We start from the raw sequence: 115,343 nt of genomic DNA, 5'->3' as shown, positions 1-115,343 counted from the left end.
TGGCTATGAAATAGGAAAGGTTCAAGAGAGTGATTTAATTTGTCTAAACGCAGCGCAAAATACTATGAAGCATATGAAAAACGCATTTCTTTCTCACTTTTTGATAGGGCTTTTGCTCTTAGCCACGTTTACTACCACGGACAGTCTTGCCCAAATCCTCACTGGAGCGGAGCAAAGTAACTTGTATCTCCCTATGCTTCAAGGCAAAAAAGTAGGCTTAGTCGGAAATCAAACCTCCATCCTGCCCCAATCGGACAATAAACATGTGGTTGATTTTTTATTAGAAAAAGGCATCCAGATCAAAAAAGTGTTTGTACCCGAGCATGGATTTCGGGGCACTGCCGATGCCGGAGAAAAAGTGGATAATAGCATCGATCAAAAAACAGGATTACCGATCATATCACTTTATGGCACGAACAAAAAACCGACTGCCAATCAAATTCAGGATCTCGATGTGATTATTTTTGACCTCCAGGATGTGGGAGCTCGCTTTTTTACTTACATCAGTACGATGCATTATGTGATGGAAGCCTGTGCAGAACAGGGGAAAAAAATGATTATTTTTGACCGCCCCAATCCCAATGGAGGCTATGTGGACGGCCCGATGCTCAAACCGGGTTATGAATCTTTTGTGGGCATGCACCCAATTCCAGTGGTTCATGGCTTGACCGTAGGGGAATTAGCTCAAATGATCAATGGAGAAAAATGGCTTAAAGGAGGGGTTTCAACGGATTTGGAAGTGATCCCCGTGTCCAATTGGACTCGGGATCAAGCATACCCTCTTCCTGTAAAACCTTCCCCAAATTTACCGAGTGATTTGGCCATCAAATTATATCCTAGTACTTGTTTGTTCGAAGGAACGGTAATGTCCTTGGGACGTGGCACCTACGATCCATTTCAAATGTATGGCTATCCTGACCCTAAATTCGGAGAATTCACCTTCACCCCAGTCTCCATTGAGGGCATGTCCAAAACCCCACCTCATCAAGACCAACTTTGCTACGGGGTGGATCTTCGAGGAGAATCCATGAATCATCAATTTACACTCAACTATTTGCTGGACGCCTACCAAAAATCGGGGATGAGAGAGAAATTTTTCACTAATTTCTTCAATACATTGGCAGGAACCGACGAACTGAAAAAACAGATTTTAGCGGGAAAAACTGAGGCAGAAATCCGGGAAAGCTGGAAAGCAGGTTTAAAGGAATATAAGCAGAAACGGGAGAAGTATTTGATTTACGAATAAAAGGAGGAGACTCAAGACCGAAGACCAGTTAAACCGAGCTTTCGGGCTGATTTTTGGTCGTTTAATTCCGGAATGGAAAAGAAGGGAGAGCTTATCATAGCGTAAAACTGAATTGGGAATGTTGAATAAAGTAGTGAAGTCAAAAGAAGAATTACGAATCGTTTATATGGGGACGCCGGAGTTTGCGGTACCTGCCTTGGAAAAATTGGTGGAAGCAGGTTGCAATATTGTCGGAGTGATTACGGCTCCGGATAAGCCACAGGGACGTGGGCAAAAACTCGTGGCTTCGCCAGTGAAACAAGCTGCTGAACATCTCGGTCTGAACATTCTCCAACCCACCAATCTTAAAAACCCGGAATTCCAGCAGGAATTGCGCGACTTAAAAGCTGATCTTCAGATTGTGGTAGCATTTCGTATGCTTCCCGAATCAGTTTGGAGTATGCCCCCAATGGGCACGTTCAATCTCCATGCCTCTCTCCTGCCCGACTATCGGGGGGCTGCCCCGATCAATTGGGCGATTATCAACGGAGAAAAAGAAACCGGAGTGACGACTTTTTTTCTCAAGCATGAAATCGACACAGGAAGTATCATTTTTCAAGAGAAAGTTCCGATTCTTGACCAGGATGATTTGGGTTCGGTCTATGAAAAATTGATGAAAGTGGGTTCGAACTTGGTGTTAAAGACGGTCGAAGCAATAGCCAAAGATGAGGTTGAGTCGAAGGTGCAAGATGAAAGCAAGGCTCGACATCATGCCCCAAAAATTTTTAAGGAAACCGGGAAAATCGATTGGAATCAGGACGCTGTATCCATTCACAATTTAGTCAGGGGACTCTCTCCCTATCCTGCTGCCTGGGCAGAATTTGAGGGAAAGGTTTGGAAGTTTTACAAGACCCGAATTTCTGAAGAAAAGAGAAAGCTGAAGCCTGGGGAATTTTGGTCAGAGGGCAAAAATGTCTTTTTGATTGGAACGGGGACCGTTCCGTTGGAAATTTTAGAACTTCAACTAGAAGGCAAAAAAAGAATGAAAACTGCGGATTTTCTTCGGGGAAATCGGATCTCTTCAAAGAATTAGGTCCGTCAGTTGATTAAAACCCTTGAAGATGTGCATGAAGAATCTGCCATAAACTGGGAGTTTTGCTGCGTCTATCAGCAGGAAATTTCAGAGGATAGAGTTTACCAAATTCTTCCGCTCTACCTTTATTCGTAAACTCGTGGTCATTCCCTTTTAACATGAAATGCGGAAAACCCCAATTCTTCATTTCAATTCATCATATTTCGATGAATAATTTTTTAATCAACCAAATTTTATGGAACTTGAGATAAGTTATAATTAACGTTTTAACCTAATAAACTATGAAAAGGCTACTTTATATTTTTCTACCTATTCTACTTCTGACAAGTACCACGGTAGAAGCACAATTAATCAAAAAACTCAAGCAAGCTGCCCAGCAGGGAGCAGAAAATGCCTTAGCCAAAAAAACGGAAGAAGAAGTCAATAAGCTCGTTCAGCGACAAATCGAAAAACAAATCAGCACTTGGGGAGAAAATGAATCCAGTCCCATCGCGATGGACATGGAAGCCATCATGGCCGGAATGGGTGAACCGGTAGATACCCAAGAAAGCTATGACTTTACAGGCTACATGACCATGGAGGTCATTTCAAAAAACCCCAAAGGCAAGGCAGAGGATCCCGTACAAATGAAATCCCTATTAACGCCAAACGAATACATCGGCATGGAAATTTCTGATCCCAAATCCAATGAGGCGGTTTCTACCCTGGTTTTTGACACCAAAAACAAAGCATCCATCATTTTTATGGATAATGAAGGCAGCAAAAACAGTTTTGCTTATAAAATGGACGCAGAGAGCCTAGTCGATCAAGAAGTGGATAATCAAATTGAAGAACAAGATGTCACCTTTGAAAAAACCGGAAATACCAAAACTATCCTAGGCTACATCTGCGATGAATATTATGTCAAAAGCGAGGATGGTGAAGGAAATTACTGGATTACTCAGGAGCCCATCGAAGGATTGACGGCATTTTGGGGCATGAATAGTCCCATGATGAAAAACGCGACAAAAGAAAAATATGCCAAGCGATTCAGCAATCTTCCTACCGGTGATTTTATGGCGATGACCTTTACCGATGTGGACGGCAGCACGGTAGAAATGAATGTCATAGAAATTGAAATGAACAGTCCTAAAACACTAACCATGGCTGAATATCCCAATGTAATGGAAGGAATGGAAGAAAAATAAGAAAGACCATCTTTTTAAAAACTAAAAAAGGCGATGATTTTTCATTGCCTTTTCTTTTCAAATTTACTCGTCATCAAAATTCATTTTTATTAACCGGGCAATCAAGTTAACTTCCACCCTCATCTACTCTTTCGCATGAAGCTAATCCTTATCGCCGCTCGGGCAAAAAATAATGTCATCGGAAAAGAAAACGACCTTTTATGGAGGTTACCCGCTGATTTCAAACGTTTTAAATCCATCACTTCCGGACATTTTATTTTAATGGGCCGAAAAACCTTTCTTTCGCTGGGAAAACCGCTACCCAACCGAACCCATCTGGTCATCACCCGCGATTCAACCTTTGAAGTTCCCGAAGGGCATTACACCTTCCAGAATTTCGAAGAAGCCTTTACTTTTTGCAACAAATTGAATTTGGAAGAGCTTTTTATAATTGGAGGTGGAGAAATTTACAAACAAACCCTTCCGATGGCTGACAAGTTAATGTTAACTGAAGTGGAAGCCGAACTGGATGGAGATACTTATTTTCCGGAGTTTGATCCAAAAGATTGGAAAATTACCTTTGAAGAATATCATCCTACCGATGAAAAACACCGCTATGCTTTCCGGTTTGTGGATTACGAACGCAAGAACTCCAAATGAAAGAGCTTAAGGTGATTTGGATCACCGGTGCCTCCTCCGGAATCGGAAAAGCGGCCGCATTTCGCTTTGCTCAGGCAGGGTATCGCTTGATTCTCTCGGCAAGAAATGCGGAAGCCTTGGAAGAGGTAAAGGCAGCGTGTCCTACTCCCGATCTGGTGAAAATTTTAAGCTTAGATCTTGAAAAACCCGAAGTGATGCCCGCTAAAACCCAAGAGGCGATTTCCTTTTTTGGAAAAGTCGATACGCTCTTGCACAATGCCGGCATCAGTCAGCGATCTTTGATCAAAGAAACGGGGCTATCGGTAGATCGAAAGCTTATGGAAATCAACTTCTTTGGAACAGTCGCTTTGACCAAAGCCATCCTCCCTCACTTTATCCAAAACCAAAGTGGGCATTTTGGGGTAGTGACCAGTTTGGTTGGAAAATTTGGCACGCCCTATCGATCCGCTTATGCCGCCTCCAAGCATGCTTTGCACGGTTTTTTTGAAACGCTGAGAGCAGAGCATTTTCAGGATCAAATCGGAGTGACCTTACTTTGTCCCGGATTTATTCGTACCCAGATTTCTATCCATGCCTTGACAGCAGATGGTACCCCCCTCAATCAAATGGATGAAGCTCAGGAACAAGGAATGAGCCCAGAGAATTGCGCCGATGAAATCTTCAAGGCCATTACCCATAACAAGGAAGAAGTATTGATTGGAGGAAAGGAAATCTTGGCCGTGTATCTCAAGCGTTTTTTCCCCAAACTCTTTTCCAAAATTCTTAGAAAAGCCAAAGTCAGATAAACAAATGAAGCAAATCAAGGCAGAAATTATTGCCATAGGAGACGAACTGCTTTATGGGCAGATCGTGGATACCAACAGTCATTGGATCTCTCAGGAATTGGATCTCAAGGGAGTCAACGTGATTCGAAAAAGCACTGTGGGAGACAACCGAACCGATATTTTAAAGGCTTTTGCCGAAGCCGAGGAGCGGGCAGATTTGATTTTAATCACCGGAGGACTTGGACCGACCCAAGACGATCTCACCAAGCCGCTACTTGCCGAGTATTTTGATTGCCCGATACGGGAAGTTCCTGAAGCGGTCGAAGCGATTACGGACTTCTTCAAACGTCGTGGTCGAGAGATGACCCCGCTCAATGTGCTACAGGGTCACCTTCCCTCCTGCTGCACTTATGTACCCAATGAGGTAGGCACTGCGCCAGGAATGTGGTTTGAGCGAAACACCACCTATTGGATGTCCATGCCCGGTGTGCCCCATGAAATGAAAAAACTGATGCGCGACTTTGTATTGCCCAAGCTTGAAGAGATTTTTGAACTGCCGGTGATCTACCATAAAGTGATCAAAACTGCTGGGATCGGTGAAAGCTGGCTTTCGGATTTAATCAATGATTGGGAAAATGCACTTCCTGATCATATTCGACTGGCCTACCTTCCCTCATTGGGTCATGTTAAATTGAGACTCACCGGATTTGGGGAAAGGCTTGAAAAAGTAAAGGAAGAAGTAGAGCATCAAATTCGGCTCGCTTTGCCCCGAATTGAAAAATACGTCTATGGATTTGATGGGGAAACACTAGAGACTGCCATTGGTAAACTTTTGAAGAATTCGGGGAAAACCCTAGCTTTGGCAGAGAGCTGTAGTGGCGGATATGTCTCCCACTTAATTACATCAGTCCCAGGAAGTAGTACGTATTTCCAAGGTACAGTGGTTCCTTACCATAATCAGTTTAAGGAAAAAATCTTGGGAGTTTCCGCCCAAACCCTCCAAAATCACGGGGCTGTCAGTGAGCAAACTGTTCAGGAAATGGCCCAAGGCGTGCGAAATCTGTTTAACTCAGATTTCGGACTTTCCTCCAGTGGTATCGCCGGTCCAGCAGGTGGAAGCGAAGAAAAACCTGTGGGAACGGTCTGGATAGCAGTAAGTAATGGTCAGGAAATTAAAACCAAAAAATTACAACTGACTCAAGATCGAATGCTGAATATTCAACTCACTGGAGTGGCTTTGCTCAATCTATTGAGAATATTCATATCTAAAATAGAAGAATAAAATTTTATACTAAAGGCTTGTTTCAATGTTTGATAAAATTTAATTTTAAAACTTGAATATAAACCCAATTAAATACCAAAAATAGTATGGCAAGTGTAGAAATGCTGATGCCCAAAATGGGCGAAAGTATCATAGAGGGCACCATCCTTACCTGGCTTAAAAAAGAAGGCGACTCGATCGAACAGGATGAATCCGTACTCGAGGTTGCCACTGATAAAGTAGATACTGAAGTTCCTGCAACCCATGGCGGAGTGCTTAAAAAGATATTGGCAAAGGAAGGCGATGTAATCGCGGTGGGAGCACCGATTGCGATCATCGAGACAGACCAGGAAGATTCTTCGGCACCTTCTACTGCTGCAGCTACTTCTGAAGAGAAACCTTCTCCCAAAGAGGAACTTGTGGCTGCCGCTCCTGCACATACCGAGTCTTTAATTTCAGGAGGTGAATCGGCCCAACTAAGTGCTGATGATCGATTTTACTCCCCTTTGGTACGGAGCATTGCCAAAGAAGAGGGAATCGGAGCAGCTGAGCTATCCCAGATCCCGGGTACAGGCAAGGACAATCGAGTTACCAAACAGGACATGTTGGATTACTTGAAAAACAGAGGTTCTAAAGCCCCAGTTAGTCAGCCCGCAGCCCCTGCCCCCTCCATTGCTGAAACTCCAAAAGTTCAAGTCAGTATCTCGGCTTCTGATGAGATCATCGAAATGGACCGCATGCGAAAAATGATCGCTCAGCGTATGGTGGATTCCAAGCGGATCTCTCCTCACGTGACCTCCTTTGTGGAAGCAGATATGACCCATATCGTGCAATGGAGAGAGAAAAATAAAAATGCTTACAAACAGAAATACGGGGAATCGATAACCTACACCCCTTTCTTTATCGAAGCCATAGCCAAGGCGATTCGGGATTTTCCGATGATCAACATTTCGGTGGATGGGGATCGGATTATCAAGAAAAAAGACATCAATATCGGGATGGCAGTAGCGCTTCCTTCCGGCAATTTGATTGTACCGATCATCAAAAATGCCGATCAGCTTAATTTGGTCGGGATTTCCAAAAAAGTAAATGATCTTGCCAATCGGGCAAGAACCAATAAACTCACTGCCGACGATTTGAGTGGAGGAACCTACACTGTTTCCAATGTAGGTTCATTTGGTAATGTAATGGGAACACCAATCATTCCTCAGCCTCAGGTAGCAATCATGGCCGTGGGTGCGATTGTCAAAAAGCCGGCAGTAGTGGAAACCCCAACTGGCGATGTAATTGCCATTCGTCACAAAATGTTCCTTTCCCATTCCTACGACCACCGGGTGGTCGACGGTTCCTTAGGTGGGATGTTTGTCCGACGAGTCGCTGACTACCTAGAAGCCTTTGATATGAATTCTACCTTTTGATCAACTAAAGCCTCGATTTTCGGGGCTTTTTTTTTGGCTAAAGACCGTACCCTCCAAGGGTTTGAGGCGTCCCTTTTTTGGACAATTCTAAACTAAACCTATTACCGCTAAATCCCAACAAAAAACCACCCCGACCAAACCTATTCGTCCAATCGGGGTGTATTGATTTTTAGTCTAATCCGGCTAGCTACCGGCTTCTCCAAAGGTCTTTCAGCTGACGCCCATTAATTAGCATCACAAATCGGGCGGGGTTGGGTACCAAGACAATCCGCACATCCTGTCGGTCAAACTGATCCGACTCAATCGGCACTCCCTCCTGCCCTCCGACTTCATAACTCACGATTCCATTGGCATCTGGAAGCAAGGGCTTGTATTTATTAGCAATATAGGCTGTGGGCAAGAGAATGTCGGTATCGGATTTCAAGACTTCGTAGATTTTTTCGAGTTCCTTCTCCAAGACATCCTCGTAATCTTCATTAAAATCATCTTCTAGATCGTGGATTTCCTCTTCCAAGTCATCGTACTGCTCATCACTGTAATCCATGGCAGCCAATTGATTTCTCTTTTCCACAATTTCGGTTAGCTCCTTATCCAGCTTGTCCCAATTCATTCTTTTGCGTTTTTTTGATTTGGTAATTAAAGTACAAAGATGGGCAATCCCTTTTTTTTAGCCGAATGAATGCTGAAAAATTAACCAATCAGCAGAATTTTTCCGTTTCTTCCAGGAAGATTGTATGCTGTCAAGGCTTCTTTGAAACTGTGCAAAGGAAACTTACCGGCGATATCAATCTGCGAATCCTCCTTCATCAAAAAACCAAATACCTTTAAAAAAGCCTGCGAACGGGTTTTGGAATCAATCTCTTCCATCCAGCTACTCAGCCAAAAACCCTCGATGGTCAAGCCCTTGAAAATCAACAAACCACTATTGATCGGCATATTTTCCAAAGCCAAAGCTCCAAAAACCAGCATTCTCCCCTTTTTTCTCAAGCTTGACAGTGCCCGTGCTCCCAACGCTCCTCCCACCGCATCAAATACCACATGTACTCCTTCCTGGCAATGCTCGCCAATGACTTTTTGAAGCTTTTCCTTTTCGGTATTGATCACCAGATCGGCTCCTATTTTCTTCAAATAGTCCTTTTGCTCCTCTTGCCTGACTGTAGCGGCTACTTTAATTCCCTTTTCTTTGGCCAGTTGGATCGCAAATTTGCCGAAAGCCGAGGCCCCGGCAGTAATCAGTAACCAATCCCCTTCCTTCAATCCGGATTTTTCAATCATGCCATAGGCGGTCATAGGATTGACAAAAGCCTGACAGGCAATTTCATCTGGCATTTGCTCGGGTACTGGTATCGCACCTGCAGCCGGGACGGCCACGTATTCCCGCCAAGTTCCGATGGTGGTAAACATGACTCGGGTGCCTTCTTCAAACTTTCCCGCTTGGTCTGCTTTTTCAACTACTCCACAGGCTTCAAATCCCGCACTGCTCGGCAAAACAGGATTGATCCCGTACATGCCACGGATAAACATGATATCGGATGGATTGATATTCCGAGCCGTCACCTTGACCAGTATCTCGTGCTCCTTGGGTATAGGCCTTTCGGATTCTTTGATTTTCAAAACCTCTTCAGGCATCCCGGTTTCTTCAAAAATAAGTTCTTTCATTTCTTCGTTTTTTCTTAAGGTTAAACTTTAAATATACCTTCTGATAATCGTCAATCGGGTTATTTTTTCTTTAACTTAAGCAAAGACATTCTAACCCGACATTCAATGGATTTATCAACCGTTTTTTCGCTTCAGGATAAAGTAGCATTAATCACCGGAGCAAGCAAAGGAATTGGATATGGAATTGCAGAAATTTTTGCTGCCGCAGGTGCCAAAGTCATTATCAGTTCCCGAAAACAAGAGGCACTCGATGAGAAAGCAGAGCAGCTCAAAGCCAAAGGATATGAGGCTACAGGAATTGCCTGCAATGTGGGAAATATGGAGGAGCTTCCTGCTTTAGTGGAGAAAAGCGTCTCCAAATATGGACAAATCGACATTTTGGTCAATAATGCGGCAAGTAACCCTGTTTTTGGGCCTGTTCACGAAACTAGCCTCGAAGCATTTGATAAGATTATGGACGTCAATGTGAAAGCCCCCTTTGAATTGACACGGCTCTGCTTTCCTTATTTGAGAGAATCAGCTAGCGCTTCAGTCATCAATATCAGCTCAATTGGAGGACTTTCGCCAGAAACAGGTTTGGGAATTTATTCGGTCAGCAAAGCTGCTTTGATTTCGCTCACGAAAGTCTATGCCAAAGAATGGGGAGATGCCAAAATTCGAGTCAATGCGATTTGCCCAGGACTGATTCAGACTAAGTTTTCCGAAGCTCTTTGGTCCAATGACAAAATCATGGATATGATCCTAAAGCAACTCGTCATCAAACGCGCCGGAACAGCCCATGAAATCGGAGCCATGGCTTTGTTTCTCGCCTCTCCCGCCTCTTCCTATACCACAGGCGCCATCCTTACAGCCGATGGCGGTTTTACGATTTGATTATGCATGCCTCACCAAATATCAGCCTGAGAAAAGGTTTACCTGAGCTGATCCAAACGTATCGGGATTTTGTCGAGAGCCAGCTTTTCCCCATCGACCTTCAGGTGGTCAACGGACCTTTTCGCTCCTTTTTACCTCAACTGAATGAGCTACGAAAAAAAGCCAAATTGAATAACCTTTTCAATCCTCACCTCAGTGAGAAAGAAGGAGGTTTGGGGTTAAACCTTCTTGAATTTGCCTACATATCGGAGGTTTTGGGTCAAAGCCCGATAGGGCATTATATTTTCAACTGCCATGCGCCGGATATCGGAAATATGGAATTGTTAAGCCATTTTGGATCTGATTCGCAAAAAGTGAACTTTTTGCATCCGCTTCAAAAAGGAGAAATCCGCAGTTGCTTCGCCATGACTGAACCCGAAAATGCCGGAAGCAATCCTGTAAACCTGAGCACCAGTGCAATTCTGGAAGGAAACGACTATGTCATCAATGGGAGAAAATGGTTTACGACCGGGGCGGATGGGGCTCGGTTTACCATTGTTATGGCTGTGACCAATCCAGAAGCCACCTCACCCTACGAGCGGGCAAGTATGATTATCGTTCCGCTGGATACTCCGGGATTTAAGCTTTTAAGAAATATTCCTGTGATGGGAGAATCGGGAGAAGATTACCTTTCTCATGGAGAGATACTGTTTGAGAATTGCCAAGTACCAAAGGAAAACTTGATTGGCACTGAAGGTATGGGGTTTAAATTAGCTCAAGAGCGGCTGGGGCCAGGACGAATTCATCACTGCATGCGCTGGATTGGGATTTGTGAACGGGCCTTTGATCTGATGTGTAGGCGCGCCGCTCATCGGATGCTCAGTCCCCAAAAACCCTTATCAGAGAAACAGAGTATTCAAAACTGGATTGCAGAAAGCCGTGCCGAAATCAATGCCAGCCGGCTGATGGTGTTGGACACGGCCAAAAACGTGCAAATTCACGGGGCCAAAGCAGTCAAAGAAGAGATATCCACCATCAAATTTTTTGTAGCCAATGTACTGACCAAGGTAATTGACCGAGCGATTCAAGTTCATGGAGCGCTGGGCCTCACCGATGACACCTTACTTTCATTCTGGTATAGACATGAGCGAGGTGCTCGGATTTACGATGGCCCAGATGAGGTGCACAAAGCAGCTTTGTCCAGAAGTATTCTCAAAAAGTATCAGTCATGATTTCTGGACAAAAAATTGATCAATTAACGAAAAGACTCCAGGAAAAGCTTAATTGGGATCCCGATCAGATCAAAATCAGCCCCTTATCTGGTGGCTATTCCAACCTAACTTATGAATTGACTTTCGGTCAACAAAAGTTTGCGCTGCGAAGACCACCGCATGGATACAAAATCAGCACCGCTCACGACATGGTGCGGGAATATAAGGTGCTCCAATCCCTGGAAAAAGCCGGCTATTCCAAAAGTCCAAAAGTTATCTATCTGGAGGAAAATGAGGCGGTTTTGGGAGCTCCTTTTTTCATCATGGAGTTTATTGAAGGCAAGATCCTGCGAGCAAATTCTTCTCTAATCGAAAAACTCACTTCCAAAGATTTTCAAAAACTTTCAATCCAAACGCTCGATTCCCTACTTGACCTCCATGAGTTGGATTTGCGGAGATCCGGCTTGATTGATTTGGGAAAGCCGAAAGGCTATGTGGAGCGGCAAGTGATCGGATGGACCAAGCGGTATCAGGCTGCCAAAACTGATCAAATTCCGGAATTGGAAAAAGTAGCCCATTGGCTACACGATCATCTTCCCAACAGCACGGATGTTTCGTTCATTCACAACGATTACAAGTACGACAATTTGGTTCTGGATCTATTGGACGGGATTCAAGTCAAAGCGGTACTTGACTGGGAAATGGCCACTGTCGGCGATCCCTTGATGGATTTAGGGACAAGCTTAGCTTATTGGTCAGAAGACCAAGACCCTCCTATTCTCAAGCTTTTCAATGCCAGTCATTATTCAGGCAATCTCACCCGACAGGAAGTCCTCACCTACTATGAAAAAAACAGCAAACATACGCTAGAAAACATGCTTTTTTACTATGTATTTGGGCTTTTCAAAGTAGCTGGAATTGCCCAACAAATTTATAAGCGATACAAATTAGGACAGGCGAACGATTCCCGATTTGCGCCGCTCATCGAGGTAGTCAAAGCAGCGGGCAAACTCGCCCAAACCAGCATTCGAACAGAAAGAATATAACATGGAAATTAAAAACGTAGGAATTTTAGGAGCAGGCACGCTTGGCTCACGAGTAGCCTTGCAAGCGGCCATTTCAGGCTATCAGGTGGGGATTTTTGATATTCAGGAAAAAGCGCTGTCAAACTCTTTTCAGGTTATGAAAGGGATTTTACTTCAACTGGAAAAGACTGAAAAAATTCAGGAGCCTACAGAGAAAATCCTTTCTCGGGTTCTTTTTACCTCAGCTATGGAAAAAGCTATCCTTCAAGCTGATATCATTAATGAAAGTGTGACAGAAGACTTGGATGTAAAGCTTGAGGTCTGGCGAAAAATAGGAGAAATTGCCCCCAATCACACGCTTTTCACTACCAATACCTCCTATCTTCTCCCTTCTCAATTGGCGGAGGCTTCGGGTCGTCCTGAGAAATTCTGTGCCCTTCATTTTCATGATGTGTTTTACGCCAGAGTGATAGATATTATGCCGCATTCTGCCACCGACCCCGATTTGATCCCTATTTTAGAAAGATTTGGAAAATCACTCAATCAGGTTCCCGTCCTGGTCAAAAAGGAAAATCCAGGATATATTTTCAATAGTATGCTGATTGCCTTAATCGGAGCCGCAGGAAAACTTCTGACTGGAGAAGTAGCTAGCCTGGAAGATATTGATCGATCTTGGATGGTGAATTTTCACCTACCCATGGGTCCGTTTGGAATTCTCGACTCAATAGGCTTAGACACCGCTTGGCTCGTCACCAAAGCACGAAAAGACTCTGCTTCTCAGGCCTTTGCCGGTCTTTTAAAAACCTATATTGATCAAGGGAAGTTAGGGGAAAAATCCGGAGCTGGATTTTACCACTATCCCAATCCCGAATACAAAAAACCTAATTTCTTAATTTAATCCACCAGGGCTAGAACCTTCGTAAATGAGCTATCGCTTTGATCACCCTATTATGAATTCTATTTTAAACGTTTTTTCGGTAGTCCTTCTTTCTGCTAGTTGTTGTTTTGGACATCAAGCCAATGATCCATCGACAAGCTATCCACTTTCGATTTACCAGGATGCCGAAATCCTAGACCTTGGAACAGAAGATCTCGAATTAGAAGAAGTCCTTTCCAGAGCGGGAGATTTCAACTTTGAAAAATTATCTGCTCCCAATGAAAATTTAGGATTTACCGATCACACTTACCTGGTCCGGTTTGAACTCAAAAATGAGCAAAATCACCCTCAAAAACTATTTTTGGAATCGGCAAGACCAATCACCGATCGAGCAGATTTGGCTGAAATAAAAAATGGTCAAATAATTAGTTATCAGGAAAATGGGGATATGATCCCATTTTGGGCTCGAGCCTTTGAGCATCGGAAATTAATTTTCCCGATCCAATTAGAAGCAAGAGAAAGCAAGGCCTTTTACCTTAAACTGCAAAGTGATGGCGAAGTCATCAACCTTCCACTCAACCTCTATGATGATACAGCCCTTGTTCTGGCTACCTATCAGGATCAGTTGATTTTCGGGATTTTTTATGGGCTCCTCGGCTTGGCTGCCATTACCTACTTGTTCTTCTTTTTTGGGATCAAAGAGCGTAGTTTTATCCTATATGCTGCCTATGTCGTATCGGTAGGACTACTTCACTCTTCCCTGGACGGGTACTTCTTTCAATACATCCTCAAAGAACCCAGTTGGTTTGCAGATCGCAGTTTATTGCTCTTTGCGGCACTTTCAGCCCTGCTTTTTGGAAGATACACCCAAACCTATATTCGTTTGAGGGAATTTTCAAAAGGGCTCAATCGTATTTTCACCCTAGTCAATTTAAGCATTTTGGGCCTGATTGGTGGCATTTTGATTTTCGATGCGGGCAGACCCTACTATTATCCACTAGTCAATGCCTTAGCCTTTTTATTGATCGTGCTTTGCTTGATTGGCGTGGGTATCAGTTATTATAAAAAGCAGCCTGCAGATCCCTTTTTTACGGTAGGTATCACGGTATTGATGATTGGTTTTGTGACTTTTATTCTGAACAATTTCAGTTTGATCCCCAATTCCTTTATTACTGAAAATTCCGCCAAACTGGGGACAGGGATCGAAATTCTCTTCCTTTCCCTCTCCATGGCAAACCGGATCCGGATTTTAAGAAATGAAAAGGAAAAAGCCCAAACGATGGCGCTACAGCAGTCTGAAGAGAGCAATGAAATCAAGTCTTTTTTTCTGTCAAATGTCAGTCATGAACTCCGGACTCCGTTGAATGCGATTTTGGGACTTTCCCAAAGCATTATGGGAGAAATCAAAGATTCGGCCATCAAAGAAAATCTCGAGGTCATTAAGTACTCCAGCTTGTCTTTACTTTCCTCTATTGATGACATTTTGGACTATTCAAAAATTGAAAAAGGAGAACTGGTTTTGGATAAAAAGGTCTTTTCCACCCGAAAAGTCATCGGAGAACTCAATGCACTGACTTTTCAGCAGGCACGGGATAAAAATATCAGTTATGTGTACGAGGAGCGGGCTCCGCTTCCTGAAAAACTTCTGGGTGATGTCAATCGCTTTCGTCAGATTTTGGGAAACGTGCTAAACAATGCGGTAAAATTCACACAAGAAGGCGAAATCAAACTCCTGCTTTCAGCAGTTCATGAAAATGAACATACCCTAGAGTTAGCTTTTGAAATACAGGATACAGGCGTAGGAATCAAACCCGAAAAGCTGGATCGGATTTTTGAGTCCTTTATTCAGGAACAATTGGATGACAAGCGGAAATTTGGAGGTTTTGGCTTGGGACTTTGTATCGTCAAAGCCTTGACTGACTTACATCAGGGGCACATCGCGATCCAAAGCTTGCCGCAAAAAGGAACACAAGTGTCGATCAAACTTACCCTTGAAAAAGCCCCACTCGACAAATTGGAATCCATCAAACGAGATGCTGATAAGATGCTGGTGGGTAAAAAAATTCTTGTAGTCGAAGATAATCGAGTCAATCAATTGGTGATTAAATCGATCCTGAAAAAATGGAGTGGAGTGACGTTTGCCTTTGCCAATCATGGTTTGGAAGCCTTGGATTTGCTTAATGAGCAAAAATTTGATCTCATCCTCATGGATCTTCAAATGCCCGAAATGGATGGATATGAAGCCACTCAGGCTATTCGGTCAGGTAAAGGTGGAAAAACCCATCAGGGAATCCCCATCATCGCTGTTACCGCAGATACGACCGAAACCAGCAAAAACAGAGTGCAGGCCGTCGGAATGGATGATTACATGAATAAGCCCGTAGATGCGGAAATCCTTAAGGAAAAAGCGGCTAAAGCGCTTTACCTGGAAACGATTCAATTAGGAAAGATTTGATTCGGTTATTCTGGTTTGAAGCGAAATTTCAGGTATTTGATTTTCTCTCCTTTTTCGGAAAATAGTTTCTCATAGCGGGTTTGAATCCCGAAGTGATCGTCCTTCCACTCACTTTGGTAAAAATCGTGCGTGAATCCCAAAACTTCGATATCGGATCGGGATTGGAATAGCTCCAAACTGTAATCAAATAGTCCGGTATTGTCAGTTTTGAAGTGGATAGTTCCTCCTGCTTTGATCAAGGGTTTATACATTTCCAGAAATTTAGCAGAAGTCAATCTCCGCTTCTCATCGCCATCCCGTGGGAAGGGATCCGGAAAAGTAATCCATAGCTCAGAAATCTCTTCCTGATCAAAAAATTGATCCAATTGCTGAATTTGAGTTCGGAGAAAAGCCACATTTTGGATCCCTTCCTCGGTTGCCGTAGTGCTTCCTTTCCAAATTCGGCTACCTTTAATATCTACTCCGATAAAATTGTATTGAGGGAAAACGCGCGCCAAACCCACAGCAAATTCTCCACGTCCACAAGCAAGTTCAACGACTATGGGGTTTGAATTTAAAAACTGCAACTCATTCCAATTTCCTTTAATCGTTTCAAAAATAGGTTTTCCATCTTGTATAACGTTGGGATTGAGTTCGTTCTGTTTAAAGCGAACCAGTTTTTTTCTACTCATGCTAAAGCTCTTCTATTTCTGCGACCACAAAAGTACTCCCTCCGATAAATATCAAATCATCTTTCCCAGCATTTTTTCGAGCAAAATTCAAGGCCTGGTTGACATCGGGAATGACCTGACCTGACAAACCAAAGTTTTTGGCCTGCAAAGCAAGCTCTTCGGCCTCAAGCGCTCGAGGGATTTGAGCTTGGCAAAAAACATAAGTGGCGTCTTTGGGCAGCAGTTGAAGAATCTTGCTGATGTCCTTGTCCTGCACCATTCCCAATACCATCCAGAGTTTTTGAAAGGAATAGGTTTTCAATTGACTGAGAATTTCCCGAATTCCCGGTTCATTATGCCCGGTGTCGGCAATTATCCTAGGATTCTCACTTAAAATCTGCCACCTGCCTTTCAAACCGGTGAGATCACTTACTTGAGCTAAGCCTTTCTTGACCGCTAAATCCGAAATCTCCCAACCTAAATTTCTCAATTGATCGATGGACTCCAGAATCCCCGGCAAATTAAACCGTTGATAATCCCCCAATAATCCAAAACTCACTTCCTTCTTTTCTTTTCGGTTTTGAACCTCAAAGATGGCTTGACCGGCAAGATTTCCTATTTTCTTTACTTTCCAGATTTGATCGGAAAAGTAAATAGAAGATTTATTTTCTTGGGCAACTTGAGTAAATACAGGTGTGGTTTCAACTTGTGTTTGACTGATAACCACAGGCGTATTTTTTTTGATAATTCCTGCTTTTTCGTATGCGATTTTCGCTAAGGTATCTCCGAGAAACTGCATGTGATCCCAACCAATATTGGTAATGAGTGAAAGCGTGGGATGAAGCACATTGGTGCTATCTAGCCTTCCTCCCATACCTACTTCTACCACTGCGATATCGACTTGCTCCTTGGCAAAATACCAAAAAGCCATACCTACAGTCATTTCAAAAAAACTGGGAGCCAACGCTTCTAAAAATTGCCTATGAGAGGAAACAAAGGAAACGACTTCTGCTTTTGGAATTTCCATTCCATTAATTCGAATTCGCTCAGTAAATGATTTTAAATGAGGTGAGGTATACAGTCCTGTTTTATATCCGGCTGCTTGCAGAACAGCGGCTAAGGCATGAGAAGAGCTCCCTTTGCCATTGGTTCCTGCGACATGAACCGACTTGATTTTCCGCTCAGGATGACCAAGGTATTCACAAAGCAAGATCGTATTTGATAAGTCCTTTTTGAATGCGGAAGCGCCCACACGTTGAAACATGGGTAGCGCTTGATACAAAAAATCGAGCGTTTCCTGATAATTCATTCATTAATCAACCTTGACGATAAAGGTAATTTTCCCGGTCGAAAAATCTGCAACTGCCCCTCCTTGCTTTTTGAAGGAAATCTGATTGACCACTTGACGATAGTAGGCCAATACATCATTGGACACATTATATTCCAAGGGGACAGCCTGAACTACACGACCGCTGTCATCGACAGTTATCTTAAAAACGATTCGACCATTTCGGGTAGAAACCCGGTCATTGATATTGGGGCGTGCTGCAAAATCCCAGCCTGCCAAATCTAAGCTATATCCCGAACCCGAATTAACTCCTTCACCTGAGCCTTGGCCCATAATGGCTCTGCCATCCACAGTTCCTTTAGGATCACCCGCATCTCCTTTTTCTTTTGAGCTCCCCTCGGCTCCTCCCGAAGCAGGTTGAGTGCCTTTTCCTTTTGTGCCTCCAGCTCCCATCAAGGCCCGCTCGTTAATTTTAGGCTTTTCAGGAGCTTTTTGAGTAGTTTCTTCAGCCTTTGATTCTGCAGGCGTGGCAACCGTTTTGGTAGGTTCAGCTTTCTTAGGCTCTGGAGTTTTACTGTTTTCGGTGGCTTTTTTTTCCCCTCGGATAGGAGAAGGCTTGGTAGTTACTGCTTGATTAACGGCAGGAGTTGGATTACTCTTGGGTTGAGCGGCCTCGGTTTTAGGGGAAGGTGTTGGAGTGGCATCTAAAGTGGGGCTAGGTGCGATTTCACCAGGAGCGGAACTTTCTGTCACAGGAGTCACTCTTTCCGAAGGGGCATTTTCACTACTGATATCTCCCGAACCGGTTGGCGTAAATCCCAAATTCAACTCCAGCCCAAAAGTAGGTAAGGGTGGAATGGGCTGTTGCCAAACCACAATAAAATAGAAGGCAATCAACAAAAGGACGTTGAAAATCAAGGTGACGATTCCCGCACGTTTTTTGTTTTTTTCTTCTACTCTATCGGCGTTCCAGAATTCCATGTTTTTAGAAAGGTTTTGTGGCAATGGATACATTGGCTTCTAACCCGGCAGCAATGCCCCCTATTTCAACCAAATACTCCACCGGGACTTCTTTATCGATATGCAGGACAACCTGTCCTTGCTTACCGGATAACAAACCGGTCAGTTCGGCTTTGATTTGGTCCCTGCTCACGACTCGATCATTGACCGCGTACTTTAAGTCTTTGGTAACCGACACGGTCACTTCCTGCATTGCTATATCAGACGTTTCACTGGACGGAAGGTTTACCGGTAATCCAGATGGCGTGATAAATGAGGAAGTTAACATAAAAAAAATCAGCAATAAAAAGATGATGTCTGTCATCGAAGACATGCTGAATGAAGAATCTACTTTATGCTTGGATTGAAGTCCCATCTTATTTTTCCTGAAGTAATTCGATGAATTCTATGGTGGCATATTCCATTCTATGCACCAGTTTTGAAACCTGAGTCACCAGATAATTATAGCCCAAATAAGCCAAAATACCGACCACCAAACCAGCAGCAGTCGTAATCATGGCTTCATAAATCCCTTCCGAAAGAAGCTTTGGGGAAACCATTCCCTCTTCCTGAGCAATTGCAATAAAGGCCTGAATCATCCCGGCAACCGTACCCAAGAAACCAATCATTGGGGCAGCTCCGGAAACGGTAGCTAGAAGATTAAGATTTTTTTCAAGTTTGTAGATTTCGATTTTCCCGACATTCTCGATCGAAACTTCAATATTTTTTAAAGGTGAGCCGATTCGATCCACTCCTTTTGCGATCATATTGGCCACGGGAGATTTTTCATCTGCACATAGCATTTTGGCTTTTTCGATTTGGCCGCTGGATACCAAAACTTTGACTTGATCCAATAAATAAGTAGGCGTTTTTGAGGCTTTCTTTAAGGTCATCAATCGTTCGATAAAAATAAATATCGCCAAAATAAAGAGCAGATAAAGCGGAACCATCATGTAGCCACCCTTGATGAGTAGATCTAAAAGGCCAATATTTTCATTGGCGCCATTCATGGCTAAACTATCCATAGCCGAAAGACTATCGGTGGAAAGGGTTTGAAGTAGAATCATATTAATATTTCAAAATCCAAAGTGCTTCTGTGTATTGATCTTTGATTTGTTCCAATTGATTATTGGCTTGGGTGAATGAATTAAACCTTCCGATAGCCAAACGATAATTGGGTACATCTTCGTATGGCAGGATCAAAAAGAGCTCATCTACCCGGTCATAATATTGGTTGGATTCTTGAAGCGCTAAGCGCTCATTTGGCAAGCTTCCCACAACGATAAAATACTGGGGCCTTGTCGCTTTCCTCTCCACACGAATTAACGAATCCACTTTAGGTTGCTCAATAGTTGTACCAGATTCTTCGATCGCTTCACTTTCGATCAAAGGTGGGGACACTTGCATGCTAGAGTCTTGATTTACAGCACCTTCTTCTTTTTGATTTAAAGAAGAATTAACCTCTTTTTCTTTCGAAGATGGCTCATCCACTTGCGCATTTTCGACAAGATTATTTTCAATCGCTTGTGAATCCACATTTTCTTCTTTCATCAACTGCCAAACGACCGTTGAAACAAGTAAGAGGCCTATCATTACGACATAGATTACCCAGTTGGACTTTTTCTTCCCCGGCTGAATCCGCGGGGTTTGTTTTTCTGCCAGCTGCTTTTCTTCTGAAATCCCCTCATCTTCAAAGGATTCCTGAACTGGTTTGGGTTTGATTACCTGGGCTGTTTTTGCTCGTAAAGCTGCAGCAGATAAGTCCTCCTTCTCCTCACTTTGGCTTCTGTGGGTTTCTTTTTGAGGAGTAGTCTCTTTTGAAAGCTCTGCCAATCGCCTGACCTCAACATAAGGCAGTCCATAATCCTTGGGATCAGACCATTGTGGTATATTTGATTTTTTGTCAACCATTTGTAAAAAAGATAGCTACGAAACTAATCGATTTGAAGGGAATGGCAAACCGATTATCAGAATTTCAGCCATGCTCCTCCAATCAATTGCACCCCTCTGACAGGATAATTTAGCCACCGTTCATTTCTACCATTAAGTAGGTTATTTCCTTCGGCAAAAACCCCAAATTTATCTGTGATTTTATAATCAGCCTTGAGTTGTAAATCGGCTATGGTTTTGAGGTTTACTGTCTGAAAAACCTCCGTGGTTGGTAAGGTTGCTCTTCTAGCTTTTATCCCTCCCATGACATTGATATTGGCCTGCACCAAAAGTTGATCGATAGGCGTGAATTGATTGTTGATTCCCAAAACCCAAGTAGGCCGATGCCATGCTTCGGCCTGACTATTCATCGCGTAAGAAAATAAATCCAAGCGGGAATTTAACTGGTATTGATCGGTCAGCTGTAAACCCAGTTCCGCGTTGATATTGACTACATTCACCTGATCATCGTAAATTATATTAAAGCGAGTGCTATCAGTAGCCGAGTTGACAAAAAGATGAAAACTATTATACCTACTTACATCAATTCCTGCCTTGTAGTTTACGATTCCCTGAACTTGCCCTTCAATCCCTCCGGCTATTTTATAATTATTGACCGTATTGAGAAGGGTACTTGAAGGACCCAAGAACGGGTTTTCCATTACAAATCCCTGATAGGTTGTTCGATTGACATCACCAGAAAACTCACCATAAAAACCAAACTCCTCTGCAAATTGATAGCTGATGGCAAGATTGGGGAAAATCCTAAAATCACTCGATTTTCCGGCAAGAGAATCATTTTCTGAAATAATAGTTATCCCAGCACTGATCAAAAAGTCTTCATATTGATAGCTCACCTTGGGTCTAATCCCCAAATAAGTCCGATTTAAATCGTATTGTTCATCCTCAGGAGTAGTCATAAAATAACTCAATCCCAGGGAACCTTTCCAGTTATCTGCAGGGCGAAAAGTCCCTTTTGCCTGAACACCCAGCTCATTTTCCACGACTAAATAACTGTCCTTGAAATTCCGGAAATTTACTTTGGCCTCATAGGAAACCGGGCCAGTCTTTTCCACATCCCGCAACCCCGCTTCAAACTTAATAGTGTTGAGGACATTTCCTTCAATCCCTAAAAATTCAAGATTGGGATCATTGATTACCGAGGTATCAATCCCGTAAAACGAGTAGGAATCCTGAGCCCAATTTAATCCCCCAAATACTTCGAGCTGATCCAAGAAATAACTCACTGCTCCTCCCGCAGAGGAATGGGATTCCTTGGACTGCTCGGCCAAGACTGGCCCTTTGCCAAAACTTTGGTGTTTTAAATAAACCGAATAATTCAGGTCAAAAATCTCAGTGGACATCAGCCTTGCCTCAATTAGCGGACTGGCAAAATTTCCATATCCGGCTTTTAAAAATCCGGGATATACATCCATTCGCTCTGGCCGATACACTTTCTGAACAGGGGTGGCTTCCAAATTAACCGGCGGCAAATTTAAATCGAAGAAACTCACCTGATAATTAAAATCAGCCAAACCTTTGGGCTGAGGCAGAACCGGTAACTTTTCAAAAATCCTCGGTTGAGTAGGCAAGGTCAACACCCGATCTTTTCGAATCACAAATTCTTGATCCTGAACTTCCCCTCGGGATTGAATTTGAGCATAGGATTGACCTGCAAAGCCTAAAGAAACTAGGGCGAAAGTGGATAAAATCAGCTTTTTCATAATCAATTGAGGCTTTGAAGTTTAGTTTCTGCTAGTTGACGAATCTCGTCATTGGTCGTATTTTCTACGACGGATTCCAGCGTAGCTTTGGCCTGAAAATCCTCCCCTGCAGCTAAGTAATTTTCTGCCAACAGCAAAAACATTCGACCATACCAATAACCAAAGTCCGCAAAGGGAGGAGATTGATCAAAAATCGCCTCATTGGATTGATCGATTGCCCCCTTTTTCTGATAATTTTCCGCTAATAAAAAGAGCCCCTCTGCCCCTTGCTCGGTTTTGTATTCATCCACCAAAACCGAAAGCGTAACCTCAGCGGCGTCATTCCGATTTAATGCAAATTGGGCTTTAGCTTTTGCTAAAAGTGCCTTAGGGGTAGACTCCGGAATAATGCCATCCTGAATTTCCAAACGCTCAGCAGTGCTGATTACTTGATTGTATTTTTTGGTTTCCAAATAGGCCTGGAGTAAACCCTGAAGCGCTTCTACTTCTTCTACTTTGTTTCGTGCATTTTCCGAAGCCATTTCCAAATACGGTATTGCCTCATTGAAGTTTTTTCTATCCAATTCGATCGCACCCATACGCTGAATCGCCCTCATTCGCTGAGGGGATGCGGGTTCATTCTCCAACCGCTTGAAAGCTTGGAGTGCTCGGTCAAACTGCTCCTGTTGGTAGTAAGAATCCCCAAGAAAATAAAGTGCATCGGCTTTTTGCCCAGATTGCGGATAGCTTTGCAGGTAATCTTCCAAAGCTTGGGTGGCTTGCTGAAAGTTTTTCTCGAAATACAGGCTTTTGGCGGCCTCAAACTCCAGTGACTGAACCGAGCCCCCATCTGGATTGGCCGCTTTATATTCAGTCAAATAGTTAGAAAATTCCCCTGAACGCCCTTGAAGAGCGAGAGTTTCCTGCAAGCCTTTTAAGGCTGTTTCGGCGTTCTCGGAGTTAGGATGCTGCGCGAGAATAATCCGGTAGTCTTCGATGGTTTGATCGTAGTTCTGCAAACTGAAATTCGCCACAGCTCTTCCTTCCAAGGCAAATGGCACAAATGGACTATTTGGCCTCCTTCTAATTAGATCGGTAAATCCGGCTGCTGCCTCCTGGTAGCGGGTTTCCTCCATGTAAATTTGACCTCGCTGATACAGGGCATCCTCAATGTAAAGCGAATTGGGATAGTTGGATATCAATTGGTTGAGATTAGAAATCGCATTCCCATTGGAGGATTGAAAGTTTTGCACCACCGCTAAGCGAAAAAGCGCATAATCGATTCCCGAATTCCGCTCATTGATTGCCTGCTGAAAAACAGATTCCGCTTCGGTAAATCGTTTTTGCACGTAATAACAGTCACCCAGTCGAAGCATGGCGTCGTCGTAATTTTCCTTATCCTGCCGGTTTCGCATTCGATCCGTGTAGGTTTTGAAATATTCCTCCGCTTGGGAATATTGCTGTGAATTGAAATAGGCATAGCCCAAACCATAAACACTTTTATTCAAATAGGCACTCGAAGTCGTTCGTCCTTTGTCCAAAGCCGCATTATAAGATTTAATCGCCGATGGCAAATCATCTGAGGCAGCAAAGATTTCTCCCTTCCAAAAATGAGATTCCAATACCAAGTCTCTATTGACTGGATACTCCAGCGATTTTTCCAAATAAGAAATGGCTCCGGGATAGCGCTGATCTCGGTAATAAACCATCGCCTGGTAAAAAGCCACCCGTTGATAGGCTTCTCGGATCCTAGGCGATTTATTCGTAATCCGGTCCATTTGCTCAATGGCACGCAGATAATCACTGGTATTAATTAAGGCTTCGGAAAGCAGAGTTTCAGCTTCGGAACGAAATTTTCCATTGGGGTACTCATTTAGATATTCATCCAATCCGGAGATGCCTGCTTGGAAACTCCCTTTTTGCAAATTGGCTTTGGCAAAGTTGAACAAGGATTCTTCTTTGATTTCCGGGTTGAAAGAGGCATCAGCAGCGGCTTTGAATGAGGTTCCGGCAAACTGAAAATTATCCTGTTTCAAATAGGCATGACCGAGGTAATAACTGGAAGCCTGTCCCAATTCGTCCGTCGAAGAGGCGGAGACTTTCAAATAATCTGTAGCACGGGGAAAATTTCCCAATTCAAACTGGGCGATTCCTCCTTTATAGACTTGTTCTCGAGTTAACTCTCCTTTTCGGGCATTGACAAATGCGTCGTAATTTTCAGCTGCTTTTGCAAACTCTTTTTTTGCAAAATAGGCTTCAGCCAAGTACAAATGGATCATTTCTTTACGGTCCAAGTTGGCCGTACTGCCTAATTTGGGCTCGGCATAAGAAATCAACTCCTCGTAGCTGCCTTGTTGATAATAAAGCGCTGCTATCAAATACGGTACTTTATTGGCATAAAACGGGGTCCGGCTTGCCGCCTGAAGATCTGCAATCGCCTTTTGATTTTCGCCATTCTCCAAGGCAATAAATCCACTGTAATAATACGCGTCAAAACTTATCGGCTCACCCAAAACTTTAGATTGATCAAAAAATGGGACAGCTTTAGCATATTCCTTTGACAAAAAGTGAGCATATCCTTGCTTGAAGAGCACATCGGCTTTTGCCGCATTATCCAACTTATCGGTATCCACCAATTGATAAGCATCCACTGCGGCTGGGTAGTTACGCTTATAAAAGTAGTGATCTCCCAAATACAACCCTGCTGAATTGACAGAGGGGTGATTTCCGTTTTCTTCAATGTATGCCTTCATCAACCCGGGACCACTCGGAGATTCCAGATTTAAAGCAGCTTTAGCGGCTAAGAGTTCTTTGGATTTTTGTTGTTCGCCATAAAAATTAGCATCTTCTACCTCCTGAAAATTCAGCAACACTGCCGAAAATAAGTGCTTATCAAACATTTCAAACTGCTGGTCCAGCGGTCGCTGAGATTGAGTTTGATACAGGGTAGATTGGGAAAAAGCTTCAATCGAAAGACCCAAGCTAGCGAGAATCACCAAATGGTATTTCATAAATTGGTTTAGGGGTTCAATGCAAGATCAGATACACCAGTTCTCGGAGGTTTTCAGCTTCGCTCATTGCTCCGGAGTCCACTCCCTTGAAACGAAGATCCGCCTCTTTCAGGTATCTAAATACATCAATTACCTTGCCCATTTTATAGTTTCTTGCCGCTACAACATATTCCTTAGCTACAAATGGGGGCAGGCCAATGATTCCGGCCACTTGGTATTCGGTGGTGGCACCGGCTTGATGAATCAGCGCTATTTTGGTAAAATAATTGTAAATCAGGGAAAATAGAGGAATAATCGGATGAGCTTTTGGATTCTGGGAAAAGTAATGGATGATCTTATTTGCTTTTGCCACATCCTTGAAACCTATTGCTTTCAAAAATTCAAAATTATTGTAATCCTTGTTGATCCCGATGTACTTGGAAATATGCTCGGTGGTCACCTGAGTAGGACTTGAAAAGTTCAAGAACATCTTGCTCAATTCATTTGTCAAAACCTCTAAATTATTTCCTATCGAATCAGCCAAAAGCTGACAAGCCCGAGGATCAATAGAGTGACCAAGGTCCTTGAAATAATCTTCAATCCATTTATTTAGCTGATATTCAGGAACCTTCTCCGACCGAACAAATACCGCCCTTTTATCCAGCTCTTTACCCAGCGCGGATCGTCCATCTATTTTTTTGTGTCTATGCGCCAAAACCAAGATCGTACTCGGCAAGGGATTCTGAAGGTATCCGATCAGCAATTTTTGAGCATCTTCCTTAGAAAGATCTGGTAAACTCTGAAATTCTTTCACGATGACAACCTGCCGCTCAGCCATCATTGGAAACTTCCGGGCATTATTCAGAATCATGCCCATGTTTGAATCTTTTCCGTATAACACGATCTGATTAAATCCTCGCTCCTGTTCAGCTATCGCATTTTTTTCAATATAATTGGTAATCAAATCAATGTAAAAGGGCTCCTCTCCATCTAAGAAATAAATCGGGGCAAATTTCTTTTCTTTCAGGTCTTTGAGGACATCCTGTGGCTTCTGCGGCATAATGAATTGGCATTTAGGAGTTAATCTGAATAGGCAGGAGAGAACGGCCTGAAACGGGGACAAATTCGACTACCTATTCCAAGTTTAAAGATAAGAGCCTTTTGGATTAGCCTACAAAATGAAGGGAAAGATTATTCGATAAACTTATCAGGCCTTAACTTTGTATTATAAAGAAAAAGAGGAAAATGACATTTGAGCAGGGAATCATTCATTACAAGGAAGGAAAATTTGAGCTTGCGTTGGAAATTTTTGATCAGCTGATTAAAGAACAAAAAGGAAATAGCCTTTATTTTTTGTATCGCGGTCGAATCCTATCTCGCTTGGGAAAAACAGTCGAAGCCTTGGCCGATTTTGACACCATCGTTTCGTTGGAACCCTACAACACCGACTTTATCTCTGACCGGGCCGTAGTGTTGCATCTTTTGAAAAGAAATGAAGAAGCGTTGGCTGAATTTGATCGGGCAGCAAATCTTGATCCGGCTAACCCTTACCGGTACAGCAGTAGGGCTTTTTTCAAGGACCGAATTGGGGATCTCCATGGCGCTATTGCTGATTATGAAAAAGCAATCGAGCTTGATCCCGAAGATGCCGTGGCCTACAATAACAAAGGTTTGGTAGAAGAGAAAATGGGATTTCAGTCCAAATCCAAAAAAAGCTTTGAAAAGGCAGATGATTTGGTTGGTTATAAACCTGGAAACCAATCGGAGAAAATCCCCGCCGATAAGACAAAAACACCAAATGAACCTTTGCCAAAAATCTCAAATTCAACAGAAAAGCAAACTTTGACCCTCTCCTATTTTATTCAGACAGTTAAGTCACTGCTGACCAATCGGAAAACCCAATCCGAGTTTATCCATTTTCTGAAAGGAAAAAAAACCAATTCAGAAGGGTAATTGGTTTTAGGCTTAAAATTTCTTGATAACCCAAAGTGGCTTATTGATAAAATAGGCCATTTTTTTTGAAAGGGATTCAGTGAAAATCCGCTCAAAAAAACTCTTCTTCTTGCTTAAGGTAATCAAAAGGTCCCCCTTGGCTATCTGAAGGTGGTTTTCTAGCCCTAAAGCTAAATCATCCCGAAAGGATTTGAGCAAATAATTCACCTTATTATAACGAACAAAAGGCTTCAATTCATCAATCATGACCTGATGCAGGGTTTTGTCGATCAGTTTTTGACGCTCAGTCACATGCACGATATCAATTTCTGCATCAAAAAAGCGTGCAAAAGTTGTGATTTTTTGAACTGCAAGTTTGTCTTCCTCGTAATAGTCGGTGGCGTAAATCAATTTTTTGGGATCTTTGAAAAAGACCTTTCGGGGAATAACGATCACGTCCATTTCGGCCTTTTCAACGACTTGACTCGCCCGAGAACCGACAATATTTTTCCGAAGTTCATTCATCCCCTCAGTGCCAATGACAATTAAATCGGCATTTTCTTCCTGAGATTTTGTCAAGATCTCATGGACAATTTCCCCTTCTCTCATGGACCACTCCGGTTCGGGAATTCGCCCATTGATCTGCTGGAACACGGCCGTATGTAATTGAGACAATTTCTCTTTCAAAAAATCGTTTTGATACGTCCCTTTTTCATCGAATGGAGAAAGCTTCAAATAATCTTCCCGATTGATGACATGAAAAAGGATAAGTTTGGCCTGATAGTTTAAGGCTAGGTTCGTGGCGTACTCCAAAGCATTGAGCGAACACTCCGAAAAATCCAAAGGGCAAATGATAGTAAAGGGCTTAGTCATAAGTAAAAGTTAATAACCTCTTGTGCGATTAACGACGTTTAAGAGATTTTCGTTAGCATAAAGTCTTCTTATATTTTCTAGAACTTGGGGAGCTGCAGCCTCAGGATTGGTAACACTAGCAATATGCGGGGTTAGCATGATCCGCTCCTCCTCCCAAAAAGGATGATCTTTGGGAAGGGGCTCGGTTTGATACACATCCAAAAGTGCACCAGAAATCAAGCCTTCATCCAATGCAATCATCAAATCCTTTTCAACCAGATGTTTCCCTCTGGCTACATTGATTAGAAAGGTACCGGGTTGACATTTACCAAAAAGCTCCAAATTCAGAATTCCTTCCGTATCCGGGGTCAAGGGAAGCAAACAAACCAATACATTAATTTGGCTCAAGAAATCATCGATTTTATTCTTGGTGAAATACGGAAACTTAAATGCTGATTTTTCCGAAAAGCCAAGCCCAAAAACAGGAAATCCCATGTAATCCAACTTCTCCAACACATCGTAGCCCAATGCGCCGACTCCCATTACTCCTACCTTTACTGGGATTTCAGGATTACTCATATCCCAAACTTTTCTTTTCTGATCGGCTTGGTATCGGACCAACTGTCGATGAAAATTGAGCACGCCCATCACCACATAATTGGTCATGGACCAGGTAAGACGATCATCTACAATCCGCACAATCGGGAGATCGTTAGCGATGGATTTATCTCTCAAAATATGATCTACACCTGCACCCATGGAGCTAACTAATTTTAGATTTTTAAAATTTGACAAAATCCCTTCTGGATGCTGCCAAACCAAAACCACCTCGACCGAGTCAGGATCAGATAGCTCAGGGTAAATTTGAATCTTTAAATCAGGTTTTTCACGTTGAATTACCTCAATCCATGGACTGGGATCTTTTCCGGGACAAATGATAGCTAAACTCATATCACAAAAATCAGTATTAGAAATTCGACATAGAAGAACTGGAAAGAAGCATTTTCCCACTAATCAAAAAACCTGCTAATTTTCTCCTATTTTTGGATAAAAAAACACCAATTTGCACTTCTTACAAACCAAAAGTTAATCAAATAATATGAAAAAATCATTTTCGATTCTTGCAGCGGCGCTCTTCTTTATGGGAAGCGTGGCCTATTCTCAGCAATTGCAAATGCCTCAAGCCTCACCAAGTGCCAAGATTTCCCAAAAAGTAGGATTGACCGATGTTACGGTGGAATACTCCCGACCTAGCACCAAGGGAAGAAAAATTTTTGGTGAATTAGTTCCTTTCGGGCAGGTTTGGCGAACGGGTGCCAATGCAGCGACCATTCTGGATTTTTCTACCGCCGTAGAAATTTCTAACAATCAGGTCCCCGCTGGAAAATATGCCTTATATTCCATTCCCGGAAAAGACAAATGGACCATCGTTCTTTCTAAAAATACCGAATTGTGGGGCTCAATAGGTTATAATGCCGATGAAGACATCCTTCGCTTTGAGGTGGAACCCAAGAAGCTTAGCCGTAAGTACGAGACCTTTGAAATCAGCTTTAACAACATGACTGACAATGGGGCTGACCTATCTTTAAAATGGGAAAATACACGAGTTGATTTTCGGATTACCACCGAAGTTGATCCGATTGTCATGGCCCAAATTCAGGAATTGGTCATTGACAACAAAACCGAAAACCCAAGCTTACTTTATGCAGCAGCCAATTATTACTTTACCAATCAAAAAGACATAAATCAAGCTTATGATTGGATTTCAAAGTCAGTGGAAACTGATCCAAAATACTGGACCATGCATTTGAAAGCTAAAATTGAAGCCTCTTTGGGTAAAAAAGAAGAGGCCATTGCGTCTGCTAAAAAATCCATGGAAATGGCTGAAGCTGCCAAAAACCCAGATTACATCGCCTTAAATCAACGACTAATCCAATCCTTGAATTAACGATTCCCCGGCTTCATCTATTGGCATATAATGCAAGCACAGCCTTCTTTCAATTGTATGGGGAAAGGAAAGGTAAAATTTAGATCCCTGACTAAAGAGGCTGTCTCAAAACTTGATTAAAAAGTTTAAGACAGCCTTTTTTAGAGCGTAGAGGCCGATTTTCTGATTTTCGGCCTTTATTTTTTTGACCTCTGTTCAACTTCAGGGTTCGGTGGTTACTTTTGGTAAAGGAGTTACTATGCAGTATTTCCACGGATTTATGGACAAAAATCCGGTTTTAAAGTGGATCATCTGGCCATCTTGGCCAAGTTGTGTGCGATGACGAGCAGTCCAGTTTCGACAGCTACTTTTTCCTTGCCTCTGAGCATGAATCTGCCTCTGCCTTTGTTGAACTTGAGGTTTCCAAAAACAGGTTCTACATCTGTTGCCCGCTGCTTTCTTTTCTGTTTTCCTTCCTGTGAAGTGAGCAGGCTTTTGGCTCTGGCTTTGTGTAGCTGAAGCTGCCGGTTTACCTGAAGGACTTTGCCGTCCTTTCCCGGTTTGCAGGAGGCAGCCAGCGGGCAACCGATACAGTTTTTTGCCCGGTAATGATGGAGCTGTTGCTCGAATCCTGTCGAAGTTTTCCGGGTACTTTTTCCGCTTGCCTCCATCGGTTGTCCCATGGGGCAGATATAACGATCTTTTTCAGAGTCGTAATACAGGTTCTCCAACAGGCCAATGGTTCTGTTTGGTTTGCTTTCCTGACCGAGTTCTTTATGGAACAGACCGTATTTAACGAATGCCTCGATGCTGTTTTCTTCCAGATAGGAATAGTTTTCCTCGCTGCCATATCCGGCATCCGCGGTACATACGCTGGGATAAAAGCCGTAGCGGCTCTGATAGAGTTCCAGATGCGGTTTGAGCGTGAGCGTATCGTTGGGATTGGGGTGAATGGAATAGTTGACCACAAACTGGCCGTGTGTACTGAGCTGAAGGTTGTAGGCGGGCTTGAGCTGACCGTTTTTCATGTGGTCTTCTTTCATCCGCATGAAGGTGGCATCGGGATCTGTTTTGGAATAGCTGTTTCGATCGCCAAGCACTTCCTCTTTTTGGGCGTATTCTTCCAGCTTGCCGGGCCAGTTCTTCTTGGCATAGTTCAGTTTTTGCTTCACTTTTTTGTCTACCTGCTTGCCCTCCAGTGCCTGGTTGATCTTTTCAACGGTCTGGGTGACTTTTTCGGCAGTAGGGTTGACAAAGTCTGGCTCCTGGCTACCCAACTCGGCTGATGCCACCGAGCCTGCATACTCCCAGAGTTCCTTAAGCTGTTTGCTGATCCGTTCCTTGTTTTTTTTGATCGCCTTGCCCCAGACAAAGGTGTAACGGTTGGCATTGGCTTCGATCTTAGTCCCGTCGGTATACACTTCTTTGATATCCAGCAGCCCCTCTTCATGCAGGAGCAGCACTACCTGGGCAAAAATTTGGCCGATCACATCCCGAAGACGTTCGGAACGGAAGCGGTTGATGGTGTGGTGGTCGGGACGCTGCATCCCCGCCAACCACATGTACACGATGTTTTCTCGAATGGATTTCTCCAGCTTGCGCGAAGAATAGCAGTTTTCCAGATAGCCGTATACCAGAATTTTCAGCAACAGTTTGGGATGGTGTAACTACTGGCCCCATTTTCAGAGAACCTAGTATAAACAGAACTAAGATCAATCCGGTCTATAATCTGGTTGACGGTTCGCCCGGGATGGTTTAACGGAATAAGTTCTTCCAAACTTGGTGGAAGAAACATGAGCTGGTTGGGATTGTAGTCTTTAAAGCCTACATTTAAGTCTTGTTTTTGCACACCTCAAATTACAACATTTGAGTTAAAACAGGAAAGGCTAGCCGAGAAATCGACTAGCCTTTAAACTATCTATTTTTGAGACAGCCTCTTTATTTGCCTTGGAACAATTTCACACCACTTTGGATGAGGACGGCAAAAACCATCACCGACAAACATCCGATTGCATTGTACCATAAAAACCCAATGTCCCAATGAAATCCACCTAGTCCTTCTCCATTTTTAAAATGAATCAGCAAAATCAAAGCTTGGGATAGCAATGCTGCTATAAATACCCCCTGTCCTTTGATCCATTTCATTAAAAATCCTACAATAAAAATTCCCAAAATCGTTCCGTAAAATAAGGAGCCCAATAAATTAACCGCTTGAATCAAGTTCTCAAAAAGTGAGGCATAAATCGCAAAAAGAATTGCCCCTGCCCCCCAAAGTGCAGTAAACAATTTGGATGAAATCACATAATGATTATCCGTTGCTTCTTTTTTAACGGACCTTTTATAAAGATCAATAGTCGTGGTAGAGCCCAAAGAATTGAGTTCAGAAGCACTCGAGGACATCGCTGCAGAAAAGATCACCGCAAAAAGCAAACCCACGATTCCCTGGGGTAAATGATCCATGACAAAACGCATAAATACATAATCGGTATCGCGGGTCTCAGCCACCGGATCATTTTTAACGATCAATTCCTTCACCTCATCCCGAATTCCCTCCTGCTCTTGCTTCAGGCTGTGAAGCTTGGCCCGAAAAGCGGATGTATTTTCCTCATTTCCACGTTCGATTGCCTCTAGCATGGATAGATATTCCGCTTTACTCTGCTCAAAATTTTCAGTATAACGGTTCTCTAAAGCTGCAAAATCGTCTGAAAATTCACTTTCTTTTAATTTCTCAGTTTGAACCATATTGAAGACCACCGGAGGTTGATAAAACTGATAAAAAACAAAGACCATCACTCCGATGAAAAGAATGATAAACTGCATGGGAATTTTCAAAAAACCATTCATGATCAATCCCATTCGACTTTGGGAGAGGGTTTGACCGGAAAGGTAGCGCTGTACTTGACTTTGGTCTGCACCAAAATAGGAAAGAAATAAAAACACAGCTGCGGTCATGCCCGACCAGACATTGTACCGATCTGAGGGATCAAACTCGAGATTGACAATCCTGAGTTTTTCCATTTTCCCTGCGACATGTAGGGCCTCAGTGAAGGACACCGGCAGCAAATTGAGCACGATAATCCCAGCCAGAATCATCCCTCCCATCATCACAGCCATTTGTTGTTTTTGGGTAATGGACACCGCTTTTGTGCCTCCTGAAACCGTGTAAATAATCACCACCACCCCGATAAATATCACCGTCCAGGTCAGATTCCAACCCAACAAGGTAGAAAGTATTATTGCCGGAGCATAGATGGTAATTCCGGAGGCCAAGCCTCGCTGAACAATAAACAGCAACGCAGCCAAGGTTCGAGTTTTCAGGTCAAATCGATTCTCCAGATATTCGTAAGCGGTATACACTTTAAGCTTGTAATAAATGGGAATAAAAAATATGGAGATGATAATCATGGCCAGCGGCAAGCCAAAATAAAACTGAATGAATCCCATTCCACTTTCGTAAGCCTGGCCCGGCGTACTCAAAAAAGTAATGGCGGAGGCCTGAGTGGCCATAATGGAAAGTCCAATGGTCCACCAATTCATCGAATTCCCCCCTCTCAAATACGCGTCTAGGTTTTTTTTACCCCGAGTTTGATAAATCCCATAAATGGCTATCGTTCCCAGGGTACCAAATAAGACAATCCAATCTAGCGCGCTCATGAAAAACTATTCATTAACCAGTAATACAATCCGATCTGAAGCAATAAGGCGCCCATGAGACCGAAGTAAAGATTTTTCCAGTTTACTTTTTTCTCTTCCATTAGGGTTGATCGATTAGGTTGATAAATAATTTAATGGCTCCAGGCACGCCAGCAGGCAACTGCCTAAAAAAGGACAAGCCGGTATAAATAAAGGTCCCCTCTCCATACCTCGCATAAATAAGAGAACCTGACTTTGGATCTTCTTGGGGATCATTCATGACAAATGGCGTGCTGTAATCGCCTCCAAAATCCCCTGCGAAATACAAGCCCCGCTCTTGAACCCAACCTTCAAAATCGCTGGCTTGAATGGGATTGGGACCACTAAGGATGGGGTGATCAAAATCCGCGGTCACCTGAGCCGACTCCACCGCAACTCGATCTCGCGTGATGCTAAACGGGAATGGTCCAAGTCGGTTGGTCAAAAGCGGGGAGGAAGTATTGTATTGCACAATCAAATGCCCACCGGATCGAACATAGCCCATCATCACTTGTTGATTGCTGGCCAAATCCCGGTTTACATTATAGGCACGGATCCCAACGATGATGGTTTTAAATTGAGAAAGGTACTCCAAATCAAAATCTGAAGGGCCAATCATCGTCACCGAATACCCCAACGATTGAAGCACAGCCGGTACATCGTCTCCTGCCCCTGCAATGTATCCAATGCGCTCCCCAGAAATCTCCCAATCCGCTTCAATAAGCAAAATAAGAGCCGGCTGAAAATAGGTGAGGTTAGGAATGTGATCGTAACTGATCCGATTGGTGATTTGATCAAAAAGCTGATTATCTTCGGTTCTATATCCTGCCCTGATTAAATTTTTACCGGGTTTGTCCTTTAAAAATTGCACTTGATAAATCCGCTGTTTTCGAAAGGAGTCATCGCTTACCGCTAAAATCCTGTAGTTTTCTGCTTTTAATCCCTCAAAAAGCAACTCCCCATCTCGGATTCGATCCCTAAAATTAACCGTTACGGTAACCTCTCCAGGCTTACCTGCTAAGTTGAACACCGTGAATTTGGATAAGGAAAGGTCAATTTCTGGTACAATTGAAAATGGTTGTTTCACCTCACCTTTTACCTGGTCATTGAACTTATACTTCAAAGGCACATTAACTTGAAATGTTTGCCCCTGGATGGTAAAAGACAATTGGGATTGGACCGCAGCCGGATTAAAAGCATTACCAATTTTGAGCTGATCGGCCACTGGATACATCGGTCCGTCTACGTAATTTTCCAACCAATAGGGCTGAGAAAAAGGAGTGTCGGTTGGAATAGTCGACCGAATTGGAAGTCGCAAGGGTTTGTTGTTACGCACTGCAGACTTATTTTCTGGGGTAAAGATTTCTCCAAAAAGCTGAACCGAAAGGTTGGACACCTCCAGCGGGCTGGGATTATTTAACAGTAATTCTGCGGAGATTTCTGCTCCTGGAAATCCAGTCTCAGTCTGGCTGTTAAATTCAATATCCAATCCTAATGCCTGAAGAATTAATTGATCCAAAAATTTTAATTTTTCGGCAAACCAAACTTCATCTAGTGATTCATCATTTAATTTTTGTCGTAGATTTAACAAGTCAGGAACGATAGACGATGGATTTTCAAAGTCATAATGGGCAATTATTTCCTCGATTTTCTGTTCGATTTGAACGCCTTGTTCAAGCTTAGTCCACCGATTGATCACCCCATCAAACGGGCTCTCCGAAAAAGGCTCCCCTTTAATAAATTGGATATGATCGACCGCTTCTCCTATCCCTGCTGTAGCCCCAAAACCCTGCGATTTATGCATGGTTCGACTATCCGCTGCAATCTGAGAATAGCTTTTCCCTAATAAGGGATTGAAATTTCCTGTAGGAAATTCAACATAAACTTTTCCTTCTTCGGGCTCAAAATCCCCTCTAAAATTATACGCGTTCCAAAAAATACGTGTAGGAGCCCAAGGAGCTACATACTCCAATTGCTCTGGAAAAGCATCGGAACGTCCAGCCAAATCAAAGGCCTCTTCTGCCAAAATCGCCGAAGTGGTATGGTGTCCGTGAGTAACTCCCGGAATGGTATTGAAGCGAGTAATGATGATATCGGGTCTAAACTTGCGGATCACCCAAACCACATCCGAAAGAATAGTTTGCCTGTCCCAATTTTGCAAGGTTTCGTTGGGATTTTTACTAAATCCGAAATCTTTAGCTCGGGTAAAAAACTGCCTTCCACCATCAATTTCTCGGGCCTTTAAAAGTTCTTGCGTCCGAATTTGTCCAAGACCAATGCCTAATTCCGAACCGATGAGATTTTGGCCTCCATCCCCACGGGTCAAGCTCAAATATCCTACTTGAGCTTTGAGTTCATTGGCCAGGTAAGCAATCAAGCGGGTGTTTTCATCATCGGGGTGGGCAGCCACGTAGAGCACTCGCTTGGTTTGTTTAAACTTTACTAATTCATGATAAATTTCAGCAGATGAACGGGTCTGCGCAGAGATCTGATGAACCATAGCCCCGCAAAAAATCAGCAGGATTAAGCGCACATATTTCAGTTTTACCATAGGTGGAATAGCTAGTCAACCCGAAACTAGCCGAAGCATCTCTCAAATAAAAATTTTTTGTGACCAATGGAGACCTTTTCATTCTAAATCAAGGTTTTAATGGCTTGGATCAGTGCTTTAAAAATAGGAATAAGAATCCAACTACCTTTTCATCCAAAAGAAAAAAAAAACCGAGTGGTTTCTACCACCCGGCCAATTAAAACTAAAATATGAATTTTGTACTCAAGAAATTGGACTCTTGATCGGTGATTATTTCATTTAAGAGATGTTTGTTTTCCTCGGTAAGTTTTGCTGCAACTAATGAACGAATACTGAATGATCGAAGTGCATCGGAAACCGAGAGCGTCCCCTCAGCACTGTCTTTCCTTCCGGTAAAGGGAAAAACATCCGGACCCCGCTGACATTGTGAATTGATATTTACCCGGCTGACCTGATTGACGAGCGGATCAATTAATTTGGCTAGTTCCTCGGAGTCACTGCTAAACAGACTCACCTGTTGTCCATGGGGAGATTCTATTAAATATTCAATTGGTTCTTCAATGCGGAGAAAAGGCAACACCGGGATAATCGGCCCAAACTGCTCCTCCCGGTAAAGCTTCATTTTTTCATTTACCGGATAAACCACTGCTGGATAAACAAAGGATTCGTTGGTTTCACCTCCATGTTTGTTGAGAATTTTTGCACCGTGCTTTTCGGCATCATTGAGGCATTCTTGAAGATAAATAGGCTTTTGAGGCTCTGGAAGCGGTGTGATATTTACTCCATTCTCCCAAGGCATCCCTACTTTTAATTTTCCGATGGCTTGAACTAGTTTTTTATTAAACTCATCCACGATAGCCTTATGCACAAATATTAGTTTAAGAGCCGTACAGCGCTGCCCATTGAAGGACAAGGCACCTGTAATGCATTCTTTTACGGCTAAATCCAGGTCAGCATTGGCTGTTACAATGGCTGCATTTTTGGCATCCAGGCCTAAAATTGCCCGAAGACGATTTACTTTGGGATGAAGCTTTTTGAGTTGATCGGCTACTTTGCTCGAACCGATCAGTGTCAAAACATTGATTCGCCCAGACTTCATCAACGGCGGAATGATATCGGCACCACGTCCATAAACAGAATTGACCACCCCTTTTGGGAAGCATTCTGCGAAAGCCTCAAGTAGGGGAAAATGCAATAATGAACCATGCTTCGGCGGCTTAAACAGCACGGTATTCCCCATAATTAAGGCTGGGATCAAAGTGGTGTAGGTTTCGTTTAGCGGGTAATTAAATGGTCCCATGCAAAGGACAACACCCAAGGGGGACCGCCGGATTTGAGCGGCTATTCCATCGACGATCTGAAATCCAGAGGATTGTCGATCAAGGTCTTTCAATGAGTCAACGGTCGCATAAATGTATTCCACTGTTCGATCAAATTCTTTCAGAGAATCAGTGTAGGACTTTCCAATTTCCCAAAGAATGAGTTTAGCCACCTCTTCTCGTTTTTCAATCATCCGTTGGGTAAACTTTTCAATGCATTTGATCCGGTCTGCAACCGACATGGTTGGCCACTCACCACGTCCATTATCGTAGGCTTTCTCTGCTGCATCCAGGGCTTCAAGCGCCTCTTTTTCCCCACAGATGGGATAAGACCCCACCAAAACCCGGGTGGGACCCGATTTTTTTTCAACACAAATCGGAGAAAAAACGTCGTGGGATTTGCCTTTCCAGACTTTCATCAGTCCATTGGACAAATAGGTTTTCTGTCTTAAGGGTTCAGACAGGCGAAAAGAATCTGGAATTTGATCCTCTTTGGGAAATTGTAAATCTTTCATTGAATGTAGGTTGGAACCTTAGGTTTTATTGAAATATTGATAGGTTTGAACAAATAAAATTGCCTATTAATTCTATTTAAACAAATAAAAACCGAAGATTATGAATGGAATATACTATCGGGCAAAAAAAAAGGATTGCCACGCTAGCGACAATCCTTTTAAATGATTGAGTAAAGACTACTTTATCCCTCCATCCAGTTTGGACCGAGAAGCTCAATTAGCTTTTGGTTGTATTTTTCTGCTTCTTCGGCATTTTTCAGACGAGAGTGAATCTGGAACAAAATGGCCATAACATCAGTGTCCTCTGGACGAATTTCCAATGATTTTTCAAAATAGGGAACGGCATCTTCGTAATATCCGTTAATCTTTGCTCCCATTTCGTCGGATCTTTTTTCCCATTCCTCATCAGAAAGAGCATTTAACTCCGTCATCACCTCTTTGGCCATTTCTAGCAATAAAGCACCTGTGTAATAGTTTCCTTCGTAAAATTCCGAATCAATTTCCACTGATTTCTTGTAATCAGCTAAGGCACCTTCAATATCACCAGATTGCTCTTTCAAATAACCTGATCTTAACAAGATTGCGGTATTTTCTGGATCGTTCTTCAAGGCTTCATTGATTTGAGCCATGGCTTCATCCATTTTATTCAATTGCAAAAGCAATTGGATCTCGTACTCGGCCAATACTTTATCTTCAGGATATTCTTCTCTTGCATTTTTAACCAATTCATAAGCACCTTCCGAATCCTCTTCAGCACTAGAGATTTGGATCATGGTATAGTAAGCATTGATTTTATTGTATTCGGGAATTTCAAACAACAGGTTGAAGTGCTTTTTCGCTTCTTCGGTTCTCCCTATTTCATTTGCCAAGAATCCAGCATTGTAATGAATAGTGGTATCCCTTGGATCAATCTCCCCTGCTAGGTTGAAATACTCATAGGCCATTTCCAAATCTTCATTTTCATAACTTCTGATTGCTTTGTCAAAGGAAGTATTTTTCAAAGTCATGATAGAGTATGGACGCAGGTTGTCAGGAACTCCTGTCACATCCTCAGCATAAACATCTTTCCCTACCCCCTCTTCTTTATTGGAACCTGCCATTTCGAAGGTTTTGAAAAAAGTGGCTAAGGAAGCCTCTCCTAGTTTAAGGTTTTCTTCATTTTGAGTGGAATCCGAACCAAACATCTTTAGCTCAATTTGAGCCTTCAAGAGGTAGGTTTCTGGCTCAGCCCCAGTCTCGGGGTCTTCAATTGCCATATTAATATCAGTAAGCGCTGCCTCTAAATCTCCAGATTTGAAGTTTTTATTTGCAGAGCGAACTACTTTCTTTTGTCCAAAAGCTATGGCCGTCACAGCGACCAAGGCCAACGATAGAATTAGCTTTTTCATCTAGTTACGTTTATCTTTTTATTGTTTGGTTAATCGTTGTTTTCGGGTGATTCTTCCGAATTATTGTCTGCAATTTGTGAAGAATCTGAATTTTCTTCTACTTCTTCTTTAGAAATTTTTTCAACGGAAGAAATCTCATCTCCTTCACCTACTCGAATCAATCTTACTCCTTGGGTGGCTCTACCCATAATCCGCAAGGCTTCTACAGAAATTCTAATAATGATTCCAGACTTATTAATAATCATCAAATCATCGGAATCAACCACTTCTTTTATCGCTACTAGGGACCCCGTTTTTTCGGTGGTATTCATCGCTTTAACACCTTTCCCGCCTCGGTTGGTGATTCGATACTCGTCAAGGTTGGATCGTTTTCCATATCCTTTTTCAGAGACGACCAAGAGGGTGGCATTTTCTTCAGACGCACATACCATGCCAACGACATAGTCCTTAACATCTGTTAAGGTTATGGCTTTTACACCAGTGGCGGTCCTTCCCATCGGCCTGACGGCAGATTCTGGGAAATGGATTGCACGCCCGGATTTTGCGGCGATGACAATATGCTGACTTCCATTGGTCATATCCACATTGACGAGCTGATCGTCTTCCCGGATATTCAAAGCAATAATGCCATTGGATCGAGGTCTACTGTATTGCTCAAGGGTAGTCTTCTTGATAATTCCCTTTTTAGTGACCATGACCAAGAAGTGATTATTGACGTAATCTTGATCATTCAAATCGTCCACCTGGATGATGGAGCGGATTTTATCATCTACCTCTATATTAATTAGATTTTGAATGGGTCGACCTTTGGAGGTTTTGCTTCCCTCAGGAATCGCATAGGTCTTTAACCAGAATAGTTTACCCTTATCGGTAAAAATCAACAGGTAATTATGCGTCGAGGCAGTGAACAAATATTCAGTAAAGTCATCCTCTTTGGTGCTGACACCACGAGAACCTACTCCCCCTCTTCCTTGCGTTCTGTATTCGGTCAAAGCGGTTCGTTTGATATAGCCCTGATGGGAGACCGTAATGATTACCTCCTCATTTGGAATCATATCCTCATAGCTGAAATCCTCCGCATTGTGTTCGATTTCTGTGCGACGATCATCTGCATAACGTTCCTTCATTTCTCCAAGTTCCGTTTTGATGATTTCCATCCGCTTGTCTTCATTGGCTAGAATCTCTTTCAATTCCTCGATCAAAGCCATGATTTCTTTGTATTCCTGGAGAATTTTATCCCGCTCCATTCCTGTCAAGCGCTGTAACCTCATGTCGAGGATGGCTCTTGCTTGAATTTCACTCAATTCAAATCGCTCGATTAACCCATTTCTTGCCGTTTCAGGGTCAGCCGAATTTCTAATCAAAGCAATCACCTCATCCAAATGATCCAAAGCGATCAAGTACCCTTCTAAGATATGCGCTCTTTTTTCTGCCTCTCGAAGTTCGTACTCTGTTCTTCGGATCACTACTTCATGGCGGTGACTCACATAATGAACAATGAGGTCTTTAAGATTTAGGGTTTGAGGACGACCTTTTACCAAGGCCACATTATTGACTGAAAAAGAGGTCTGAAGCTGGGTATGTTTGTATAGATTGTTGAGGACCACATTGGAAATGGCATCCCGCTTCAATTCATACACAATTCGCATCCCTGAACGGTCTGATTCATCCCGAATAGCCGAGATCCCGTCAATTTTCTTTTCATTGATCAAGGCGGCGGTTTTTTCCACCATATTGGCCTTATTGACCATGTAGGGGATCTCGGTGATGATGATCATTTCCCGATTCCCATTATCCTTGGTTTCAATATTGGCTTTTCCCCGAACCACGATTCTTCCGCGCCCCGTTTCAAAAGCGGCTTTTACCCCATTATACCCGTAAATAATTCCTCCGGTCGGAAAATCCGGAGCAATGATATGCTCCATCAATTCCGGAATGGTAATATCTCTGTTATCAATGTAGGCGATAATCCCGTCGATCACTTCCCCTAAATTATGTGGGGCCATATTGGTTGCCATCCCTACTGCAATTCCCGAAGCACCATTCAATAAAAGCGCTGGAACCTTAGCAGGAAGTACGATGGGTTCTTTAAGTGAATCATCAAAGTTGAACTGGAAATCAACCGTTTCTTTATTGATGTCCACAAGTAACTCCTCTGCGATACGGCGAAGTCGAGCTTCGGTATATCGCATGGCCGCAGCATTGTCACCATCGACAGAACCAAAGTTACCTTGCCCATCCACTAGTGGATAGCGAAGGGACCAAGGCTGAGCCATCCTGACCATCGTCTCGTAAACGGCAGAATCCCCATGTGGGTGATACTTACCAAGTACTTCCCCTACGATTCTAGCAGATTTTTTATACGGTTTGTTATGTAATACGCCCAATTCTTGCATTCCGAAGAGGATTCTTCGGTGAACGGGTTTCAGTCCATCTCGGACATCTGGAAGTGCTCTTGAAACAATAACCGACATCGAATAATCGATGTAGGCACCGCGCATTTCCTCTTCAATGTTAATGGGAATAATGTTCTCGTGTTCTCCTTGAGCCATAGTATGCTATTCACAGGGTATGATAAGGCCGCAAGATAGTAAAAAGGAGGTGCTTTTGAAAAGAGAATGTGATGGTAAAAATAGCTTACGAACAGATTAATACCATTGTCCAATTTTTCGGTTTTGTAAATTGAAAATTCCACTACCCCGATATTCGATGCCATTGTGCATATGCTTCATCACTACCCCACAACCTCCGATTTTGCATCGTTTGGTGCCCGGAATCCGCAAAGAAAACCCAACTTGCATGGCATAGACCTGCTGATCAATGGCTTGCACCTCTGAGTAATCTGAAGAGGCATAGGTAAATCCCCTGAATTCTACGCCTCCTTTCACGAAAAACTTGGTGTATTCGGAAAAATCCCGCTCCAAGCGTAATCCAATTCCATAATAGGGTTCTTCCCCCACAGCTAATCTCGGAGTATAGGGAGTCCCTCCGGTTACCAAAGAAGGATCAAAGGCGTTTTTTAAGGTTAACTGACCAAACTCCGCCTCAGCGATTACCCGCCAAGGATAAACTTGTCTCACCCGCTGACGCAATTCGGATTGCATGTACAGATTGGCAGAGGCATAGTTTCGGTATCTCCATTGTAAGTATTTTGCCCGCTTACTGGCATCCCAGAGAATCAATCCTAGGGTACCATAGAGCTTACTGATTTGATAGGTACTCCCTTCAAAGGGAATTTCCCAATTCTGCCCTCTCATAGGGCTCAGGTTGCCCCATTCTTGTCCATAGCCCCCACCAATGGTGATGATATTGAAAACATTGATCCGAAGTCCGGCATTAAAAATAGGAAAGGCCCAGTCTTGGCTTTTCATGTCCAAAGGATTTTCCTCTGATATATCGAGTGGCTCCTCTAGATTTTGAAATTGCGATATAAAATAACTTTCTGGCCTTTCTGAATAGAAACTTGTCCCAAACTGATGATAGGCCGCGCCCGTGGAGAGTTCTAAGGCAAACTGCTCGAGTACATTCCTGAAAATATTACCCACAGCGGATTCACTCTTAGGGTTTTTAGCTTTGGTAGTAATACCGAAAATATCATCCTCTTGAGCAAACAATCCCGTACTGATCAAAAGGAATATTCCACCGAGAATTAGCATAGATTTTTTCATAAATTAAAAACGTATCAAGTTTCGTTCCAGTGTAAAAGTATAAAAAAAGCCTCCCAAAACGGGAAGCTTTTACAATTCAATAACCAATGAATTTTAATTATTATTTTCCGTCTTCTGAAGCTTCTGTCGTTCCATCTTCTTTGGCAGCAGCTCGCTCTGCATCTTTCTGTTCCTTGATTTCAAGAACCATGGAATCCAATTTTTCTTTTACTGCCGGATCTTCTTTGGTAGCAGCCAATACTTTGTTATAGACAGTCACGGATATCACATCACTGTCGGTGATTAATTTTGTTTTATAATCAACCACACTCTGCTGAAGCGAATTTTGAAAATCCAGAATGACTTGATACGCTGCTTTTTCTTCTTCAGTAACTTCAGCTTCCGCCATTTTGGCATCATCCCCCCAGGCTGCTTTGATTTCATTGTATCGAGCACCGCCATCGATGACCTCATTATTAAGAATCATATTTCTTAACTCTTCGGTTTTATCCTCCACATATAAAGAGGTCATCACTTCTACAGTCGCATACTGCGTAAGCTCCTCATCCGTTACGGGTTCGGCCGCTGCTTCTTCTTCTTGAGCAAATGCAGACATACCGAACAATGCGAAGAACACTCCAAATAGCAATACTTTTTTCATAATCAATCGTGAGTTTAGTTTAATCTAAGTTTGCAATAAACTAGCCAATACTCAAAAAATCAAGGTTTTTCATTCGAATTAAGGATTTTTAGGATAAATGGTTCACCCTCTCCCCTAATAAAGCTGCTTGAGTTCTGCAATCGTATCGATGGGTTTTGGGGAACTAAACACAAAACTTCCTGCTACCAAAACATCTGCCCCTGCCTTTAGTAAGTCCGGAGCATTTTGCAGGTTCACTCCTCCATCGATTTCAATTTGGGTTTTTGCTCCTTTGGACATGATCAATTTTTTGAGCTTTTTTACTTTTTGGTAGGTATTTTCAATGAACTTTTGCCCTCCAAAGCCTGGGTTAACCGACATCACACATACTAAGTCGATGTCCTCAATCAGGTCTTCCAAAAGATCTACCGCCGTGTGGGGATTGATTGCCACTCCCGCCTTGGCTCCCAATTGCTTGATTCCTTGAATCGTGCGATGCAGATGGGTACAAGCTTCGTAGTGAACTGTAATAATTTCTGCTCCCGCATTTCGAAAAGCCTCCAAGTAACGATCCGGATCTACGATCATCAAATGGACATCCAAGGGCTTTTTGGCATGTTTGGCAATGGCTTCGGTCACCGGAATTCCAAAGGAAATATTAGGAACAAAAACACCGTCCATGATATCCACATGAATGTAATCTGCTTGAGAAGCATTGAGCATTTCTACTTCTTTTTGCAAGTTTGCAAAATCAGAAGCCAGAATGGAGGGGGCTATTTTAGTTGGCATAAAGGGGTAAATTATCTGCAAAACAAATAAAATTTTGCTGCCAAGCCAAAACGGATCAATACCTAAATAGCTTGGTGCGTTTAATTGACTTGGCGTCTTGGACTTGGAGGAGATACAACCCGGGCTTGATCGCGGTAACATCCATTCTAAAGGGACTTTTTACATCTTCTCGTTCTACCTTTGTTTTCCATACGATTTTACCACTCATATCCAGTAACTCGACCTGATAGACTAACCCTGCCCCATAGTCCAACAAAAGCTCGTCTCCATATAAGGGATTGGGATAAATTTTGGATACTTCCGTTTCTTTTTCCTCTTCCACATCCAAAATTTCTCCATAGTAGGCGTCCCAAAAATTAGGAATTCCGTAGCCAATGACCGAATCAGGATTCTCAGCATGGCTAGCAGATCGCAGTAAATTTTCAACTAATTGTGCCCGAGTCCACTCAGGCCGGGCTTCCCATAGCCCAGCTGCCAAGCCTGTAATTTGGGGAGCTGAAAAAGAAGTCCCGCTTGCAAATCCCACATTGTCGTTGGCTCGAATGATTGCCGTACCATTTCCAAAAGCGACCAAATCCGGTTTGATTCGATCATCGGCCGTAGGCCCTCGTGAACTGAAAGAGGAAGGTTCCAAATCCTGATTCAACGCACCGACGGATAAAACAAAGGGAGAGTCCGCAGGAGGAGAAATAGAGCGCTCTCCGGGGCCTTCGTTTCCCGAACTTGCCACAACCAGAATCCCCTTTTTGGAAGCAAAATTGGCCGCCTGGCTTACAATTGCCGTTTGGCCATCGATTTGATCAGCAGTATAATTCATGGCCGGATCATCGAAAAAATTATTATACCCCAGTGAGCTATTGATAATATCCACACCGAGAGAATCTGCATACTCGGCAGCTCTCAACCAATTATACTCCTCTATTCGATATTCTGTAGCCACCTCTTCTGTGATCGCCAATAAGTAATTTGCCTCAGGTGCCGCTGCTATAAATTTTTCGGGGTCATTACTGGCAATTACAGAAAGCACATTGGTTCCATGTTGGTTATCGATAAATACATTCTGGTTCCATGGTCTAACCAAATCAATTGATCCGATTATTTGATTATTGGCAACCAAATGACCCAGTGCTGAACTGGTATTGACCCCAGGGAAGCCCGAATCAAAAACGGCAATGGTTACACCTGCTCCTCTAAAACCATCGGCATGCATCCGGTCAATGCCAAGCAGTTGGTTTTGAAAATCGGTAGGCAATTCCAGGGCTTTCAATATCCGTGCGGCTTTCCTCTTTTCCCCATTAAATGAAAGTTTCGCATTGAGAATTGATCCAATCCCCATTCGCTCATTGAGGGGAGGGCTACTGAAACCATATCCGATCAGCTCTACCTTTTCGACAAAAGGCAAAGAAGAAATGGCTTCAACTTGTTCTGCTTGTAACACTGCAACCGAGCCATTGAGCCATTTGGTATGATACAAAACAGCCACAGCGTTTTCTTGAATAGTCTCTAGGTAGCGCGCAGAAACGGGCAGATCTGTGCTGTCTAGCGGAATAGCCTCTCTTTGCCTTCTCAGTAAGGCTTTTTCGGTCAAAAATGCCTCCGGATTGTTCAAACTTAAATCCACTTGAGGCTTATATTTATAAAAAATCGCGTATCGGTCTTGAGCATTTGCCGATAAGGCAAAAAGTACAAGCCCCGCGAATGCAAAAAGTATCCTATTGACGCTCATAAGACAGTAAATTCATGTGTAGTTTACTTCCTGAATCGATTAATTGTTCACCTAAGCAATCGTTCCTCGAGCAATAGGTCAACACCTCGGCATATTTTTCGACCAGTCCAACTCCCTTTTCAAATACTTCATATCGATTGTCTCGAAAGGTAATCTCATCATCACTTTCTTCTTGAAGAATTTTAACCTGACTATCTGTTGTTGAGGAGGATATCACTTGAAGCTCGTATTCATCGGTCCTGGCATTTCTGTATAAATTCCCATCCCATTTTTTCCCTTCAATAAGAGGAAAGTCAAGGATGACTTCAGGCTGATTATTGACCGTCCGGATCAATTTGTCAGCTCGGACCAACAGGGTATATTCCTGGACAAATTCCCAAGATTCCTGGTCAGCAGATCGATACCTTTCCAGGACAAAAACCTGTTCTTTTGCATCATTGACATAAATAGTCCGAATATGATCCCGAATAGAATATGAGAAGTCTTCCGCATCATTTTCGCCAAAATAAATGGTTTCATCTACCTGATAAGTCCAGGTACTTCCCACCAGTAAGGGCTGAAAATCATAACCCTGCTCAAAATCCGGAGCTTCTACCTCTCGCTGGCAGGAAACAAAACCCAGCAAAACGATACCATAAAAGAAAGCCTTAAATCGATCCATAGTTTGAACGTATTTTTAAAAATAGAAGGATTATATGAAAAAACCGAAAAGAATAATCTAAGCAATTTCCAATTTTATTAGGACAGGTCAAGACTGAGTTTTTACCTTTGTTTTAAAATCACCATTATGGCACTCCAAACTTTTGTAAAAATCAGCGGAATTACCAATCTCAGTGACGCTCGGTATTGTGCAGGAATGTACGTGGATTTATTGGGTTTTGAACTGGAGGAAAGCTCTTCCAAATACGTAAGTCCACAGCAATTTAAAGAAATAACCGGATGGGTTTCCGGACCTGATTTTATCGGAGAATTTGAAAAATTAGATGCTTCGCAAATCCATCAAGTCATTGAAAATTACCCGGACCTCAGCTGGGTGGAGCATTCGGATATTCAAACCCTTTTCACCCTTGTAAAATCTGGAATAAAGGGAATTTTGAAAATTTCAATTGGAGAAATTTCAGAATTAAGTGAAGGGATGATCCAAGACATTCAGGCTCACCAAATTTTCTTACATGTTTATACAGATGACCGCACTTTAACAGCATCCCAAGAAGCAGATCTTCATCGACTGGCTACGCAACTACCTATCTTGCTTGGTGGGAACCTTCAGCCAGATTTAGTAATTAACCTTCCCCATAAACTTGAATTAAAAGGAATTGCTCTTGCCGGCGGAGAGGAAATCAAACCAGGGCTGAAAGATTTTGACGAGTTGGCAGAAATACTTGATGCCTTGGAAATTGAGGATTAAAATGCAAAACCCACTCTAAATTAGAGAGGGCCTTCCATTTATTGGTTTGTCTGTTCGGATCAACTATCCCAGAGATCCGAAGACTGATAAGGGCTTTGAGGTCCGGTAAAAAAGCTGCCATCTACAAATCGGTGAGAAGTCCCAATGTGGCTGAGGGCCTGAAGGTCTTCCTGATCCAACTCCAGGTTTGCAGCCTTTAGATTTTCTTTTATCCTGCCTTGATTGACAGATTTTGGAATCACCACAATATCCCGAGAAATAGACCAAGCAATCAATACCTGACCGATAGTGGCATGATGCTTTTCAGCAATTTTTTTCACGGTTTGATCTTCGAGTAACTTTGGATCACCTTGATGCTTTTCGGATCTCGAATCCGGTGAACCCAAAGGAGAATAGGCGGTCATCAGAAGACCATTTTCTTTGCAGAATTTCACCAACCCATCCTGTGGCAAATAGGGATGCATTTCCACTTGATTCATTTCAGGCCTCTGCCCTTCCATGGCAAAAAGTTCTTTGAGCTTAGTTTGATTAAAATTTGAAACCCCGATATGCTTGGTTTTGCCGTGAATTTTTTGTTCTTGCATGGCTTGCCAGGTTTGTGTCAGGGGTACATCCTGATAGGTATAATATTCCTCTCGATGAGAGGCAAACCCTACTCCATGCTTAAATGAAATCGGCCAGTGCACCAAATACAAATCCAAATAATCCAAGCGAAGATCGGTTAAGGTAGTATCCAAAGCAGGTCCAACATCCTCATAGCGATGGCAATCATTCCACAGTTTGGAGGTAATAAAAACCTCCGAACGCTTCACTATGCCGTCAGCAAATGCATCTGCCAAGCCTTGACCTACTTCTTTTTCATTTTGGTATATTTTAGCGCAATCGATATGCCTGTACCCGGCCTCCAAGGCCCAATAAACAGCCTGTCGAACTTCTCCAGGTTTACTTTTCCAGGTACCTAATCCGATAATTGGGAGGCGGTCTCCATTTTCAAATTTTACAGTTTTCATCTTGAATTGTCTGGTTTATTTAGTTGGATTTAGTTTTGGTTGAATTGTCCAAAAGTTAATCAATCTACTTTTCTTTCTAGGTATTTTTTAAATCGATTCATCACCCAAAGATGAAATTTTGCCTGAGTGGTAATGTAAATGTACCAAGGCAATCTGGGGACAAACTCATGGATAGCAGTCAGTATATACCTTCCCCCCAAAACTCCTCTAAACTCCAGCCAACCGTAATCAAACCGCTTGACCAACCATCCCCCAGTAATGTAAAAAAGTTGACGTTCCTTGTCACTACGATCTGGAATCATGGTCAATTGCAACATGGGCTTTTTACCCCACCAAAGGTAGAAGCCAATGTCCCCTGTTTCAGTTCGTTTTCCATTGATGAGGAATTTGAAAAAACTAGGCAACCAGATATTGTATCGATTGGCCACCCAAGTCGCCGAAAGTCCACTTTTATTACTCATTCGCTGAATGCTACGAACGGTATTTTTTACTCCTTTTTTCTTATAAAACACCGGTAAAACCGGGTTTTCTTTAGAATTTAGAGCTATATCTGCTGCTTCCTCGTAACTCAGGTAATCGATCTGTTTTTCTTTAAACGAAAACTCCGGGGTAACGGTCAGCGTGTGGCGAAGGCTTTCGACCAAAGGCGAAACCAACTGTGGAGGGCTTTCTCCAAAAATTCCCACCCAGAGTTTACTCAAACCCAATGAAAAAACAGGAACAGAGAATACCAGTCTTTTCTTTCCCATCACCTGGGCGGTACGTTCGAGCATGCTTCGATAGGTCATTACCTCAGGGTTTCCGATTTCGATCACCCGATCAAAAACATCAGAATTACCGATACAGGTATCCATGATATCAAGGGTATCCCTCAGCGAAATGGGTTGAGTTTCGGATTCGGTCCATTTTGGACACATCAGTACGGGCAGTTTTCTGACCAGATTTTTGATCATATCAAAACTCGAACCTCCCGGACCCACGATAATTGAAGCTCGCAAAGCGGTGAGCTTGGCAGAACGAGAGCCCAAAGTTTGTTCTACTTCCAATCGGCTCCTCAAATGTCGGGAAAGCTTACTCTCCGGCTCATCGGGAAGCAATCCACCCAGGTAAATGATTTGCTGAACATGGTTCAAGGCCGCAGCTCTACTGAAATTATCTGCAAGCAATAAATCTGTATCTTCAAAACTTCCCTGGTTTAATCGCGTCGACGCATTCATGGAATGCACCAAATAAATGGCCACGTCCACCCCATTGAGTGCCTCTACCGTACTGGTAATCGAATACAATTCCACCTGCCTCCACTCCACTTGAGGATGCGGATTTTTTTTGACCTTTTTCCGACTGAGTGCAACGATATGGTACTTATCCTTGAATTGATGGATAAACCAGCGACCGATATATCCACCTGCCCCAGCTATGGCTACGGTTGGTTTTTGCTGTTCAAAAGTTTTTAAAGCAGATTTCATAAAAATAGATTCAATAAGATTAACTCAAAAAGCAAATAGCTGTTTGAAACGATCAAATTCAAATTCCATGACTGGCCTTCTCAGGAATTTAAATCCTAAACTCTTCTTTGAAAGGTTAACATACTCTTAGTGATAACACATTTACCGATCAATAATTCCAGTGGTCTTCACAAAATCTAACCAAAAAGTTTCCGCTTCCTCCACACTTAGCTCTCCGTCAAAGACAATCAGCCGATAATTTAAGCTATACCTTTGCCCAAAACCCAACTTCCACTCCGCTTCTCTTGTAGGGGTAAAACCAACAAAAACATTTCCCTCTCCCTGGTTAGAATCCGACGGCCAAACCCGCAAAGGCTCAGGATGGGAATGATTATTAGGGTGACTCAACAATAAAATCCCACTTTTTCCTGATTCATGACCACTTACTCCGCTGACCATCATCCATTTGGCTCGGGTACCATCGGCCTGGTCTCGGGTTTTGAACTCAGAGGTAAGGATCTGACTATTTTTTGAACCCCAAATTTCCACAGCCCGAATAAAAATCCCCCCTCCGTAACGGTATTGATCCAAGGTCACCCCTGATGGAATTTTAGTCCAAAAGTTTCGCTGGTAATCCAGCAAATAGCGATTGGAATCAAGGGGCTCCAACGCGATACTCAAGTCTTCTTCCAAGACTAAAGTATTTTGGCCAAGGGCAGTTAAATCCAGGTGATTTTGTCGAACGGTCACAAGGGCTCTCTGCTGATTTTCCTTTCTCTTTAAAATCCCAGCAAATTCCACCCTTCCTTTTTCATCGCCCAAATTCCAAAAATCAATGGTTCTTCCTTCCAGGGTTGCCCTGGTCCAAGGCGCCCAAATGCCATAATGATGGTAGTGGTCAGTTGGCTGTATCCGAGTCAAAACCTGTCCACTCAGGGTTTGAAGGGGATGGATAAATCCAGAAAGGGCAAAAGCTTCTTTTTGACCTTTTGGAACTTCCGCCTTTGCAGTGCGATAAGTCAATACGGGATTGGAATTCACCCAAAATTCAATTCCTGTCGGAGTATCTAGTATTTCCACGGTTTGACCCATCACCACAAAAGAAAACCCAAGCCATAACTGCACGCCAAATAAAATCTTTTTGATAACCATAAAATTTTCTACTTCTTGGGATTTGCCTCTGAAGTTATGACTTTGGTGAACAAATTCCTTTTATTAACCAATTTGTTAGCTATGAAACATGCCTTAATCTACGGAATCGTTTTCCTTTCTTTGACCAGTCTTGCTTTCGCTCAAGATCTTCAAAAAGTGCCCTTGGATGAAATTTGGAAAACGAAAATCCAAGATTTAGCTCCAAAAAAACCGACCTTTGAAAGTTCTGGTAAAAAACGTGTTTTGATTTTTTCACTCCATACCGGATTTGAACACTGGGTCATCCCTCATACCGAAGAAATGCTCAGGATCATCGGCCAAAAAAGCGGGGCTTTTGAAATGATTAGCAGTAAAGACATCAAGGAATTTGAAGCAGCAAACTTGGAAAATTACGATGCGCTCATTCTTAACAATACCTGTTCCAAGCCTGATCACCGCAATTTGTTTTGGGACAAACTCACCGAAGAATCAGATAAAGACTCAGTTACATTAATGAAAAAGGCCTTGCAGTTGGAAAAAAATCTCATTGACTTTGTTTCTGCCGGAGGTGGATTAATGGTACTCCATGGAGGAATCACCACTCAAAACTCTTCTACCGAATTCGGAGAATTGATTGGAGGAAGTTTTGATTATCATCCGCCTCAGCAAACCCTGCGGGTGTATTTGCAGGACGCAACCCATCCACTGGTCCAAGCCTTTCCAAAAACAGGATTTGAGCATGTGGATGAGCCTTATTTCTATAAAAACGCCTACAATAAAGGGGATTTTAAGCCTTTGCTTTACTTCAAAAATTCGGAAATCCAAAGCCTACGAAATGGCCAAGCTGATCCACCAGAAAGAACCTATGTCGCTTGGATTCGCCCTGAAGGAAAAGGAAAAGTATTCTATGCATCTCCTTCCCACAATGCCCAAAGTTTTGAAAATCCAAAACTCCTCCAGTTTTATTTGGATGGTCTTCAGTATGTTGTCGGAGATGTGGATTGTGATGAAACCCCGATTGGCCCTGGATCATAGGATCTCCCCTAGACGGTGAAGTCGGTTCAATGCTTCTTCCAGTTCGGCTTCCTGTTTGGCAAAACAAAAACGGAGGATTTGATTATCCCTACCATCATGGTAAAACGAAGAAACTGGAATACAAGCCACTTTTAGTTTTTTACACATCCGTTCGGCGAGCTTTTGATCCCCAATTTCGGATAAATGACCATAGCTGACGGTTTGAAAAAAGCTCCCTTGCGTGGCGCTAAATTTAAGATCGGTTTGCTTTATCCCTTCCAGAAACAAATTCCTCTTGCTTTCATAGAAGCTAGCAAGGGACTCATAATGAATTGGATTGGCTAAATATTCGGCCAAGGCATATTGAATGGGAGTCACGGTGCTGAAAGTAATAAACTGATGAACCTTACGAAATTCTTTACTGAGTGCCTCCGGTGCGATACAATATCCCACTTTCCAACCAGTCACATGAAAAGTTTTTCCAAATGAGCCGCAGACAAAGGTTTTTTGCCGAAGTTCTTCAGTTGAAAGCAAGGATAGATGTTGACGTCCATCAAAAGTAATGTGCTCATAGACTTCATCACTGACTATAAAAATATTCCGCTCTCGAATCAACTCAGCAAGCTGCTTCAAATCTTCTGCGGTCCACACATAGCCTGTGGGGTTGTGTGGGCTGTTGATGATCATTAATTTGGTTTTAAAGGAGACCGAGGAGCGAACACGATCCCAATCGACTGAAAAATCCTTTTCTTTTAAGGGAATATGAATCGGTATGCCTCCATTCAAAATCACCGCTGCTTCATAACTATCATAAGCCGGCTCCAAAATCAAGGCCTCGTCCCCAGATCTCAGCACAGTACTAATGGCAGCATAGAGCGCCTCGGTTGCGCCTGATGTGATGGTGATTTCGTGTTGAAAATCCGGTAGGTACCCATAGCAATGCGCTGTTTTCTCGGCTAAACTCACACGTAGCTGTTCAATTCCGCTCATGGGAGCATACTGGTTGACACCCTTTTTGAGGTATTTTGAAACCAAGTCCAAGAGTTGAGGATCCGCATCAAATCCCGGAAAGCCTTGAGAAAGATTGATCGCTCCCTCATCTTTGGCCATCTGGGACATAATCGTAAATATTGTCGTTCCGGTATTGGGAAGTTTTGATCGGATATTCATCAGTGAAAATTGTATTTTAGTCGCAAGAAAGAAGGGAAGATAGCTACTTCACCAAGCAATATCAAAAATGTAATGGAAAGCTTTCAAGCCATAATCCAAAAGTTTGACTTTAATCACTGGCAGTATCATCTGGCAGTTTCAGACCAAATTGCCACAAAATTCATTGATCGAGACCATCGAAGAGTGCTCGTTTGGATCGATTCCTTGGGTCCCTTTCACATGGCCTTGATCAAGTCAAAACACTATTGGTACCTGATGGTCAATCGGCAGATTCGTGAAAAACTTCGACTTGAGGAAGGTTCAGCAGTTAGGGTCCGATTGGAAAAAGATGAAAGTGAATTCGGGTTGGAAATGCCCGAAGAATTTGGAGTTTTAATGGACCAGGACGAGGAAGACCGAATGTACTTTAACCGATTGACTCCAGGAAAACAACGGAGTTTGATTCATTTGGTAGTCAAGGTAAAAAACCCTGAAAGTCGGATGAAAAAATCCCTAGCCATCATGCATCATCTACGGCTTTCAAAAGGAAAGTTAGATTTCAAACAACTCAACGAATTAATCAAGTATTACAATAACTTGTAAAAAAGGGAGCCGAAACTCCCCTTTACTTTTACTCTTTTTTATCCAAAGCCATTCGCTCCCTCCTGGTCTTCTTGTTGGCTTCAGTTTTGGGTCTGCTAGCGCCGAACGTTCCCCGGTTAATCTTTCCTCTTTTGGTTTTCAGATCTCCTTTTCCCATGTAGATGATTGATTTAAGTGAAACATATCCAAATTTAAGAACTGGTAAAATTCAAGTCAAATTTGGCTTTTGAAAACCTATTTCTCCACTCGATCCAAAACTTTTGTATCTTGAATCGACAGCTGTAAAATAATTAAACCGTGCTTGAAATCAACTGTGACCTAGGCGAAGGGATCGTCCAAGAAGAACTTATTTTACCTTTTATTGATACTGCCAGCGTTGCCTGTGGAGGGCACTATGGCGATGAGCAAAGTATACGTCAAACCCTCGAACACTGTAAACTTTCCGGCATAAAAGTTGGCGCACATCCCTCCTATCCAGATCGGGAAAATTTTGGACGAATCTCGCTTTCCATCAAGCCCAGAGATCTGATCCAAAGTATCGAAAATCAAATCAATTTATTTTTATCCATTTCCCAAGACTTGGCCATTTCCATGGATCATATCAAATTTCATGGTGCCTTGTATACTGACGCTGCTAAAAATCCGGATTTGGCGGCAAGCCTTTGTGGCTTTTTAGCAGAACGTTTTTCCGGCTTTCCGCTTTTGGTTCCACCATATTCCCAAATTGAGAAAAAGGCTATCGAAAAAGGAATCCCAATCAAACGTGAGCTTTTTGGAGACAGGGCCTATACAGACGACTATTTGTTGCTTTCCCGTACCCAGAGAAACGCACTTTTTACTGAATTAGCCCAGGTGGAGGCCCATTTAAAACCGATGGTAGAAAAGGGAGTAATCTTAAGTAATACCGGAAAAGAGCTCCCTATTTTTGCCGATACCCTCTGCTTTCATGGTGACAATCCCGGGATTCTCGCTTTTCTCCCTAAAATCAGAGCAAAATGGTGGAATTAAAGCCCTCTTTGAGAGTCCTCAGCCCAACACTCTCCGAGTTGTTTTGGGAGCAAGCCGCTACAGATCAACTCTTGGGGATCAAAATACACTTGATCTCTGAAATCAAACAAACGTTTTCATCCAAAATTGAAGAAATACGAAGTGGATATCAAACCCTTACTATCCGCTGGGCAGATCCAACTTTCCATTCCGAAATCATTCCATTTTTAGATGATCTGGAACTTGTTTCTCAACCACTACCCGACAGAACCTGGGAAATTCCGGTTTGCTACGATTCAGAATTTGGGTACGATCTAAACGCTTTGGCAAAAGCAAAATCCCTAGCGGTGAATGAGGTAATCCGATATCATTCTCAGGCGAGCTATCGCATTCACTTTATCGGTTTTTTACCTGGCTTTCCCTATTTATCGGGAATGAATCCCATTTTGGCAATGCCTAGAAAATCCCAACCCGATCGGGCTATTCCTGCCGGTTCTGTAGCCATAGGAGGAAATCAAACCGGAATCTACCCTCAACGAAGTCCCGGAGGTTGGCACATTATTGGCCGAACACCCATCCCTTTATTTGACCCAAATTCAAGTCCACCTGTCGCTTTCCAACTCGGAGATCAACTCGTTTTTAGACCCATTGACAAAAGCGAATTTGATAGGATTAGGAAGTTCAAACCCCAACTTCTAAGATGATTCGAGATCCAGCATTTGCAAAAATCCTAAAAACAGGTCCCGGATCAAAAATCATAGATCAAGGGAGAAAAGGAATGGGAGAATTTGGCATTCCCAATTCTGGTCCGCTGGATCAACAAGCCTTTCAATGGGTCAATCTTGTTCTGAGAAACCCATTAAATGCCGCAGTACTGGAAATTACTCAGCCAGGATTCGCCATCCACTTTCCCTTTCCTACCCTGATCTGCTTGGCAGGTGCTTCAGCGAACATTAAATTGAATGGTGTTCAGCTTTTAAATCCCAGTCTGATTGAACTACCCGAAGATAGTCTACTTGAGGTTGGGGCATTTAAACAGGGAGCCCTACTTTACCTTGGGATCAAACAAGGCTTTCAAAGCGAGTTAAGCTTGGGTTCTAGAAGTTTCTTCGAAGGGATTACTCCCAAAAGTCAATTTTCAAAGGGGGACAGCCTACTGTATTACACCAATCAGGAAATACCCAACCTCCGAGCCAAGCCGGTATTTGACCGATCCTACCTCAATGCAACTCATATTGAAGTGTACCTTGGTCCTGAATGGGAATTATTACCGGAAAAAATTAAAGCTGAAATACTTCACTTTCCCCTAAAATTATCCGCAGCGAAAAATCGGATGGGAATCCAGCTAGACAGTCCATTTGAAAACTCTGTAGGTTCCATCGTTACGGTGCCCGTATATCCGGGCACGGTTCAGTTAACTCCCAGCGGAATGTTGATTGCCTTGTTACAAGATGCTCAGGTCACAGGAGGCTATCCGAGAATTTTTCAGATTGCTGAAAAAGACCTATCCCGCTTAGCACAAAAAAATGTCGGTAGCCAAATCCAATTTACACCAATCAAGAGCTAGGCTTCTGAAAAAAAGCCCCTGATCTATTGAGATAGCAAGTCCGGTGAATTATATTAGGTTTTTTACAACAATCATCAACCATGAACCGAACTTTAGAATCTCAAATAATCGCTCAAGGAATGAATCCAGAGCTCATTTCTCAACAAATTGAAAGCTTTAAAAAGGGCTTCCCCTTTTTGAAAATAACCGGACCGGCCACCCCAAATAAAGGAATAAAGGTTTTAAGCGAGGAGGAAATCCAAAAACACCTGAACTCCTATCCGGAAAAAGCGGCCAAAATTGACGTGGTCAAATTTGTTCCTGCTTCCGGTGCTGCCTCTCGAATGTTTAAGGATTTGTTTTCTTTCTTGGAAGGAAACGGGAATTTATCAGCTAGTCCCTTTGTTCAAAAGTTCATCAATCAAATCGAAAAATTTGCCTTTTATCCCGAATTGGATCAAGCCCTTCGTGAAAAAGGAACCAGCATTTCCGATTGCCTGGACCGAAAGGATTACAAAGAGATTATCGCCACCCTCCTACAAGAGGATGGGTTGGCCTATGGCAGTCTTCCCAAGGGGCTTTTACGATTTCACAGCTATGGAGACAGCAAGCGGACCCCAGCCCATGAGCATCTCGTTGAGGGGATGCAATACGCAGTAGGAAAAGGCAAAACCGTTCAAATTCACTTTACCGTCTCCCCCGAACATGAGGAGAAGTTTAAACAAGAAATCTCCAGTATCCTTCCTGATTTAAAGGAAGAATCAGGACTGAATTTTGAAATCAGCTATTCACAGCAAAAAAAATCCACCGATACCATTGCCGTAACCCTAGAAAATGAGCCTTTTATCGAAGAGGATGGAAGTATTTTATTCCGACCGGCAGGACACGGAGCCCTACTTGAAAACCTGAACGATATCGACGCCGATCTCATTTTTATCAAAAATATTGACAATGTGGTTCCTGATCGATTGAAAGACACAACCACGAAATTTAAAATAGCGATTGGAGGAGTTTTGCTGGAGATTCAAAACGAGGTGTTTGAGACCCTAAACGCTTTAGAACTTGAGATTTCAACTCAACACCTAGAAAAAGCCAAGCAGGTTTTCACTGAAAGTTTGGGAGCCAAGCTTCCCGCTGACTTTGATTCACAGCGGGAGGTCGACCAGGCCAAATTCTTAAAAAAGAAACTGAATCGTCCGATTCGGATTTGCGGTATGGTAAAAAACACGGGGGAACCGGGAGGCGGACCATTTTGGATTTTAGAAGAAGACGGAAGTCAATCCCTACAGATTCTGGAAACTGCTCAAATCGATATGAACGATCCAGTTTCCAAAGCTCACTTACACGCTGCCACGCATTTTAATCCAGTGGATTTGGTCTGTGGAACCAAAAACTATAAAGGAGAGAAATTTGACCTCCTTGCATTTAGAGATATGCAAACTGGATTTATAACTGAAAAATCCAAAAGCGGCAGGGAATTGAAAGCATTAGAATTGCCAGGGCTTTGGAATGGAGCCATGTCTGGATGGAACACGATATTCGTGGAAGTCCCTCTAATTACCTTCAATCCGGTGAAAACTGTCAATGATTTACTTCGGGATGAGCATCAGTAACCCCTTAAAATCGGAAGCCTGAATTTCAAAATTCAGGCTTCCGGTTCAAACTCTAATCGGCTTTCGATCCCTGATAGAGCTCATATTTCAAAAGACGACAATCAATCGTCCCGTTCCAAAACTCAATTCTACGACTTGCTTTTAAGCCTACTTTTTTAGCCAGTTGCATGTTTCCGGTAAAAATATAGCCTCGATATCCTGCACATTTTTGTTTCATAAAATCCCCCATGCGCCTGTAAATTTCTTCCAGTTCGGTCTCTTCACCCAATCGTTCCCCGTATTCAGGGTTAAACACAATTACTCCTCTTGGTTTTTCGGGAATGGGAGTGTCGGCAAAATCGCAGATCTCAAATTGAATCATGTGCTCGACACCTGCGGTGGCGGCATTTTCCTGAGCAAAAGAAATGGCCTGTAAAGAAATATCGGAAGCAATAATTTTAAGCTCGGGAATTTCAGTGATTTTACTTTTTAATTTGTTCACTTTAGCCTCATAGGCCATAGGGTCATATCCCAAAATGAACTGAAAGGCGTAATGATCTCGGTATAGCCCCGGATATCTCTTAGTCGCCATAAGTGCGGCTTCTATGGCCAAAGTCCCTGAGCCACACATGGGATTAATAAAAGGAACTCGGGTATTCCATTCGGTGGCATAAATGGTAGCGGCAGCCAAATCCTCCATCATCGGAGCTTTGCCCGGTATCTTACGATAGCCATGTTTGGCCAGCGTATCGCCAGAAGTATTGAGGTAGACATTGGCGTGATTTTCTTTCCAAAAAACCTGAAAAACCAAGCCGTTAAAATCAGAACCCGAGTCAGGCCTTCTTCCAAACTTCTCCCGAAAACGATCTACGATCGCATCTTTGACTTTTACATTGACAATCAGCGGAGTGGTCACCGATTCATTATCCACCACCGAATTAACTGAAAAATACCCATCCACATCCAAATATTCCTCCCAGGGAATCGCTTTCATACGACGGTAAATATCATCTGCATGATGAAGGTAAAATGATTTAATTTCGTAAAGCACATGAGAAGCCGTCCGCAGATGCAGGTTCAAATCCATGCAGTCTTCCAAGGAGGCCCTTATTTCTACTCCCGTCCTACTGACTGAATCAGGCACAAAACCCAACTCTCGAATTTCCTTTTCCAAATAAGACACCGAACGGTCTTTACAGGTGACAAAGACTTTTTCCTTCTGATTAAAATCAAGCATATGCAAAAGTAGTTATTTCAGCTTTCCCTTAAATCCTTATTCATTCTCAATTCCAATAATTTTATAAGGAAACCCGCAAACGATTGCGTAATTTCAAGGAATGGCAATTTGTAGCTGTGGACTGAAATCTTGAATTTAGAAAATGAATTAGCAAAAAAATCCATGAAAAAACTGTACTCTAAATTTCTTCTTGTCTGGCTATCTTCTTTGATGTTGACATGCGCTGCACCCGAAACGTCAACTGATGGATGGCAAGATTTATTCAATGGTAAGGATCTGACTGGCTGGAAAGCAGTTGCCGGAACGGCCAAATTCACAGTGGAGGATGGTGAAATTGTCGGATCCGCTGTGGCCGGATCTCCCAATACTTTTCTAATCACCGAAGAAAGTTTTGGAGACTTTATTTTGGAACTCGAACTAAAAGTCGAGCATGAAACCTCTAACTCTGGAGTGATGGCACGAGGCCAATTTGATTCCCAAGCTCGGGATGGTAATGGTTTAGTTTATGGCTATCAAATCGAGGCTGACCCCAGCGATCGAGGTTGGTCAGCCGGCGTGTATGATGAGGCCAGACGAGGATGGCTTTATCCCTTGGAGCTTAATCCTGAAGCCAAAAAGGCTTTCAAGTTGGGAGAATTTAATCAATATCGAATCGAAGTCATTGGCGATGAAATCAAAACCTGGCTCAATGGACAAGAAGTCGCCTATGTCGTAGATCATATGGATAAAAGCGGATTTATTGGGCTTCAAGTCCATAGCATTTCTAATCCCGAGGATGCCGGAAATAAAACCTACTTCCGAAACATTCGAATCAAAACCAAAAATCTGGAGCCAACCCCTTTTCAAAAAGATATTTTTGTGGTCAATAACCGGCTTAACGAATTGACCGATTATGAAAAAAATCAAGGCTGGCGATTGCTATTCAATGGAGAAAATTCCGAAGGATGGGTGGGTGCCTACCAAGACAGCTTCCCAGATTTTGGCTGGTCGGTAAACGAAGGGATTTTGACGATAGCCGAATCCGATGGCGGAGAATCGACCAATGCAGGCGATATTGTCACAACCGAAGAATTCAGTGCGTTTGACTTTGCCTTTGAATTCAAGCTCACCGAAGGAGCCAATAGTGGCGTGAAATATTTTGTCACTTTGGAAGAGGAAAATACCGGATCGGCAATTGGGTTGGAGTATCAAATTCTAGACGATGAAAGACATCCCGACGCCAAAATGGGTAGAGATGGAAATCGGACTTTAGCTTCACTTTATGATTTGATCAAAGCCGATAAACAAGATCGATTCCTCAAACCTATTGGCGAGTGGAACAAAGGGAGAATTGTCGTGTATCCAGACAACAAAGTGGAGCATTACCTCAACGGCATCAAAGTCCTAGACTATGTCCGTGGATCAGAAGAATTCAAAGACTTGGTTGAAATCAGCAAATACAAGGTTTGGGAAAACTTTGGTCAAGCCCCCGAAGGCCATCTTTTGCTTCAAGATCACGGCAATGAAGTAAGCTTCAAGAATATCAAAATCAAAACCTTAAACTAACCACCCGAATAATCATGAAACATCAAAACAGAAGAGATTTCATCAAAAAAAGCACGGCTGCCACCTTCGGACTTTCTGCGCTGGGAGCTGTGGGTTTTTCGGCCAAATCATATGGGAAAATACTGGGAGCAAATGATCGACTCAATGTGGCAATCGCGGGACTGGGAAGAAGATTAGGTGCTTTTTATGAGCCCATTGCTTTGAAATCTTCCAATGTAAACCTGCTTTACCTCTGCGATGTCATGCAGCGACAAATGACTAATGCTGCATCGAACTTTTCAAAACACATTGACTATCAACCTACCTTGGAAGGAAACATCATCAAAGTATTGGAGGACAAGGATTTGGATGTCCTCATCAATGCCACTCCCGATCATTGGCATGCACCGGGAACCTGGCTAGCCATGGAGCGGGGAAAACATGTGTATGTGGAAAAACCCTGTTCTCATAATCCTCGCGAAGGAGAGCTTCTGATCGCTTTGCAAAAGAAATACAACAAGGTGGTCCAGATGGGAAATCAACAACGATCCGCTCCAGAAAGTAAGGAGATTATTACAGCCATCCACAACGGCGCCATCGGAAAGGCCTATAAAGCAGTTGCTTTTTATTCCAATGCCCGAGGCGAGGTAGTCAATCCCTCTCCTGCCCCTGTGCCGGATGGATTGGACTGGGAATTATTTCAAGGTCCCGCACCTCGGAAACCCTATATGCATAATACGTGGGATTACAACTGGCACTGGTACGGATGGGACTATGGAACTGCGGAAACCGGAAATAACGCCACCCATGAACTAGACGTGGCAAGATGGGCCCTTCAGGTGGACTATCCGGAGAAAGTATTCGTCGATGCGGCAAAAGAACACTATCCCAATGACGGCTGGACGATGTACGATACAATGGAGGCTACATTCAAATTTAAAAATGGATCGACCATCATTTGGGATGGAAAAAGTAGAAACGCTTACAGCACCTATGGCTCGGATCGAGGTACTATCATTTTTGGGACAGAGGGAAGCGTTTTTGTCAACAGAAATGGCTATAAACACTATGACCGGGGAGGAAAGTTGATTAAAGACAGCAGCTCTAGCGGCTCGGAGGCAGGTACAGCATTGGGTGGTGGAGGAGATATGAGTACCACTCACGTGGTCAACTTCTTCAATGCGGTGAGAGGAACCGAAAAGCAAAATTCCAATATCGAGGAAGGTGCCATCAGTTCATTGATGTGCCACCTGGCCAATATCGGATATCGTACCGGAGAGCTCTTGGAATGCGACTCTTCATCAGGTAGAATTACCAACTCCAGCGAAGCAATGAAACTTTGGTCCCGAACGTATGAAAAGGGTTGGGAACCGCCGCAAGTCTAAATCAAAATCAATAAAATCAAAATTGGAAATTTTGTTCACAGGCTGTTTTTTTTTGAAAAAGGAATGTGAATAAAATTTTCAGTAATCGCCTGGCTTCCCCATGGAATATCTCAACTTCCCGGGTAGTCAGGCGTTTTTTATTAACACCCCAAATTACTGGATATCAATATACTTAAGCCGCAATCGATTCCGTAAAGTACCTTTTTCAACTATTGATTTTAGTCTGTGAATGGGATAAATTAAACGTGTTTAGAGGGTCATACTTAGGCCTACATCTATCAATTTACTTTAACCCAAAATAAAATGCATGCTAAAATTTACAACCCATTTTTGATGACGCTCCTCTTGTTTCTTTTAGAAACAGGAGCCTTTGCCCAAAGTAACCGGGTCAATGGAACTGTAGTCGATGAGACAGGTACTCCTATTCCAGGAGTTTCGGTATTACTTCAGGGTACCACCCGAGGGACTACCACTGATTTAGACGGAAAATATTCCCTAGAGGCATCTTCCTCTGAAGTCCTGATATTCTCTTTTATAGGATACACAACTGTGGAAGAAACCGTTGGGAATAGAAGCATAATTGACATTCAACTCAACCCGGATTTGTCTGAATTGGAAGAAGTAGTCGTGGTAGGATATGGAACGCAGAAAAAAAGCCAATTAACTGGAGCCATTTCCTCGGTGGGTACAAAAGAAATCCAAGAATTACCGATCACGGATGCCCGGCAGGCCCTGCAGGGAAGGGCTGCTGGGGTTGATGTCACCCAGGCCGGATCAAAGCCTGGCACAGCTCCTCAAGTACGGATAAGAGGAAGGAGATCATTTAATGCCTCCAATGAACCCCTGTATGTAATCGATGGAATACCCACCGTAGGTGGACTAGAAGATCTTAATCCCCAAGATATAACTTCTATGGAGGTTTTAAAAGATGCTTCAGCCACTGCAATATATGGTTCAAGAGGTGCCAACGGTGTGGTATTGATTACTACCAAAAGAGGAAGTACTGGTAAAACGGTCGTTTCTGTAGACTCCTATTACGGCATAAATGAAGAATTAGGCAGAATTGAAGTTTTTGATGGACCGGCATTTGCCGAATATAAAAGAGAGTCCCGAAGAGCTACTGGGGACTATCCGGATGGGCCTGCTACCCCTGAGGCTGATGCCAATCTCTTTGAACCTGTCGAACTTGAAAGTTTAGCATTAGGAAGAAGCACCGATTACCTTGGCGGACTGATGAGAACAGGAAGTATTCAAAGCCACCAAGTAAGCGTGAGTGGGGGAAATGAGAAAACAAGTTTTTTTGTATCCGGGAATTATTTTAGAGATGTTGGGGTGGTCAGGAATCAGGACTTTACAAGAGGAACATTCCGAATTAACCTAGACCATCAAATCAATGATAAATTACGAATCGGCACTTCTACCTTGATCACCAACAGTAAACGAAACGGGGAAAATTTTAACCCTTTAGGGGGAGCACTTCAGGAAAACCCACTTGGTAAACCCTTTGAAGAAGATGGAACGTTGATTTTTCTTCCAACATCTGATGGATTACGAACCAACCCCTTTGCGGAAATTGTTCCAGGCGCACAAGTTGATGAAACGTTTAGAACAAGGATTTTTTCGAGTATTTATTTGAATTGGGAAATAGCTGATGGATTGTCTTACCGCTTCAATTTTGGACCAGATTATACCGTCAGAAGATCAGGTCGATTTGTTGGTTCCCAAACCAATGCAAGAAGAGGAGGAGATGCGACAGCAAGTGTTAGCGATCGATTCAACCTCAATTATACGGTAGAGAATATTTTAACCTATGAAAAAAAATGGGGAACAGACCATAATTTAAACGTCACTCTCCTTCAATCTTTTCAACAGGATAAATTTGAACGAAGTGATATTGGAGTTCAGGGCATCCCCGCTCCCAGTCAATTATACCATAGACTCGGAGATGCATCCTTAATTACCAATGCGAATACGGAGCTGATAGAATGGGCTCTCCTTTCTTACATGGGAAGGATTAATTATGGGTACCAGGAAAAATACCTGCTCACCGCAACCTTGAGAGCGGATGGAAGCTCCCGATTTGGTGAAAACAACCGATTCGGCTATTTCCCTTCGATGGCACTGGGATGGAATTTGCACGAAGAGGAGTTTATTAAAACGTCCTCTTGGCTGGATCAACTTAAATTCAGAGTCAGCTATGGATCAATAGGAAATCAAGCCATTGTTCCCTATCAAACCCAGGCCCTATTAGGAAGAACCTCTTATGCTTGGGCAGGAGGCGGATCGGCCGCTTTTGGTTATCGGCCCAATTCGATCGGAAATCCCGATTTACGGTGGGAAACTTCTACTACATTTAACGCTGGAATTGATTTTGCAATTTTCAAGAACAGAATTTTTGGTTCTCTTGAGTATTACCTGACCAATACCTCTGACCTCCTCGCACCTCAACCTTTACCAAATTCTACTGGATTTGGAGGATTTATTACCAATATCGGAAAAACCCAAAATCGAGGGATCGAACTCAGTCTGTCTACCCTAAACATTGAAAAGGGAAATTTCTCTTGGTTCACCGATGTAATTTTCACCAGAAACAGGGAGGAAATCCTCGAATTACCCAATGGAGACGATGTAGCAGCAGGTAGGTTTATTGGTCGGCCTTTAACTGTTTTCTATGATTTGAAAAAAGTAGGAATTTGGCAGTCAGATGAATTCGATGAAGCAAATTCATTTGGAGATGCTCCCGGTGAAATTAAAATCGAGGACTTCAATGGAGATGGTCGAATCAATGCAAACGATCGCCAATTTCTTGGCTCAGCGGTTCCAGACTTTTCGATGGGAATAACCAATAGGTTCACCTATAAAGGCCTTGATCTTTCCTTTTTCGTCTTTGGAAGATTTGGTTCGATGATTCGGTCAGCCTTTCATGACAATTTCAACACACTTTTCGGACGATACAACAATTTGGCTGTAGACTATTGGACGCCCAATAACCCAAGCAACCTTTATCCAAGGCCCAACCAAAATCAGGAGCGTCCGAAGTATAATACTTCTATGTCATACTTTGACGGCACTTTTGTTAAAGTTAGAAACATCAATGTTGGGTATACTTTCAATGACATTGCATTAAAAAGGCTTGGTTTCGGAAGCTTAAGAATCTACACCAGTGTTCAAAATCCATTTATTTTCTCTGAGTACCGACGTGTCCACAAGGGAATAGACCCTGAAACCTTCATTGATGGGGAACAAGGAGTAGAAGGAGGAGTAATTAATGCGAATATCGCTCCCCCAGTGGTCCAATATACTTTCGGGATTAATGCCAAATTTTAACGATCAAACTAGCTCAAAATGAAAAATCTATCTATAAAAAATCGGATGAAAAGCTTCGTATCTTCAATCCTGATACTCCTAGCTTTTCTTGGATCAAGTTCCTGCGAAAATGCTTTGCAAGAAGATGTCATTTCTCAAATTGGAACAGACTATCTCAATACACCAAAAGGAATAGAAGATGCAGTTCATGCAGCCTACAGTACCATGAGGTCTTGGTACGGAACAGAAAGAGGAAACAATTTAACCGTATTTGGAACAGACCTTTACACGAATGGTTCAGATGGGGGTTGGAAGTTTATGAATACCTATACCAATCAATTTGATACCCGAAATGGCCATGTAAGAGAAATTTGGGATGAATTTTATCGGGGGATCAATACCTGCAATGCGATTATTGATCGAGTTCCGGAAGTCACGGGTATGGATGAAACTAGAAAAAGTCAACGGATCGCCGAAGCTAGATTCATTCGCGCACACCATTATTTTTTACTCGTTCAGCTTTTTGGTCCGGTAGATTTACAGCTAAATGAAACAACTCTACCGACCAAAGCAGTAACCCGGACACCTGAATCAGAAATCTATGCCGCCATAATTCAAGATTTAGAGTTGGCCATTCCAGACCTTGAAGATAGAAGTGCCTCAAATGATTACGGAAGGGCTACTAAATATGCAGCAGAACATCTATTGGGCAAAGTTTATGTAACTAAAGCTACCTCATCTTCGGCGGCAGGAGATGATTATGCCAAAGCGGAAACATACCTCAGAGATGTCATTCAAAATTCAGGATTGAGATTGTTAAGTAATTTTGGGGATGTTCATGCATTCGGAAATGAAATCAATGATGAAATCATTTGGTCAGTTCAATACACCAGAAGTCCATTGACCAATGGGGGTGGTAATAATACTCATGTGTTTTTCCTGATGGAATATGATATCCAACCGGGAATGATCCGGGATACAGAAAACGGTAGGCCCTTCAAAAGATATCGTCCAACTGAATATACTTTGGAGACTGTATTTCAAGACCGAGAAAATGATAGCCGTTATAAGATGTCCTTTAAGGACACCTATTTGGCCAATCGTCCCGGAACCTACAATGCAACTTTTGACCCTACCAAATCCTCTCTTACCTTTGCTCAAGGCGATACCACCATATTTCTTCCCGGATTTGAAATGTCTCCGGAAGAAATGTCCAAACGTCCTTATCAGGTATTAGTCCCGAGCCTCTACACTGACAAGCTTTATCCGTCATTATCCAAACATTTAGATCCTGGTAGAGTAGATCGAACGCAGTTTGAAGGTGGAAGGAATTATTTGGCCATGCGACTCGCTGACACCTACCTGTTACTTGCAGAGGCACAATTCGGCCAGGGAAAGGTTACTGATGCCACCGAGACGATCAATCATGTAAGAAGAAGAGCTGCTTGGCCCGGCAAAGAGAATGAAATGGAAATCACTCCTGAGGAGTTTACTTTCGAATTCCTCATGGAGGAGCGCGCTCGAGAACTTATTGGAGAACAGACAAGATGGTTAGACCTCAAAAGATGGGGAAATCTAGTAGAAAGAGTAAAATTACACAACCCTCAGGCCGCTCCTAACATTCAAGATTTTCATTTACTTCGGCCGATTCCACAAAATCAAATCGACAGAGCTGAAGGTGGAGAATCTAATTTCCCACAAAATCCCGGCTATTAATCAATTTTGAATTTCCCCAAAATTAAAATCCGCAATCAACCTTCTAGGATTGCGGATTTTTAATTTTTAACCTAAGATCACTTGACCATTGTAGACTCCCTAATTTGGATTTGACTGGGTACGACTATCACCTGATCCAAAAAATCAGGCTGCCTGGGCCTGGTGAGTTTTTTAATGATCAATTTGGCACATTCTTGACCTATGGTTTCAGCTGGCTGAGTAATCGTGCTAAGCGATGGATTTAAAATTCCCGCAATACTCATGTTTGAAAAAGTAATAATCTTGAGATCATAGGGGATTTTTAATTCCGTTTTACGTACTGCCTGATAGGTTGCGATAGCCAATTTTTCTACCGAAGAAATGATTCCATCCGGTCGGTTTTCGGATTGAAGTAACTTTAATATAAGTTCGGTATTATCCTCATCACTATGTTTGCAATACAGGCTAAAAGTGGGTTCTGGAGTGAGATTTGCCATTTTCAAGGCGTCCAAATATCCTCGATAGCGCTCTTTGGTGATGGACAGATCTTTGGAAAGCGTCAAGAACGCAATTTTTTTACATCCTTGTTGTATTAAATGGCTGGTCCCTTTAAAAGAAACTTCATAATCGTTAGTAATAAATTTGGTGGTGGGAATCTCCCCGCAAATCCGGTCAAAAAAGACTAGGGGTAAACCAAGATTAAACGTTTTACGCAGGTGCGAAACATCACTGGTTTGACTGGTAACTGACATCACAATCGCATCAGCAAGACCATTCTGTAGTAAAGATAAAATCTTCTTTTCCTTTTCCACGTCCTCGTGGGTATTGTACACCAACAAATGGTAAGCATGCTCTTGGGCAATTTCTTCAATGCCATCGATCACCTTTGAAAAAAAATTATTGATTCGCTCCGGGATGACCACCGCAATGGTCCGGCTCTTATTCGCTCTTAAACTTCTGGCAAAAGGATTCGGTTGGTAATTTAGCTTTTCAGCCATGTTAATCACCTTTTTCTTGGTTGCCTCTGAAATCTCGTAACTGTCATTAAGGGCTCGAGAGACAGTTGACGGCGCTAAATTTAATTTTGCTGCCAATTCTTTGAGGCTAATGCCGTGATTCATTTCAAGTCAAATTAGGGTAATTTGGATTTATTGCTCATGAATTTACAAATCATTCCCAGTCCGTTTAAATATTAATCGAAAATAATCGCAATCGTTTTCGTAGTTTAATCTTATAAAAAGCCCATTTCAAGGTAAATTCAAGCTTTAATCAACCGCCAATCGTATTTGAAATATCTCCCAGGATGAACACTGCAACCCTCAATCATTTTCTTAATGAAGACTTTCTTCTCCAATCGGATTTTGCAAAAGTTTTATACCATAACTATGCAAAAAATCTCCCGATTATCGATTATCACAATCACCTCCCTGCCCAAGAGGTAAACGCGAATAGAAAGTTTGCCAATCTAAGCGAAATCTGGTTGGCAGGCGATCATTACAAATGGCGAGCGATGCGGACCTTGGGGATTTCAGAGAAATACATCACTGGACAAGCCAGCCCCAAAGAAAAATTTGAAAAATGGGCATTCACCGTCCCCTATACCCTCAGAAACCCGCTTTACCATTGGACGCACTTAGAACTGAATCGCTATTTTGGTTTTGAAGATTTATTGTCCGAGAAAAATGCAACCACAGTTTACACCCATTGCAATCAGCTTCTTCAAACCGATGACTTTAGTACCTTGGGCCTGTTGGGAAAAATGAACGTAGAAGTGATTTGCTCCACAGACGATCCCATCGATTCCCTTTCCGAGCATGTAGACTTTGCCCAAAAGGGGAATTCGCTTCAGCTTTACCCCGCTTTCCGGCCCGATAAATCCTTTGCAGTCGAAAACCCCAAAAGCTACGGCTCCTATTTGGAAAAACTTGGGGAAGTCACTCACCTTACCATCGTTTCCTTTGAAGACTTACTTACTGCTCTTGACCATCGAATCGATTATTTTCACCAAAGGGGTTGTCGGCTTTCTGATCATGGCCTGGAGCAGCTTTATTTTTTTGAAAAAGAGGAATACAAAATCGAGGAACTATTTAGCAGGGTTCGATCGGGCAAAGAACTCAGTAAAGCTGAAGCACAGTATTTTAAGTTCAAAACGATACAGGCCCTTTGCCGCATGTATCACCAAAAAGGTTGGGTGCAACAGTTTCATCTGGGAGCCCTTCGTAATACCAACACGCATAAATTGGCCCAGTTAGGACCCGATACAGGTTTTGATTCGATCGGAGATTTTGATCAGGCAAAAGCGCTTGCAGGATTTTTAAATTCGTTAGAGGAAAGTGAGCAGTTAAGTAAAACGGTTCTTTACAACTTAAATCCGCGAGACAATGCCCTCTTTGCCACCATGATTGGTAATTTCAATGGAGGAGGAATCAAAGGCAAAATCCAATTCGGTTCGGGCTGGTGGTACCTTGATCAAAAGGATGGCATGGAGGCACAAATCAATACGCTTTCGAACATGGGATTAATATCCTGCTTTGTAGGGATGCTAACCGATTCCCGTAGTTTCCTCTCTTTTCCCCGTCATGAATATTTCCGAAGAATCCTTTGCAATCTGTTTGGACAGGATGTTCAAAATGGATTGCTACCTTGGGACGAAAAATGGCTGGGAAAAATCATTTCAGACATCTGTTACCACAATGCGGCCAACTACTTTGACTTTTCACCCTTAAACTTTGATCTAAAGAAATGAAATCGAATCTATTTGACCTATCTGGAAAAAAAATCGTGTTCTCAGGAGCCACCGGAGTTTTGGGACACACCATGAGTTTGCACCTGGCAAAAGAAGGTGCTGAAATTATTATACTGGGTCGAACAGAAAGTAAAATGACCCAATTGCTGTCAGACATTGAATTAGCTGGCGGAACGGGCAGTGGCTATCGCTGCAATGTAACTGATCCGATCAGCGTGGAAAATGCCGCCAAGCGCATCGCTTCAGATTATGGGACCATCGACATCCTAATCAATGCAGCAGGGGGAAATATGCCCGGTGCAGTCATCACTCCCGATCAGAATTTTCTTGATTTAGACACCGCTTCGCTTAAAAATGTCATTGACTTAAACTACATGGGAACGGTTTTGCCGATCAAATTTATCCTTCCACTGATGCTTAAGAACAATAAGGGTAATATTTTAAATATCAGTTCAATGGCAGCTTCAAGACCCATGACCCGAGTCATGGGCTATGCTTCTGCCAAAGCGGCTATCGATAATTTAACCAAATGGCTTTCTATCGAGCTAGCCTTAAAGCATGGCCCTGATTTCAGAGTCAATGCTTTAGCACCGGGATTCTTTCTCACCGAACAAAATCGAACGCTGCTTACCCAATCAACGGGGGAATTGACCACACGAGGAAAGCAAATCATTGCACATACACCCATGAATCGATTTGGAAAACCGGAAGATCTGCTGGGTGCCTTGCAGTGGCTTTGTTCCGATGCATCCGCTTTTGTGACTGGGTCAGTCATTGCAGTTGATGGAGGATTCAGTGCTTATTCCGGAGTTTAACAAAACATCAAACCCAAACTAGTAACACCTATGGCATATAAAATGGAACAAACCATGCGCTGGTATGGCCCCAGTGATCCGGTGAGCCTAGCTGATATTCGACAATCTGGCGCCACCGGGATCGTGACCGCACTTCATCATATTCCCAATGGGGATTGTTGGACCAAAGAGGAAATTCAGCTTCGTAAAAAAACCATTACCGAGGCAGGATTAACTTGGTCTGTGGTGGAATCCGTCCCCGTACATGAACATATCAAAACCCGAACTGGAAATTTCGAACAATTGATTGCCAACTACCAGCAAACCCTACGCAATTTGGCTGCCGAAGGAATTTTTACGGTTTGCTACAATTTTATGCCCATCTTAGATTGGACTCGGACAGACCTTTCTAAAGAACTACCCAATGGTGCAAAAGCTCTTTTTTACGAAAAAAAGGCGGTTCAGGCTTTCGATCTCTTTATCTTAAAAAGACCTGCTGCCTTTGAAGAATATTCCCAGGAAGAAATTGCCCAAGTAAAAGAATACTTTCATGCGCTGAGCCCAGCAAAACACCAGTTGATCCTGGATACTATTTTAAAAGGACTACCTGGCTCAGAGATCGGCTACACCCTGGATGAGTTTCGGTCTATGCTTCAAACCTATGATGGGATAGATGCTCCAAAGCTCCAAGAGCATTTACGCTTATTTCTAGAGGCAATCATTCCTGTTGCAGAGGAAGTCGGGGTTTACATGACTATCCATCCCGATGATCCACCTTTTTCCCTTTACGGATTGCCTAGAGTAGTATCTACGGCTGCAGATGCTCGAAGGATCATCAGAGATAATCCTAGCCCACATAATGGACTTTGCTTTTGCACAGGAAGTTATGGTGTGAGGCCTGAAAATGATTTGCCTGCGATGATCTCTGAATTTGGGAATCATATTCATTTTATTCACTTGAGAAGCACCAAAAGAGATGCTGAGGGTAATTTTTTTGAAGACAATCATTTAGAGGGAGATGTGCCGATGGCAGCAGTGATAGAGGAGATCCTCAAGGTTCAAGAAAATCGTAAAAAAAGCATCCCCATGCGTCCGGATCATGGGCATCAGATGCTCGATGATTTAAAAAAGCAAACTAATCCAGGATACTCTGCCATTGGAAGACTCAAAGGACTGGCCGAAATACGGGGTGTGGAAGAAGGCTTGCTTTACACATGGAAAAAATGACAGAAAAAGAAAAAATGCTCGCCGGCCAACTTTATCAGGCTGGCGATGCTGAACTCCTCTCTGAGCGACTCAGAGCGAGGAAATTACTCCAAAAACTCAACCACTCCGACCCGGAGGACAGCAATTTCCGAACGGATATTTTGCAGAATCTTTTTGGAAAAATAGGGAAAAACTTTTGGTTAGAACCTCCCTTCTATTGTGATTATGGCTCAAATATCACGATAGGAAATGAGGTATTTTTCAACTTTAACTGTGTGATTTTGGATGTGGTCCCAGTAACTTTTGGGGATCGGGTTTTGATCGCTCCTAATGTGCAGTTTTACCCAGCCACTCATCCTATCGATACCCAAACCCGTGGTGAATTATGGGAATATGGGAAAGAAATTCATGTCGGTTCGGATGTATGGATCGGCGGAGGAAGTATCATCTGTCCAGGAGTAAAAATCGGAAATAGATCAATTATTGGAGCCGGATCCGTGGTGACCAAAGATGTCCCCGAAGGAGTAATCGTAGCCGGAAATCCGGCCCGTTTCCTAAGAATGCTCGAAAAGTAAACTTAAGATGATATCCCTGGCTGTGATTTATTGAGCAATTCTCAGTTATAAAATTTGATTTCGGAGACATTTACTTATTTTTGACCGATTTGATTTGAAACCCTTTTAGAAAAAAATGAAAAGAATTTTAGTAAGCGGAGGTGGTGGATTTTTAGGAAGTCACCTTTGCGACAGATTACTCAAAGAAGGAAATGAAGTCCTTTGTGTCGATAATTTTTTCACCGGAAATCGCAGAAATATCCATCACCTGCTGGACAACAAGAATTTCGAGTTGCTCAGGCACGATGTTACCCATCCGCTGTATGTGGAGGTAGATGAAATTTACAATCTAGCCTGTCCGGCTTCACCCATCCATTATCAGTTTGATCCAGTACAGACCACCAAAACCTCTGTGATTGGAGCCATGAATATGCTCGGCTTAGCCAAGCGATTGAAAATTAAAATCCTGCAGGCATCCACTTCAGAGGTTTATGGAGATCCGGAAATCCACCCTCAACCCGAATCTTACCGAGGAAATGTCAATCCCCTAGGTCCTCGGGCTTGTTATGATGAAGGTAAGCGCTGTGCGGAAACCTTATTTTTCGATTACCACCGGCAGCACAAAGTTCCGATTAAAGTCATGCGGATTTTCAACACCTATGGCCCCCGAATGCATCCCAATGATGGGCGTGTGGTCAGCAATTTTATTGTTCAAGCACTTAAAGGTGAGGACATCACTATCTATGGGGATGGCATGCAAACACGCTCCTTCTGCTATGTGGATGATAATATTGAAGGCATGTATCGATTGATGAATTCCAGAGATGGCTTTACTGGCCCGGTAAATATTGGAAACCCGGGAGAATTCACCATGCTGGAGTTGGCCAATTTGGTAATCGAATTGACCAACTCTACAAGTAAATTAGTATTCCTTCCCCTACCTCAGGATGATCCCATGCAACGAAAGCCGGTGATTGATTTAGCTAAAAAAGAATTGGGTTGGGAACCCACTGTTCCGCTACGTGAAGGATTAGTAAAAACCATTGACTATTTTGAGGGAGTGATTTAATCTCCGGTCTAAACCAAAAAAATCCCGATAAAATTATGTTTTACCGGGATTTTTTTCATTTCAGTTTTTCCTGGTGGGCTTCTTTGATTTTTCGTCGAAGAATTTTTCCCACATTGGACTTTGGCAGTTCATCGGTAAAATAAACTTCCTTGGGTATTTTATAATTAGTCAGGGATTCATGACAGTGGCTGATAATTTGGTCTGCAGTGACTGAATTATCCTTTTTGACCACATAAGCCACTACCTTTTCTGTGGATTTCGGATCAGGCATGCCGATGACACCCACTTCCAATACGCCGGGGCAGGACGAAATCACATCTTCCACTTCGTTGGGATAAACATTGAAGCCGGAAACCAAAATCATCTCTTTTTTCCGATCGACGATCTTCACAAATCCATCTTGATCCATCACCCCGATATCTCCACTTTTAAACCACTCCCCAAACATCACCGCTCCGGTGTCCTCCGGTCTTCGCCAATATCCTTTCATTACTTGAGGACCTTTGATTAAAATTTCCCCACGTTCTCCCAAGGCCAATGGATTACCCAAATCATCAGCAATCATTAATTCGGTGTTGGGAAGGGGAACACCTATGGTACCAATTCGCTCGGTGCCATCGATTGGATTACAGGTGGCTACCGGAGAAGTTTCAGTCAGTCCGTAGCCTTCTGCCAACGGAACACCCGTTACTTTTTTCCATTTTTCTGCTGTGGCTTTTTGTACTGCCATCCCTCCTCCAACGGCTATTTTCAAACCGCTAAAATCAAGTTGAAGAAATTTTTCCTGATTGAGCAATCCATTAAATAAGGTATTCACTCCCGTAAAAACAGTAAAGCGATGTTTTGCCAACTCTTTAATAAAAGAATTCATATCCCTAGGATTGGTTATCAGGAGATTATGAGCGCCAATTTTGAGCATCGCCAGACAGTTCACGGTCAAGGCAAAGATGTGATAAAGGGGTAAAGCAGTGACCACTAGTTCTTCCCGTTCCTTTAATTTGGGCTTCATCCAGGCTGAGATTTGCTGCATGTTGGCTACAATATTCCCATGGGTGAGTTCAGCCCCTTTGGAAACGCCTGTGGTGCCTCCCGTATATTGCAAAAATGCGGTATCTTCCAAGCTCAAACTAGCTTTGGAGAATTTCTTTTCTGCTCCCTCAGCTAATGCCTTTTTCAAACTCACCGCTCCGGGAATTGAATAGGCAGGAACCATCTTTTTGATGTGCTTAACGACCAAATTGACTAAGGTCCCTTTTAATCCGCCCAATAAATCTCCCAGTTCAGTCAATACAATGTGCTTTACATGGATGTGAGGAAGAATTTTTTCCAAATTATGAGCAAAATTAGCCACGATCACGATCACATCGACTTCTGCATCGTTGAACTGATGCTTCATTTCGGCCGAAGTGTAAAGCGGATTGGTATTTACTACGATCATTCCGGCCCGCAAAGCTCCAAACATGACCACCGGATATTGGAGCACATTGGGCATCTGAATGGCAATCCTGCTTCCCTTTTCCAATCGCAAAACCTGAGTCAGGTAGGTGGCAAAATGGGCGCTGAGCCGATCCAATTCATTGAAAGAAATCGTTTTGCCCATGCATTCGTAGGAAACTGCGTCACCATATTTCTGAACGCTCTCGTCAAAAAGATCCACTACACTGGAATAGGCAGTGACCTTTACTTCCCTATCCACCGCGGAGGGGTAAAATTTAAACCAGGAATGATCCACCATAAGATTGCTATTTTGGGTTTCTTTAATAAAATGCTATCGAGGAAAATTGTTAGTCCAACTTACGATTTTATTTCAAAATTTTTCGTGCAATCAATTCCTTCATGATCTCATTGGTACCGGCATAGATCCGTTGTACCCGAGCATCCGCATAGGCTCTGGCTACTCCATATTCCCACATATAGCCATAGCCACCGTGAAGCTGCACACATTCATCGGCTACCTTGCACTGAAGTTCAGTCATATTGTATTTGGCCGCTGAAGCCATAGCCGGATCCAGTTTCTTTTCATTGTGAAGTAAGACCAGCTGATCACAGTAAATTCTCCCCTGTTCCAACGCTGCGGTCATTTCAGCAAGTTTAAAGCGGGTATTTTGAAACTCGGATAAACTTTTGTTGAATGCTTTCCGCTCTTTCACATAGTTTACCGTTTCCTTCAACATATATTCTCCCAAAGCGACTGCTGCCAAAGCAACAACTAAACGCTCCTGCGCTAATTCGGTCATTAGGAATTTAAACCCCTCCCCTTCTTTTCCAAGCAGATTTTCCTTGGGAACTTTCACTTCTTCGAAAAAAAGTTCGCAGGTATCTTGGGCATGCAACCCCACTTTCTCAAACGGTTTTCCTTTGGAAAAACCAGCCATATCCCGATCAATCAGCACTAAGCTTATTCCTTTTGCTCCTTTACTGGGATCCGTTTTGACTGCTACCACCACCACATCGGAAAGATAGCCATTGGTGATGAAGGTTTTGGACCCATTGACTAAATAATGATCCCCTTTATCTTCGGCAGTGGTGCGTATTCCCTGCAAATCAGAACCTGCTCCCGGCTCAGTCATCGCGACAGCACCGATGTATTGTCCAGAAATCATTTTCGGAACGTATTTCTTTTTGGCTTCATCGGTGGCATAATGCAGGATGTAAGGCAAAACAATGTCGCTATGAAGCGGATAACCGATTGCCGGACCCGAGCAACCGCTCAACCCGAGCTCCTCGATCAAAATGGCATTGTATCGAAAATCCTGAATATTCATTCCTCCCAGTTCTTCTGGAGCTTGAATACCCAAAAACCCATTTTCTCCAAGTTTAAGCCAGGATTCTCGGGAAACCATTTTTTGTTTTTCCCATTCGTCGTTGAACGGAGTAATTTCTTTTGCAATAAAATCGCGTACACTTTGGCGAAAAAGCTCATGCTCTTCGGTAAACATCATTCGTGGTAATCCAAACATTCGGGTTTATCTCTTTTGGTTTAATTCTTTCAAAAATAAAGATTTCACCCATTATCCCGTGGAAAAATTCGTTTTGATTAAGAAAAACACATTTTAAAAAATGAGGGGATCTTTCAACTTAAAAAAAGCCCTTGACCGAAATCAAGGGCTCGTGTTCTGAGCTGATTAATTCTTAAAGGTATACCTTCTTAGTTCTCCCCTTGGAATCTTTCAGATCAAAATAAACCTGATCAGAAGTCACTCCTCTGAGGCGGTAGTTCTTTCTAAAACCTTCCTCCTGACTCACATATTCACTGTGAATGATCTGGTCGGTGACGTTGTGGCGAACGTTTACTTCCACACCGGGCTCTTCCAAACCTATGATTAACAAGTTTACCGTTTCTGAGTCAATAGTTTTTCCATAAGCCATCAAAGGAAGCTGATCTGCAGGAATTCTTCGCTCAAAGGTGGCCACATCATAGGTAATTTCTTCCTTATCGGTAGATATTTTGACATGATAGGTGTCACAAGGAAGCTCATTGAGATCATAAGGTAAAATAATTTGCTGATCCGATACGGTGACTTTCTTTTGATGAAGAATTTTGCCCTCTTTGTCGATGAGCATTACCTTTGCTTTTCCAAGTCCTTCCTTTAAAAGAACATTTACTTTTTTGAATTTGGCTTTTACGGCCGAATTGGCTGCAAGATCATCGGCGTTGGAGGAAGCAAAAGCTCCTGTAGATAATAAGCCTGCAAGTGCGAAAGTGAATAGCGTTTTCATAATCATGTTGGTTTAGTGTTGTATGCTTTTACTTATGCGAAGCACATACCAAAAGGCTATTCCTCATTTCTGGGATCGGGAAAAGGAGTAAAATTTATCCTCGCATATTTACAATTGTTAAAATATTATTCGGTTTAAGTTCACACAAAAGGTCATTTTCTGTATAAAAATTGGTCACTTCCTCGACCGTCTGTATCAAAAGCGTACAAAATCGGGCAATTTCAATCGATTTCAAGGTTGCATTTGGATCGATTTATTAATGAAATTTAATGTTGAAATTTTTTAGAAAATGAGTCGTGCCAAAACTCTTAACAAAAAAACCTGTACGCTTTTGTACAGGTCTTGTCCGTTCCTACACGTTTTGAATGTCATTTATTCTTTCTTCAACTCCGCGGAAAGCTGCTTGACTCGATCTTTGATTGCTATAGTGCTAATATCAAGGTTACCTGAAGTCGCTTTTAGAAATTCAGCTACCGCACCCTCATGGTTGGTGGATTTCCCCTCAGCCAACGTCACATAACGCATGGTCGTCCAAAGAAGGGTTTTAAGATGCGTTTTAGCATCATCGACCATGTAGTATTCAATCACTACGGTATGGTGATTGTGCCAAACGATCCGACTCATGATGCGTACCCACTCCCCAACCATGGCTGGTTTGACATAGCTGATGTTGTGATTATACACCACCCAAGCAGCTTTGTATTTTCGGATCATATCGATCATTTCCACTCCGTAAAGCTTGGGTACTTGATCTTCCCGAGCATTAAAGAAATAATCAAAATACTTTGCATTATTTAAATGCTGCAAGGGATCGCAATCCTGAAATCGGATGACCACACGGCTTTCGGTTTCCTGAGGATAATGCTTATCTGGATTGTATTCAAACATAAAAATTAAACTTGATCTGAAATTACTACGTGTACACCGGCTTTTTTCATTTCCGCTATAGCTTGATCCCCATCCGTGGAGTTCAAATTGACCGGGCGGGTGGCATCGGCTATGAGAAAGGTTTCAAAACCTAAACTCACCGCATCCAAGGCGGTAAACTTCACGCAGTAATCCTGCGCCAACCCGCAGACATAAACCTTAGAAACTCCATGAGTTTTCAGGTATTCTCCCAATCCGGTATCTCCTCTGCGGGCATTGTCAAAAAAACCTGAGTAGGAATCCACTTCGGGATTTTTACCTTTTTGGAAGACGGCTTTCCAGCGGGATTGATCCAAATCAGCATGAAACTCAGCTCCAGAGGAACCTTGAACACAATGAACTGGCCATAGAATTTGCTCCAATCCATTCAAGTCAATAAACTCCCCATTCTTCTTCCCCGGATGATTTGCCGCAAAACTTTGGTGTTCTTCGGGGTGCCAATCCTGTGTGGCGACAATCAGGTCAAATTTTTTTTGAATTTGATTAATCAGGGGAATAATCTGATCCCCATAGGCCACGGCTAAGGCTCCACCCGGTAGAAAGTCATATTGGACATCCACGATGACCAAAGCAGTATTATCCTTCTTCTTCTCCATTGTCAAATTTTTTAGCTTTCAATACCAAATCCATCCGCAAGTGATGTAAATTTTCTTCTAGGCCCACTGGATATAAATGAGGATTAACCAGTCGCTTATGAGAGGAGTCAAAGGACTCCAATTGGTTCTGCGCCCGTTCTCTGATTTGTTTGAGATGAGGACTTTGATAGACTTTTTTTCCCTTTCTGAAGATTGGTATCAACAATTCCTCCTCTTGGTAAAATGCCGGCATGATCCGCTTTCTTCGTGTAGCATCAGCGGGGTCTATGATCACAGTGCCTCTTGGATTAACTTCTTGGTCTTCGAGATAAATCATATCCGCCACGGCCATACCTTTGGAAAAAAAACGCCTCACCCGATGAGCTCCTGGAATATTGATCTTCAGAGATTGCTGTGAAAGTTTAATCTTTGGCTCCCATTTACCGGCTTCTGTTTTGATAGCCGAAAGCTTGTAAACGGCGCCTAAAGCCGGCTGATCAAAAGCAGTCACCAATTTGGTGCCCACTCCCCATACATCAATCGCTGCCTCTTGGGTTTTTAGTGAGCTGATGATATGTTCGTCCAGATCGTTGGAGGCCACTATTTTGGCATTTAAAAAACCAGCCTCATCGAGCATTTTTCTTGCCTCTTGGGAGAAATAAGCCAAATCGCCTGAATCAATTCGAATACCCATCATTTCCTTTCCTCTTTTTCGCAAAAGCTGTCCCACTTTGATTGCATTTCGAACCCCATTGATCGTATCGTAGGTATCCACCAGAAAGACACATTGATCCGGAAATGCATCCGCATAAGCCTCAAAAGCCTCCAACTCGGTCTCAAATGACATGATCCAACTATGAGCATGTGTTCCTGAAACGGGTATATCAAAAAGCTTTCCCGCCATCACATTGCTTGTAGAGCTACATCCTCCTATATACGATGCCCGACTCGCAGCCAAAGCTCCATCGATGCCTTGTGCTCTCCGAAGTCCAAATTCCAAAACGGGCTCTCCTTTTGCCGCCAAATTGACGCGGGCAGCTTTGGTGGCAATTAAGGTTTGAAAATTGATGAGGTTCAAAAGTGGAGTTTCCAGAAGCTGACATTGAATAAGCGGGCCTTGGACCCGAATCAAAGGCATATTTGGAAAAACCACCGTACCTTCTTCAATTGCCTCCACATCACAACTGAATTTCAGATTTTGTAAATAATCCAAAAATCCCTGATCGAATACCCGAGAACCCTCTTTGGATTTCATGTCAGCGAGGTATTCGATATCCTGTTTTTTAAATTTAAAGTTTTGTAAATAATCAATAACGTAATCTAAGCCAGCGACTAAAGTAAATCCTCCCTGAAATGGATGTTTTCGAAAGAAAAGATTAAAAATCGCTTCTTGCTCCCCTTTTCCTGCTTTCCAATAAGCATAGGCCATGGTGAGCTGGTAAAAATCGGTGAGCAAGCTTAAGCTTCCCTGATATAAATCTTTGGTGATTTTCATTTTTCTAATTTAAAACTAAAAATAAAACAGGCTGGTGGACTTACCGAACTTGTCTTCGATTCTTTTTCAAAAAAGAAACATTAGCCGATTGAAAAGAATTCTCCAAATTGAGATTACAATTTTCCCTACAGTATCGACCTATTCAGGAACCTGTTCATGAAGCAAAAAAAACTATTTACTGACCAAGAAATCAGCGCTATGATTCGAGAGAAAAAGAATCAAAACCTTGCACTTAATCAGCTTTATATGCAATACTATGAAATCATGACGCACTACGTGATCAAAAATTCAGGTTCGGAAGCTGATGCAGCCGATATCATCCAGGAGGTCATGCTGGTTTTCGTGCGCTTAATTGAAGAGGGTAAATTCAGAGGAGAAGCCAGTATCAAAACCTACCTCTACAGTATTCTTAAAAATTTGTGGATCAGCGAGATTCGAAAACGAAAAGCAACTAGTCAGCGACATGAAAAATATCAATCCCAATCCAATCGGTGGGAATCCGACATCAGTGAAACCCTGAGTCAACAAGAAAATATTCATTTTGTTATGAAACTATTCAGTCAGCTAGGAGAAGCTTGCAAAACCATCTTGACTCTCTTTTATTATGAGGATCTCCCTTTGAAAGAGATTTGCGTAAAGTTGGAATTTAGCTCGGAGCAGGTACTTCGAAATAAAAAATACAAATGCCTCAAAGCCTTGACCGACTCGGTTACTAATTCCCCCGAAATCTCTTCTAATTTGAAAAAAGCACTTCGCCATGAATAATCAATATGACCTGGAACAGCTGGAAGCTTACCTCCATGGAACAGCAAATTCGGAGCAACAACGACAAATCCAAGAAGCGTTAGAACAAGATGAGGAGTTGAAAAGGCAATTGGCAATTTTGGAGCTGGCCCTAAAAAGCATCCGGTTATCTGGCTGGCAGGATGATATTAAACTCGCACAGCGAACTTACCTTCAAAATCGAAAACCTGAAAACCTTCAAGTCAAACAGGTATTTTTGGGTTCTTGGCTGGGAAGGATTGCAGCAAGCTTAGTATTTTTCTTAATCGGTGCCCTGATCTTAGTAGTAATGAGCACGAGCCCAGAGTCATTTCTGGAATCAAAATCTATCCGCTACAGGGTTCCGGTGACCCGGGGAACGATCGAGCTTTCAGAAATGGAACAAGCCTATCGTCGTGAGAAGTTTGAGTCCGTACTATCGCTGCATCAAAGGCAAACTGCCCCTTCCCAAAAATCCACTTTCTTGGCTGCCATGGCTGCATTGGAAATCGAAAATGGCCCACAGGCTATCCAACTCCTACAGGCTGTCCGAATCCAAAACCAAGAGTCAGATTCGATGCTTTATGAAGATGAAGTTGACTTTTATTTGGTCAAAGCCTTTGTGATGACTGGAAATTTTGAAGAAGCCCAAAAAGAAATTCAACAAATTCTAAGAGATCCCAATCACAGCTATCGTGGCAATCTCTCACGGTGGGATGAATGGAAGGTCAAAATCATGAATTTAAAATACTGATTTTAAGAGGGATGAAATTTTAATTTCTCTTTTTCAAAAATAAAACCCAAAAGCTGGTTACATTTTTGCAAATGGATACGACCAAGAGATAAACCAACAAAAACTATGAAACACTTACAAAAATTTTCCCTTTTGAGCGCTATCGCAATGACTTCTTTGTTTTCATGTACCAACCAAGAGGACCCGGTGATCATCGGTGAGGGCGATGTCCGAATTGGATTTGGGGTACAACTTGCAAACTCCGGCAGCTCCAATGCACGGATGACAGCAACCGGATTAACTATTGAATCCGGATTTATTCAAATTAAGAAAATTGAGCTCGAAACTGAAGGAGAAGATGAAAACGGTGAATTTGAACGGGAAATCGAATTGAAATTTCCAGAAATCAAAAAAATTGATTTCAACGAATTCGATCCTGGCGTTGACTTTTTTCTCAATATCCCCTCTGGAAATTATGAGCAAATCGAATTTGAAATTGACCTGATCGACCACAATAATGAACCTTCCATTTTCCTTGAAGGAATAGTGAACAAATCAGATGGCAGCAGCGTCCCTTTCCGATTGGAGGTATTTGGGGATGATGATGATGACTTGGATTTTGAAGTGGAGTTAGAGGCTGAAGATGATGAACTCTTCTTTTTGGATGGGGTAAATAATCCTCTTGCTCTTTTGGAAATCGATGGAAAAGGCTGGTTTATCGGGGTTGACAATGATGAGTTGGAAAATGCAGAATTAACCGATGGAGTATTGGTGATCAACAGAAACACCAATGAGGACATTTATGAAAAAGTTCTAGACAAAATCGAGGACTCTAGCGAAATTGAACTGAAATTGAACTAAGTAACTTAATTTCAACCATCCTATCCGGCAGCGACCGTTGCCGGATTTTTTTTGACTAAAAAAAATTAGGAATTGATGTTAGTTTCTTTCCTAAACCAAATGACTAACCAAAGTCCTAAAATCAAAAGTCCCAACAACCCGATCAACCACACCCAGATCGATCCATCTTTGGGGTTGTCCACCTGACCGATTAATACTGTATTGGACCAAAAAGCAGGGTGATGAAACTGGGCCATTTCGGGATCAGAGAGCAATTCCAATTTGGCAGTCTGGAGAGCTTCAGCGGCAGATTCACCGGAAGCTAGTGCTAAATAAAATTTCTGTGATAAATAATTGGCCACCTGATCCTCGGTCAACCACAAGGTGGTCACTACCTGCTCTGAACCTGCGAGCATAAAACTGCGAGCCAAACTAATCGTCCCCTCTGACTCCCTAAGTTGTCCACCTCCTGTCTCGCACGCACTCAAATAAACTAATTCGAGATTTTCAAAATTCTGATTCTTTAACTCCTCGGAAAATAAACGAAAATTCTGATTTTCAGGAAAAAATGCAATAAAAGAGGCATTGGGATCATCGGGAAACGCTTTGGCATGTGTTGCCAAATGCAAATATCGAGCAGAGTCACTTTCATCCAAAAAAGTTTTCACCGTCGCTTCTTTTCCTAAAAATCGCTTTCCTGTAAATAAATCCAACTCTTCGGCGGATCCATACAGCATTTCCAATCCGGAATTAAAGTCAGGGACCTCTCCAGAAAAGGGGGCGAAGCCCAATACCCTATCCAATTCAAAATCTGAAAGTTCATTTGACTCCAGTTGAAAAACCGAAAATTGATAGACGATGGGATGCTTTTCAATCAAAAACCCATTCTGAAAAGGAAAAACCTCAAAGGGCAGCCCGGAAAAAAGACCATGGGAGCTAATCAACAGCACCTCCTTTTTAGTCAACTCACGGTTCCAACCTGTCAAAAAAATGGAAGCAAATTCTTTCAAAACCGTTGGAGCTTGATAACGAACCCCAGCGGGCAAGCTTTGAAGTTTAGCTCTCCATCCACCCAATTGATTAAGATTGAGATTGCTCAATTTGAGTTCTTTTGTCTCCAGTTTTCCTTGGTCATACTTAAATAAATAAACTGCTGATTTTCCCTGAAAAATCGAAAAAATTGTCACCTCACGAGGAACCTGTTTTAAAATAGAATTAAAATCACCTGAAGAGACTAAGTCGCTTTTAGACAAAAGGTTTCGCTGCTTTTCCCGAAGTCGGGAAAGGGAAACTTGAAGTTCGGTATACTCCCTTTCCAGCTGAGCTTGGCGCTCTGGATTTTCACTTGAAAACAATTCCTCATACACCCGAGAAATAGCATAAAGTAGATTCCTTTCCTCTTGTTTGAAGTTATTGGGAATCCGTATTTCCTTTTGCTGTTTTTGAAATTCTCGATTTAACCTCAGTGCATTGGCCTTACTTTGCTCGGCCCATTCGAAGGCCAAAAACAGATTTGATTTCCCATCAATTTCCATTAAAAACTGAATGGCTTCGCGGTAGGCATCCAGCGCTTGATCCCCCAAAAATATTCGTGCCTCATCATTATCAAAATTGCCCCCAATATAACTTGCCAGTTCAAATGCAGATTGATAGGTATTTTTCCCTAAATCAAACCATTTTTTCTCCCGATTTTCTCGATACAGCGACCAGGAAATTTTTGCCTTTTCGGCAAGGAATTCAAAAAGTGACAAAGACGCCATGCCCAATTCAAACTCTTGTGGATTGGTGAAAAAGTCCCGTTCAGAAAAATTGGGATGAAGCTCGACGATGGCCTGATGGAAAAAATCTACTGCTTTTTCACCCTGGCCCCTTTCAAAATACAACTTACCCCATAAACCTAAAAACACGCCTTTTTGAATATTCTTGCGGGTTAAGGCTAGGCTATCCAAAATTTTCTCAGTCTGAAGAAGGTGCTGTTCAGCTTGATTCAAATCTCCACTTTGAATCAGTGCATTGGATCGAAGATTTTGGAAGGAAAGTGAGGATCTTGTGCTTTTTGATCGGATTCGATCTAAAATCATCAGAGCCTCTTCGGGTTTGAATTCCTTCAGGTAGGTATTGGCCAAATTGAGAAAAACCTGTTCGGTATTGATATCCCAATGGAGTAATTTCTGATAAATCGTTCGGGCACTGTCGTACTTTTCAAGATGGTAAAGTGCAGAGGCTTTATTACTTAAAAAGCTATAGCGCGCATAGCGAGCATATTCTTCCTCCAATCCATCCAACAATGACTCTGCTTGCGAAAAATAGGAAATGCTTTGAATGTAATTTCCAGTTTCAAAATAATAAACCCCCAAGGCATTGAATAACCGCTCAGGTTGGGCTTGGAGCTCAAATGAAGCTTGAATTTTCTCGGCCTGATTGAGATGATAAATGGAACTGTCCAACTTACCAAGTGCAAAAAGAGCCTCGCCAAGATAAAGATGGGATTGATAGACCAGAGAGTCTGAGACCTGAAAACTTTCTGACAGCAAAATGCCCTTACGATAGGAATTCACACCTTTTTCTGATTTTCCATAAACCAAATACAGGTTCCCGAGTCGTTCGTGTGCAAAAATCAACTTGCCAATATTTTCCTTGCTCGGCTGGGATTGGATTATCTGTTCAAAAAGTGAAATCGCCCGTTCATCCTCTTCAGCAGTGGGTTTGGGTAAATCGTACAATCGGTTAGCCTCTTGAAACTGGGATAGAAAATCCTGACCCAGGCAACAAGTTGGGCCCAGGGATACAGTCCAAATAAAAACGACAATCATCAACCGATACACAGCAGGACGTTCAAACCAGACTAACCCTTATTCAAATCGAGCCACGATCACCACAAATGGAGGTCGTGGTTTCCCAACAGGCCTGGTGGTAGACAAAGTCCTAAAATTAGCCGAATTACCAGAGCGAAGTGCATTAATTAACTCATTTTTTTCTTCAATATCATCCAAAAGTTCTTGCGGAACGTCCGCTAAAGTCTCGTAATAAAAAAATCGCATAGGCAAGGAGTTTAATGCCGAGCCACTCAAGTCAGGAAGTTGGTAAAATAATTCAACATCTAAAATCTGACCATTTATAGGCGTAGAGCCAAACGTCCCATTTTCTACAGTTTTTTGCAAATCAAAATTCCCCTTACTGTCAATTTCAAAACCCAAATCTTTCAAAAGTTGTCCGCTTGGATTTTCGGCGTCAAACTCACAACTATCATCGTCATCCCCATCATCATCGTCGTCGTCGTCATCTTCACAGGGCAGTGGCAATCCGGGTACCCCATTATAAATAGGTGAAGCAATAATTTGATTCTGATTCAGGATGTATACTCGGTCGGCATAATTCACTCCCCCAATGGTAACGAATTGCTCACAGGATACAGATTCCCCCTCAGGCGTAAAGCTAATTTTATATTTCAACCCGGTTTCACTGGCATTCACATCAATGACACCTGATTTCGGATCGATTGCCAATCCCTCAGGACTCACTGAAAAAACTCCTCCAAGGACATTTACCGGAGAAATCTGCCTATTTTCTGTAGCAGAAATGTAAAACAGGGTATCTGAATAGGCGAAATCCTCACAATCAAATTCTTGTGAAGGGTTGCTAGAATCTTGAACGCAGGCATTCACTCCGACAAGAACCAAAAGAAAGAGCAATCCATAAAATGCTGGAAAAGGGCGCATCGATGCAGGTCGTTTTTTACTGAGTCGAAGCCACTGGAGCAAATGTAATCGCATCACCTACTTTTCTTTTAAATTTAATAAAATACCTAGCAAAACCAGCCCCATTCCAAGGTAAGATAGCACCCCAAAAGTCTCGCCAAATAATAAAAATCCGAAGAATAAAGCGTATAAAATCCCCAGGTAACTCAAACTGGAAATTTTAGCCACATTGGCATTTTGATACGCAACGGTCATAAAATATTGGGCAGCTTGTGTACAAATACCTATCCAGAGTAAAATTAACCAATCCCAACCCACCGGCTGCACCCAGGTAAAATAACTCACCACTGAGGCAATCGGCAAAGTCACTAAGGGGAAATAGAAAATAATCACTAGCGGATGTTCGGTGTTTTTGAGCTTACGAATCACATTATAAGCCAATCCAGAAAACAAAGCCGAGATCACTCCGATCATGCCGTAAAACAAATTAACCCTCGGATCAAAACCCTGCAGGACAAAAACCCCTAGAAAGGAAATCCCAAACCACACCAATTGAATGGGTTTGACCCGCTCTTTAACTAAAAACACCCCCAAAATAGTGGTAAATATCGGGGACAGGTATTGGATAGTTACCGCACTTGCCAACGGAATCTTTTGAAGGGTGTAAAAAAAAGAAATCAACCCAATCGATCCGACCACCCCACGGATAATCAGCAACTTCTTATTATTTCCCATAACAGGAACACCCTGTCTTTTTAGTACCAAAAAACTGAAAACCAGACTAAAAATGGATCGAAATAAAATAATCTCAATAGCGGGGATATCAGGGATGAACTTAACCGATACATTCATTAAGGCAAAAAATATTCCTGCCAAAATCATGGATTGAACACTGGTGATTTTCAAAACTCCGTTAGTCTTTAATGAATAAAGAAGATAAATCCAATTTGTCACCAAAGAGTTCTAAAATCGACTAGTTATATTGGAACAATCTTGAATTTTTTGAAGTTAGCTACTCATTATGGCATTAAAAACAGGTAGTTCTGCTCCAGATTTTACACTCAAAAGTACAGGAGGAAAACAAATTACGTTAAGTAAGGATTTTAAAGGAAAATCAATAGTCCTTTATTTTTATCCTAAAGACTATACGAAAGTGTGCACAGCAGAAGCTTGTGAATTCAGAGATCAGTTTGCAGCTTTTCGAGAGTTGGATGTACCGGTAGTTGGAATCAGCCGCGATGATATTCAAACCCATGAGCGATTCAAAAAGGAATTCAGTCTTCCCTTCGATTTGCTTTCCGACCCGAGGGGAAAAGTATGTAAAGCTTACGATGCCTTGATCCCTCTGGTCAAAATGCCCAAGCGAATCACCTATCTTTTAGATCAGGATCATCAGGTTGTCGCCTCGTTCTCAGACTTATTCGAGTCCAAAGCCCATATTGACCACATGCTCAACCAACTTCACAAATCATAAGATCAAGCCATCTTGCATGACCACTTTTCGATCGGCCATCTCGGCGAGTTCCTCATTGTGGGTTACAATAACGAAAGCTTGTTTGAGTTCCTTACGCAGAGTGAAAAACAACTCATGAAGAAGTTTGGCATTGATTGAGTCTAAATTTCCGCTGGGTTCGTCCGCAAAAACCACCTGTGGATTATTAATCAGTGCTCTGGCCACAGCCACTCGCTGCTGCTCACCGCCAGAAAGTGCAGAGGGCTTATGATCCAATCTGCCAGAAATCCCCAGCATCTCGGCCAAATGAGAAGCTTTTTTTTGAGAGTCAGCGGGACTGCCTCCTTTTATAAAAGCTGGGATTTGAATATTTTCCAGTGCGGTAAACTCGGGAAGCAAATTGTGAAATTGAAAAATAAAGCCTATCTGCCTATTTCTAAACGCAGCAAGCTCCTCCCCTTTCATATGAGAAACTCTTTTTCCATCCATCCAAACCTCCCCCTCATCGGCTTTGTCCAAAGTACCTAAAATATGAAGCAAGGTACTTTTGCCCGCACCGGATGAACCCACGATAGAAACAATCTCAGAAGATTGAATTTCTAAATCCACTCCTTTCAAAACATGAAGATCTCCGTATGACTTGTGGATTTGATTGGCTTTCAGCATAGTTAAGAAATTTATTCTTGCAAAAGTAGAATTTTTGAATGGGTAAAAGCCCATAATTTTCCTGAATTAAGCGCTTTTTTAGAGAAAAAAGAGAATTAACGAGTTTGATTTATCCACTGGAAGCACTTAACTTCGCACAAAAATTTTGAGCGGATGAACATTCACGAATATCAGGCTAAAGAAGTACTTAAAGGCTACGGAGTAAAAATTCAGGAAGGCATCGTTGCGGACTCTCCGGAGTCGGCTCATGAGGCTGCTGTCAAACTAAATGCCCAAACAGGAACGTCCTGGTATGTGATCAAAGCCCAAATCCATGCCGGCGGCCGCGGAAAAGGAAAAGTTCAGGAGACCGGTTCCAACGGAGTTGTGCTTGCCAAAAAATTGGAAGAAGTAGCTGATAAAGCGAAAAATATTCTAGGAGGCACCTTGGTAACCCATCAAACAGGTCCAGAAGGAAAAAAAGTAAATAAAGTTTTGATCGCCGAAGACGTGTATTACCCTGGCGATTCGGAACCCAAAGAATATTACCTTTCCATTCTTTTGGATAGAGCGACTGGTTCAAATGTGATCATGGCCTCAACAGAAGGTGGAATGGATATCGAGGAAGTTGCTGAGAAAACTCCTGAGAAAATCATCAAGGAGTGGATTGATCCTAAAGTAGGACTACAAGGATTTCAAGCTCGAAAGGTTGCCTTTAAATTAGGGTTGAGTGGAAATGCCTTCAAAGAAATGGTGAAATTTATCACCGCATTGTATCGAGCCTATGAAGCTACTGATTCTTCTCAATTTGAGATCAATCCAGTATTAAAAACTTCCGATGATAAGATTTTGGCTGTTGATGCCAAAGTTAACCTTGATGACAATGCACTTTACAGACATAAAGATTTGGCTGAATTGAGAGATTTGGCTGAAGAAGATCCTTTAGAAGTGGAAGCCGGTGAATCTGGGTTGAACTATGTGAAACTTGACGGAAATGTCGGCTGTATGGTCAATGGCGCTGGACTTGCTATGGCGACCATGGATATGATTAAGTTGTCCGGAGGTGAGCCTGCAAACTTCCTGGATGTAGGAGGAGGAGCAAATGCCACGACAGTAGAAGCAGGTTTCCGAATCATATTAAAAGACCCGAATGTCAAGGCGATTTTGATCAATGTCTTCGGAGGAATCGTAAGATGTGACAGAATTGCTAACGGAGTTGTTGAAGCTTACAAATCTATTGGCGATATTCGCGTTCCAATTATTGTAAGACTACAAGGAACCAATGCTGAAGAAGGTGCAAAGATCATTGATGAATCAGGATTGAAGGTTTCTTCGGCTATTACATTGAAAGAAGCTGCCGAGAAAGTACAAGCAGTACTGGAGGCCTAAGCATAAAAGTACGCACTCGTAGTTCAACTGGATAGAATATCGGATTTCGGCTCCGAGGGTTGAGGGTTCGAATCCTTCCGAGTGCACTAGGGTCTTTTGACCCTTCCAAACCCGCCTCCTAGGCGGGTTTGTTGCTTTTATAGGCCTTTGTCTTTTAGCCATTTTTTTACCTTGGTTTCAACATCGTTTCAAGCTAGAAAACGACAGTTCAAAAACCCTCTACCATCCACAGCAATTCGAAAAGGATAGGTTTGGTCTCAAAAACCAAAAATACCAGGCATAAACAAATACCAATCAAGAATTGCGGTGTAGAATGCAGTATTCTTGGTTCCTGAAAATCTTCTCGCTTGGAGGGATCTGAGCCAATAGCTTTTGGTAAGGCTTTGAAGATAGAATGTCGGATTTTCACCCTATACCTTTCCACCTAAGCTTACTCATTTTTCTTCCTATAATCGCAGGAGGTTCACTTTATCTAGTTTTTCATCTGTTTATAATTTGTTTCTCAGAGGCCATATGGAATCTTCGCATTGATTATAAACATCCCTCTGTGTGTCGCTTTAGCCATGCTCGATTTCATCTGTTTATAATTTGCTTTTTAGCGGTCATATGGAATCTCGCAATTCTAATCATCCCGGTGTGTGACGGGTACCTCATGCTCGATTTCAACATTCCTATTCTTGAATTAAATCAAGGAGCCGTCTTAACTTTTTTGAATGTTGACCAAGCAGGCAACCTAAATGAGGGATGGCCTACTAAAAAGGCAAATCCTTCCTTTAGGCTAAGATCGATTAAAAACATCAACGAAGAGTAACCGAATATGGCCGTTTATCAATTGTTAGATCAAAAATCACTTCATTTCTATTTATTTCGGCGTTATACAGGACCATTTAAAAAAATTCGAAACAAAAGCCATGAGCCTTGACTAAAAAACCACCAACTCACACTAAGAAGAAAAAATCAATTTTAAAGAGAACCAGAATGAAGAAAATTTTAACATACCAATTTTTCCTATTGGGATCGATCCTACTTCTAATTTCCTGCGACCCGACCACTGGACCGGAACAGGTCACCACACCGAATGCCTCAGTCTACAATTCCGATGTAATATATGATTGGGGAGAACTAATTTTAACCCTTTCAAGGGATACGCCTGGATTTTCTCCACCTGTTGTCGCTCGAGCCATGGGTTACATCGGTATCGGTTTATACGAAAGTATCCTGCCTGGAATGCCGGAGTATAAAACCTTGCAAGGTCAGCTCAATGCATTTCCTGTGGGTACCCTACCTAAAGCTAATCTGGGGGAGCAATACAATTGGGACTTGGTAGCAAACTCTGCCATGGCAAGAATTGTGGAGAATGTTTTTCCCAATGCAAGTAGCGAAAATAAAGCAGCTATCTCTCAAATGGAGGCAGATTGGATAGCAAAATACGTCACCGAAAACCCTACTGTTGCAGAAAGATCCATTGCCTATGGCTCATTGGTAGGAGATGCTATGGCAAATTTTGCAGACTCGGATACCTATCACGAAGCGTATGCCCATAATTTCCCAACTTCCTACACCCCTCCTACCACTCCGGGATCTTGGGAACCGACTTTACCTGATTTCAGTCCTGCATTGCAACCTTATTGGAAAGATGCGAGAATATGGTTGATTGAAAATAAAGAAGGAACCATGCCAGGTCCACCCCCACCTTTTTCCACAGAAATAGGCTCTCAATTTTTTGAGGAGGCCAATGAAGTCTACCATGTTGTACAGAATTTAACACCTGCGCAAAAATCGATTGCTGATTTTTGGTCGGACGATCCTCAACGAACCTCAACGCCAGGAGGCCATTCTTTTTCCATTGCTTTGGGAGTTTTAAAAAAGGAACAAGCTAATTTAGAAATGAGCGCTGTAACGATTGCAAAGTTGGGAATTGCGATCAATGATGCATTTATTTCATGCTGGAATGCCAAATACACCTATAATTTAATCCGACCAATTACCTACATCCATCGATATATAGATGACACGTGGACTATTCCCTTAGATACCCCTCCCTTTCCTGAATATTCCTCTGGCCATTCGGTTCAATCGGGTGCATCCGCTCAAGTTCTGACTGATATTTTCGGCGAAAACTATGCTTTTACCGATAGTATGCATGTTTCAAGAGGGGATATAGATGGAAAACCAAGAAGTTTTAATTCATTCTTTGAGTTTGCTGATGAAGCGGCTATGTCTAGACTATACGGAGGAATCCATTTTCGATCAGGAATAGAAGTTGGCTTAATTCAAGGAATGGAAGTAGGAAAAAATGTAGGAAAAATAAAGTTCAAATAATTCTCTTTAGTCTTCCTAAAACCATCTAACATGGACATGGCCTAAGCATGCTGAAGAATTCACCCGGTTTCCAACCCTATTCTTCCAATTGCCTGAAGACCATGCCCCCGGAAATGGGGGCATGTGGGTTTTACGCTCCGCTTTATAAAACTGAATAGAACATCTCATCAGATGCATTGGCCAAGTTAAACCTGGAGCAGGATTCTTAAATTCGAGCATTGCTTTAGCTAGATAGTAAAACCAAAAAATCGGGAAAACCAATCCCTCACCCAACCCGTTCCTTTTGTTTCACAATTGAACGAATCAAAGAATATCAGAAATAAAATTTTCCGGTCATTCGAAAGGACTAAGATGGAAATTGGATTTAAAAAGCAAAAAAATTGCACTTTAACTGAAATACAATAAAAAAGCAGGAGAAAATCTCCTGCCCTTTATTTGAAAACTAAACCAACTATTATTTAACTACCACAATGAATTCAAAAATAATACAATTCTGAACAAAACAAAATACAAAATAAAAATTTGCCAAATTTTATTTAATCTTTAGGAAAAGTACTCAGGTTAAACGCAATTCCTAACGCAAGCCCCTGGCTAAATTGGATTTTATCGTCTTGATCAAAATCATAGATACTTAAACTGGTCAAGGATACATTGATCAAATTGGAAACTTTGGCAGTCAACGCTATATCCAACCGATGATCCATTTCACGTAAAGTGAACGTTTCGTAATTGGCAAAAAGCTGATGGCGAATTAAAAGTCCAACATTGTCTGACAATTTTTTATTCCATTCCATCAATGAGCTGAAAGCCAACCATTCGGTTCGAACCGTTTCCCCGATCGGTACTCCGTAATTTTCAGGCACATTCAAATAGAGGTTAGGATCAGTTACAAAAGTTAATCGTGGAGAAAAGGGAGCTAAACGCAATAAAAACTCGCTGTTGGGTTTATATTCCATACCCAACGCATAGGTCAAAAATGCTGGATTCGCAAACTTAGAAATCTGCGTTCGCTCTCCATCAGCAAAATCATATCCTGGAGCAAATTGAGAAAGAAAATTTAAAGAAGAAAAGACGTTCCATTTTTCAGAAACGCTATACCCTACTTTAGAGTCTAACAAAATCCGATCATTGGATTTGCGGGCATCTTCCCCTTGATTTTTAACAATTCCGTATATAAAATCCATGGAATTGTCCCAAGTCCACTTTTCCTTCTTATAATTAGCTCGGCCATTGAGATACAAGCCCAGGGCTACTGAGTTAACTCCCCCTCCTTTCCAGTTTCCACTGAAAGAACCTTGATTAAAATTCAGTCCACCGCCGATTTCTTTAAGCCAGTAAGTGGTATCTTGGGTTTCGGACTCTTGTGCGCTAAGCTGTCCCAAGGTCAAAAACAGGATCATAACAGAAAATAATCGCTTCATAAAATAGTATGCTAAATTTGTAATTAAATTAATACTACAAATATGGAAAAGGACTTTGAAAATGAACTGATTGTGCGGGATTTTTTGGCCCGGCAGCGAACAACTTTGGCCAATGACCGAACTTTATTGTCATACATTCGGACGTCTTTGTACTTTCTGGTCAGTGGAACAGCCCTATTTGAAGTGAATAACCTCGCTCATATTAGTGATTTGGGTTATTTATCCCTAGGGCTTTCAGCAGCTCTTTTGATTGTTGGTTTTTTTAATTATTTCAAAGTACGAAGAAAGCTCAGAAAAGGCCGATACGATAAAATGTAAATCCATGACTTTTGAAATAGGTTTAGTTTTTGGAATAATCGGGGTTGCAATGATCCTGTTTTTCACAGAACGTTTAAGTATAGACACCGTTTCCATTTTGGTCATGGTGACTTTTTTGATCACCGGGATTTTGGATATCAAGGAAGGTTTGGCAGGCTTTTCAAATTACGCCACGATCACCATCGGGGCCATGTTTGTAATTTCTGCAGCAATTCTTAAAACCGGCCTGCTCGACACATTTATTCAGCTGATGAACCGACAAGCTGAGCGTGGGTCGTTTTTTCTTCTGCTTACCATTATGCTGGTTTCTGGTTTACTCTCGGCTTTTATCAACGATACCGCGGTGGTGGCCCTTCTGATGCCCGCAGTAATTCAAATGGGAAGAAAAAATGAGATCCCGGTTTCTCAATTATTGATGCCGTTATCTTTTGGTGCATTGATGGGAGGAGTAAGTACGCTTTTAGGAACCTCAACCAATATCCTGGTCAGTGGAATTGCTGAGCGCGAGGGACTACCCGAATTTGGTGTTTTTGAAATGACCAAAGGAGGGATTGTCTTTTTTGCGGTGGGAATACTTTATATTCTTACCATTGGAAAATGGTTGATTCCCAAACGAAAATCTGCTTCTGACCTAAGTGACAGTACTAATTTGGGAAATTACCTTGTTGAAATCATGATTAACGAGGACTTCGAACAATTAGACGAACCCATTTTCAAACAGTCTATATTCAAAAAGTTAGGGATTGAAATCCTACAAATCGTCCGGGCGGATGGAAAAAAAGTCAGGGTCTATCCCAATAGCAGTATCCAGGAAGGGGATTTGATTCGAGTCACCATTGAAAAGAATGCACTGGAAAAAATCAAAAAGGAAAAAGGCATCAGCCTGAAAACGGAACTGGAATGGAATCAGGAAAACCTTACGGATGAAGACCAAAAAATCATCGAAGCCATGGTTACTCCACAATCCCGCTTGATCAATCGAACACTGGATTCGTTTAATTTTAGAAACCTCTTACCTGAAATGGTAGTGTTGGGGATCAGGCATCGGCCAGGACTTATGGATACTTTGGTCAAAAAAACTCGGCTGAACCCCGGAGATATTCTTTTATTGCGATCTCCGAAAGAATCGGTTCACTCCTTAGATAAGAAAAATGATTTACTGCTTCTGACCGAGAACAAAGTAAAAAACATCAACAAGGTTCAAAGTATGCTCACACTTTTCACCTTGATTGCCGTCATCGCATTGGCGGCCTTGAACATTTTGCCTATCGTTGTTTCAGCAGTTTCTGGGGCCGTTTTAGTGATTTTATTTAATTCTATAGACCCCAAAGAAGCGTATGAAGCGATTGACTGGAAAGTAATATTCATGTTAGCCGGGGTCTTATCCATGGGAGCAGCATTAGAAAAAACGGGGGGAGCTGAATTTTTAGGGAATCTAATCACTGAAAATCTCCGAGAATATGGACCGAGAGCTGTTTTGGCAGGAGTATTTGGACTGACCTTTTTATTGACCAATGTGATGTCAAATAACGCCACTGCTGCTATTTTAGCTCCAATAGCCATAAGTATTGCTGATAATATCGGAGTAGAAAGTCGACCTTTTTTGATGGCAGTCACTTTTGCGGCGAGTCTCAGTTTTATGACGCCCATGGGATACCAAACCAATACCATGATTTACAATCCAGGAAACTATAAGTTCAAAGACTACCTCATCGTCGGCAGCCCCCTCAATATAATCTTTTGGGTTTTGGCCATTTGGTTGATTCCACTACTCTATCCATTTTAAAAATGGTTATATTCGAGTAATTCAATTTATTTACTAAATCCCAAATCCTATGAAAATTTTTGGAATTGTATTGGTTGTGGCTGGCATCATCATGCTTTTGATGTCCGGCATTAGTTTTACTACTGAAGAAACGGTCATTGATGCTGGTCCTATTGAAGTCAATGCCGACAAAGAGCGGTCCATCCAGTGGCCAACTTATGCAGGTGGAATTGTATTAGTAACTGGAGCCATTTTGATTGGTATAGGAGTAAAAAAGAAGTAATAAAAAAAGGCTGAGCAATTTTTCTGCTCCGCCTTTTTTCTATCCCACCAATTGGACTTGTGCTACTTTTTCGGGATCCAAATTAAAAAACTCTTGGTGTACATTAAACACCTCTTCCCCTTCTTTGGGTGACTTGGGAAGATAAGACCCATCTTCCTGCATTACATAAGCATTTACATTATCCCGAAGGTTAAATGCTAAAATATTCATCAGTTGTTTTTCCAAAAGTGGGGCATCCACTTTGAATAGAGACTCCAAGCGCTTATCAAAACTACGAACCATCATATCTGCACTTCCCGCATAGGTTCGGGTTTGACCATTATTGTGAAAATGATAAATTCTCGAATGCTCTAAAAAATCCCCCACAATGGATATGACCTCGATATTTTCACTTAACCCCTGTCTTCCTGGCCGAAGACAACAAATCCCCCTCACAATCAATTTGATGGTCACTCCAGACTGAGAGGCCCGATAAAGCGCATAGATAATTTCAGAATCTTCCAAGGAATTCACTTTGATAAAGATCCCACTTGGCAATCCATTTCGGGCATTCTCTGCTTCTTGCTCAATAAATTCAATCAGTTGATTTCGCATATCTCGCGGAGCGGTAATCAAATTTTTATACTGACTGGGCATGCTGTGACCGGTAATGACATTAAAGAATTCAGAAACGTCATTTGCCAGAACTTCATTGGTGGTCATCAAACCAATGTCCGTGTAAAGCCTTGAGGTATCTTCATTGTAATTCCCAGATCCCAAATGCACAAAACGTGTAATTTCGTTACTATCTTTTTTCACAATCAAAAGAAGCTTGGTATGTGTTTTTAAATGGGTAATCCCATAAATCACAAAGCAACCGGCTTTTTGAAGTTTTTTGGCTTCCCGAATATTGTTTTCCTCATCAAACCGTGCCTTTACCTCAAATAAAACTGAGACATGCTTACCATTTTCGGCTGCCCGGAGCAAAGCTTTAGTGATTCGACTTTCCTTTGCCAGACGGTAAATGGTCATTTTTATAGCCATTACGTCGGGATCTTCGGCAGCTTTTTCGATCAAATCCAAGATCGGTTCAATGTTGTTATAGGGATGGTGAAGGAGAATATCCTTTTCCTTCAGAATCTCAAAAATGTCAGCTCTCCCTTCCTCCTGATAAGATAGGGGTTTTACCGGCTCAGGAATCTGTGGCAATCGATCCCGAAACTTCTTGTTTCCAACAATTTGCCATAAACCCGTAAAATCGATCATGCTGCTTCGCTTTACTAAAAAAACCGAATCCATTTTTAGATTCCAGCGCTCCAGCAGGGAATTGAGCATCCATTTGCTATATCCTTCTTCAATTTCTATCCGAACTACCCGCCCAGTTTTTCGCTCCATCAATTTCCGCTTCACTTCCTCCAGAAAGTTTGCATCCATATCCTCACTTTCCTCCAGGGTAAAATCCCCGTTTCGGGTTATTCTAAACAGGCTGACCGCTTCGATTTCCACATTTCTGAAAAGGGAAACGATATTTTCCCGAATTACTTCTTCGATAGGAATCAATAAAAGGGCCCCATCCCGCTCAACCTCAAAAAACCGTGGAATATTTGCCGGGATCTGAACAAAGCTAAGCTTTCGCATATCTTTTCGTTCCCCTGGGCTGGTGGTTACTACCCCAAAAACCAGTAGTTTATTCATTAAAATCGGAAAGGTTCGATATCCATCGTAAACCATCGGGGTCAACATCGGATAAATTGCCCGTTGAAAATATTGGGTGACTTTTTCTTGCTCTTCGGTTGAAAGCTTCGAAGTATTGCAAAGCAGCGTACCCTCTTGGTGAAGTTGGGGTAAAACTTGTTGGGTGAAATGATGATGCTGATCTTGATGAAAAACCTGACAATCTTTCATCAAGCGTGACTTGAAAGGCTCCTCTCGCAAACCCGAATAATCGATTCGTTCTTTATCGTAATCCAGGTAATTATAGAGGGAACCGACCCGAATCATAAAAAACTCATCTAAGTTGGAGGCCGTAATGGCCAAAAACTTCAGCTTTTCAAAAACGGTACGGTGATGTTTTTTTGCCTGATCGAGGACTCGTTCATTGAATTTCAACCAACTCAGGTCTCTACTGACCAAGTCACTATTCTGAATTACCGAATCGTATCTGTCTCCTACTTCCAGTTTCATTTGTCTCAAATTTTAAATAATCAGGCTTGAGGTAAAAGCTGCTGAGCTGTTTATTGGCAAAAGAAAAAAGGCTGTCTCAAAAGTAATCCATCCTGGCCAAACCGAGCGAATCAATGAGCCAATTTTAACAATTAGGCCCCCTTGTGACTCCAACTCTTGTTGGTCAGCTGATCAAGGTAATAATTTAGGCTAATGAGACAGCCTCATTTCTATTAGGTATCGATTTTAGCATATTTGGCATTTTTCTCGATAAAGTCCCTTCGAGGCGCCACTTCATCTCCCATCAACATACTGAAAAGATGATCTGCTTCAGCTGCTGACTCAATATTGACTTGCTTGATTGTTCGCATATTAGGATCCATGGTAGTCGTCCAAAGCTGCTCGGGGTTCATTTCTCCAAGACCTTTGTAACGCTGAATACCTACTGAGTCTTCTTTTCCGTCTTTTGCCATTTCCTTAACGAGTACTTTTCGCTCCTCTTCGGTCCAGCAGTAGCGTTCATCTTTCCCCTTTTTCAATAAATACAATGGAGGAAGTGCGATGTAAACGTAACCGTTTTCAATCAAGCTTCGCATGTATCGGAAAAACAAGGTTAGAATCAGCGTACGAATATGCGATCCATCAATATCAGCATCGGTCATGATGATGACTTTGTGGTACCTAAGACCGGACAGATCAAGTTCCTTATCGTCATTGGCAGTTCCAAATTTAACCCCTAAGGCCGTTAAGATGTTTTTGATTTCATCATTATCGTAGATTTTATGCTCATGGGCTTTTTCTACGTTGAGAATCTTTCCCTTCAAAGGTAAGATCGCTTGAAAATCACGATCACGACCTTGCTTGGCAGAGCCTCCTGCAGAGTCCCCTTCCACCAAGTAAAGCTCACATACTGTAGGGTCGCTATTGGCACAATCTGCCAGTTTCCCGGGAAGTCCACCCCCTCCGAGAACATTCTTTCGCTGGACCATTTCTCGCGCTTTCCGTGCAGCATGACGTGCCTGAGCGGCAAGAATTACCTTTCCGACAATAATTTTAGCTTCTTTGGGATGTTCTTCAAGCCAGGATTGAAGCGTCTCTGAAACTGCTGAATCTACCGCCCCGACAACATCGGAGTTTCCAAGTTTGGTTTTGGTCTGACCTTCAAATTGTGGTTCGGCTACTTTAACAGAAATTACTGCGGTTAGCCCCTCTCTAAAATCATCTCCGGAAACCTCAATTTTGAGCTTGTCCAGCATCCCGGATTTATCCGCATAAGATTTCAAAGTTCGGGTAAGTGCCCTTCTAAATCCAGTGACATGAGATCCCCCTTCATAGGTATTGATGGTGTTTACATAAGACACTACATTTTCTGTGTAGGAATTATTGTAATTCATTGCCACTTGGACCGGTACTTCTTGGTCCAATGCTTCGATATAAATGGGTTCCGCAATGATTTTTTCTCGCGTTTCATCCAAGTATTGGACAAACTCTACAAGGCCACCCTCTGAGAAAAATTCATCTGATTTCGGATTGCCATCATCCTCTATCTCGCGTAAGTCTTTGAGTGTAATCCGAATCCCTGCATTCAAAAATGCCATTTCCCGAAGACGGTTGGCAATCGTTTCGTATTTAAATTCGGTAATGGCAAAAATGCTCGAATCAGGCTTGAAATGGATCACCGTTCCCCGCTTGTCTGTAGTGCCTATTTGCTTGGCTGGGTATTGAGGCACGCCAATCTTAAACTCCTGTTGGGTAATCACTCCATTTCGATATACGGTGGCTTTGAGATCAGTAGAAAGCGCATTCACGCAGGAAACCCCAACTCCGTGAAGGCCACCGGAAACCTTATAGGTATCTTTGTCAAATTTTCCCCCCGCATGGAGTACTGTCAACACTACCTCCAGGGCAGAACGCTTTTCTTTTTCATGCATATCGGTAGGAATGCCCCGCCCATTGTCTTCTACGGTGATCGAATTATCTTCGTGAACCGTCACATGGATCGTATCGCAATGACCAGCCAAAGCCTCATCGATGGAGTTATCTACTACCTCCCAAATCAGATGGTGAAGCCCTTTGACCCCGACATCTCCGATATACATAGCCGGTCGCTTTCTTACAGCTTCCAAACCTTCGAGAACTTGGATATTCCCAGCTCCGTACTCTGCTGGATTTTTCGCTTTTTCTTCGCTCATATTTTTTGGAAAAAAGCCCTTCAAATCGGGCTAAAACGGTGATTTTTTATTTTTCAATGATTCGGCAAGTTAATTAAAAAAAGTGAGTCAAGCGAGAATAAAAGAACCATAATTACATCAAATTTTGAGATCAAAAATCACACTTAATTCAAAATTTTATTCGTGTAAATCCCAATATCTTAATTTTTTTCTTCAATTTTTTATCGACAAAATATACCTATATGTACCTATTTTTTAACTCCTTATACACTTTTGTTTATTTTTTAATCCTTTTTGTTAAACAAATATTATTCTGAAAATCTTTTATGCTTGAAATCAATCAATTAACACCTAACCTTTAAAACACATGAACCTCACCTTATTAGCTGAATTAGTTGGTTTAGACAGAATCATCAATTCAGATCCGGTTGCCATTACCTTCTTCATTGGGTACATGGCTATGTTTGCTTCAGCGGTATTCTTTTTCGTAGAAAGAGGTTCCGTTGACGGAAAGTGGAAAACTTCACTTCTTGTATCCGGTCTCATTACGGGTATTGCGGCAGTACATTACTACTACATGCGGGATTTTTACCTGCAGACAGGCACTAGTCCCACAGCCTTTAGGTATGTGGACTGGACTTTGACGGTACCTTTGATGTGTGTGGAATTTTATTTGTTGACCAAGCCATTTGGAGCCAAAGGATCTACGTTGTTCAAGTTGATTGTTGCATCGCTTTTGATGCTGGTTACAGGTTACATTGGAGAGACTTCCGGAATCGATAGCAATATCTTCTGGGGGGTTTTATCTACAGTGGGTTACTTGTATATCGTGTATGAAGTATTTGCTGGGGACGTGGCTAAGTTAGCCAAAGAATCAGACAGTCCTGCCTTAGGAAGAGCCATGTTTTTGCTTAAAATCTTCATTACACTGGGATGGTCAATCTATCCAATTGGATACATGGTACTCCCCGGAAATTTACTTTCAGGTGCATTCGAAGTCAGCTCCATTGACTTATTCTACAACCTGGCTGACGCCATCAACAAAATCGGATTCGGATTGGTAATTTATTCTGTGGCCATCTCAGAATCAGCCAAATCCAAAGTCAAAACAGCAACTGCATAACAACCAAAAAAGGGGATCGTCTTTCGGCGATCCCTATTTTCACCATGAAGGAATATGACATCATATTTGCAGGAGCAGGTTGTGCGAGTCTGAGCATGGTTTACTACCTTTTGGAAAGCCCACTTCGGCATTCAAAAATATTGTTAATCGATCCAGATATCAATCGAATTCCTTCCAAAACTTGGTGTTATTGGTCAGAAAGTCCTTTAGAAATTCATCCTTCACATGCCATTCACTTCTGGGAGAACTTAAAGCTTTCTTCGGTAGACCAACAACAACACTATTCCTTTTCAAAACTGAAGTATTTCCATTTGGAATCCACTGACTTTTATGAATCCATTTGGAAAAAAATCAATAGCCACCACACAATTGAAACTCTTGCTTCACCCGTAATAGGTCTGGAAGAAAAGGAAAATTATTCTTTAGTCCATTGCCAAAAAGGAGTCACGGTCCAAGCGAAGACCGTTTTTGATTCCCGTATTTCCGACCAAGATTTTCCCCCGAATGTATTAAAACAACTTTTTGCTGGATGGGTGGTCAAAACGGAATCGCCATTATTTGACAGTAAATCCTTGACGCTGATGGAGTGGAACCAGACTTTTGCCGAGGATTTTGAATTCTTTTACATCTTACCCTTTTCCGACCAATCCGCTTTAATTGAATACACTACGTATTCTAAAAAACCCATTTCTAAAGATATTCTCGAAAATAAAATTCAAGATTACCTTGATCAAAAATTCCCTGCTGCTAACTTCTCTATAACTTTTCAAGAAAGTGGTGTAATTCCGATGAGCACTCAAGTGGGAGAAATCAAGTCAAGTAAAACCATTTACCCCATCGGAACACGCGCGGGATGGACCAAAGCATCGACCGGATATACCTTTCACAAGATCCAATTGGAGACCAAACGAATCGTTTCTGAATTGGTACAAGGCAAATCAATTTCGCCTTACAATCCCCCCAAGCGATTTAAGTTTTACGACAATATTCTGTTGAATATAGCACACAAATGGCCAAATGAACTAGTGCTTTTGTTTAAAGATTTATTCCAAAAGACCCAAACCGACCAGTTATTTCGCTTTTTGAATGAGGAGACTTCTCTTTGGGAGGAAATTCGCATCCTGTCTCGCCTTCGGTTTGCTATTTTCATCAAAAGCCTGCTTTCCTATGAAAAGCGTTGAAGCCTATTTTAAGGCCCTAGGCATTTTAATATGTTTAATTTTTATCTGGACTGAAACAGAAAATATGCTGGCTCAAATGACAATGTTTGGCCTTATTTTAGTCAGTATCGGAATTCCACATGGGGCCATCGACCACCTCACCTCCCAGCCCAGATTGACTAAAAAATCACTTATCAGATTCCTAATCACTTATCTAGGCTTAATTTTGATTTACATGGGACTTTGGTTTATTGCACCAAAATTGGCAATCCTGCTTTTTTTAATCTTTTCAGCCTATCATTTTGGGCAAACTCACTACCTCAATCGATTAAAAAACGCGGTGTGGATTGAATCTGTCCTTTTCATCAGCCGAGGATTTTTTTTCCTGAGCTTGATTCTATTTGGAAGTTTTGAAACCACCGCCGAAATCCTCTCTCCTATTTTGTCCATTAGGTATCTTGGGCCGTATCAATTTTATTTCATCTTTGCATTTTTTGGATTATCGATTGGAATCCAGTTTATTTCAAAAATCTCATTCAACCGAAATGACCTTTTAGATCTATTCCTCCTACCCTTCCTACTGTATTTTAGCCCCTTATTCATCAGCTTTGCGGTATATTTTGGGTTTTGGCATGCTCTTCCCAGTATGGTTAGCGAATACGACTATTTGGCTCGGTTTCCACAATTTCGAGGAGCAAAAAAATTTATAATTCAGCTTCTACCTTTTAGTCTCATCAGCATGGTCGGAATTGCTATTATTCTGTTTTTGGGAATCAAAGCCTTGGAAATGGGACAATTGATGCTCCTGTTTTTCGTCTTGATATCGCTTATCTCTTTCCCCCATGTAATTTACATGGATAGCTTTTTTAAAAAGTCGTCTAAAACTGTCCCGTCCTCAACATAACCAAGGTACAAGCCGGAACAACTTCCACTCCTTTGGCTTTTGCTTTATTAAAAAAATCAGGATTTTCAGTTCCAGGATTAAAAATTATCCGTTTCGGATTTAGTGAAAGCAAATAATCCATCCATTCCTCCTGATGTTGCGGCCCGATATACATCGTTATGGTATGGATATCACTAAGCGCAGGTTTGGATTTCAAATCCAAAATTTCCTTCCCAAATACTTTCCCCTTTTTGATGCCAATGGGAATGAATTCCATTTGACGCTCAAAAAAGAGGGAGGCCGCATAATGTGCATACCTTCCTGGATTCGTGGTGGCCCCTACGATCAGCGTTTTAGGTGTTGACATCTCTGCTTCCATAAATTCTATCCCGCTCAAAGGTATCCATGTGTCGGTGTTTTTTGGTTTCGTAGATATCTTCCAGTGTAATCAAAATCCCCGTCTCCTCCACGGCCCCAAACTCATCATTGAGCGAAGTACCGAAAGTCATCATCGTTGGAGAAAGATTCATATACGTGTTGATAAGTGGAGGAATATTCTCCCCATAGCCTCTAATTTTACTATTCAATAATTTATATCCCTCTTTGTAATCCAGGTTTAAAAAAGGATTTGGACTTCTGCCAATTTCAGTTTCAAATCCCAATTCAAGCTCTTTTTTGGGTGTGACCAGTTTTTTATGATCCGGAAAATAATAATTCATAAAAACGAGCAACAGATCACGGGCTTCACGGTGATAATGTGGATACATTGTGACTTTCCCAAAAAGGTATTTAACATCAGGACTGAGTAATACCACAGCCCCTAGTCCATCCCACAGATTATCTAAGCTAAAAATACCTTTTCGGTTATCGATTCCTGGCTGGTATTTGGGCTGCACAAAAGAGCGCCCCAGCTCAATGGTATACGGGATATAATTTTGAATAAACTCTTCTGAAAAGTCAAATAAATGAGTGGTGGATAAATTGATTTCTCCGCCTGCTTTCATGGCTTTGCGACAATGAATCAGGCGATAGCCAGCTACGATTTCTTCATCTTCCGGATTCCAGGTGACCAGCTGATCATAACATACTTCTCCGATGTCATTTTCATCCAGATCCAGGGCCAGTCCGGTACCGCCTCCGGCTAATCGAAAAGTCAATTCCCTAAGCCTTCCGATTTCCAAAACCGTATTTGGAGCATTATGATGATTTACCAAAAACACAAGATTATTTCCGTTATTGGTATATCGAAGAAAACGCTCTTCTGTCAATTCTGACTTTAGCAATTGTCGGTCAATCGCCGGAATGATTTCTTCCAACCTATTCATTTTTCGTTTCTAATTCATACACTTTTCCCTTGACAAATGCTGCCCACTCCATATCGGTTTTACTTGCATCCAACTCCTTCGGTCCTATTGGCTGTCCCAAGTGAATGGTTACTTTACTTCCAATCTGTCGGTACATCTCATCAACAAGAAAAAACATTTCAATATTAGCTTTTATCCCAAGTTTCTTTCGCCAATAAGCAAGATTATAAAAGAACTTGGAATTTCGACCTTCCACAAAACAAGGTAAAATTTCTTTCTCATACTTCTTAGCCTTTGCAATAAAGCTTTTTTTCCAAACCAAATCCTTAATTCCATGATCGGATTTTCTAGAAACCAGCCCAGCCGGGAAAATCATTACCGCAAAATCTCCCGCAAATACCCCGTCAATTGTATCCAAGGCTTTCACCGAATTTTTCCCATGTTTATTCACCGGTACAAAAATTGGCTGGAAGTTTTCAAATGCCATGAGCAGATCATTTACCAAAAATCGGATATCGGGTCTAATCCGCCCGATGGCATACATCAACGCAATTCCATCCAATCCACCCAAAGGGTGATTCGATGCTACAATTACCCCTCCTTCTTTGGGAATATTTTCAGCCCCGGTGAGTACAACCTCCATCCCAAACTCCTCAATGATGGCATTGACAAACTCAAGCCCTCGCAAATGCCCGATTTTTGCCATAACCTGATTGAGCCAAGCTTCATGGGTGATCCTTTTGATATAGGAAATCACAAACCTAGGAAGCCATTTGAGGAGCTTAGGATTCTTGGACTGTATTGCATTTTCTATATCAACAAATTTTTTTGGCATGGATCAATCAAAGAGAAAAAGGGGTGGATTCTGCTTGAATGTTGGATTAATCTAAGTCCAAAACTACAAATTCTCTGCATTTATTTGGATGATGTATTTCACGGCTATTCCAGCAAGCTGAAAACCAAGTGAGTACTTTTTTTGTCTTGTAAATAAAAATGACATGACAATACTACTTTCAGGCAGTACCTCCGGTATCGGATGGGAAACGCTTAAGACACTTTATGATCAAGCAGACCAATGGATTCTCCCGCTAAGAAACCTCAAAAAAGCCGAGTCGCTTTTTCAGGAATTACCTGATCAGGATCGGTTGAAGTTATACCCCATGGATCTCAGCTCCATCAAGCAAACTCATCAAGTGGCTGAACAGATCAAAGTTAATCACCCGAACATAGATGTGCTAATCAACAATGCAGGAGGTATGTTTCCTGGAGGAAAGAAAACTCAAGAAGGACTGGATATGACCTTTGCGGTAAATCATCTTGGTCCCTTTACCCTGACCAAGCAGCTCCTGCCCTGCCTTTCCAAAGAAAATTCAAAAGTCATCTACGTAAGTTCGGAAGCACACCGAATCCCTGGCTTAGACCTAAATGATTTACTCTTGGAAAATTACACTAGCACGATTACAGCATACGGTGCGGTAAAACTATTTAATATCCTTACGTCCAAATACTTAAAGGATATTGGATATCAAACCTACTCCCTTCATCCCGGAGCGGTAAAGACTGCTTTTGGGGCAGAAACCGACCCAATCAGTAAAGCGATTATACGCGCTACGCAACTTTTTTTCATTTCGCCAAGAAAAGGAGCGGAAACCACTATTTTCTTGACCAAAACACCTATTAAAAACCTAGACTCTGGAGCCTATTATGTGAGAAAAAAAGTTAAAAAACCTTCCAAACTTGCCCAATCTAAATCACTTTCCACCAAACTATGGAATCAAAGTGAAGAAGCCTTGAAAAATTTAGGTCTCTAATAAATTGACTACTTTTGTCAAGGAAACCTAGCTTAGTAATGAACGAAACAATAGTGTCCCTGAGTCCGGGAAAATGGAGCGACTACGAACTGATCGATACCGGTGGATTTGAAAAATTAGAACGATTTGGAGATTTCATTCTAAGCAGACCTGAGCCTCAGGCGATCTGGGATAAAAGTCTAGCAGACTCAGAATGGAGAAAGCTCACCCATGCACACTTTTCAAAAGAAAAAAACAACCCTGAAAAAGGAAACTGGGAACAATTCAAAAAAATGCCCCACAATTGGTCCATTTCGTATACGAATGATCAAGGATTATCCCTTAAACTTAATTTAGCACAAACCTCATTCAAACACATCGGACTCTTTCCCGAGCAGGCGGTCAATTGGGATTACATTTATCAAACCCTCAAAAAATCTCCTGTCAAAAATCCAAAAGTACTTAATCTTTTTGCCTACACCGGTGCAGCCTCGGTAGCAGCCCGAGCAGCCGGTGCGGAGGTGACTCATTTGGATTCGGTCAGACAAGTAGTGACCTGGTCCAGGCACAATATGGAATCTTCCGGCTTGGATAATATCCGTTGGATGGTTGATGATGCCATGAAGTTTATCAAGCGGGAAGCGCGTCGGGGAAATAGCTATCAGGGGATCATCCTTGATCCTCCTGCCTACGGCCGCGGTCCTGATGGAGAAAAATGGATATTGGAGGAACAAATCAATGAAATGCTCAAAACTTGTGCAGAAATATTGGATCCAAAAGATCGTTTCCTTTTGCTCAATATGTACTCCCTAAGCTTCTCCTCCATGATTGCGGCGAATTTAATTCATTCTTCCTTTGGCAATGTCCCAAATGCCCAACATGGTGAACTTTATCTGCAAGACCGCTTTGAGAAAAAACTACCCTTGGGTGTGTTCTTTCGATTTTCCAGCTTTTGAATTGAATTCAAATCATGAATAACCGACAATTATTTCTTTCCCACCTGGCTCAAACCACGGATTTTCCCTTAATGATCGAAATCGAAAAAGCGGAAGGTGTATGGCTTTATGGACCAAAAGGCGAAAAATACATGGATTTGATTTCAGGAATTGGCGTAAGTAATGTAGGTCATCGACATCCCAGGGTAATACAAGCCATTCAGCACCAACTCAATCATTACCTTCATTTGATGGTTTATGGAGAATACGTGCAAAGTCCTCAAGCCAAACTCGCAAAAGCGTTGGTAGACACCCTACCAGAACCCTTGGACAATGTCTATCTGGTCAATAGCGGATCTGAGGCGATAGAGGGAGCATTAAAGCTGGCCAAGCGTTACACTGGAAGACCGGAGGTAGTTTCCTGTATCAATGCCTATCATGGAAGTTCACATGGCGCCTTAAGCATTGGAGGAAATGAGGTATTCAAACGAGCCTATCGGCCTTTAGTGCCCGGCGTATCCACTATCGTTTATGGAGGCTTTGCAGATTTGAACCGAATTAACCGCCAAACCGCCGCAGTGGTGGTGGAAACCATCCAAGGTGAAGCCGGAATCCGGATCGCTTGTACGGAATATTTTCAAGCCTTACGAACGCGTTGTGATGAGGTTGGAGCCTTGTTGATTTTGGATGAAATTCAGGCGGGATTTGGCCGAACGGGAAAATTCTGGGCGTTTGAGCATTTTGGAATCATTCCTGATATTTTGGTCTGCGCCAAAGGCATGGGCGGTGGTATGCCCATTGGCGCTTTTATTTCTAGTAAAGAGAGGATGAGCGTTTTCAAAAATAATCCCTTACTGGGACATATTACTACTTTTGGTGGACATCCGGTTAGTGCAGCAGCCAGCTTAGCAACGATTGAAATTTTGAAAGAAGAGTCGCTCATCGAACAAGTGGAGCAAAAGGCAGCACTGATCAAAAAGCAATTAATCCATCCCAAAATCAAAGCGATTCGAAATAAAGGTTTGATGATGGCTGTGGAGTTTGAATCCTTTAAGAGTTTAAAACCGATTATTGATCGAGCAATCGAACTTGGGGTGATTACAGATTGGTTTTTATTTTGTGACGATTCCATGCGAATCGCTCCTCCTTTAACGATTACTGAAAGGGAAATAAATGAAGCTGTTGCACGAATCATTCAAGCCATCGAAGACAGCACAAACTAAGCAACTATGGGTCAAAAAAAATGCCCTCACTGTGAAAAATGGTCGCGTTGGAATATGAATTTAACCGATCCTTGCGAGCATTGCGGTCAACCTCTTGGTGGTAAAGACTTAAAAAATCAAGAACGAAGAGAGCAAGAGCAACTCAAAAATACAGAAAATTGGCTCTTTACCATTAAGAAAACAGACTCTTCCCTACTCGTTTTTCTCAAGAAAATCGGGAATTCCTTCTACACGATTTTCATGGCCATCCTATCATTCCTCCTTTGGCTGATTGCAGTAATGCCAGGTTGATGACAGTACTTAAAAATCCCTTTTTCTTCTTTCCTGTACTTCTTTTTGGGCTCAATCAACTATTAGAGAAAGCCTTCCAAATTTTCATCCCAATTATTCATGCCTATTTGGACGATTTATTGGCCATGCCGGTCATTTTGGGAATTACCCTTCAACTATTTCGATGGATGCACCCAGCCAAAAACTCCTATATTTTCGCCAAAACGCCGATAATCATTTCCTGGGTTTATGTTTCGCTTGTCTTCGAATGGTTTTTACCGAGACAATCCCCTCAGTATATCAGTGATCCCTGGGATATATTATGCTACGGAATGGGTACGATTTACTTTTATCGATGGATGAATAAACCCAAAGCTCAATAATTCAGTTAACCTTAGAGAATAAAATATCCGATCAAAGGTCACCTCTTTCGTTCTTAAGCCGCTGGAATTTTAAGTTTAAGTCCGATGGAATTTCCTTAAAAAAAGAGTAAACCTATGAATAAGAAAAGCTCAAAAATATTTCCAATCCAATTTTCAGAAGAGGAGTTAAAAAACAAACTAGACCCTCAATCTTATCATGTACTCCGAGAAAAAGGTACCGAACGTCCTTTTACCGGCCAATATTACCTCAACAAAGAAACTGGAATCTACGAATGTAAAGTCTGTGGAAATGACATTTTTCATTCCTCCAAAAAATATGACAGCGGCTGTGGATGGCCAAGTTTCACCGAACCAATTTCCCCGCAGGCAATTGAAGTCCAGATGGATTACAGCCACTTTATGGTCCGTGAAGAAATCCTCTGTGGGCAATGCGGATCACATTTAGGACACCGATTTCCCGACGGGCCAGATGATAAAGGAGGCATCCGCTATTGCATTAATTCAGTAAGTATGGATTTTAAAAAAGAATAGTAAAAATAAGCTTATAAACCGATTTTAGAAAATCTGAAGAGAAGTTTTGCTGAATCAAAAGGCCTATCCTGTTTTATTACAGTATTCCTTTCTCAGGATGTTTTGGAGTGACAGTTCTGCCGAATTCCTTCATCGCTTCGATTTGTTCTTCCATATTTCCATTTGGGTAAATGCAGGGACCGATTCCGGCTTCTTTTTTCTTATAATCCAAATACCCAATGACTACGGGTACATTTGCTCCAAGGGCTATATGGTAAAATCCGGATTTCCACTTTTTGACCGCATCGCGAGTTCCCTCAGGGGTGACCATAATGACCAACTCTTTGGAGTCCTTGAGCATCGAAGTCATGGCTTCGGTATACGTTTGTTTTCTTCCTCCCGGGACACGCTTTCTATCAATGGCGATCCCGCCTAAACCTTTAATTAACCATCCCAATGGCCCAACCATCACTTCTTTTTTGATGGTAAACCTGACCGGAATGTCCATTAGAAAAAAGGCAGCTCTTGCATAAAGCAAATCCCAATTTGACGTGTGCGGAATCGCAATCAAAACCGCTTTTTTTAGCCCTTCGGGCCAATTCGCATTGAGCGACCAGCCACTCAACCAAAATACAATTCGGGAAAGAAACTTCATCATAGGGAAGGTTGGTTTTGAGGTGAATTTGTCAAATCAGCAAGTGATGGATTTTCCGATGCGAAGCGCATGGTTTCCTGATAACCCGCCTGAAAAAGTTCCGGGGCTTTCTTGATATCAAATACCCCATATTTTCCAAGGCCTGGGGCCTCGATGAAATAATCGCATTTGGCCTTTCTACTGTACACGTTGTAATTCATCGACATGATCACCGCGCGTTCAATCAGGCCTTTCATATTTCGGATATTGCTTTCCTCTGGCAATTGGTTACAATTGACCCCGATGACATAATCACAGGTACCATCTAGCGGCTCCACAGGCAGGTTATTGAGTACTCCGCCATCCACGAGAAATTTATTTCCGATTTTGATTGGCTCAAACATACCCGGGATACAACTCGATGCCATGATCGGCTGGATAAGCTCACCTTCTGAAAAGTAAATCACCTTACCCTTATTAATATCAGTAGCAGCTACAGCCAAAGGAGTCTTTAGCTGCGCAAATTCATTGTGGGAGAGGTAAGTGCGAAACAAACTTTCAATGCTACTCATTTTCAAAATTCCAGTCAGCGATATCGCCGGACGAAGAAACTTGAAATAATTAGTCTCAACAATGATTTTAAGAATCTCTTTTGGCTCATAACCCGCACAATACATCGCTCCGGCAATCGCACCAGCGGAAGTTCCACTGACTTTGGTCGGGAAAATCCCCAATTCATTGAGGGCTTGAAGTACCCCCAAGTGAGAAATCCCCCTCACACCTCCGCCGGATAGTGCGACCCCGATTTTCAAGTCAGATTTCATTTAGCCTAAATGTTTGATCCACACGCACTCCCTTTTCGGTCATTTTTACCGTACAGCATTCATTTACGGGATCATGCTCAAAAAACAAAATGTAATTTTCACGCGCCGCTTCTTCCAAAAACCTTCCCTTTTCCTCCATGGTTACCAAAGGCCTGGTATCATATCCCATGACATATGGAATCGGAATATGCCCGACGGAAGGCAAAAGGTCTGCAACAAAAACCAGGGTTTTGCCTTTGTACTGAATTTTTGGAAGCATTTGCTTATCTGTGTGACCGTCTACGGTAATAAAATCAAAGTTGGGCACCAGACTTTTTGACTCCAGGTCAACAAATTTCAATTGACCTAACTCCTCCATGGGGAGGATATTATCTTTGAGAAAAGAAGCTTTTTCCCTTGGATTAGGTTCAGTGGCCCATTCCCAGTGTGCGGCATTGGACCAATAGGTAGCGCGCGGAAAGGTCATTTCGTACTGACCATGGGAGCCGTAGCTTACTCCTCCTCCACAATGGTCAAAATGAAGATGAGTCAAAAAATTATCTGTGATTTGATGCAAACCTACGCCCAATTTTTTCAACGATCCTTTCAGCGAATCCTCTCCATGTAAATAGTAATGAGAGAAAAATTTAGCATCCTGTTTGTCTCCAATTCCATTATCTATGAGAATCAACCGATCCCCTTCCACAACCAATAAGGAACGCATCGCCCAGGTGCAGAGATTGTTTTGGTCTGCAGGATTGGTTCTAGACCATAGGACCTTTGGTACCACACCAAACATGGCACCTCCATCCAATTTAAAAAATCCGGTATTGACAGTATATAATTCCATTTTGGGATGTTGGGTTAAAAACCAAAAGCAACCTTATCTGACGAAAGATTGCTTTTGATTTTACAGGTAAAAGAAAATCATTATCACGATTTTCAATTCTATTTTATTCGACGACAACCCCCATTTTGCAGAATTTATCAATTCGCTGATCAATCCGCTTTTCGGGTTTAATTTTATCTAATTCTTTCAAGGAGGCAGCAATAATTTCTTTTAGTGTTTTTGCCATGCCTTTGAGATCCTTGTGCGCTCCTCCTAAAGGTTCGGGAATAATATCATCGATTAATCCATTTCCTTTCATATCCTTAGCAGTTAATTTTAACGCTTCTGCGGCTTGTTCTTTGTAATCCCAAGACCTCCAAAGAATCGAAGAGCAGGATTCTGGCGAGATCACTGAATACCAGGTATTCTCAAGCATAAATACTTTGTCACCAATAGCGATTCCCAATGCTCCTCCAGATGCCCCTTCCCCGATAATGATACAAATCACAGGTACTTTTAGCATAAACATTTCTTTGAGGTTTCTGGCGATGGCTTCACCCTGTCCCCGTTCTTCAGCTTCTAAACCTGGAAATGCTCCCGGAGTATCGATTAAGGTCACGATCGGCTTTCCAAATTTCTCGGCCATCTTCATCAACCGAAGGGCCTTTCGGTACCCTTCTGGATTAGCCATACCAAAATTTCGTTCCTGCCGCTGCTTGGTATTTCTTCCTTTTTGCTGCCCGATAAACATGACCGTGCGACCATCGATATCTCCAAGTCCACCAATCATGGCTTTATCGTCTTTTACTGTACGGTCCCCGTGAATTTCAATAAAATCATTGGTGATTTCATAAATGTAATCCAAGGCATAAGGTCGATCAGCATGTCTGGAAAGCTGCACCCGCTGCCAGCGCGTCAGATTCTCAAAGGTTTCTTTTTTCAAAGCAAGGATTTTATCTTCCAGAGATTCAATATCTGAACTTAAATCGATGTTACGACCTTTTGCCAGATCCTTCATTTCTTGCAGCTTTTGCTCTAAGTCAGCTATGGGTTTCTCGAATTCTAGTACCATTGTGGTGAATTTTGAAAGGAACAAAGATAAGGAATATCCTGCAGCCGCAAACCCTTTGGTGGAAAACCAAATCAGGTAGTTTTTATTTAAAAATTATTTAACTGAAATAGAATAAGATAGCGTATATCTAGAAAAAATTTTCTAGTGACCTATTGCAGAAAAACCCGAAATACCTACCTTTGCATCACTTCAAACGAGAAGCACAGCACAAAAAGACGACAACACAAAAAAAGTAGCTGACTGAGAAGTAAAGAGCTCCTCTGTTACTGAGAAAGTCCTCAGCTCATGGTCAGTACTATAAAGATATTTGGAGTGGTAGTTCAGCTGGTTAGAATGCCTGCCTGTCACGCAGGAGGTCGCGGGTTCGAGTCCCGTCCATTCCGCATTAAAGCCCCGATTTTCGGGGCTTTTTTGTTTTAATCCCATTAGTTTTATTGGATAGCTAGCCTAAATCATTCCATCCGAACGGAATGAACAGGTTCATCCCAGAAGTCGGCTAAGTTTATAGCTGGTAAACGCCTCACTGATTTAAGAGGGATCACTGAAACAAAACAGCCTTTACACTTATTTTTTACTGAAAAATCCAACAAAGGTAGCGCTCATAGGAGAGGGATTTCTAACAGCCTAGAAAACTGGTTTTGAGAATGTCCCAGGATTTTAAATCAATCAACTTTGAAAATACCCTTTCTGAATCTTAAGTTAATTTTTTCCAGCTTTCGTTACCAAAGACGGTAAGCCTTTTAGGAGTATTGGCTTGATGGGTGGGGCCGTACAGCCACAAGACCACACCCAAATTATCGTGGATATGATTAATCTCCAAGAAGCTGGGAATGCCCCGCGGATGCGGCATGTTGGCTTTTCTCAACCCACAGGTTCAAAAATGATCTCAGGGAGAGCATTAAATTTGGAAAGTGGATTCTCATGGGAGGTCATTCCAGACTTGGAACAAAAAGGCCATCGGGTAGAATTTAGTCTCGGTCCATACGGAGGATATCAAGCGATCAAATATAACCCAGTCCAAAAAGTATATTATGGATCTACCGAATCCCGAAAAGACGGATAAGCTGCCGGTTATTAACAATCGAGTAGGAAGGTAGGGATTATTTCCCTACCTGTCCTCTCACACCACCGTACGTACCGTTCGGTATACGGCGGTTCTTTAAGTTTTGATTCTAACCTTTAGATAGTGGTCGGAGAAAAATGTAAACCCGGCTTGTCGTAGTTTTTCAGTGGTAATGGTCGTAGCAAGTATAAAGCTATTGGCCAAGTGCCAGTAGCCCTTCCTTGAGTTCGCCCATTCCCAAGCTTTGGATTTCTTAACCCCAAGCTTGATTAGATTCCTCAGTCTGGTCTTTATTCGTTTCCATTGTTTCCAAATAACCATTCTAAGCCTTCGTCTGTACCACTCATCTACCCTCTTTAGCAGCTTCTCCATATCCGCCAACTTGAAGTAGTTAACCCAGCCAATGATGTATTGGCGGAGCGATTCCTTCCTGCGTTCGTTACCCCAGCCATTGCTACGCGATGTCAGCTCCTTTATGTGAGCTTTCATCTTTGCCACACTTTTGGGGTGTATGCGTAGCCTCCCTTCGCCCTTCGTTTTGTAAAACGAGTAGCCTAGGAACTTCACCTTAGTGCAGTGGGCTACTTGGCTCTTCTCCTTGTTCACTTTTAAGAACAACTTTTCCTCAATAAAACGGATGATAGAGCCCATTACCCGCTCCGCTCCTCGTTTGCTCTTACACCAAATAACCAAGTCATCTGCGTATCGAACAAACTTGTGACCTCTGATTTCCAGCTCTTTATCCAGCTCATTCAGCATGATGTTGCTAAGTAGAGGACTTAATGGCCCTCCCTGCGGAACACCTGCTTCACTCGCTTCGAGTTGGACACCCATCTGCACCCCAGCATTCAGGTATTTGTGTATCAACGATACTACCCTGCCGTCTTTGATTGTGCGGGAGAGCACTTCTATCAGCTTGCTATGATTCACCTTGTCGAAGAACTTCTCTAAGTCCAAGTCAACTGCGTATACATAGCCCTCTGTGATGTACTTCCTACATTTCTCTAGAGCTTGGTGGGCGTTGCGCTTCGGTCTGAACGTATCCACCCGAGCAACCCCGTCTTTGCTTAGTTTGATTTTTTACTAATGAAAAGTTTATAATAATTGGGCAGAAGTTCCTGTATTTTCTGGATGTTGGT

100 protein-coding genes, 2 tRNA genes and 2 pseudogenes (1 of these 104 running past the window's edge) are annotated in these 115,343 nt (G+C 42.3%); 51 read left to right on the top strand and 53 right to left on the bottom strand.

The window, feature by feature from the left end:
* Positions 1-25: the 5' portion of an FtsX-like permease family protein gene (locus tag Q0L00_RS00520; RefSeq protein ID WP_297334897.1), read on the bottom strand. Its footprint begins 1,190 nt before the window's first position; only the first 25 of its 1,215 coding nucleotides appear in the window; it begins with the start codon at positions 23-25; its stop codon lies beyond the left edge, outside the window.
* 39 nt (positions 26-64) lie between these two features.
* On the opposite strand from Q0L00_RS00520, the gene Q0L00_RS00515 reads away from it, so the two are divergent.
* From Q0L00_RS00515 to Q0L00_RS00485, 7 genes are all read left to right on the top strand, one after another.
* Positions 65-1,246 (top strand): DUF1343 domain-containing protein, encoded by a 1,182-nt coding sequence (locus Q0L00_RS00515; RefSeq protein ID WP_297334896.1) that lies wholly within the window; start codon positions 65-67, stop codon positions 1,244-1,246.
* A gap of 118 nt (positions 1,247-1,364) precedes the next feature.
* The gene (fmt, locus tag Q0L00_RS00510) at positions 1,365-2,318 is read left to right on the top strand and encodes a methionyl-tRNA formyltransferase (protein ID WP_297334895.1); all 954 of its coding nucleotides are present in this window, start codon (positions 1,365-1,367) and stop codon (positions 2,316-2,318) included.
* Between the two features lie 281 nt (positions 2,319-2,599).
* Positions 2,600-3,505, top strand: coding sequence for a DUF4412 domain-containing protein (locus tag Q0L00_RS00505; RefSeq protein ID WP_297334894.1), 906 nt, complete (start codon positions 2,600-2,602; stop codon positions 3,503-3,505).
* 135 nt (positions 3,506-3,640) lie between these two features.
* Entirely contained in the window at positions 3,641-4,144 is a 504-nt protein-coding gene (locus Q0L00_RS00500) for a dihydrofolate reductase (RefSeq protein WP_297334893.1), read from the top strand.
* Positions 4,141-4,929 (top strand): SDR family oxidoreductase, encoded by a 789-nt coding sequence (locus Q0L00_RS00495; RefSeq protein ID WP_297334892.1) that lies wholly within the window; start codon positions 4,141-4,143, stop codon positions 4,927-4,929. The genes Q0L00_RS00500 and Q0L00_RS00495 overlap by 4 nt, the downstream gene beginning before the upstream one ends.
* Before the next feature lie 4 nt (positions 4,930-4,933).
* On the top strand, positions 4,934-6,190 hold the full coding sequence (locus Q0L00_RS00490) for a competence/damage-inducible protein A (protein WP_297334891.1): 1,257 nt from the start codon (positions 4,934-4,936) through the stop codon (positions 6,188-6,190).
* A gap of 86 nt (positions 6,191-6,276) precedes the next feature.
* The gene (locus Q0L00_RS00485) at positions 6,277-7,587 is read left to right on the top strand and encodes a dihydrolipoamide acetyltransferase family protein (protein ID WP_297334890.1); all 1,311 of its coding nucleotides are present in this window, start codon (positions 6,277-6,279) and stop codon (positions 7,585-7,587) included.
* 187 nt (positions 7,588-7,774) lie between these two features.
* Here Q0L00_RS00485 and Q0L00_RS00480 read toward each other — a convergent pair whose 3' ends face one another.
* Positions 7,775-8,197: a hypothetical protein gene (locus tag Q0L00_RS00480; protein WP_297334889.1), complete on the bottom strand. Its 423-nt coding sequence runs from the start codon at positions 8,195-8,197 to the stop codon at positions 7,775-7,777.
* Between the two features lie 80 nt (positions 8,198-8,277).
* The gene (locus tag Q0L00_RS00475; protein ID WP_297334888.1) at positions 8,278-9,246 is read right to left on the bottom strand and encodes a zinc-dependent alcohol dehydrogenase family protein; all 969 of its coding nucleotides are present in this window, start codon (positions 9,244-9,246) and stop codon (positions 8,278-8,280) included.
* Positions 9,247-9,351: 105 nt separating this feature from the next.
* Here Q0L00_RS00475 and Q0L00_RS00470 point away from each other — a divergent pair, with 105 nt between their 5' ends.
* From Q0L00_RS00470 to Q0L00_RS00450, 5 genes are read left to right on the top strand one after another with little or no spacing between them, the layout of a single operon-like run.
* On the top strand, positions 9,352-10,119 hold the full coding sequence (locus Q0L00_RS00470; RefSeq protein WP_297334887.1) for a glucose 1-dehydrogenase: 768 nt from the start codon (positions 9,352-9,354) through the stop codon (positions 10,117-10,119).
* Between the two features lie 2 nt (positions 10,120-10,121).
* Positions 10,122-11,330 (top strand): acyl-CoA dehydrogenase family protein, encoded by a 1,209-nt coding sequence (locus Q0L00_RS00465; protein ID WP_297334886.1) that lies wholly within the window; start codon positions 10,122-10,124, stop codon positions 11,328-11,330.
* Complete coding sequence (locus tag Q0L00_RS00460) at positions 11,327-12,355, top strand: phosphotransferase family protein (RefSeq protein ID WP_297334885.1); 1,029 nt, start codon at positions 11,327-11,329, stop codon at positions 12,353-12,355. Before Q0L00_RS00465 ends, Q0L00_RS00460 begins: the two co-directional genes overlap by 4 nt.
* 1 nt (position 12,356) lies before the next feature.
* On the top strand, positions 12,357-13,232 hold the full coding sequence (locus tag Q0L00_RS00455; protein ID WP_297334884.1) for a 3-hydroxyacyl-CoA dehydrogenase: 876 nt from the start codon (positions 12,357-12,359) through the stop codon (positions 13,230-13,232).
* Between the two features lie 52 nt (positions 13,233-13,284).
* Positions 13,285-15,666 carry a hybrid sensor histidine kinase/response regulator gene (locus tag Q0L00_RS00450; protein ID WP_297334883.1) on the top strand — a complete coding sequence of 794 codons (2,382 nt, stop codon included), beginning with the start codon at positions 13,285-13,287 and terminating at the stop codon, positions 15,664-15,666.
* 5 nt (positions 15,667-15,671) lie between these two features.
* Here Q0L00_RS00450 and trmB read toward each other — a convergent pair whose 3' ends face one another.
* The 9 genes from trmB to holA are packed head-to-tail and all read right to left on the bottom strand — an operon-like array spanning position 15,672 to position 26,285.
* On the bottom strand, positions 15,672-16,337 hold the full coding sequence (trmB, locus tag Q0L00_RS00445) for a tRNA (guanosine(46)-N7)-methyltransferase TrmB (RefSeq protein ID WP_297334882.1): 666 nt from the start codon (positions 16,335-16,337) through the stop codon (positions 15,672-15,674).
* A 1-nt stretch (position 16,338) separates the two neighbouring features.
* Complete coding sequence (locus Q0L00_RS00440) at positions 16,339-17,625, bottom strand: folylpolyglutamate synthase/dihydrofolate synthase family protein (protein WP_297334881.1); 1,287 nt, start codon at positions 17,623-17,625, stop codon at positions 16,339-16,341.
* Positions 17,626-17,628: 3 nt separating this feature from the next.
* Positions 17,629-18,585, bottom strand: a complete 957-nt coding sequence (locus Q0L00_RS00435; protein WP_297334880.1) for an energy transducer TonB — start codon at positions 18,583-18,585, stop codon at positions 17,629-17,631.
* Positions 18,586-18,589: 4 nt separating this feature from the next.
* Positions 18,590-18,979 (bottom strand): biopolymer transporter ExbD, encoded by a 390-nt coding sequence (locus tag Q0L00_RS00430; protein ID WP_297334879.1) that lies wholly within the window; start codon positions 18,977-18,979, stop codon positions 18,590-18,592.
* A gap of 1 nt (position 18,980) precedes the next feature.
* A complete protein-coding gene (locus tag Q0L00_RS00425) occupies positions 18,981-19,670 on the bottom strand; it encodes a MotA/TolQ/ExbB proton channel family protein (protein WP_297334878.1) in 690 nt (229 codons plus the stop codon).
* Between the two features lies 1 nt (position 19,671).
* Complete coding sequence (locus Q0L00_RS00420; RefSeq protein WP_297334877.1) at positions 19,672-20,514, bottom strand: hypothetical protein; 843 nt, start codon at positions 20,512-20,514, stop codon at positions 19,672-19,674.
* 56 nt (positions 20,515-20,570) lie between these two features.
* On the bottom strand, positions 20,571-22,256 hold the full coding sequence (locus tag Q0L00_RS00415) for a TonB-dependent receptor (RefSeq protein ID WP_297334876.1): 1,686 nt from the start codon (positions 22,254-22,256) through the stop codon (positions 20,571-20,573).
* Between the two features lie 2 nt (positions 22,257-22,258).
* Positions 22,259-25,246: a tetratricopeptide repeat protein gene (locus Q0L00_RS00410; protein ID WP_297334875.1), complete on the bottom strand. Its 2,988-nt coding sequence runs from the start codon at positions 25,244-25,246 to the stop codon at positions 22,259-22,261.
* Positions 25,247-25,262: 16 nt separating this feature from the next.
* Complete coding sequence (gene holA, locus Q0L00_RS00405; RefSeq protein WP_297334874.1) at positions 25,263-26,285, bottom strand: DNA polymerase III subunit delta; 1,023 nt, start codon at positions 26,283-26,285, stop codon at positions 25,263-25,265.
* 185 nt (positions 26,286-26,470) lie between these two features.
* On the opposite strand from holA, the gene Q0L00_RS00400 reads away from it, so the two are divergent.
* Positions 26,471-27,178 (top strand): tetratricopeptide repeat protein, encoded by a 708-nt coding sequence (locus Q0L00_RS00400; protein WP_297334873.1) that lies wholly within the window; start codon positions 26,471-26,473, stop codon positions 27,176-27,178.
* A gap of 12 nt (positions 27,179-27,190) precedes the next feature.
* Here Q0L00_RS00400 and Q0L00_RS00395 read toward each other — a convergent pair whose 3' ends face one another.
* Together Q0L00_RS00395 and Q0L00_RS00390 are read right to left on the bottom strand one after the other, a co-directional pair.
* Positions 27,191-28,030, bottom strand: coding sequence for a universal stress protein (locus Q0L00_RS00395; RefSeq protein WP_297334872.1), 840 nt, complete (start codon positions 28,028-28,030; stop codon positions 27,191-27,193).
* A 9-nt stretch (positions 28,031-28,039) separates the two neighbouring features.
* Positions 28,040-28,960, bottom strand: a complete 921-nt coding sequence (locus Q0L00_RS00390; RefSeq protein ID WP_297334871.1) for a glyoxylate/hydroxypyruvate reductase A — start codon at positions 28,958-28,960, stop codon at positions 28,040-28,042.
* Between the two features lie 148 nt (positions 28,961-29,108).
* Here Q0L00_RS00390 and Q0L00_RS00385 point away from each other — a divergent pair, with 148 nt between their 5' ends.
* Complete coding sequence (locus tag Q0L00_RS00385; protein ID WP_297334870.1) at positions 29,109-29,957, top strand: DUF2911 domain-containing protein; 849 nt, start codon at positions 29,109-29,111, stop codon at positions 29,955-29,957.
* 287 nt (positions 29,958-30,244) lie between these two features.
* On the opposite strand, the pseudogene Q0L00_RS00380 reads toward Q0L00_RS00385, so the two are convergent.
* The 11 genes and pseudogenes from Q0L00_RS00380 to Q0L00_RS00330 form a co-directional block, all read right to left on the bottom strand.
* Positions 30,245-31,731 (bottom strand): annotated as a pseudogene (locus tag Q0L00_RS00380) (IS1182 family transposase).
* A 143-nt stretch (positions 31,732-31,874) separates the two neighbouring features.
* A complete protein-coding gene (locus Q0L00_RS00375; RefSeq protein WP_297334869.1) occupies positions 31,875-33,590 on the bottom strand; it encodes a sodium:solute symporter in 1,716 nt (571 codons plus the stop codon).
* Between the two features lie 100 nt (positions 33,591-33,690).
* Positions 33,691-36,159, bottom strand: coding sequence for a PIG-L family deacetylase (locus Q0L00_RS00370; RefSeq protein WP_297334868.1), 2,469 nt, complete (start codon positions 36,157-36,159; stop codon positions 33,691-33,693).
* A 202-nt stretch (positions 36,160-36,361) separates the two neighbouring features.
* Positions 36,362-37,972: an NADP-dependent glyceraldehyde-3-phosphate dehydrogenase gene (locus Q0L00_RS00365; protein WP_297334867.1), complete on the bottom strand. Its 1,611-nt coding sequence runs from the start codon at positions 37,970-37,972 to the stop codon at positions 36,362-36,364.
* Positions 37,973-38,154: 182 nt separating this feature from the next.
* Positions 38,155-39,360 (bottom strand): tetratricopeptide repeat protein, encoded by a 1,206-nt coding sequence (locus Q0L00_RS00360; protein ID WP_297334866.1) that lies wholly within the window; start codon positions 39,358-39,360, stop codon positions 38,155-38,157.
* 29 nt (positions 39,361-39,389) lie between these two features.
* A complete protein-coding gene (gyrA, locus tag Q0L00_RS00355) occupies positions 39,390-41,912 on the bottom strand; it encodes a DNA gyrase subunit A (protein WP_297334865.1) in 2,523 nt (840 codons plus the stop codon).
* A gap of 96 nt (positions 41,913-42,008) precedes the next feature.
* Positions 42,009-43,028 carry a hypothetical protein gene (locus tag Q0L00_RS00350; RefSeq protein WP_297334864.1) on the bottom strand — a complete coding sequence of 340 codons (1,020 nt, stop codon included), beginning with the start codon at positions 43,026-43,028 and terminating at the stop codon, positions 42,009-42,011.
* A gap of 100 nt (positions 43,029-43,128) precedes the next feature.
* On the bottom strand, positions 43,129-43,668 hold the full coding sequence (locus Q0L00_RS00345; RefSeq protein WP_297334863.1) for a hypothetical protein: 540 nt from the start codon (positions 43,666-43,668) through the stop codon (positions 43,129-43,131).
* 114 nt (positions 43,669-43,782) lie between these two features.
* Positions 43,783-44,436, bottom strand: a complete 654-nt coding sequence (rpe, locus tag Q0L00_RS00340; RefSeq protein ID WP_297334862.1) for a ribulose-phosphate 3-epimerase — start codon at positions 44,434-44,436, stop codon at positions 43,783-43,785.
* A gap of 55 nt (positions 44,437-44,491) precedes the next feature.
* Positions 44,492-46,162 carry a S8 family serine peptidase gene (locus Q0L00_RS00335; RefSeq protein ID WP_297334861.1) on the bottom strand — a complete coding sequence of 557 codons (1,671 nt, stop codon included), beginning with the start codon at positions 46,160-46,162 and terminating at the stop codon, positions 44,492-44,494.
* A complete protein-coding gene (locus tag Q0L00_RS00330) occupies positions 46,149-46,823 on the bottom strand; it encodes a hypothetical protein (protein ID WP_297334860.1) in 675 nt (224 codons plus the stop codon). The genes Q0L00_RS00335 and Q0L00_RS00330 overlap by 14 nt, the downstream gene beginning before the upstream one ends.
* Positions 46,824-46,949: 126 nt before the next feature.
* Here Q0L00_RS00330 and Q0L00_RS00325 point away from each other — a divergent pair, with 126 nt between their 5' ends.
* Complete coding sequence (locus Q0L00_RS00325; RefSeq protein ID WP_297334859.1) at positions 46,950-47,570, top strand: phosphoribosylanthranilate isomerase; 621 nt, start codon at positions 46,950-46,952, stop codon at positions 47,568-47,570.
* A 59-nt stretch (positions 47,571-47,629) separates the two neighbouring features.
* Here Q0L00_RS00325 and Q0L00_RS00320 read toward each other — a convergent pair whose 3' ends face one another.
* The 3 genes from Q0L00_RS00320 to Q0L00_RS00310 all read right to left on the bottom strand — a co-directional run bounded on the left by Q0L00_RS00320 (position 47,630) and on the right by Q0L00_RS00310 (position 51,177).
* Positions 47,630-48,580, bottom strand: coding sequence for an aldo/keto reductase (locus tag Q0L00_RS00320; protein WP_297334858.1), 951 nt, complete (start codon positions 48,578-48,580; stop codon positions 47,630-47,632).
* A gap of 59 nt (positions 48,581-48,639) precedes the next feature.
* Positions 48,640-50,046, bottom strand: coding sequence for an NAD(P)H-binding protein (locus Q0L00_RS00315; RefSeq protein WP_297334857.1), 1,407 nt, complete (start codon positions 50,044-50,046; stop codon positions 48,640-48,642).
* 141 nt (positions 50,047-50,187) lie between these two features.
* On the bottom strand, positions 50,188-51,177 hold the full coding sequence (locus tag Q0L00_RS00310) for a PmoA family protein (protein WP_297334856.1): 990 nt from the start codon (positions 51,175-51,177) through the stop codon (positions 50,188-50,190).
* A gap of 81 nt (positions 51,178-51,258) precedes the next feature.
* On the opposite strand from Q0L00_RS00310, the gene Q0L00_RS00305 reads away from it, so the two are divergent.
* Positions 51,259-52,191, top strand: coding sequence for a ThuA domain-containing protein (locus tag Q0L00_RS00305; RefSeq protein WP_297334855.1), 933 nt, complete (start codon positions 51,259-51,261; stop codon positions 52,189-52,191).
* Here the strand turns inward: Q0L00_RS00305 and Q0L00_RS00300 are convergent.
* On the bottom strand, positions 52,186-53,340 hold the full coding sequence (locus Q0L00_RS00300) for a methionine aminotransferase (protein WP_297334854.1): 1,155 nt from the start codon (positions 53,338-53,340) through the stop codon (positions 52,186-52,188). The two genes, Q0L00_RS00305 and Q0L00_RS00300, sit on opposite strands and share 6 nt — an antisense overlap.
* Positions 53,341-53,412: 72 nt before the next feature.
* Between Q0L00_RS00300 and Q0L00_RS00295 the strand changes: the two genes are divergently transcribed.
* Positions 53,413-53,922, top strand: a complete 510-nt coding sequence (locus Q0L00_RS00295) for a YdeI/OmpD-associated family protein (RefSeq protein WP_297334853.1) — start codon at positions 53,413-53,415, stop codon at positions 53,920-53,922.
* Positions 53,923-53,950: 28 nt separating this feature from the next.
* On the opposite strand, the gene Q0L00_RS00290 is transcribed toward Q0L00_RS00295, so the two are convergent.
* Entirely contained in the window at positions 53,951-54,079 is a 129-nt protein-coding gene (locus Q0L00_RS00290) for a 30S ribosomal protein THX (protein ID WP_297334852.1), read from the bottom strand.
* 140 nt (positions 54,080-54,219) lie between these two features.
* On the opposite strand from Q0L00_RS00290, the gene Q0L00_RS00285 reads away from it, so the two are divergent.
* The 4 genes from Q0L00_RS00285 to Q0L00_RS00270 all read left to right on the top strand — a co-directional run bounded on the left by Q0L00_RS00285 (position 54,220) and on the right by Q0L00_RS00270 (position 58,068).
* Positions 54,220-54,930 (top strand): LamB/YcsF family protein, encoded by a 711-nt coding sequence (locus tag Q0L00_RS00285; protein WP_297334851.1) that lies wholly within the window; start codon positions 54,220-54,222, stop codon positions 54,928-54,930.
* Positions 54,918-55,613: a 5-oxoprolinase subunit PxpB gene (gene pxpB, locus Q0L00_RS00280; protein ID WP_297334850.1), complete on the top strand. Its 696-nt coding sequence runs from the start codon at positions 54,918-54,920 to the stop codon at positions 55,611-55,613. Before Q0L00_RS00285 ends, pxpB begins: the two co-directional genes overlap by 13 nt.
* Positions 55,610-56,476 (top strand): biotin-dependent carboxyltransferase family protein, encoded by an 867-nt coding sequence (locus tag Q0L00_RS00275; protein ID WP_297334849.1) that lies wholly within the window; start codon positions 55,610-55,612, stop codon positions 56,474-56,476. Before pxpB ends, Q0L00_RS00275 begins: the two co-directional genes overlap by 4 nt.
* 80 nt (positions 56,477-56,556) lie before the next feature.
* The gene (locus Q0L00_RS00270) at positions 56,557-58,068 is read left to right on the top strand and encodes a DUF4301 family protein (protein ID WP_297334848.1); all 1,512 of its coding nucleotides are present in this window, start codon (positions 56,557-56,559) and stop codon (positions 58,066-58,068) included.
* Between the two features lie 52 nt (positions 58,069-58,120).
* On the opposite strand, the gene Q0L00_RS00265 is transcribed toward Q0L00_RS00270, so the two are convergent.
* The gene (locus Q0L00_RS00265) at positions 58,121-59,284 is read right to left on the bottom strand and encodes a class I SAM-dependent RNA methyltransferase (protein ID WP_297334847.1); all 1,164 of its coding nucleotides are present in this window, start codon (positions 59,282-59,284) and stop codon (positions 58,121-58,123) included.
* Between the two features lie 162 nt (positions 59,285-59,446).
* On the opposite strand from Q0L00_RS00265, the gene Q0L00_RS00260 reads away from it, so the two are divergent.
* The 4 genes from Q0L00_RS00260 (at position 59,447) to Q0L00_RS00245 (ending at position 67,215) form a co-directional block, all read left to right on the top strand.
* The gene (locus Q0L00_RS00260; protein ID WP_297334846.1) at positions 59,447-60,829 is read left to right on the top strand and encodes a DUF1080 domain-containing protein; all 1,383 of its coding nucleotides are present in this window, start codon (positions 59,447-59,449) and stop codon (positions 60,827-60,829) included.
* A gap of 14 nt (positions 60,830-60,843) precedes the next feature.
* Positions 60,844-62,193 (top strand): Gfo/Idh/MocA family oxidoreductase, encoded by a 1,350-nt coding sequence (locus Q0L00_RS00255; protein ID WP_297334845.1) that lies wholly within the window; start codon positions 60,844-60,846, stop codon positions 62,191-62,193.
* 333 nt (positions 62,194-62,526) lie between these two features.
* Complete coding sequence (locus tag Q0L00_RS00250; protein ID WP_297335000.1) at positions 62,527-65,520, top strand: TonB-dependent receptor; 2,994 nt, start codon at positions 62,527-62,529, stop codon at positions 65,518-65,520.
* Positions 65,521-65,538: 18 nt separating this feature from the next.
* Complete coding sequence (locus tag Q0L00_RS00245; RefSeq protein ID WP_297334844.1) at positions 65,539-67,215, top strand: RagB/SusD family nutrient uptake outer membrane protein; 1,677 nt, start codon at positions 65,539-65,541, stop codon at positions 67,213-67,215.
* Positions 67,216-67,292: 77 nt separating this feature from the next.
* Here the strand turns inward: Q0L00_RS00245 and Q0L00_RS00240 are convergent, their stop codons facing one another.
* Positions 67,293-68,315, bottom strand: coding sequence for a LacI family DNA-binding transcriptional regulator (locus Q0L00_RS00240; protein WP_297334843.1), 1,023 nt, complete (start codon positions 68,313-68,315; stop codon positions 67,293-67,295).
* A gap of 182 nt (positions 68,316-68,497) precedes the next feature.
* On the opposite strand from Q0L00_RS00240, the gene uxaC reads away from it, so the two are divergent.
* The 5 genes from uxaC to Q0L00_RS00215 all read left to right on the top strand — a co-directional run bounded on the left by uxaC (position 68,498) and on the right by Q0L00_RS00215 (position 73,563).
* A complete protein-coding gene (uxaC, locus tag Q0L00_RS00235; protein WP_297334842.1) occupies positions 68,498-69,940 on the top strand; it encodes a glucuronate isomerase in 1,443 nt (480 codons plus the stop codon).
* The gene (locus Q0L00_RS00230; RefSeq protein WP_297334841.1) at positions 69,937-70,755 is read left to right on the top strand and encodes an SDR family oxidoreductase; all 819 of its coding nucleotides are present in this window, start codon (positions 69,937-69,939) and stop codon (positions 70,753-70,755) included. The genes uxaC and Q0L00_RS00230 overlap by 4 nt, the downstream gene beginning before the upstream one ends.
* Positions 70,756-70,785: 30 nt before the next feature.
* Positions 70,786-71,961, top strand: a complete 1,176-nt coding sequence (uxuA, locus tag Q0L00_RS00225) for a mannonate dehydratase (protein ID WP_297334840.1) — start codon at positions 70,786-70,788, stop codon at positions 71,959-71,961.
* A complete protein-coding gene (locus Q0L00_RS00220; RefSeq protein ID WP_297334839.1) occupies positions 71,958-72,515 on the top strand; it encodes a sugar O-acetyltransferase in 558 nt (185 codons plus the stop codon). Before uxuA ends, Q0L00_RS00220 begins: the two co-directional genes overlap by 4 nt.
* Positions 72,516-72,630: 115 nt before the next feature.
* Positions 72,631-73,563, top strand: coding sequence for a UDP-glucuronic acid decarboxylase family protein (locus Q0L00_RS00215; RefSeq protein ID WP_297334838.1), 933 nt, complete (start codon positions 72,631-72,633; stop codon positions 73,561-73,563).
* A gap of 55 nt (positions 73,564-73,618) precedes the next feature.
* On the opposite strand, the gene Q0L00_RS00210 is transcribed toward Q0L00_RS00215, so the two are convergent.
* The 6 genes from Q0L00_RS00210 to Q0L00_RS00185 all read right to left on the bottom strand — a co-directional run bounded on the left by Q0L00_RS00210 (position 73,619) and on the right by Q0L00_RS00185 (position 80,280).
* A complete protein-coding gene (locus Q0L00_RS00210) occupies positions 73,619-75,298 on the bottom strand; it encodes an AMP-binding protein (protein WP_297334837.1) in 1,680 nt (559 codons plus the stop codon).
* 67 nt (positions 75,299-75,365) lie between these two features.
* The gene (locus Q0L00_RS00205) at positions 75,366-76,523 is read right to left on the bottom strand and encodes an acyl-CoA dehydrogenase family protein (RefSeq protein WP_297334836.1); all 1,158 of its coding nucleotides are present in this window, start codon (positions 76,521-76,523) and stop codon (positions 75,366-75,368) included.
* Positions 76,524-76,695: 172 nt separating this feature from the next.
* Positions 76,696-77,283 (bottom strand): hypothetical protein, encoded by a 588-nt coding sequence (locus Q0L00_RS00200; RefSeq protein ID WP_297334835.1) that lies wholly within the window; start codon positions 77,281-77,283, stop codon positions 76,696-76,698.
* A 372-nt stretch (positions 77,284-77,655) separates the two neighbouring features.
* Positions 77,656-78,171 carry an acyl-CoA thioesterase gene (locus tag Q0L00_RS00195; protein ID WP_297334834.1) on the bottom strand — a complete coding sequence of 172 codons (516 nt, stop codon included), beginning with the start codon at positions 78,169-78,171 and terminating at the stop codon, positions 77,656-77,658.
* Between the two features lie 5 nt (positions 78,172-78,176).
* Positions 78,177-78,806, bottom strand: coding sequence for a bifunctional nicotinamidase/pyrazinamidase (gene pncA, locus Q0L00_RS00190; RefSeq protein ID WP_297334833.1), 630 nt, complete (start codon positions 78,804-78,806; stop codon positions 78,177-78,179).
* The gene (locus Q0L00_RS00185; protein ID WP_297334832.1) at positions 78,787-80,280 is read right to left on the bottom strand and encodes a nicotinate phosphoribosyltransferase; all 1,494 of its coding nucleotides are present in this window, start codon (positions 80,278-80,280) and stop codon (positions 78,787-78,789) included. Before Q0L00_RS00185 ends, pncA begins: the two co-directional genes overlap by 20 nt.
* A 156-nt stretch (positions 80,281-80,436) precedes the next feature.
* Here Q0L00_RS00185 and Q0L00_RS00180 point away from each other — a divergent pair, with 156 nt between their 5' ends.
* The 3 genes from Q0L00_RS00180 (at position 80,437) to Q0L00_RS00170 (ending at position 82,636) form a co-directional block, all read left to right on the top strand.
* A complete protein-coding gene (locus tag Q0L00_RS00180) occupies positions 80,437-81,045 on the top strand; it encodes a sigma-70 family RNA polymerase sigma factor (protein ID WP_297334831.1) in 609 nt (202 codons plus the stop codon).
* Positions 81,038-81,796: a hypothetical protein gene (locus tag Q0L00_RS00175; RefSeq protein ID WP_297334830.1), complete on the top strand. Its 759-nt coding sequence runs from the start codon at positions 81,038-81,040 to the stop codon at positions 81,794-81,796. The genes Q0L00_RS00180 and Q0L00_RS00175 overlap by 8 nt, the downstream gene beginning before the upstream one ends.
* Before the next feature lie 105 nt (positions 81,797-81,901).
* Positions 81,902-82,636 (top strand): hypothetical protein, encoded by a 735-nt coding sequence (locus tag Q0L00_RS00170; protein WP_297334829.1) that lies wholly within the window; start codon positions 81,902-81,904, stop codon positions 82,634-82,636.
* 65 nt (positions 82,637-82,701) lie between these two features.
* On the opposite strand, the gene Q0L00_RS00165 is transcribed toward Q0L00_RS00170, so the two are convergent.
* Genes Q0L00_RS00165 through Q0L00_RS00155 form a run of 3 tightly spaced genes read right to left on the bottom strand, consistent with a single transcriptional unit; the run spans position 82,702 to position 87,195 of the window.
* Complete coding sequence (locus Q0L00_RS00165; protein WP_297334828.1) at positions 82,702-85,440, bottom strand: CHAT domain-containing protein; 2,739 nt, start codon at positions 85,438-85,440, stop codon at positions 82,702-82,704.
* Positions 85,441-85,467: 27 nt separating this feature from the next.
* A complete protein-coding gene (locus Q0L00_RS00160; RefSeq protein ID WP_297334827.1) occupies positions 85,468-86,388 on the bottom strand; it encodes a hypothetical protein in 921 nt (306 codons plus the stop codon).
* Positions 86,389-86,391: 3 nt separating this feature from the next.
* Positions 86,392-87,195: a DMT family transporter gene (locus Q0L00_RS00155; protein WP_297334999.1), complete on the bottom strand. Its 804-nt coding sequence runs from the start codon at positions 87,193-87,195 to the stop codon at positions 86,392-86,394.
* Positions 87,196-87,334: 139 nt separating this feature from the next.
* Between Q0L00_RS00155 and Q0L00_RS00150 the strand changes: the two genes are divergently transcribed.
* Entirely contained in the window at positions 87,335-87,787 is a 453-nt protein-coding gene (locus tag Q0L00_RS00150; protein ID WP_297334826.1) for a peroxiredoxin, read from the top strand.
* Here the strand turns inward: Q0L00_RS00150 and Q0L00_RS00145 are convergent.
* The gene (locus tag Q0L00_RS00145) at positions 87,782-88,432 is read right to left on the bottom strand and encodes an ABC transporter ATP-binding protein (protein WP_297334825.1); all 651 of its coding nucleotides are present in this window, start codon (positions 88,430-88,432) and stop codon (positions 87,782-87,784) included. The genes Q0L00_RS00150 and Q0L00_RS00145 overlap by 6 nt on opposite strands.
* Positions 88,433-88,585: 153 nt before the next feature.
* Between Q0L00_RS00145 and sucC the strand changes: the two genes are divergently transcribed.
* The 3 genes from sucC to Q0L00_RS00130 all read left to right on the top strand — a co-directional run bounded on the left by sucC (position 88,586) and on the right by Q0L00_RS00130 (position 92,122).
* Positions 88,586-89,800 carry an ADP-forming succinate--CoA ligase subunit beta gene (gene sucC, locus Q0L00_RS00140; RefSeq protein WP_297334824.1) on the top strand — a complete coding sequence of 405 codons (1,215 nt, stop codon included), beginning with the start codon at positions 88,586-88,588 and terminating at the stop codon, positions 89,798-89,800.
* 12 nt (positions 89,801-89,812) lie between these two features.
* Positions 89,813-89,886, top strand: a tRNA-Arg gene (locus Q0L00_RS00135).
* An 892-nt stretch (positions 89,887-90,778) separates the two neighbouring features.
* Complete coding sequence (locus tag Q0L00_RS00130) at positions 90,779-92,122, top strand: vanadium-dependent haloperoxidase (RefSeq protein WP_297334823.1); 1,344 nt, start codon at positions 90,779-90,781, stop codon at positions 92,120-92,122.
* A gap of 536 nt (positions 92,123-92,658) precedes the next feature.
* On the opposite strand, the gene Q0L00_RS00125 is transcribed toward Q0L00_RS00130, so the two are convergent.
* The gene (locus Q0L00_RS00125; protein ID WP_297334822.1) at positions 92,659-93,543 is read right to left on the bottom strand and encodes a DUF3078 domain-containing protein; all 885 of its coding nucleotides are present in this window, start codon (positions 93,541-93,543) and stop codon (positions 92,659-92,661) included.
* A 42-nt stretch (positions 93,544-93,585) separates the two neighbouring features.
* Between Q0L00_RS00125 and Q0L00_RS00120 the strand changes: the two genes are divergently transcribed.
* From Q0L00_RS00120 to Q0L00_RS00110, 3 genes are read left to right on the top strand one after another with little or no spacing between them, the layout of a single operon-like run.
* Positions 93,586-93,861, top strand: a complete 276-nt coding sequence (locus tag Q0L00_RS00120) for a DUF202 domain-containing protein (protein ID WP_297334821.1) — start codon at positions 93,586-93,588, stop codon at positions 93,859-93,861.
* A gap of 4 nt (positions 93,862-93,865) precedes the next feature.
* A complete protein-coding gene (locus tag Q0L00_RS00115; protein ID WP_297334820.1) occupies positions 93,866-95,647 on the top strand; it encodes an SLC13 family permease in 1,782 nt (593 codons plus the stop codon).
* A 49-nt stretch (positions 95,648-95,696) separates the two neighbouring features.
* Entirely contained in the window at positions 95,697-95,909 is a 213-nt protein-coding gene (locus tag Q0L00_RS00110; RefSeq protein ID WP_297334819.1) for a hypothetical protein, read from the top strand.
* A gap of 39 nt (positions 95,910-95,948) precedes the next feature.
* Here Q0L00_RS00110 and ppk1 read toward each other — a convergent pair whose 3' ends face one another.
* Both ppk1 and gyrB read right to left on the bottom strand, forming a co-directional pair.
* The gene (gene ppk1 / locus Q0L00_RS00105; RefSeq protein WP_297334818.1) at positions 95,949-98,072 is read right to left on the bottom strand and encodes a polyphosphate kinase 1; all 2,124 of its coding nucleotides are present in this window, start codon (positions 98,070-98,072) and stop codon (positions 95,949-95,951) included.
* Between the two features lie 212 nt (positions 98,073-98,284).
* The gene (gyrB, locus tag Q0L00_RS00100) at positions 98,285-100,243 is read right to left on the bottom strand and encodes a DNA topoisomerase (ATP-hydrolyzing) subunit B (protein WP_297334817.1); all 1,959 of its coding nucleotides are present in this window, start codon (positions 100,241-100,243) and stop codon (positions 98,285-98,287) included.
* 346 nt (positions 100,244-100,589) lie between these two features.
* Here gyrB and Q0L00_RS00095 point away from each other — a divergent pair, with 346 nt between their 5' ends.
* Genes Q0L00_RS00095 through Q0L00_RS00085 form a run of 3 tightly spaced genes read left to right on the top strand, consistent with a single transcriptional unit; the run spans position 100,590 to position 103,409 of the window.
* Positions 100,590-101,345: a bacteriorhodopsin gene (locus Q0L00_RS00095; protein WP_297334816.1), complete on the top strand. Its 756-nt coding sequence runs from the start codon at positions 100,590-100,592 to the stop codon at positions 101,343-101,345.
* A gap of 44 nt (positions 101,346-101,389) precedes the next feature.
* Positions 101,390-102,526, top strand: coding sequence for a lycopene cyclase family protein (locus Q0L00_RS00090; protein WP_297334815.1), 1,137 nt, complete (start codon positions 101,390-101,392; stop codon positions 102,524-102,526).
* Positions 102,513-103,409, top strand: a complete 897-nt coding sequence (locus Q0L00_RS00085) for a Brp/Blh family beta-carotene 15,15'-dioxygenase (RefSeq protein ID WP_297334814.1) — start codon at positions 102,513-102,515, stop codon at positions 103,407-103,409. The genes Q0L00_RS00090 and Q0L00_RS00085 overlap by 14 nt, the downstream gene beginning before the upstream one ends.
* On the opposite strand, the gene Q0L00_RS00080 is transcribed toward Q0L00_RS00085, so the two are convergent.
* Genes Q0L00_RS00080 through Q0L00_RS00070 form a run of 3 tightly spaced genes read right to left on the bottom strand, consistent with a single transcriptional unit; the run spans position 103,384 to position 105,527 of the window.
* Positions 103,384-103,755, bottom strand: coding sequence for a CoA-binding protein (locus tag Q0L00_RS00080; protein ID WP_297334813.1), 372 nt, complete (start codon positions 103,753-103,755; stop codon positions 103,384-103,386). The genes Q0L00_RS00085 and Q0L00_RS00080 overlap by 26 nt on opposite strands.
* A complete protein-coding gene (locus tag Q0L00_RS00075; protein WP_297334998.1) occupies positions 103,742-104,704 on the bottom strand; it encodes a GNAT family N-acetyltransferase in 963 nt (320 codons plus the stop codon). Before Q0L00_RS00075 ends, Q0L00_RS00080 begins: the two co-directional genes overlap by 14 nt.
* Before the next feature lies 1 nt (position 104,705).
* On the bottom strand, positions 104,706-105,527 hold the full coding sequence (locus tag Q0L00_RS00070; protein WP_297334812.1) for a 1-acyl-sn-glycerol-3-phosphate acyltransferase: 822 nt from the start codon (positions 105,525-105,527) through the stop codon (positions 104,706-104,708).
* A 163-nt stretch (positions 105,528-105,690) separates the two neighbouring features.
* Between Q0L00_RS00070 and Q0L00_RS00065 the strand changes: the two genes are divergently transcribed.
* From Q0L00_RS00065 to msrB, 6 genes are all read left to right on the top strand, one after another.
* Positions 105,691-106,503: an SDR family NAD(P)-dependent oxidoreductase gene (locus tag Q0L00_RS00065; RefSeq protein ID WP_297334811.1), complete on the top strand. Its 813-nt coding sequence runs from the start codon at positions 105,691-105,693 to the stop codon at positions 106,501-106,503.
* Positions 106,504-106,541: 38 nt separating this feature from the next.
* A complete protein-coding gene (locus tag Q0L00_RS00060; RefSeq protein ID WP_297334810.1) occupies positions 106,542-107,438 on the top strand; it encodes a class I SAM-dependent methyltransferase in 897 nt (298 codons plus the stop codon).
* Between the two features lie 14 nt (positions 107,439-107,452).
* Positions 107,453-108,640, top strand: coding sequence for an aspartate aminotransferase family protein (locus Q0L00_RS00055; protein WP_297334809.1), 1,188 nt, complete (start codon positions 107,453-107,455; stop codon positions 108,638-108,640).
* Positions 108,641-108,646: 6 nt separating this feature from the next.
* Positions 108,647-108,931, top strand: coding sequence for a class I tRNA ligase family protein (locus Q0L00_RS00050; RefSeq protein ID WP_297334808.1), 285 nt, complete (start codon positions 108,647-108,649; stop codon positions 108,929-108,931).
* Entirely contained in the window at positions 108,931-109,293 is a 363-nt protein-coding gene (locus Q0L00_RS00045) for a magnesium citrate secondary transporter (RefSeq protein ID WP_297334807.1), read from the top strand. The genes Q0L00_RS00050 and Q0L00_RS00045 overlap by 1 nt, the downstream gene beginning before the upstream one ends.
* A gap of 114 nt (positions 109,294-109,407) precedes the next feature.
* On the top strand, positions 109,408-109,824 hold the full coding sequence (msrB, locus tag Q0L00_RS00040; protein WP_297334806.1) for a peptide-methionine (R)-S-oxide reductase MsrB: 417 nt from the start codon (positions 109,408-109,410) through the stop codon (positions 109,822-109,824).
* Between the two features lie 76 nt (positions 109,825-109,900).
* Here the strand turns inward: msrB and Q0L00_RS00035 are convergent, their stop codons facing one another.
* The 4 genes from Q0L00_RS00035 to Q0L00_RS00020 all read right to left on the bottom strand — a co-directional run bounded on the left by Q0L00_RS00035 (position 109,901) and on the right by Q0L00_RS00020 (position 113,141).
* Positions 109,901-110,461: a 1-acyl-sn-glycerol-3-phosphate acyltransferase gene (locus Q0L00_RS00035; RefSeq protein ID WP_297334805.1), complete on the bottom strand. Its 561-nt coding sequence runs from the start codon at positions 110,459-110,461 to the stop codon at positions 109,901-109,903.
* Entirely contained in the window at positions 110,458-111,261 is an 804-nt protein-coding gene (locus Q0L00_RS00030; RefSeq protein ID WP_297334804.1) for a patatin-like phospholipase family protein, read from the bottom strand. Before Q0L00_RS00030 ends, Q0L00_RS00035 begins: the two co-directional genes overlap by 4 nt.
* Complete coding sequence (locus tag Q0L00_RS00025) at positions 111,251-112,090, bottom strand: MBL fold metallo-hydrolase (RefSeq protein WP_297334803.1); 840 nt, start codon at positions 112,088-112,090, stop codon at positions 111,251-111,253. Before Q0L00_RS00025 ends, Q0L00_RS00030 begins: the two co-directional genes overlap by 11 nt.
* A 103-nt stretch (positions 112,091-112,193) precedes the next feature.
* The gene (locus Q0L00_RS00020) at positions 112,194-113,141 is read right to left on the bottom strand and encodes an acetyl-CoA carboxylase carboxyltransferase subunit alpha (protein ID WP_297334802.1); all 948 of its coding nucleotides are present in this window, start codon (positions 113,139-113,141) and stop codon (positions 112,194-112,196) included.
* Between the two features lie 309 nt (positions 113,142-113,450).
* Between Q0L00_RS00020 and Q0L00_RS00015 the strand changes: the two genes are divergently transcribed.
* Together Q0L00_RS00015 and Q0L00_RS00010 are read left to right on the top strand one after the other, a co-directional pair.
* Positions 113,451-113,524 (top strand) — tRNA-Asp (locus Q0L00_RS00015).
* Between the two features lie 335 nt (positions 113,525-113,859).
* Positions 113,860-114,204: pseudogene (locus Q0L00_RS00010) on the top strand (gamma-glutamyltransferase); the annotation flags it as partial.
* Between the two features lie 96 nt (positions 114,205-114,300).
* On the opposite strand, the gene Q0L00_RS00005 reads toward Q0L00_RS00010, so the two are convergent.
* Entirely contained in the window at positions 114,301-115,251 is a 951-nt protein-coding gene (locus Q0L00_RS00005) for a reverse transcriptase domain-containing protein (protein ID WP_297334801.1), read from the bottom strand.
* Between the last annotated feature and the right edge of the window lie 92 nt (positions 115,252-115,343).

The sequence above is a fragment of the Algoriphagus sp. genome, assembly GCF_024305035.1.
Lineage (GTDB): Bacteria > Bacteroidota > Bacteroidia > Cytophagales > Cyclobacteriaceae > Algoriphagus.
Note: the sequence above shows the minus strand (reverse complement) of the source record. Positions and strands in the feature narration are given on the sequence as shown.

Excerpts from the sequence above, each read along its gene's own strand:
- Q0L00_RS00300 (WP_297334854.1), bottom strand. The coding sequence starts at position 53,340 with ATGAATATCCGATCAAAACTTCCCAATACCGGAACGACAATATTTACG.
- Q0L00_RS00295 (WP_297334853.1), top strand. The coding sequence starts at position 53,413 with ATGGAAAGCTTTCAAGCCATAATCCAAAAGTTTGACTTTAATCACTGG.
- Q0L00_RS00425 (WP_297334878.1), bottom strand. The coding sequence starts at position 19,670 with ATGATTCTACTTCAAACCCTTTCCACCGATAGTCTTTCGGCTATGGAT.
- Q0L00_RS00260 (WP_297334846.1), top strand. The coding sequence starts at position 59,447 with ATGAAAAAACTGTACTCTAAATTTCTTCTTGTCTGGCTATCTTCTTTG.
- pxpB (WP_297334850.1), top strand. The coding sequence starts at position 54,918 with ATGGTGGAATTAAAGCCCTCTTTGAGAGTCCTCAGCCCAACACTCTCC.
- pncA (WP_297334833.1), bottom strand. The coding sequence starts at position 78,806 with ATGGAGAAGAAGAAGGATAATACTGCTTTGGTCATCGTGGATGTCCAA.
- Q0L00_RS00390 (WP_297334871.1), bottom strand. The coding sequence starts at position 28,960 with ATGAGTTTAGCTATCATTTGTCCCGGAAAAGATCCCAGTCCATGGATT.
- Q0L00_RS00430 (WP_297334879.1), bottom strand. The coding sequence starts at position 18,979 with ATGGGACTTCAATCCAAGCATAAAGTAGATTCTTCATTCAGCATGTCT.
- Q0L00_RS00420 (WP_297334877.1), bottom strand. The coding sequence starts at position 20,514 with ATGGTTGACAAAAAATCAAATATACCACAATGGTCTGATCCCAAGGAT.
- Q0L00_RS00020 (WP_297334802.1), bottom strand. The coding sequence starts at position 113,141 with ATGGTACTAGAATTCGAGAAACCCATAGCTGACTTAGAGCAAAAGCTG.
- Q0L00_RS00185 (WP_297334832.1), bottom strand. The coding sequence starts at position 80,280 with ATGAAAATCACCAAAGATTTATATCAGGGAAGCTTAAGCTTGCTCACC.
- Q0L00_RS00485 (WP_297334890.1), top strand. The coding sequence starts at position 6,277 with ATGGCAAGTGTAGAAATGCTGATGCCCAAAATGGGCGAAAGTATCATA.
- Q0L00_RS00370 (WP_297334868.1), bottom strand. The coding sequence starts at position 36,159 with ATGGTAAAACTGAAATATGTGCGCTTAATCCTGCTGATTTTTTGCGGG.
- Q0L00_RS00065 (WP_297334811.1), top strand. The coding sequence starts at position 105,691 with ATGACAATACTACTTTCAGGCAGTACCTCCGGTATCGGATGGGAAACG.
- Q0L00_RS00385 (WP_297334870.1), top strand. The coding sequence starts at position 29,109 with ATGAAAAAATCATTTTCGATTCTTGCAGCGGCGCTCTTCTTTATGGGA.
- Q0L00_RS00255 (WP_297334845.1), top strand. The coding sequence starts at position 60,844 with ATGAAACATCAAAACAGAAGAGATTTCATCAAAAAAAGCACGGCTGCC.
- Q0L00_RS00175 (WP_297334830.1), top strand. The coding sequence starts at position 81,038 with ATGAATAATCAATATGACCTGGAACAGCTGGAAGCTTACCTCCATGGA.
- Q0L00_RS00325 (WP_297334859.1), top strand. The coding sequence starts at position 46,950 with ATGGCACTCCAAACTTTTGTAAAAATCAGCGGAATTACCAATCTCAGT.
- Q0L00_RS00315 (WP_297334857.1), bottom strand. The coding sequence starts at position 50,046 with ATGAAATCTGCTTTAAAAACTTTTGAACAGCAAAAACCAACCGTAGCC.
- sucC (WP_297334824.1), top strand. The coding sequence starts at position 88,586 with ATGAACATTCACGAATATCAGGCTAAAGAAGTACTTAAAGGCTACGGA.
- Q0L00_RS00460 (WP_297334885.1), top strand. The coding sequence starts at position 11,327 with ATGATTTCTGGACAAAAAATTGATCAATTAACGAAAAGACTCCAGGAA.
- Q0L00_RS00350 (WP_297334864.1), bottom strand. The coding sequence starts at position 43,028 with ATGAAAAAATCTATGCTAATTCTCGGTGGAATATTCCTTTTGATCAGT.
- Q0L00_RS00415 (WP_297334876.1), bottom strand. The coding sequence starts at position 22,256 with ATGAAAAAGCTGATTTTATCCACTTTCGCCCTAGTTTCTTTAGGCTTT.
- ppk1 (WP_297334818.1), bottom strand. The coding sequence starts at position 98,072 with ATGAAACTGGAAGTAGGAGACAGATACGATTCGGTAATTCAGAATAGT.
- Q0L00_RS00305 (WP_297334855.1), top strand. The coding sequence starts at position 51,259 with ATGAAACATGCCTTAATCTACGGAATCGTTTTCCTTTCTTTGACCAGT.
- Q0L00_RS00055 (WP_297334809.1), top strand. The coding sequence starts at position 107,453 with ATGAATAACCGACAATTATTTCTTTCCCACCTGGCTCAAACCACGGAT.
- Q0L00_RS00120 (WP_297334821.1), top strand. The coding sequence starts at position 93,586 with ATGGAAAAGGACTTTGAAAATGAACTGATTGTGCGGGATTTTTTGGCC.
- Q0L00_RS00160 (WP_297334827.1), bottom strand. The coding sequence starts at position 86,388 with ATGCGATTACATTTGCTCCAGTGGCTTCGACTCAGTAAAAAACGACCT.
- Q0L00_RS00095 (WP_297334816.1), top strand. The coding sequence starts at position 100,590 with ATGAACCTCACCTTATTAGCTGAATTAGTTGGTTTAGACAGAATCATC.
- Q0L00_RS00080 (WP_297334813.1), bottom strand. The coding sequence starts at position 103,755 with ATGTCAACACCTAAAACGCTGATCGTAGGGGCCACCACGAATCCAGGA.
- Q0L00_RS00310 (WP_297334856.1), bottom strand. The coding sequence starts at position 51,177 with ATGGTTATCAAAAAGATTTTATTTGGCGTGCAGTTATGGCTTGGGTTT.
- Q0L00_RS00400 (WP_297334873.1), top strand. The coding sequence starts at position 26,471 with ATGACATTTGAGCAGGGAATCATTCATTACAAGGAAGGAAAATTTGAG.
- Q0L00_RS00230 (WP_297334841.1), top strand. The coding sequence starts at position 69,937 with ATGAAATCGAATCTATTTGACCTATCTGGAAAAAAAATCGTGTTCTCA.
- Q0L00_RS00505 (WP_297334894.1), top strand. The coding sequence starts at position 2,600 with ATGAAAAGGCTACTTTATATTTTTCTACCTATTCTACTTCTGACAAGT.
- Q0L00_RS00395 (WP_297334872.1), bottom strand. The coding sequence starts at position 28,030 with ATGACTAAGCCCTTTACTATCATTTGCCCTTTGGATTTTTCGGAGTGT.
- Q0L00_RS00085 (WP_297334814.1), top strand. The coding sequence starts at position 102,513 with ATGAAAAGCGTTGAAGCCTATTTTAAGGCCCTAGGCATTTTAATATGT.
- Q0L00_RS00210 (WP_297334837.1), bottom strand. The coding sequence starts at position 75,298 with ATGGTGGATCATTCCTGGTTTAAATTTTACCCCTCCGCGGTGGATAGG.
- Q0L00_RS00025 (WP_297334803.1), bottom strand. The coding sequence starts at position 112,090 with ATGGAATTATATACTGTCAATACCGGATTTTTTAAATTGGATGGAGGT.
- Q0L00_RS00110 (WP_297334819.1), top strand. The coding sequence starts at position 95,697 with ATGAAAATTTTTGGAATTGTATTGGTTGTGGCTGGCATCATCATGCTT.
- Q0L00_RS00435 (WP_297334880.1), bottom strand. The coding sequence starts at position 18,585 with ATGGAATTCTGGAACGCCGATAGAGTAGAAGAAAAAAACAAAAAACGT.
- Q0L00_RS00480 (WP_297334889.1), bottom strand. The coding sequence starts at position 8,197 with ATGAATTGGGACAAGCTGGATAAGGAGCTAACCGAAATTGTGGAAAAG.
- Q0L00_RS00440 (WP_297334881.1), bottom strand. The coding sequence starts at position 17,625 with ATGAATTATCAGGAAACGCTCGATTTTTTGTATCAAGCGCTACCCATG.
- gyrA (WP_297334865.1), bottom strand. The coding sequence starts at position 41,912 with ATGGCTCAAGGAGAACACGAGAACATTATTCCCATTAACATTGAAGAG.
- uxaC (WP_297334842.1), top strand. The coding sequence starts at position 68,498 with ATGAACACTGCAACCCTCAATCATTTTCTTAATGAAGACTTTCTTCTC.
- Q0L00_RS00365 (WP_297334867.1), bottom strand. The coding sequence starts at position 37,972 with ATGAAAGATTTACAATTTCCCAAAGAGGATCAAATTCCAGATTCTTTT.
- Q0L00_RS00450 (WP_297334883.1), top strand. The coding sequence starts at position 13,285 with ATGAATTCTATTTTAAACGTTTTTTCGGTAGTCCTTCTTTCTGCTAGT.
- Q0L00_RS00205 (WP_297334836.1), bottom strand. The coding sequence starts at position 76,523 with ATGTTTGGATTACCACGAATGATGTTTACCGAAGAGCATGAGCTTTTT.
- Q0L00_RS00375 (WP_297334869.1), bottom strand. The coding sequence starts at position 33,590 with ATGAGCGCGCTAGATTGGATTGTCTTATTTGGTACCCTGGGAACGATA.
- rpe (WP_297334862.1), bottom strand. The coding sequence starts at position 44,436 with ATGCCAACTAAAATAGCCCCCTCCATTCTGGCTTCTGATTTTGCAAAC.
- Q0L00_RS00515 (WP_297334896.1), top strand. The coding sequence starts at position 65 with ATGAAGCATATGAAAAACGCATTTCTTTCTCACTTTTTGATAGGGCTT.
- Q0L00_RS00220 (WP_297334839.1), top strand. The coding sequence starts at position 71,958 with ATGACAGAAAAAGAAAAAATGCTCGCCGGCCAACTTTATCAGGCTGGC.
- Q0L00_RS00150 (WP_297334826.1), top strand. The coding sequence starts at position 87,335 with ATGGCATTAAAAACAGGTAGTTCTGCTCCAGATTTTACACTCAAAAGT.
- Q0L00_RS00215 (WP_297334838.1), top strand. The coding sequence starts at position 72,631 with ATGAAAAGAATTTTAGTAAGCGGAGGTGGTGGATTTTTAGGAAGTCAC.
- Q0L00_RS00145 (WP_297334825.1), bottom strand. The coding sequence starts at position 88,432 with ATGCTGAAAGCCAATCAAATCCACAAGTCATACGGAGATCTTCATGTT.
- Q0L00_RS00170 (WP_297334829.1), top strand. The coding sequence starts at position 81,902 with ATGAAACACTTACAAAAATTTTCCCTTTTGAGCGCTATCGCAATGACT.
- Q0L00_RS00045 (WP_297334807.1), top strand. The coding sequence starts at position 108,931 with ATGACAGTACTTAAAAATCCCTTTTTCTTCTTTCCTGTACTTCTTTTT.
- Q0L00_RS00275 (WP_297334849.1), top strand. The coding sequence starts at position 55,610 with ATGATTCGAGATCCAGCATTTGCAAAAATCCTAAAAACAGGTCCCGGA.
- Q0L00_RS00475 (WP_297334888.1), bottom strand. The coding sequence starts at position 9,246 with ATGAAAGAACTTATTTTTGAAGAAACCGGGATGCCTGAAGAGGTTTTG.
- Q0L00_RS00270 (WP_297334848.1), top strand. The coding sequence starts at position 56,557 with ATGAACCGAACTTTAGAATCTCAAATAATCGCTCAAGGAATGAATCCA.
- Q0L00_RS00465 (WP_297334886.1), top strand. The coding sequence starts at position 10,122 with ATGCATGCCTCACCAAATATCAGCCTGAGAAAAGGTTTACCTGAGCTG.
- Q0L00_RS00035 (WP_297334805.1), bottom strand. The coding sequence starts at position 110,461 with ATGATGAAGTTTCTTTCCCGAATTGTATTTTGGTTGAGTGGCTGGTCG.
- Q0L00_RS00060 (WP_297334810.1), top strand. The coding sequence starts at position 106,542 with ATGAACGAAACAATAGTGTCCCTGAGTCCGGGAAAATGGAGCGACTAC.
- Q0L00_RS00495 (WP_297334892.1), top strand. The coding sequence starts at position 4,141 with ATGAAAGAGCTTAAGGTGATTTGGATCACCGGTGCCTCCTCCGGAATC.
- Q0L00_RS00200 (WP_297334835.1), bottom strand. The coding sequence starts at position 77,283 with ATGAAAACGCTATTCACTTTCGCACTTGCAGGCTTATTATCTACAGGA.
- Q0L00_RS00330 (WP_297334860.1), bottom strand. The coding sequence starts at position 46,823 with ATGGATCGATTTAAGGCTTTCTTTTATGGTATCGTTTTGCTGGGTTTT.
- Q0L00_RS00320 (WP_297334858.1), bottom strand. The coding sequence starts at position 48,580 with ATGAAAACTGTAAAATTTGAAAATGGAGACCGCCTCCCAATTATCGGA.
- Q0L00_RS00250 (WP_297335000.1), top strand. The coding sequence starts at position 62,527 with ATGACGCTCCTCTTGTTTCTTTTAGAAACAGGAGCCTTTGCCCAAAGT.
- Q0L00_RS00245 (WP_297334844.1), top strand. The coding sequence starts at position 65,539 with ATGAAAAATCTATCTATAAAAAATCGGATGAAAAGCTTCGTATCTTCA.
- Q0L00_RS00195 (WP_297334834.1), bottom strand. The coding sequence starts at position 78,171 with ATGTTTGAATACAATCCAGATAAGCATTATCCTCAGGAAACCGAAAGC.
- Q0L00_RS00180 (WP_297334831.1), top strand. The coding sequence starts at position 80,437 with ATGAAGCAAAAAAAACTATTTACTGACCAAGAAATCAGCGCTATGATT.
- Q0L00_RS00125 (WP_297334822.1), bottom strand. The coding sequence starts at position 93,543 with ATGAAGCGATTATTTTCTGTTATGATCCTGTTTTTGACCTTGGGACAG.
- Q0L00_RS00470 (WP_297334887.1), top strand. The coding sequence starts at position 9,352 with ATGGATTTATCAACCGTTTTTTCGCTTCAGGATAAAGTAGCATTAATC.
- Q0L00_RS00130 (WP_297334823.1), top strand. The coding sequence starts at position 90,779 with ATGAAGAAAATTTTAACATACCAATTTTTCCTATTGGGATCGATCCTA.
- fmt (WP_297334895.1), top strand. The coding sequence starts at position 1,365 with ATGTTGAATAAAGTAGTGAAGTCAAAAGAAGAATTACGAATCGTTTAT.
- Q0L00_RS00070 (WP_297334812.1), bottom strand. The coding sequence starts at position 105,527 with ATGCCAAAAAAATTTGTTGATATAGAAAATGCAATACAGTCCAAGAAT.
- gyrB (WP_297334817.1), bottom strand. The coding sequence starts at position 100,243 with ATGAGCGAAGAAAAAGCGAAAAATCCAGCAGAGTACGGAGCTGGGAAT.
- Q0L00_RS00455 (WP_297334884.1), top strand. The coding sequence starts at position 12,357 with ATGGAAATTAAAAACGTAGGAATTTTAGGAGCAGGCACGCTTGGCTCA.
- msrB (WP_297334806.1), top strand. The coding sequence starts at position 109,408 with ATGAATAAGAAAAGCTCAAAAATATTTCCAATCCAATTTTCAGAAGAG.
- Q0L00_RS00500 (WP_297334893.1), top strand. The coding sequence starts at position 3,641 with ATGAAGCTAATCCTTATCGCCGCTCGGGCAAAAAATAATGTCATCGGA.
- uxuA (WP_297334840.1), top strand. The coding sequence starts at position 70,786 with ATGGCATATAAAATGGAACAAACCATGCGCTGGTATGGCCCCAGTGAT.
- Q0L00_RS00490 (WP_297334891.1), top strand. The coding sequence starts at position 4,934 with ATGAAGCAAATCAAGGCAGAAATTATTGCCATAGGAGACGAACTGCTT.
- Q0L00_RS00155 (WP_297334999.1), bottom strand. The coding sequence starts at position 87,195 with ATGATTTTGGCAGGAATATTTTTTGCCTTAATGAATGTATCGGTTAAG.
- Q0L00_RS00030 (WP_297334804.1), bottom strand. The coding sequence starts at position 111,261 with ATGAAATCTGACTTGAAAATCGGGGTCGCACTATCCGGCGGAGGTGTG.
- Q0L00_RS00115 (WP_297334820.1), top strand. The coding sequence starts at position 93,866 with ATGACTTTTGAAATAGGTTTAGTTTTTGGAATAATCGGGGTTGCAATG.
- holA (WP_297334874.1), bottom strand. The coding sequence starts at position 26,285 with ATGCCGCAGAAGCCACAGGATGTCCTCAAAGACCTGAAAGAAAAGAAA.
- Q0L00_RS00410 (WP_297334875.1), bottom strand. The coding sequence starts at position 25,246 with ATGAAATACCATTTGGTGATTCTCGCTAGCTTGGGTCTTTCGATTGAA.
- Q0L00_RS00240 (WP_297334843.1), bottom strand. The coding sequence starts at position 68,315 with ATGAATCACGGCATTAGCCTCAAAGAATTGGCAGCAAAATTAAATTTA.
- Q0L00_RS00335 (WP_297334861.1), bottom strand. The coding sequence starts at position 46,162 with ATGAGCGTCAATAGGATACTTTTTGCATTCGCGGGGCTTGTACTTTTT.
- Q0L00_RS00345 (WP_297334863.1), bottom strand. The coding sequence starts at position 43,668 with ATGAAAAAAGTATTGCTATTTGGAGTGTTCTTCGCATTGTTCGGTATG.
- trmB (WP_297334882.1), bottom strand. The coding sequence starts at position 16,337 with ATGAGTAGAAAAAAACTGGTTCGCTTTAAACAGAACGAACTCAATCCC.
- Q0L00_RS00090 (WP_297334815.1), top strand. The coding sequence starts at position 101,390 with ATGAAGGAATATGACATCATATTTGCAGGAGCAGGTTGTGCGAGTCTG.
- Q0L00_RS00360 (WP_297334866.1), bottom strand. The coding sequence starts at position 39,360 with ATGAAAAAGCTAATTCTATCGTTGGCCTTGGTCGCTGTGACGGCCATA.
- Q0L00_RS00050 (WP_297334808.1), top strand. The coding sequence starts at position 108,647 with ATGGGTCAAAAAAAATGCCCTCACTGTGAAAAATGGTCGCGTTGGAAT.
- Q0L00_RS00290 (WP_297334852.1), bottom strand. The coding sequence starts at position 54,079 with ATGGGAAAAGGAGATCTGAAAACCAAAAGAGGAAAGATTAACCGGGGA.
- Q0L00_RS00265 (WP_297334847.1), bottom strand. The coding sequence starts at position 59,284 with ATGCTTGATTTTAATCAGAAGGAAAAAGTCTTTGTCACCTGTAAAGAC.